At 71.0% G+C, this 112,347-nt stretch carries 98 protein-coding genes and 2 pseudogenes (2 of these 100 running past the window's edge); 45 read left to right on the top strand and 55 right to left on the bottom strand.

Annotation, left to right across the window (positions count from 1 at the left end):
- Together ACFFXY_RS08725 and ACFFXY_RS08720 are read left to right on the top strand one after the other, a co-directional pair.
- On the top strand, positions 1 to 1,136 hold the 3' portion of the coding sequence (locus ACFFXY_RS08725) for an FAD-dependent monooxygenase (RefSeq protein ID WP_382348484.1). 331 nt of this gene lie to the left of the window's left edge; only the last 1,136 of its 1,467 coding nucleotides appear in the window; its start codon lies off the left edge, out of view; the stop codon is at positions 1,134 to 1,136.
- Positions 1,129 to 1,563, top strand: a complete 435-nt coding sequence (locus ACFFXY_RS08720) for a nuclear transport factor 2 family protein (protein ID WP_382348481.1) — start codon at positions 1,129 to 1,131, stop codon at positions 1,561 to 1,563. Before ACFFXY_RS08725 ends, ACFFXY_RS08720 begins: the two co-directional genes overlap by 8 nt.
- A gap of 103 nt (positions 1,564 to 1,666) precedes the next feature.
- Here the strand turns inward: ACFFXY_RS08720 and ACFFXY_RS08715 are convergent, their stop codons facing one another.
- The 6 genes from ACFFXY_RS08715 to ACFFXY_RS08690 form a co-directional block, all read right to left on the bottom strand.
- Positions 1,667 to 2,605, bottom strand: coding sequence for a cation diffusion facilitator family transporter (locus ACFFXY_RS08715; protein ID WP_382348478.1), 939 nt, complete (start codon positions 2,603 to 2,605; stop codon positions 1,667 to 1,669).
- A gap of 140 nt (positions 2,606 to 2,745) precedes the next feature.
- On the bottom strand, positions 2,746 to 3,783 hold the full coding sequence (locus ACFFXY_RS08710; RefSeq protein ID WP_382348475.1) for a hemolysin family protein: 1,038 nt from the start codon (positions 3,781 to 3,783) through the stop codon (positions 2,746 to 2,748).
- Positions 3,780 to 5,147 (bottom strand): hemolysin family protein, encoded by a 1,368-nt coding sequence (locus ACFFXY_RS08705; protein ID WP_382348472.1) that lies wholly within the window; start codon positions 5,145 to 5,147, stop codon positions 3,780 to 3,782. The genes ACFFXY_RS08710 and ACFFXY_RS08705 overlap by 4 nt, the downstream gene beginning before the upstream one ends.
- 156 nt (positions 5,148 to 5,303) lie before the next feature.
- Positions 5,304 to 6,029, bottom strand: coding sequence for a GntR family transcriptional regulator (locus ACFFXY_RS08700; protein WP_382348469.1), 726 nt, complete (start codon positions 6,027 to 6,029; stop codon positions 5,304 to 5,306).
- A 66-nt stretch (positions 6,030 to 6,095) separates the two neighbouring features.
- On the bottom strand, positions 6,096 to 7,334 hold the full coding sequence (locus tag ACFFXY_RS08695; protein WP_382348467.1) for an FAD-binding protein: 1,239 nt from the start codon (positions 7,332 to 7,334) through the stop codon (positions 6,096 to 6,098).
- Positions 7,331 to 8,011, bottom strand: a complete 681-nt coding sequence (locus ACFFXY_RS08690; RefSeq protein WP_382348464.1) for a GntR family transcriptional regulator — start codon at positions 8,009 to 8,011, stop codon at positions 7,331 to 7,333. The genes ACFFXY_RS08695 and ACFFXY_RS08690 overlap by 4 nt, the downstream gene beginning before the upstream one ends.
- A 186-nt stretch (positions 8,012 to 8,197) precedes the next feature.
- Here ACFFXY_RS08690 and ACFFXY_RS08685 point away from each other — a divergent pair, with 186 nt between their 5' ends.
- The 11 genes from ACFFXY_RS08685 to ACFFXY_RS08635 all read left to right on the top strand — a co-directional run bounded on the left by ACFFXY_RS08685 (position 8,198) and on the right by ACFFXY_RS08635 (position 21,882).
- Entirely contained in the window at positions 8,198 to 9,475 is a 1,278-nt protein-coding gene (locus tag ACFFXY_RS08685) for an extracellular solute-binding protein (protein ID WP_382348461.1), read from the top strand.
- Positions 9,472 to 10,389: a carbohydrate ABC transporter permease gene (locus ACFFXY_RS08680; protein WP_382348458.1), complete on the top strand. Its 918-nt coding sequence runs from the start codon at positions 9,472 to 9,474 to the stop codon at positions 10,387 to 10,389. The genes ACFFXY_RS08685 and ACFFXY_RS08680 overlap by 4 nt, the downstream gene beginning before the upstream one ends.
- A complete protein-coding gene (locus ACFFXY_RS08675; RefSeq protein WP_382348455.1) occupies positions 10,386 to 11,249 on the top strand; it encodes a carbohydrate ABC transporter permease in 864 nt (287 codons plus the stop codon). Before ACFFXY_RS08680 ends, ACFFXY_RS08675 begins: the two co-directional genes overlap by 4 nt.
- 2 nt (positions 11,250 to 11,251) lie before the next feature.
- Positions 11,252 to 12,979, top strand: coding sequence for a GH39 family glycosyl hydrolase (locus tag ACFFXY_RS08670; protein WP_382348452.1), 1,728 nt, complete (start codon positions 11,252 to 11,254; stop codon positions 12,977 to 12,979).
- On the top strand, positions 12,976 to 14,403 hold the full coding sequence (locus ACFFXY_RS08665; protein ID WP_382348449.1) for an NAD-dependent succinate-semialdehyde dehydrogenase: 1,428 nt from the start codon (positions 12,976 to 12,978) through the stop codon (positions 14,401 to 14,403). The genes ACFFXY_RS08670 and ACFFXY_RS08665 overlap by 4 nt, the downstream gene beginning before the upstream one ends.
- Entirely contained in the window at positions 14,400 to 15,383 is a 984-nt protein-coding gene (locus tag ACFFXY_RS08660) for a phosphoglycerate dehydrogenase (protein WP_382348446.1), read from the top strand. The genes ACFFXY_RS08665 and ACFFXY_RS08660 overlap by 4 nt, the downstream gene beginning before the upstream one ends.
- Positions 15,380 to 16,168: a hydroxypyruvate isomerase family protein gene (locus tag ACFFXY_RS08655; RefSeq protein ID WP_382348443.1), complete on the top strand. Its 789-nt coding sequence runs from the start codon at positions 15,380 to 15,382 to the stop codon at positions 16,166 to 16,168. The genes ACFFXY_RS08660 and ACFFXY_RS08655 overlap by 4 nt, the downstream gene beginning before the upstream one ends.
- Complete coding sequence (locus ACFFXY_RS08650) at positions 16,165 to 16,809, top strand: hypothetical protein (protein ID WP_382348440.1); 645 nt, start codon at positions 16,165 to 16,167, stop codon at positions 16,807 to 16,809. Before ACFFXY_RS08655 ends, ACFFXY_RS08650 begins: the two co-directional genes overlap by 4 nt.
- Positions 16,806 to 17,480: a substrate-binding domain-containing protein gene (locus tag ACFFXY_RS08645; RefSeq protein WP_382348437.1), complete on the top strand. Its 675-nt coding sequence runs from the start codon at positions 16,806 to 16,808 to the stop codon at positions 17,478 to 17,480. Before ACFFXY_RS08650 ends, ACFFXY_RS08645 begins: the two co-directional genes overlap by 4 nt.
- A gap of 10 nt (positions 17,481 to 17,490) precedes the next feature.
- The gene (locus ACFFXY_RS08640; RefSeq protein ID WP_382348434.1) at positions 17,491 to 18,735 is read left to right on the top strand and encodes a four-carbon acid sugar kinase family protein; all 1,245 of its coding nucleotides are present in this window, start codon (positions 17,491 to 17,493) and stop codon (positions 18,733 to 18,735) included.
- A gap of 135 nt (positions 18,736 to 18,870) precedes the next feature.
- On the top strand, positions 18,871 to 21,882 hold the full coding sequence (locus ACFFXY_RS08635) for an alpha-mannosidase (protein ID WP_382348431.1): 3,012 nt from the start codon (positions 18,871 to 18,873) through the stop codon (positions 21,880 to 21,882).
- A gap of 48 nt (positions 21,883 to 21,930) precedes the next feature.
- On the opposite strand, the gene ACFFXY_RS08630 is transcribed toward ACFFXY_RS08635, so the two are convergent.
- Together ACFFXY_RS08630 and ACFFXY_RS08625 are read right to left on the bottom strand one after the other, a co-directional pair.
- Positions 21,931 to 23,448, bottom strand: coding sequence for an alpha/beta hydrolase (locus ACFFXY_RS08630; protein ID WP_382348428.1), 1,518 nt, complete (start codon positions 23,446 to 23,448; stop codon positions 21,931 to 21,933).
- Positions 23,449 to 23,552: 104 nt separating this feature from the next.
- Positions 23,553 to 24,266, bottom strand: a complete 714-nt coding sequence (locus ACFFXY_RS08625) for a MerR family transcriptional regulator (protein ID WP_382348425.1) — start codon at positions 24,264 to 24,266, stop codon at positions 23,553 to 23,555.
- 137 nt (positions 24,267 to 24,403) lie between these two features.
- On the opposite strand from ACFFXY_RS08625, the gene ACFFXY_RS08620 reads away from it, so the two are divergent.
- Positions 24,404 to 25,015, top strand: coding sequence for a hypothetical protein (locus tag ACFFXY_RS08620; protein ID WP_382348422.1), 612 nt, complete (start codon positions 24,404 to 24,406; stop codon positions 25,013 to 25,015).
- Here the strand turns inward: ACFFXY_RS08620 and ACFFXY_RS08615 are convergent.
- From ACFFXY_RS08615 to ACFFXY_RS08595, 5 genes are all read right to left on the bottom strand, one after another.
- Positions 25,012 to 25,560: a 3'-5' exonuclease gene (locus tag ACFFXY_RS08615; protein WP_382348419.1), complete on the bottom strand. Its 549-nt coding sequence runs from the start codon at positions 25,558 to 25,560 to the stop codon at positions 25,012 to 25,014. The two genes, ACFFXY_RS08620 and ACFFXY_RS08615, sit on opposite strands and share 4 nt — an antisense overlap.
- An 82-nt stretch (positions 25,561 to 25,642) precedes the next feature.
- Positions 25,643 to 26,785 carry a Gfo/Idh/MocA family protein gene (locus ACFFXY_RS08610; protein ID WP_382350587.1) on the bottom strand — a complete coding sequence of 381 codons (1,143 nt, stop codon included), beginning with the start codon at positions 26,783 to 26,785 and terminating at the stop codon, positions 25,643 to 25,645.
- 20 nt (positions 26,786 to 26,805) lie between these two features.
- Positions 26,806 to 27,930, bottom strand: a complete 1,125-nt coding sequence (locus tag ACFFXY_RS08605) for a Gfo/Idh/MocA family protein (RefSeq protein WP_382348416.1) — start codon at positions 27,928 to 27,930, stop codon at positions 26,806 to 26,808.
- Positions 27,927 to 28,697, bottom strand: a complete 771-nt coding sequence (locus tag ACFFXY_RS08600; RefSeq protein WP_382348413.1) for a ThuA domain-containing protein — start codon at positions 28,695 to 28,697, stop codon at positions 27,927 to 27,929. Before ACFFXY_RS08600 ends, ACFFXY_RS08605 begins: the two co-directional genes overlap by 4 nt.
- A 39-nt stretch (positions 28,698 to 28,736) precedes the next feature.
- Positions 28,737 to 29,780, bottom strand: coding sequence for a LacI family DNA-binding transcriptional regulator (locus ACFFXY_RS08595; protein ID WP_382348410.1), 1,044 nt, complete (start codon positions 29,778 to 29,780; stop codon positions 28,737 to 28,739).
- Between the two features lie 349 nt (positions 29,781 to 30,129).
- On the opposite strand from ACFFXY_RS08595, the gene ACFFXY_RS08590 reads away from it, so the two are divergent.
- From ACFFXY_RS08590 to ACFFXY_RS08575, 4 genes are all read left to right on the top strand, one after another.
- On the top strand, positions 30,130 to 30,822 hold the full coding sequence (locus ACFFXY_RS08590) for an NADPH-dependent F420 reductase (protein WP_382348407.1): 693 nt from the start codon (positions 30,130 to 30,132) through the stop codon (positions 30,820 to 30,822).
- 237 nt (positions 30,823 to 31,059) lie between these two features.
- A complete protein-coding gene (locus ACFFXY_RS08585; protein WP_382348404.1) occupies positions 31,060 to 32,727 on the top strand; it encodes an extracellular solute-binding protein in 1,668 nt (555 codons plus the stop codon).
- A complete protein-coding gene (locus ACFFXY_RS08580) occupies positions 32,634 to 33,698 on the top strand; it encodes an ABC transporter permease (RefSeq protein ID WP_382348401.1) in 1,065 nt (354 codons plus the stop codon). The genes ACFFXY_RS08585 and ACFFXY_RS08580 overlap by 94 nt, the downstream gene beginning before the upstream one ends.
- A complete protein-coding gene (locus ACFFXY_RS08575) occupies positions 33,695 to 34,585 on the top strand; it encodes a carbohydrate ABC transporter permease (protein WP_382348398.1) in 891 nt (296 codons plus the stop codon). The genes ACFFXY_RS08580 and ACFFXY_RS08575 overlap by 4 nt, the downstream gene beginning before the upstream one ends.
- A 77-nt stretch (positions 34,586 to 34,662) precedes the next feature.
- Here ACFFXY_RS08575 and ACFFXY_RS08570 read toward each other — a convergent pair whose 3' ends face one another.
- The 10 genes from ACFFXY_RS08570 to ACFFXY_RS08525 form a co-directional block, all read right to left on the bottom strand.
- The gene (locus ACFFXY_RS08570) at positions 34,663 to 37,449 is read right to left on the bottom strand and encodes a family 78 glycoside hydrolase catalytic domain (protein ID WP_382348395.1); all 2,787 of its coding nucleotides are present in this window, start codon (positions 37,447 to 37,449) and stop codon (positions 34,663 to 34,665) included.
- Between the two features lie 20 nt (positions 37,450 to 37,469).
- Positions 37,470 to 38,303 carry a carbohydrate ABC transporter permease gene (locus ACFFXY_RS08565; RefSeq protein ID WP_382348392.1) on the bottom strand — a complete coding sequence of 278 codons (834 nt, stop codon included), beginning with the start codon at positions 38,301 to 38,303 and terminating at the stop codon, positions 37,470 to 37,472.
- Positions 38,300 to 39,199: a carbohydrate ABC transporter permease gene (locus ACFFXY_RS08560; protein ID WP_382348389.1), complete on the bottom strand. Its 900-nt coding sequence runs from the start codon at positions 39,197 to 39,199 to the stop codon at positions 38,300 to 38,302. The genes ACFFXY_RS08565 and ACFFXY_RS08560 overlap by 4 nt, the downstream gene beginning before the upstream one ends.
- Before the next feature lie 5 nt (positions 39,200 to 39,204).
- Positions 39,205 to 40,503: an ABC transporter substrate-binding protein gene (locus tag ACFFXY_RS08555; RefSeq protein ID WP_382348385.1), complete on the bottom strand. Its 1,299-nt coding sequence runs from the start codon at positions 40,501 to 40,503 to the stop codon at positions 39,205 to 39,207.
- 80 nt (positions 40,504 to 40,583) lie between these two features.
- Positions 40,584 to 41,654, bottom strand: a complete 1,071-nt coding sequence (locus ACFFXY_RS08550) for a LacI family DNA-binding transcriptional regulator (RefSeq protein ID WP_382348382.1) — start codon at positions 41,652 to 41,654, stop codon at positions 40,584 to 40,586.
- A gap of 106 nt (positions 41,655 to 41,760) precedes the next feature.
- Positions 41,761 to 42,492, bottom strand: a complete 732-nt coding sequence (locus tag ACFFXY_RS08545) for an SDR family oxidoreductase (RefSeq protein ID WP_382348379.1) — start codon at positions 42,490 to 42,492, stop codon at positions 41,761 to 41,763.
- 86 nt (positions 42,493 to 42,578) lie between these two features.
- Complete coding sequence (locus tag ACFFXY_RS08540; RefSeq protein WP_382348376.1) at positions 42,579 to 43,574, bottom strand: LLM class flavin-dependent oxidoreductase; 996 nt, start codon at positions 43,572 to 43,574, stop codon at positions 42,579 to 42,581.
- 335 nt (positions 43,575 to 43,909) lie between these two features.
- Positions 43,910 to 44,212, bottom strand: a complete 303-nt coding sequence (locus tag ACFFXY_RS08535; protein WP_382348373.1) for a GNAT family N-acetyltransferase — start codon at positions 44,210 to 44,212, stop codon at positions 43,910 to 43,912.
- A gap of 60 nt (positions 44,213 to 44,272) precedes the next feature.
- Complete coding sequence (locus ACFFXY_RS08530) at positions 44,273 to 44,815, bottom strand: SUKH-4 family immunity protein (protein WP_382348370.1); 543 nt, start codon at positions 44,813 to 44,815, stop codon at positions 44,273 to 44,275.
- Entirely contained in the window at positions 44,812 to 45,549 is a 738-nt protein-coding gene (locus ACFFXY_RS08525; RefSeq protein WP_359948868.1) for a FadR/GntR family transcriptional regulator, read from the bottom strand. Before ACFFXY_RS08525 ends, ACFFXY_RS08530 begins: the two co-directional genes overlap by 4 nt.
- A 221-nt stretch (positions 45,550 to 45,770) precedes the next feature.
- Between ACFFXY_RS08525 and ACFFXY_RS08520 the strand changes: the two genes are divergently transcribed.
- The 8 genes from ACFFXY_RS08520 (at position 45,771) to ACFFXY_RS08485 (ending at position 53,105) form a co-directional block, all read left to right on the top strand.
- Positions 45,771 to 47,141, top strand: a complete 1,371-nt coding sequence (locus tag ACFFXY_RS08520) for an MFS transporter (RefSeq protein ID WP_382348367.1) — start codon at positions 45,771 to 45,773, stop codon at positions 47,139 to 47,141.
- Positions 47,138 to 48,862: a dihydroxyacetone kinase family protein gene (locus tag ACFFXY_RS08515; RefSeq protein ID WP_382348364.1), complete on the top strand. Its 1,725-nt coding sequence runs from the start codon at positions 47,138 to 47,140 to the stop codon at positions 48,860 to 48,862. The genes ACFFXY_RS08520 and ACFFXY_RS08515 overlap by 4 nt, the downstream gene beginning before the upstream one ends.
- Positions 48,855 to 49,340: a ribose-5-phosphate isomerase gene (locus tag ACFFXY_RS08510; RefSeq protein WP_382348361.1), complete on the top strand. Its 486-nt coding sequence runs from the start codon at positions 48,855 to 48,857 to the stop codon at positions 49,338 to 49,340. Before ACFFXY_RS08515 ends, ACFFXY_RS08510 begins: the two co-directional genes overlap by 8 nt.
- Positions 49,340 to 50,110: a triose-phosphate isomerase family protein gene (locus ACFFXY_RS08505; protein ID WP_382348358.1), complete on the top strand. Its 771-nt coding sequence runs from the start codon at positions 49,340 to 49,342 to the stop codon at positions 50,108 to 50,110. The genes ACFFXY_RS08510 and ACFFXY_RS08505 overlap by 1 nt, the downstream gene beginning before the upstream one ends.
- Positions 50,107 to 50,901, top strand: a complete 795-nt coding sequence (locus tag ACFFXY_RS08500) for a sugar phosphate isomerase/epimerase family protein (protein ID WP_382348355.1) — start codon at positions 50,107 to 50,109, stop codon at positions 50,899 to 50,901. Before ACFFXY_RS08505 ends, ACFFXY_RS08500 begins: the two co-directional genes overlap by 4 nt.
- Positions 50,898 to 51,755 carry a phosphogluconate dehydrogenase C-terminal domain-containing protein gene (locus ACFFXY_RS08495; RefSeq protein ID WP_382348353.1) on the top strand — a complete coding sequence of 286 codons (858 nt, stop codon included), beginning with the start codon at positions 50,898 to 50,900 and terminating at the stop codon, positions 51,753 to 51,755. The genes ACFFXY_RS08500 and ACFFXY_RS08495 overlap by 4 nt, the downstream gene beginning before the upstream one ends.
- Before the next feature lie 100 nt (positions 51,756 to 51,855).
- Positions 51,856 to 52,581 (top strand): DedA family protein, encoded by a 726-nt coding sequence (locus tag ACFFXY_RS08490; RefSeq protein ID WP_382348350.1) that lies wholly within the window; start codon positions 51,856 to 51,858, stop codon positions 52,579 to 52,581.
- A 107-nt stretch (positions 52,582 to 52,688) separates the two neighbouring features.
- Entirely contained in the window at positions 52,689 to 53,105 is a 417-nt protein-coding gene (locus ACFFXY_RS08485) for a hypothetical protein (RefSeq protein ID WP_382348347.1), read from the top strand.
- A gap of 45 nt (positions 53,106 to 53,150) precedes the next feature.
- On the opposite strand, the gene ACFFXY_RS08480 is transcribed toward ACFFXY_RS08485, so the two are convergent.
- The 5 genes from ACFFXY_RS08480 to ACFFXY_RS08460 form a co-directional block, all read right to left on the bottom strand.
- Positions 53,151 to 53,786 carry an RlpA-like double-psi beta-barrel domain-containing protein gene (locus tag ACFFXY_RS08480; RefSeq protein WP_382348344.1) on the bottom strand — a complete coding sequence of 212 codons (636 nt, stop codon included), beginning with the start codon at positions 53,784 to 53,786 and terminating at the stop codon, positions 53,151 to 53,153.
- A complete protein-coding gene (locus ACFFXY_RS08475; RefSeq protein WP_382348341.1) occupies positions 53,761 to 54,246 on the bottom strand; it encodes a hypothetical protein in 486 nt (161 codons plus the stop codon). The genes ACFFXY_RS08480 and ACFFXY_RS08475 overlap by 26 nt, the downstream gene beginning before the upstream one ends.
- Before the next feature lie 50 nt (positions 54,247 to 54,296).
- The gene (locus tag ACFFXY_RS08470) at positions 54,297 to 56,009 is read right to left on the bottom strand and encodes an ABC transporter ATP-binding protein (RefSeq protein ID WP_382348338.1); all 1,713 of its coding nucleotides are present in this window, start codon (positions 56,007 to 56,009) and stop codon (positions 54,297 to 54,299) included.
- Entirely contained in the window at positions 56,006 to 57,694 is a 1,689-nt protein-coding gene (locus ACFFXY_RS08465; protein ID WP_382348335.1) for an ABC transporter ATP-binding protein, read from the bottom strand. The genes ACFFXY_RS08470 and ACFFXY_RS08465 overlap by 4 nt, the downstream gene beginning before the upstream one ends.
- Positions 57,695 to 57,785: 91 nt before the next feature.
- A complete protein-coding gene (locus ACFFXY_RS08460; protein ID WP_382348332.1) occupies positions 57,786 to 58,361 on the bottom strand; it encodes a TetR/AcrR family transcriptional regulator in 576 nt (191 codons plus the stop codon).
- A 97-nt stretch (positions 58,362 to 58,458) separates the two neighbouring features.
- Here ACFFXY_RS08460 and ACFFXY_RS08455 point away from each other — a divergent pair, with 97 nt between their 5' ends.
- Positions 58,459 to 59,013: a hypothetical protein gene (locus ACFFXY_RS08455; RefSeq protein WP_382348329.1), complete on the top strand. Its 555-nt coding sequence runs from the start codon at positions 58,459 to 58,461 to the stop codon at positions 59,011 to 59,013.
- A gap of 89 nt (positions 59,014 to 59,102) precedes the next feature.
- Here ACFFXY_RS08455 and ACFFXY_RS08450 read toward each other — a convergent pair whose 3' ends face one another.
- The 5 genes from ACFFXY_RS08450 to ACFFXY_RS08430 form a co-directional block, all read right to left on the bottom strand.
- Positions 59,103 to 60,080: a hypothetical protein gene (locus tag ACFFXY_RS08450; protein WP_382348326.1), complete on the bottom strand. Its 978-nt coding sequence runs from the start codon at positions 60,078 to 60,080 to the stop codon at positions 59,103 to 59,105.
- A gap of 44 nt (positions 60,081 to 60,124) precedes the next feature.
- The gene (locus tag ACFFXY_RS08445) at positions 60,125 to 66,484 is read right to left on the bottom strand and encodes an RHS repeat-associated core domain-containing protein (protein ID WP_382348323.1); all 6,360 of its coding nucleotides are present in this window, start codon (positions 66,482 to 66,484) and stop codon (positions 60,125 to 60,127) included.
- A 4-nt stretch (positions 66,485 to 66,488) separates the two neighbouring features.
- The gene (locus ACFFXY_RS08440) at positions 66,489 to 70,094 is read right to left on the bottom strand and encodes a LamG domain-containing protein (RefSeq protein ID WP_382348320.1); all 3,606 of its coding nucleotides are present in this window, start codon (positions 70,092 to 70,094) and stop codon (positions 66,489 to 66,491) included.
- Between the two features lie 56 nt (positions 70,095 to 70,150).
- Positions 70,151 to 71,641: a VCBS repeat-containing protein gene (locus tag ACFFXY_RS08435; protein ID WP_382348317.1), complete on the bottom strand. Its 1,491-nt coding sequence runs from the start codon at positions 71,639 to 71,641 to the stop codon at positions 70,151 to 70,153.
- A gap of 436 nt (positions 71,642 to 72,077) precedes the next feature.
- A complete protein-coding gene (locus ACFFXY_RS08430) occupies positions 72,078 to 72,818 on the bottom strand; it encodes a GAP family protein (RefSeq protein ID WP_382348314.1) in 741 nt (246 codons plus the stop codon).
- 168 nt (positions 72,819 to 72,986) lie between these two features.
- Between ACFFXY_RS08430 and ACFFXY_RS08425 the strand changes: the two genes are divergently transcribed.
- The 4 genes and pseudogenes from ACFFXY_RS08425 to ACFFXY_RS08410 all read left to right on the top strand — a co-directional run.
- A complete protein-coding gene (locus ACFFXY_RS08425; RefSeq protein WP_382348311.1) occupies positions 72,987 to 74,285 on the top strand; it encodes a BNR-4 repeat-containing protein in 1,299 nt (432 codons plus the stop codon).
- A gap of 93 nt (positions 74,286 to 74,378) precedes the next feature.
- Positions 74,379 to 76,025: a serine hydrolase domain-containing protein gene (locus tag ACFFXY_RS08420; RefSeq protein WP_382348308.1), complete on the top strand. Its 1,647-nt coding sequence runs from the start codon at positions 74,379 to 74,381 to the stop codon at positions 76,023 to 76,025.
- Between the two features lie 11 nt (positions 76,026 to 76,036).
- Complete coding sequence (locus tag ACFFXY_RS08415) at positions 76,037 to 76,705, top strand: response regulator (protein ID WP_382348305.1); 669 nt, start codon at positions 76,037 to 76,039, stop codon at positions 76,703 to 76,705.
- Positions 76,702 to 77,655, top strand: a pseudogene (locus ACFFXY_RS08410) (sensor histidine kinase); the annotation flags it as partial. The gene ACFFXY_RS08415 and the pseudogene ACFFXY_RS08410, both read left to right, overlap by 4 nt.
- Positions 77,656 to 77,727: 72 nt before the next feature.
- Here the strand turns inward: ACFFXY_RS08410 and ACFFXY_RS08405 are convergent.
- From ACFFXY_RS08405 to ACFFXY_RS08390, 4 genes are all read right to left on the bottom strand, one after another.
- Entirely contained in the window at positions 77,728 to 78,753 is a 1,026-nt protein-coding gene (locus tag ACFFXY_RS08405; RefSeq protein WP_382348302.1) for a WXG100-like domain-containing protein, read from the bottom strand.
- On the bottom strand, positions 78,750 to 79,070 hold the full coding sequence (locus ACFFXY_RS08400) for a type VII secretion target (protein WP_382348299.1): 321 nt from the start codon (positions 79,068 to 79,070) through the stop codon (positions 78,750 to 78,752). The genes ACFFXY_RS08405 and ACFFXY_RS08400 overlap by 4 nt, the downstream gene beginning before the upstream one ends.
- Entirely contained in the window at positions 79,071 to 79,424 is a 354-nt protein-coding gene (locus ACFFXY_RS08395) for a YbaB/EbfC family nucleoid-associated protein (RefSeq protein ID WP_382348296.1), read from the bottom strand.
- Positions 79,425 to 79,516: 92 nt separating this feature from the next.
- Positions 79,517 to 80,515, bottom strand: coding sequence for a 2-dehydropantoate 2-reductase (locus ACFFXY_RS08390; RefSeq protein ID WP_382348293.1), 999 nt, complete (start codon positions 80,513 to 80,515; stop codon positions 79,517 to 79,519).
- Positions 80,516 to 80,702: 187 nt separating this feature from the next.
- On the opposite strand from ACFFXY_RS08390, the gene ACFFXY_RS08385 reads away from it, so the two are divergent.
- On the top strand, positions 80,703 to 82,481 hold the full coding sequence (locus ACFFXY_RS08385; RefSeq protein WP_382348291.1) for a bifunctional metallophosphatase/5'-nucleotidase: 1,779 nt from the start codon (positions 80,703 to 80,705) through the stop codon (positions 82,479 to 82,481).
- Between the two features lie 157 nt (positions 82,482 to 82,638).
- Entirely contained in the window at positions 82,639 to 83,829 is a 1,191-nt protein-coding gene (locus ACFFXY_RS08380) for a M20 metallopeptidase family protein (RefSeq protein ID WP_382348288.1), read from the top strand.
- Positions 83,830 to 83,873: 44 nt separating this feature from the next.
- On the opposite strand, the gene ACFFXY_RS08375 is transcribed toward ACFFXY_RS08380, so the two are convergent.
- Positions 83,874 to 84,377, bottom strand: a complete 504-nt coding sequence (locus ACFFXY_RS08375; RefSeq protein ID WP_382348285.1) for a gluconokinase — start codon at positions 84,375 to 84,377, stop codon at positions 83,874 to 83,876.
- A 92-nt stretch (positions 84,378 to 84,469) separates the two neighbouring features.
- On the opposite strand from ACFFXY_RS08375, the pseudogene ACFFXY_RS08370 reads away from it, so the two are divergent.
- Positions 84,470 to 85,165 (top strand): annotated as a pseudogene (locus tag ACFFXY_RS08370) (FadR/GntR family transcriptional regulator); the annotation flags it as partial.
- Positions 85,166 to 85,397: 232 nt separating this feature from the next.
- Positions 85,398 to 86,492 carry a hypothetical protein gene (locus ACFFXY_RS08365; RefSeq protein ID WP_382348283.1) on the top strand — a complete coding sequence of 365 codons (1,095 nt, stop codon included), beginning with the start codon at positions 85,398 to 85,400 and terminating at the stop codon, positions 86,490 to 86,492.
- On the opposite strand, the gene ACFFXY_RS08360 is transcribed toward ACFFXY_RS08365, so the two are convergent.
- From ACFFXY_RS08360 to aceA, 4 genes are all read right to left on the bottom strand, one after another.
- Positions 86,472 to 87,077, bottom strand: a complete 606-nt coding sequence (locus tag ACFFXY_RS08360; protein WP_382348280.1) for a TetR/AcrR family transcriptional regulator — start codon at positions 87,075 to 87,077, stop codon at positions 86,472 to 86,474. The genes ACFFXY_RS08365 and ACFFXY_RS08360 overlap by 21 nt on opposite strands.
- A 19-nt stretch (positions 87,078 to 87,096) precedes the next feature.
- Positions 87,097 to 88,605: an FAD-dependent monooxygenase gene (locus ACFFXY_RS08355; protein WP_382348277.1), complete on the bottom strand. Its 1,509-nt coding sequence runs from the start codon at positions 88,603 to 88,605 to the stop codon at positions 87,097 to 87,099.
- A gap of 182 nt (positions 88,606 to 88,787) precedes the next feature.
- Positions 88,788 to 90,404 carry a malate synthase A gene (gene aceB, locus ACFFXY_RS08350; protein ID WP_382348274.1) on the bottom strand — a complete coding sequence of 539 codons (1,617 nt, stop codon included), beginning with the start codon at positions 90,402 to 90,404 and terminating at the stop codon, positions 88,788 to 88,790.
- Between the two features lie 69 nt (positions 90,405 to 90,473).
- Complete coding sequence (aceA, locus tag ACFFXY_RS08345) at positions 90,474 to 91,787, bottom strand: isocitrate lyase (RefSeq protein WP_382348271.1); 1,314 nt, start codon at positions 91,785 to 91,787, stop codon at positions 90,474 to 90,476.
- A gap of 130 nt (positions 91,788 to 91,917) precedes the next feature.
- On the opposite strand from aceA, the gene ACFFXY_RS08340 reads away from it, so the two are divergent.
- The 5 genes from ACFFXY_RS08340 (at position 91,918) to ACFFXY_RS08320 (ending at position 96,903) form a co-directional block, all read left to right on the top strand.
- Entirely contained in the window at positions 91,918 to 93,432 is a 1,515-nt protein-coding gene (locus tag ACFFXY_RS08340; protein ID WP_382348268.1) for a helix-turn-helix domain-containing protein, read from the top strand.
- 226 nt (positions 93,433 to 93,658) lie between these two features.
- Positions 93,659 to 94,498 (top strand): alpha/beta fold hydrolase, encoded by an 840-nt coding sequence (locus ACFFXY_RS08335; RefSeq protein ID WP_382348265.1) that lies wholly within the window; start codon positions 93,659 to 93,661, stop codon positions 94,496 to 94,498.
- Positions 94,499 to 94,674: 176 nt separating this feature from the next.
- A complete protein-coding gene (locus tag ACFFXY_RS08330) occupies positions 94,675 to 95,286 on the top strand; it encodes a hypothetical protein (protein WP_382348262.1) in 612 nt (203 codons plus the stop codon).
- Entirely contained in the window at positions 95,286 to 95,939 is a 654-nt protein-coding gene (locus ACFFXY_RS08325; RefSeq protein WP_382348259.1) for a hypothetical protein, read from the top strand. The genes ACFFXY_RS08330 and ACFFXY_RS08325 overlap by 1 nt, the downstream gene beginning before the upstream one ends.
- Before the next feature lie 106 nt (positions 95,940 to 96,045).
- A complete protein-coding gene (locus tag ACFFXY_RS08320) occupies positions 96,046 to 96,903 on the top strand; it encodes an NAD(P)H-binding protein (RefSeq protein WP_382348256.1) in 858 nt (285 codons plus the stop codon).
- Here ACFFXY_RS08320 and ACFFXY_RS08315 read toward each other — a convergent pair.
- Positions 96,900 to 97,637 carry an AAA family ATPase gene (locus ACFFXY_RS08315; protein WP_382348253.1) on the bottom strand — a complete coding sequence of 246 codons (738 nt, stop codon included), beginning with the start codon at positions 97,635 to 97,637 and terminating at the stop codon, positions 96,900 to 96,902. The genes ACFFXY_RS08320 and ACFFXY_RS08315 overlap by 4 nt on opposite strands.
- Positions 97,638 to 97,671: 34 nt before the next feature.
- Positions 97,672 to 98,391: an SDR family oxidoreductase gene (locus tag ACFFXY_RS08310; protein ID WP_382348250.1), complete on the bottom strand. Its 720-nt coding sequence runs from the start codon at positions 98,389 to 98,391 to the stop codon at positions 97,672 to 97,674.
- Between the two features lie 76 nt (positions 98,392 to 98,467).
- Between ACFFXY_RS08310 and ACFFXY_RS08305 the strand changes: the two genes are divergently transcribed.
- Genes ACFFXY_RS08305 through ACFFXY_RS08295 form a run of 3 tightly spaced genes read left to right on the top strand, consistent with a single transcriptional unit; the run spans position 98,468 to position 99,946 of the window.
- Positions 98,468 to 98,818, top strand: coding sequence for a MerR family transcriptional regulator (locus ACFFXY_RS08305; RefSeq protein ID WP_382348247.1), 351 nt, complete (start codon positions 98,468 to 98,470; stop codon positions 98,816 to 98,818).
- A gap of 54 nt (positions 98,819 to 98,872) precedes the next feature.
- Positions 98,873 to 99,520 (top strand): DUF6518 family protein, encoded by a 648-nt coding sequence (locus tag ACFFXY_RS08300; RefSeq protein ID WP_382348244.1) that lies wholly within the window; start codon positions 98,873 to 98,875, stop codon positions 99,518 to 99,520.
- 36 nt (positions 99,521 to 99,556) lie between these two features.
- A complete protein-coding gene (locus ACFFXY_RS08295) occupies positions 99,557 to 99,946 on the top strand; it encodes a VOC family protein (RefSeq protein WP_382348241.1) in 390 nt (129 codons plus the stop codon).
- On the opposite strand, the gene ACFFXY_RS08290 is transcribed toward ACFFXY_RS08295, so the two are convergent.
- Together ACFFXY_RS08290 and ACFFXY_RS08285 are read right to left on the bottom strand one after the other, a co-directional pair.
- A complete protein-coding gene (locus tag ACFFXY_RS08290) occupies positions 99,918 to 100,703 on the bottom strand; it encodes an isocitrate lyase/PEP mutase family protein (RefSeq protein ID WP_382348238.1) in 786 nt (261 codons plus the stop codon). The genes ACFFXY_RS08295 and ACFFXY_RS08290 overlap by 29 nt on opposite strands.
- Before the next feature lie 52 nt (positions 100,704 to 100,755).
- Positions 100,756 to 101,667, bottom strand: coding sequence for a hypothetical protein (locus tag ACFFXY_RS08285; protein WP_382348236.1), 912 nt, complete (start codon positions 101,665 to 101,667; stop codon positions 100,756 to 100,758).
- A 64-nt stretch (positions 101,668 to 101,731) separates the two neighbouring features.
- Here ACFFXY_RS08285 and ACFFXY_RS08280 point away from each other — a divergent pair, with 64 nt between their 5' ends.
- The gene (locus ACFFXY_RS08280; protein WP_382348233.1) at positions 101,732 to 102,436 is read left to right on the top strand and encodes an ArsR/SmtB family transcription factor; all 705 of its coding nucleotides are present in this window, start codon (positions 101,732 to 101,734) and stop codon (positions 102,434 to 102,436) included.
- Positions 102,437 to 102,442: 6 nt separating this feature from the next.
- Here ACFFXY_RS08280 and ACFFXY_RS08275 read toward each other — a convergent pair whose 3' ends face one another.
- The 3 genes from ACFFXY_RS08275 to ACFFXY_RS08265 all read right to left on the bottom strand — a co-directional run bounded on the left by ACFFXY_RS08275 (position 102,443) and on the right by ACFFXY_RS08265 (position 104,748).
- Positions 102,443 to 103,216, bottom strand: a complete 774-nt coding sequence (locus ACFFXY_RS08275) for a class I SAM-dependent methyltransferase (protein ID WP_382348230.1) — start codon at positions 103,214 to 103,216, stop codon at positions 102,443 to 102,445.
- A 120-nt stretch (positions 103,217 to 103,336) separates the two neighbouring features.
- Positions 103,337 to 103,921, bottom strand: a complete 585-nt coding sequence (locus tag ACFFXY_RS08270; RefSeq protein WP_382348227.1) for a TIGR03086 family metal-binding protein — start codon at positions 103,919 to 103,921, stop codon at positions 103,337 to 103,339.
- Between the two features lie 155 nt (positions 103,922 to 104,076).
- The gene (locus ACFFXY_RS08265) at positions 104,077 to 104,748 is read right to left on the bottom strand and encodes a hypothetical protein (protein ID WP_382348226.1); all 672 of its coding nucleotides are present in this window, start codon (positions 104,746 to 104,748) and stop codon (positions 104,077 to 104,079) included.
- 277 nt (positions 104,749 to 105,025) lie between these two features.
- On the opposite strand from ACFFXY_RS08265, the gene ACFFXY_RS08260 reads away from it, so the two are divergent.
- Positions 105,026 to 105,991 (top strand): helix-turn-helix transcriptional regulator, encoded by a 966-nt coding sequence (locus tag ACFFXY_RS08260; RefSeq protein ID WP_382348223.1) that lies wholly within the window; start codon positions 105,026 to 105,028, stop codon positions 105,989 to 105,991.
- A 198-nt stretch (positions 105,992 to 106,189) separates the two neighbouring features.
- On the opposite strand, the gene ACFFXY_RS08255 is transcribed toward ACFFXY_RS08260, so the two are convergent.
- The 6 genes from ACFFXY_RS08255 to ACFFXY_RS08230 form a co-directional block, all read right to left on the bottom strand.
- Positions 106,190 to 107,443, bottom strand: coding sequence for an MFS transporter (locus ACFFXY_RS08255; RefSeq protein ID WP_382348220.1), 1,254 nt, complete (start codon positions 107,441 to 107,443; stop codon positions 106,190 to 106,192).
- Between the two features lie 190 nt (positions 107,444 to 107,633).
- A complete protein-coding gene (locus ACFFXY_RS08250; RefSeq protein ID WP_382348217.1) occupies positions 107,634 to 110,003 on the bottom strand; it encodes an ATP-binding cassette domain-containing protein in 2,370 nt (789 codons plus the stop codon).
- A gap of 99 nt (positions 110,004 to 110,102) precedes the next feature.
- The gene (locus ACFFXY_RS08245) at positions 110,103 to 110,516 is read right to left on the bottom strand and encodes a VOC family protein (protein WP_382348214.1); all 414 of its coding nucleotides are present in this window, start codon (positions 110,514 to 110,516) and stop codon (positions 110,103 to 110,105) included.
- A 9-nt stretch (positions 110,517 to 110,525) separates the two neighbouring features.
- Positions 110,526 to 110,945: a helix-turn-helix transcriptional regulator gene (locus tag ACFFXY_RS08240; protein WP_382348212.1), complete on the bottom strand. Its 420-nt coding sequence runs from the start codon at positions 110,943 to 110,945 to the stop codon at positions 110,526 to 110,528.
- A gap of 4 nt (positions 110,946 to 110,949) precedes the next feature.
- On the bottom strand, positions 110,950 to 111,591 hold the full coding sequence (locus ACFFXY_RS08235; protein ID WP_360050736.1) for a LuxR C-terminal-related transcriptional regulator: 642 nt from the start codon (positions 111,589 to 111,591) through the stop codon (positions 110,950 to 110,952).
- A 29-nt stretch (positions 111,592 to 111,620) separates the two neighbouring features.
- On the bottom strand, positions 111,621 to 112,347 hold the 3' portion of the coding sequence (locus ACFFXY_RS08230; protein WP_382348209.1) for a sensor histidine kinase. 578 nt of this gene lie beyond the right edge of the window; the window shows 727 of its 1,305 coding nt (coding positions 579-1,305); its start codon lies beyond the right edge, outside the window; it ends in the stop codon at positions 111,621 to 111,623.

The raw sequence follows: 112,347 nt of genomic DNA, 5'->3' as shown, positions 1-112,347 counted from the left end.
CGGGCCGGGTGCGGTGGGCGCACGCCTGCACCGCGGTGCGGCAGAGCGCCGACGAGGTCGCGGTGGCGGTCGAGACGCCCGCGGGCCCGGCCGAGATCGCGGCGCGGTTCGCGGTGGCGGCCGACGGCGCGCACAGCACCGTGCGCCGCGCGCTCGGCGTCCCGTTCCCGGGGCGGGCCGCGCGGATGCGCCTGGCCGTCGCGGACGTCACGTTGGCGCGCAAGCCGACCGGACTGGCCGAGGCCTGGGCGCCCCCGGAGTTCGGGAGCGGCGGATTCGGCTACCTGCTGCCGCTCGGCGCGGGCGTCTACCGCGTCCTGTTCGGCGGCGAGGAGCAGCAGGCCAAGGAGCGGACCGAACCGGTCACCGCCGCCGAGGTGCAGCGCGGCCTGGAAGCGGTGCACGGCGACGGCGTCGAGGTCGCGGCCGTGCGGTGGGGCTCGCGGTTCAGCGACGCCTCGCGCCAGGTCGAGCGGTACCGGCACGGCCGGGTCCTGTTCGCGGGGGACGCCGCCCACATCCACCTGCCCGCCGGAGGCCAGGGCCTCAACCTGGGACTCCAGGACGCGTTCAACCTCGGCTGGAAGCTCGCGGCCGTGGCCCGCGGCGACGCGGAGGAGTCCCTGCTGGACACCTATCACGACGAGCGGCACCCGGTCGCGTCGCGCGTCCTCGTCAACACCCGGGCCCAGGGCGTGCTCACGATCCCCGACCCGGACCTGCTGGCCCTGCGCGAGGTCTTCGGCGACCTGCTCGCCGGACCCGCCGCCAACCGACGCCTCGCCGGGGAGGTCTCCGGGATCGACATCAGAAACGGCATTGCCGCAGCGCCACCGCGCAGCTCCACGGGGCTGCGCCTGCCCGACACCGCACTGGACTGCGCGCGCCCGTCGCTCCTCGCCGCCCGGCCGGTCCTCATCGGACCTCCACACCTGGAGGCGATCGCGCGGCCGTGGCGCGACCGGCTCGACACCGCCGCCGGGAACGCCGGGATGCTCGTCAGACCGGACGGCTACCTCGCCTGGACCGACCCGGACGGCGAGCAGGGCCTTGCCCGGGCCCTCGGTCGGTGGCTCGGCGCCCCGCTCCAGCACGACGCGAACACCGGAACCGAAAGGACCCGCGACCATGCCTGAATCCCCGACGCAGACCGTGCAGCGCCTCTTCCCGCTCCTCGCCGAGGGCCGGACCGACGAGGCGGCCGCCTTGTTCGCCAACGCCGTGTCGTTCTCGATCCCGCACCCGCCGGGCGTCCCGTGGGTGCCCGAAGTGGACTCCGCGGACGGGATGCGCGAGTTCTTCGAGCTCCTCGCCGCGCACGTGCGGCCGAAACTGACCGAGGTCGGCCAGATCGTCGCCGAGGGCGACGACGTGGTGGTCCTCGGGCGCATGGTCTCGGAGGTCAAGGCGACCGGACGCGACATCGACACCGCGTTCGCCCTGCACATCACCGTCCGGGCCGGAAGGATCACCCGGTACCACCTCTACGAGGACACACTCGCCGTCGCCGAGGCGTACTTCGGCGAAGCGCCGGCCCGGGGCCGGTCCGAGGACGCCCCCTAGCTCGGTCGGGAGCTGCGCCCGAGACTCCGACCGGGCCCGCCGCAGCAGCCGACGAGGCAACTGAGAAAACGCCACCGGCGAATGCCGGTGGCGCTTTTCGCGTCTACGGGTGGCGGGGTTCGGCGGGGACCGGGCAGCGGCCGGGTTCGTCGCATGTGGCGTGGGCGGCGGGTTCGACTTGGACGGTGGGGTGGGCGATGGCGAAGTCTTCGCGGAGGAGGTGCTGGGCGCGGTCGAGGACGGCGTGGTCGTCGGCGGCGGGGTCGGTGACGAGGTGGGCGGTGGCGACGTGCATGCCGGAGGTGAGGGTCCAGACGTGGACGTCGTGGACCTCGCGGACGCCGTCGATGGCGGCGAGGGCGGTGGCGACGGTCGCGGGTTCGGCGCCGGGCGGGGCGTGCTGGGCGAGGATCGCGAGGACCTGGCGGCCCAGGGGGAGGGCGCGGGCCACGACGAAGACGCCGATCGCCAGGGCCGCGACGGTGTCCCAGGCGGCCTCACCGGTGGACGCGACGAGGACGCCCGCGACGATCACGCCGACCGAGCCCGCAGTGTCGGCCATGACTTCGAGGTAGGCGCCCTTGACGTTGAGGCTCTCCCCCGCGCCCGCGCGCAGGAGGGCCATCGCGGCGATGTTGACGGCCAGGCCCAGGGCGCCGACGACGAGCATCGGGCCGACTTCGATCTCGGGCGAGGCGCCGATGCGGCCGATCGCCTCGACCACGATGTAGACGGCGACGCCGAGCATGACGAGGACGGCGAACGCGGAGGCGAACATCTCGGCGCGGTAGGAGCCGTAGGAGCGGCGGCCGGTGGTGTCGGGACGGACGGCGAGGCGGGTGGCGACCAGGGCCGCGGTGAGGGTGGTGACGTCGGCGGCCATGTGCCCGGCGTCCGAGAGCAGGGACAGCGACCCCGAGAGCAGGCCGAAGACGAGTTCGACCACGAAGAAGACGCCGATCAGCGCGAGCGCGGCCCGCAGCCGCCAGGCGTGGCGTCCGCCCGCGTGGGCGGCGGCGCCGTGGTCGTGTCCGTGGCCCATTGAAACTCACTTTCAAAATCAATATCATATTGCAATGCTTGCATATATATGGCCGAGGCTACGCGACCCCCGGCGGGAAGTCAAGCGGAACGGGAATCTGTGTGACCGGCCGCGCGGCTGACCGCGCGGCCGGTCAGGCGTCACGCGCTGGCGGCGTCCTGCACTTCGCCGATGAGCTCTTCGATGATGTCTTCGAGGAAGAGCACGCCGGTGACGGTGCCGGAGGCGCCGGTCACGCGGGCGACGTGGGCGTTCTGGGAGCGGATCTGCGCGAGCGCGTCCTCCAGTTCGGCCGCGGCGTCGACCGCCGGGAGGTCGCGGAAGCGGTCCGCGGGGATGGGCGCGTCGAGGTCGGCCGGGCCGGTGAGGTCCAGGACGTCCTTGAGGTGCAGGTAGGAGTGCGGCGTGCCGCCGTTCTCCAGGACGTAGCGGGAGTACCCGCTGTCGGAGACCGCCTCCTGGACCTGTCGCGGGGTCGCGCCCGCGGGCAGGAGCACCAGGTCGGCGAGCGGGACCTCCACGTCGGCCACCGTCTTCTCGGTGAACTCGAACGCGGCGGTGAGCGTGCCCGAGTCGTCGACGAGGGTGCCCTCGCGCTGCGACTCCTCGACGATGGTGGCGACCTCGTCGATGGTGTAGGCGCTCTGGGCCTCGTCCTTCGGCTCGATCCGGAACAGCCGCAGCACGCCGTTCGCGATCGCGTTGAGCGACCAGATGAGCGGGCGCACGACCTTCGAGACGAACACCAGGGGCGGCGCCAGGATGAGCGCGGCGCGGTCGGGGACGGAGAACGCGAGGTTCTTCGGGATCATCTCGCCGAAGACCACGTGGAGGAACGTCACGACCAGCAGCGCCACCGCGAACGCGATGCCCGTGACCATCGCGGGCGTCAGCCCGGTCCAGCCCAGCGGGTATTCGAGCAGGTGGTGGATGGCGGGCTCGGAGACGTTCAGGATCACCAGGGAGCACACGGTGATGCCGAGCTGGCTGGTCGCCAGCATGAGCGTCGCGTGCTCCATGGCCCACAGGGTGGTCTTGGCCGCGCGGCTGCCGGCGGCGGCGCGCGGTTCGATCTGGGAGCGGCGAGCCGAGATGACGGCGAACTCCGCGCCCACGAAGAAGGCGTTGGCGACCAGGAGGACCACCAGCCACACCAGTCCGGGGACGTACTCGCTCATCGGTCGGCCTCCTGCTCGAACGTCTCCAGGATGCGCTCGCGCGTCCCGCCGAAGGCCGGGTCGGTGGCCTGGTCGTCGGGCAGGTAGCGGAGGCGGTCGATGCGCGAGCCGGTGAGCCGGTCCACGCGGAGGAGGCCGCGTTCGAGGCGGATCTCCTCGCCGAGCGCGGGGATGCGCTCCAGCGCGTCGAGGACGTAGCCCGCGACGGTCTCGTAGTCCTCCCCCTCGGGGATGCGGATTCCGGCGCGCTCCCAGAGCTCGTCAGGGCGCAGGGAGCCGGAGACCACGACGGAGTCGGCGTGCTTGACGATGTCGGCGCGGCGCCGGTCGTGCTCGTCGTGGACCTCGCCGAGGAGCTCCTCCACGAGGTCTTCGAGGGTCACGATCCCGGCGGTGCCGCCGTATTCGTCGACGACCACGGCGATCTGGAAGCCGCGCCCGCGCAGGGTGCCCAGGAGCGAGCCGACGCCCGCGGTCTCGGGGACCTTGAGCGGCTCGGACATGAGGTCGGTGACCGGGACGGCGCCGCGGCGGTCGAACTCGACGCCGTACGCGGTCTTGACGTGCGCGACGCCGATGACGTCGTCCACGTCCTCCCCCAGGACGGGGAAGCGGGAGTGCCCGGTGCGGGCCGCCTCGGCGATGACGTCGGCGGCGGTCGCCGTGCGCTCCAAGGTGACCGCGTTGACGCGCGGGGTCATGACCTCTCCGGCGGTGTGGCTGGAGAAGGTGAGCGTGCGGTGGAGCATCGCCGCCTCGTCGCGGTCGAGCGAGCCTTCGGTGGCCGAGCGCCGGATGAGGAAGCTGAGCTCCTCGGCGCTGCGGGCCCCCGACAGCTCCTCCTTGGGCTCGATGCCCATCGCGCGGATCGTGCGGTTCGCGGTGCCGTTGAACAGGACCACGAGCGGCTTGAACACGGCGGTGAACGCGATCTGGAACGGGACCACGAGCTTCGCGGTCGCCAGCGGGACCGCCAGCGCGAAGTTCTTGGGGACCAGTTCGCCGAGGATCATCGAGAACAGCGTGGCGACGACGATCGAGACGACCGCGCCGATCCCGGCGACCGCGCTCTCGGCGACGCCGAGGTCCAGGAACGGTGCGCGCAGGAGCGAGGAGATCGCGGGCTCGAAGGTGTAGCCGGCGAGGAGCGTGGTGAGGGTGATGCCGAGCTGCGCGGCGGAGAGGTGGGTGGAGGTGATCTTGAGGGCCTTGATGGTGGGGTTGAGGCCCTTCTCGCCTTGGCCGCGGCGGCGCTCCAGCTCCGCGCGGTCGAGGTTGACGAGGGCGAATTCGGAGGCCACGAACAGGCCCGTGCCGACGGTCAGGATGACACCCGCGAGGATGCCCCAGACTTCCGTGCTCAACGCTCACCTCGCTGCGACATGGCGGGGACCGGCAGTGGCCGCCCCGAGGTGAGCCAGGGTTTATGACTGGGTGAATCGTCCATGCCGACGAGGATAGCGGTCGCAGGGCGGTGTTCGCAGGGTGCGGGCGCCCGGATCACACTCCGTGTCGGGGCCTCAGAGGCCGGTCTTGCCGCGGGGGCCGGGGCCGGAGAGCGGGCCGGTGGCAGGGGTGTCGGGGTCGGCGGCGCGGGTCTCGCGGATGCGGCGGAGGGTCCAGCCGATGTGGCGTTCGACGGCCGCGGCGGCGGCCGCGGGGTCGCCGGAGGCGAGGACGTCGCGGAGTTCGGCGTGCTCGCTCCAGGCGGAGGCGCGGAAGTGGTCGCGGTCGAGGCGGGCGTTGAGGAACATGGAGACCTGGCTGCGCAGGAGGTTCCAGGTGCGCTGGAGGCGGGTGTGGTCGGCGGCCTCGTAGACGAGGTCGTGGAATTCGAGGTCGAGGGCGACGTGGTCGTCGTCGGGGCCGAGGGCCTTCATGCGGGCGACGACGTCGTCCATCTTCGCGAGCGTCTCGGGGGCGACGCGGGCGGCGCAGCGCTCCATGGCGAGGCGTTCGATGGCGAGGCGCAGGGAGTAGACCTCTTCGATGTCGTCGAAGGTGAGGGTGATGACGCGGGCGCCGCGGTGGCGGAGGGTCTCGATGAGGCCGTCGCGTTCGAGGATGGAGATCGCCTCGCGGACGGGGCCGCGGCTGACGGCCATGGAGTCGGCGAGTTCGGCTTCCTTGAGGCGTTCGCCGGGGGCGAGGAGGCCGCGGGTGATCATCTCGCGCAGGCGGTCGGCGACGAGGGTGGAGAGGGCGGGGGGCATCGCGGGCGCGCCCATGAGATCCGGTGCCGCCACGTCCGTCCCCTCTCGCGTGCGCCGGGCCGTGCGGCCCGGTGGTCCAGTGTATGCCGGTGGGGCGCTTCAGGCCCCGAGCACCCGGTCGAGGAAGGGGCCGCGGAGCTTGCCGGTGGGGTCGGCGTGGTCGGCGAGTTCGCGGAAGGCGCGGCCGCGGGGGAAGCGGGCGAGGCGGTCGGGGGCCAGTGCGAGCTTGCCCCAGTGGGGGCGGGGGTCGTAGGGGGCGAGGGCGTGCTCGACGGCGGCGAGGGCGGTGCGGACGGCGTCCATGTGGGGTTTCCAGGTGAAGTGGACGGCGGCGGTGTCGCGCTTGTAGGCGCCGGAGAGCCAGAGGCCGTCGGCGGCGAGGGTGCGGATCTCGGAGACAAGGAGCGCGGGGTTGACCAGGTCGGCGCGGCGGCGGAGGGCGTCGAGGGCGGCGGGGGCGTGGGCGCGGTCGATGAAGTACTCGCTCTGGAGTTCGTCCCCGGCGTTGGAGGGGGCGGCGTCGTGGCGGAAGTGCGGGAGGCGCTCGTGCCAGGGGCCCAGGGCGCCGCCTTGGCGGGTGACGGTGTCGTCGTCGGCTCCGGCGACGGGCGAGACGGCGCGGGCGGTGGAGTAGCGGGCGGGGACGGGGAGTCTGGGGCGGTCGGGGCCTTCGGTCTTGAGGAGGATCTGGCTGAGGGCGGGGGCGGCCCAGTCCTGGACGAACAGGCTCGCGGAGTAGGCGCCGGCGGTGATCTCGTGGAAGGAGTCGAGGACGGGTTGCCATGGGGCGTCGAGGAAGAGGTCTTGGCGGAGCTCGAAGGTGGGGCGCACGTCGAGGTGGAGGCGGACGGCGATGCCGAGGGCGCCGAGGGCGACGACGGAGCCGTCGAAGGCGTCGTCGCCGCGGGCGAGGGTGAGCAGTTCGCCGTCGGCGCGGACGTACTCGACGGCGGCGACGTACCCGGAGAGGGCGGGGTTCCGGTCGCCTGAGCCGTGGGTGCCGGTGGCGACGGCGCCGCCGACGGAGATGTGCGGGAGGGACCCGGTGTTGCCGAGGGCGAGGCCCTCGGCGTGGAGGGCGCGGGCGACGTGCGCGAAGGGGGCGCCGGCGGGGACGGAGGCGGTGCGGCGGTCGGGGGCGACGCGCACGTCGTCGGGGAGGTCGGCGACGGTGACCAGGAGGCCGTCGGTGTCGGCGATGTCGTTGAAGGAGTGGCCGGTGCCGAGGGCGCGGACGCGGCGGGCGGCGGCGACGGTGTCCTGGAGTTCGGCCAGCCGGCGCGGCCGTGCGATCCGGTCGGTGGAGAAGCGGACGTTCCCGGCCCAGTTGGTGTTCATGCGGTTCCTTCGTCGATGTGGGAGGGGGCGAGGCGCAGGAGCACCCAGCCGATGTGGTCGTCGATGGCGGCGGACGCGGCGGCGGGGTCGCCGGAGGCGAGGGCGTCGCGCAGGCGGGCGTGCTTGGCGTGGCTGGTGGAGCGGAAGTAGTCGCCGTCGGTGCGGGCGTTGAGGAAGACGGCGACCTGGCTGCGGATGGGCGCCCAGGTGCGGTCGAGGCGGGCGTGGGCGGCGGCCTCGTAGACGAGGTCGTGGAATTCGAGGTCGAGGGCGGCGACGTCTCCGGCGGCGGCGCTCGCGGGGAGGGCCTCCATGCGGGCGAGGACGTCGTCCAGGGCCGCGAGGTGGTCGGCGTCCATGCGGGTCGCGGCGCGGGCCATAGCGAGGCGCTCGATGGCGAGGCGCAGGGAGTAGACCTCCTCGATGTCGCGGGCGGTCAGGCTGATGACGCGGGCGCCGCGGTAGCGCTGGGTCTCCACGAGGCCCTCGGCGGTGAGCAGGGCGATGGCCTCGCGGACGGGGCCGCGGCTGACGTGCAGCGCGTCGGCGAGCTCGGTCTCCTTGAGGCGTTCGCCGGGGGCGAGGCGGCCGCGGGTGATCATGTCCCGCAACCGGTCCGCGACCAGGGCGGCCAGCGCGGGCGTGGTCCCGGGGACGTCGAACGGGGTGAGTTGCACGGGTCCTCCTTCGCCGGGAAGCGTACCACCGATTTGCAGATTATTTATTGTTGACAATCTTCAATCGCTGGGTTAGCGTTCCCGGGGTCGGCACCGGTGCCCTCGAAAACCCGAGCCGACAGGCCCTCCCCCGGGACGGGGCCGACCCCTGACAGCGGCACCGGATCGCGCAAGGAGGCGCGCCGAATGGTCCAGATATCCCGAAGAGCACTCCTCGGAGCGGGTGCGGCGCTCAGCGCCGGGCCGCTCCTCACCAGCTGCGGCTCCCCGTTCGACGACACCACCGCCGCGGGCGGGAACGTCCTCGAATTCGTCACCTTCTACACGGGGCCCGACGGCGTCGTCATGCAGGGCATCGTGGACCGCTACAACGAGCAGTCCACCGGCGCGCAGATCCGCATGTCGGCGCCCGCGTACGGCGGCGACTACCTCACCAAGCTCGTCACCTCGTCCATCGCGGGCAACCCGCCCGCGATCATGGCCCTGCACAACAACGAGGTCCCGCCCCTGCGGCGGTTCCTGCACGAGCTCGACCTCGCGTCGTTCGGCTTCGCCGAGGACGACTTCGTGGAGGGCACGCAGGACCTGGCCGTCGTGGAGGGCAGGCGCCTGGGCGTCACCATGAGCACCGGCCCGCAGGCGATGGTCTACAACAAAAGGCTGTTCGCGGAGGCCGGGCTCGACCCCGAGCGCCCGCCCGCCGACGCCGCCGAGTTCGTGGCGGCGGGCAAGGCGCTCAAGGAGAGCGGCGTGTGGGGGTTCATCCGCGAGCCCGCCACGTGGATGCCGTGGCTGACCATGAACTGGCAGAACGGCGGCACGCTCGTCGCCGAGGACGGCACCGCCGTGTTCGACTCCGACGCCTCGCTGGAGGCGATCGACATGGAGCGGCGCTGGGTCCACGAGGACGAGATCGCGCCCTCGCAGCTCCTCGACGGCGTCCAGATGGGGCAGCAGTTCCAGGACGAGCAGGTCGGGATGATCTTCATCGGCCCGTGGGGCCTGGCCGACATGGTCAAGGCGAACGAGGAGGACGGGAAGGAGTTCGGGGTCGCCCCGCTCCCGGTGTTCTTCGACGCCGCCCCGGCCGTGGCCGCCACCTCCCACGTGTACTGCATCCCCAAGCAGCGCAGCAACGACGCGTGGGTGAGCGCCGAGGCCGCGAAGTTCATCGAGTGGGTCGTGCGCGAAGGCTCGGTCACCTGGGCCGGGTCGCAGGCGCCCTCGTTCAACGGGGTTGACGCCGCGATCGCCGCCAGCGACGACCCGGTCGTCACCGCGATGACCACGTTCGTCCAGGAGCAGCCGCGCGCGAGGTTCGTGCCGTACGTGCCGCGCTGGAACCAGGCGTTCACGTACCTGACCAGCGCCACCCAGTCCATCGTGTACCGCAACGAGGACCTGTCGCTCATGTCCGAGGCCGCCGGCCAGGCGACCGCCGCGATCAAGGGGGCCGCCCGATGACCGCAACGATGGAACAGCGGACCGAGGCGCCCGCGGCGGCGCCCAAGCGGCGCAGGCGCCTCACGCGCGTCGGCATCCTGTTCGCCGCGCCGTTCCTGGCGCTCCTGGTGTTCCTGTGGGTCGTGCCGGTCGTCAACGGCCTGTACGTGAGCCTCACCGACACCAACATGGCCGAGGGCACCGGCGGGTTCGTCGGCCTCGACAACTACGCGAGCCTGATCTCGGACCCGGACTTCCACGCGGCCCTGGGGAACACGGCCCTGTTCGTGGTCCTCAACGTGCCCGTCCTGGTGGCCGTGGGCCTGCTGCTGGCGATGCTGCTCAACCAGCGGCTCGGCGGCCGCGGGGTCATCCGCGCCGCGTTCATCTCCCCTTACCTGCTCACCGGCGCGGCCGTCGCCATCATCTGGCAGACCGCGCTGAACCCCTTGAGCGGCAACGTCAATCAGATCCTCGGCGCGATCGGGATGCCCGAGCAGGCGTGGCTGTCCACGCCCGGCGACGCCATGGGCGCGGTCGTGCTCATCACCCTGTGGTGGCGCGTCGGCTTCCCGCTGCTGGTGCTCCTCGCCGCGCTCCAGGACATCCCCGCGCAGCTCTACGAGGCCGCGAAGATCGACGGCGCGAACCTGTGGCAGCGCTTCAGGCACATCACGCTCCCGGCGATCGCGCCGGTGCTCATGCTCGTGGTCCTGCTGCGGCTCATCGACTCGTTCAAGGTCTTCGAGCAGGTGTACCTCGTGACGCAGGGCGGGCCCTCCGGGTCCACCCGCGTGGTCCTCCAGATGCTCTACGAGTCCGGGTTCCGCGACTTCCAGACCGGGTACGCCGCCGCGATCGGCTGGACCCTCGCCCTCATCATCCTCGTCGTCACCGTCGTCCAGCTCGCGCTCACCCGAAGGAGGGCCTCATGACCGCCGCCGTCCTGCGCCCGCGATCCAAGAGCCCCGACCGGCGGGCCCGCCGCATCGGCACTGTCGTCGCCGCGGTCCTCGCCCTCGCGTGGACCCTCCCGATCCTGTGGGTCCTCGTCGGCTCGTTCAACGCCGAGCGGATCACCTCCGGCTCCGGGTTCCTCCCCTCCGACCCGACGGGCGAGAACTGGTCGAAGCTCGTGCAGCCCGACGGTCGCGCCGTGAACGTGTTCGTGGCGTTCTTCAACAGCACCGTCGTCGCCGTCGTGGCGACCGCGCTCGCGCTGGTGGTGTGCTCGATGATGGCGTACGCGCTGGCCCGGCTGCCGTTCCGCGGCTCCGCGGTCGTGCTCGCCGCGATCGTCCTCATGATGCTCGTCCCCACGGAGGTCATCCTCGTGCCGCTGTTCAAGCAGTTCGCCGCGCTCGGCCTGCTGAACACGTACGGCGCCTTGATCATCCCGCACGTGGTGTCCCTGTTCGGGGTGGTGCTGCTGCGGCAGTTCATCGCGAACCTGCCCGTGGAGCTGACCGAGGCGGCGAAGATCGACGGCGCGAACGCGTGGCAGAACTACCGCTACATCGTGCTGCCGCTCATCCGGCCCGGCCTGGCCACGCTCGGCATCCTGGTGTTCCTCGCGGCGTGGAACGACTTCCTGTGGCCGCTCATCGCCACCTCCACCCCGAGCATGCAGACGCTCCCGCTCGCGCTCATCACGTTCCGATCCGCTTACGGGGACGGCGAATACGGGGTGGTCATGGCGTCCACGATCCTCGCCATCACCCCGCCGCTGCTCATCTTCCTCATCGCCCAGCGATTCATCGTCGAGGGCATCAGCAACACCGGTCTGAAAGGTTGACAATGGCTGACACCATCCGCTCCTCCGAGCACGCGGGACACAACCGCGCCCACCCGAGGGCGGCCCTGTCCGACCCGAATCCGCGGCACGTGCGCGAGGCGGAGGTCCGCATCGACGCCGCCTCCCCCACCGGGGACCTCGCGCCGATCTGGGCGAGCATGGGCTACGACGAGATCAACTACACGTACCGGCCCGACGGCAAGAAGCTGCTGAACAGCATCGGCGAGTTCTCCCCGCGCCCGTTCCACGTGCGCCCCCACTACATGTTCTGCTCCGGTTCGGGCTGGGGCCAGCCGCACTGGGGCAACGGGAACGTCTACCACGAGGACGAGCACGGCGAGCCGTTCTACGACTTCACGCTCCTGGACGAGACCTACGACGCCATCACCGGCGCCGGCCACCACGTGCTCGTCGAACTCGGGTTCACCCCCAAGGACCTCGTGCCCGAGAAGGCCCACGACGTGTTCCCGGTGATCTCCAGCCCCACCGTCTACAGCGCCTACGAGCACGGCCTGTGGTCGTTCCCGCCCAAGGACTACGGCAAGTGGGCCGGGCTGTGCGCCGCCACCGCCGCGCACGTCCTCGAACGGTACGGCGCCGAGGAGGTCTCCCACTGGGTGTGGGAGCTGTGGAACGAGCCCGACATCTTCTACTGGCGCGGCACCCCGCAGCAGTACTACGACCTGTACACCGTCACCGCCGAGGCCATCCGGAGCGTGCTCCCCGACGCGCGCGTCGGCGGGCCCTCGGTCACCGGCGGCGACGCGGGCGTGGCGTTCCTGCGCGGGTTCCTGGAGCACTGCAAGGCGACCGGGACGCCCCTGGACTACGTCTCGTTCCACACCAAGGGCTCGGCGTTCACGCCGTGGCGCACCTACGGGCCCATCGGGGCGCCCGCGCCCGTCCAGGAGTCCCCCTCGGCGATGAAGATGCTGTTCGAGGTGGACCGGCTCCTCGCGGTCATGGACGAGTTCCCCGAGTACGCGGCGCTGCCCGCGCTCATCGACGAGTGCGACGCGGGCGTGCCCGCGCACCACTCGGCCTACGACAACCCGAACTTCCGGTTCCAGAACACCGAGTACTACCCGGTGTTCCAGGCCAAGCTCATGAAGAAGCTCCTCGACCTCGCCGCGAACCACGGCGACAACATCGAGCAGGCCACCACCTGGTCGTTCTACTTCGAGGGCGAGCGGTACTTCGAGGGCACCCGGTCCTGGACCACCCAGGGCGGCATCGAGAAGCCGTTCATGAACGCCTACCGGCTCTTCGCGAAGCTCGGCGACCGGCGGCTCCCGGCCGTCTCGGACCGGGCGTTCCCCATCGACGACCTCTCCGGCCGCGAGTACGGGATGCCCGAGGAGGTCGACGCGCTCGCGTCCATCGCGGACGACGGGACCGTGACCGCGCTCGTGTGGCGCCACGGCGACGACCAGTACGCGCAGGACGCCGAGCAGACGGCCGCCGTTCTCGCGTTCAGCGGCCTCGCCGCCGGGTCGTACACGGCGACGGAGTACCGGATCGACGCCGACCACTCCAACGCGCACACCGTGTGGGAGGCCCTCGGGTCCCCGCAGGAACCGGATGCGGACGCGCTCAAGGCCATCCACGCGAGGCAGGGCCTGGAGACCGTCGGGGACGCCCGCACCGTCGAGGCCGAGGGCGGGGCGCTGCGGTACGAGACCGCGCTCCCGCTGCCGTCGGTGTCGCTCGTGGTCCTGGAACCGCGATGACCGAGGCACTCCTGTACGTCGGCGGCCGCCTCCGCGCGGCCGCCGAGGGCGGGGCCGTCCCGCTGCACGACCCCGCCACGGGCGAGGCCGCCGGCAGCGCGGCCCTCGCCACCGAATCCGATGTGGACGACGCGCTCGCGGCGGTCGCGCGGGGCTTCGACGCCTGGCGCCGCTCGGCCCCCGAGGAGCGGGCGCGGGTCCTGACCGGGGCCGCGGCACTGCTGCGCGGCCGCGCCGAGGACGTCGCGCGGGCGATCACCGCCGAGCAGGGCAAGCCCCTGGGCGAGGCCCGCGCCGAGATCGAGCAGTCCGCCGGGTACTTCGACTGGTTCGCGCGGGAGGCCGTGCGCGACCTGGGCCGGGCCTGGGGCGAGGGCGACCGCGAGTTCACCGTGGAGCGGCGCCCGATCGGGCCCGTCGCCGCGTTCACCGCGTGGAACTTCCCCGCCTCGCTCCCGGCCCGCAAGATGGCGCCCGCCGTCGCGGCCGGGTGCTCGATCCTCGTCAAACCGGCAGAGGAGGCCCCGAGCGCGGCGATCGCGATGGCGCAGTGCCTCGTGGAGGCGGGCCTGCCCGGGGACGCGGTCGCCGTCGTCACCGGCGACGCGCCTTCCATTGCGGCGCAGGTGATCGGGTCGCGGGTGATCCGCAAGATCACGCTCACCGGGTCGATCCCGGTCGGCCGGGAGCTCGTGCGGCTCTCCGCCGAGCACCTCCAGCCGCTCAGCCTCGAACTCGGCGGCCACGCGCCCGTGATCGTGCTCCCCGGGGCCGACATCGCCTCGGCCGCGAGGACGCTCGCGGGCGCGAAGTTCCGGAACGCGGGGCAGGTGTGCATCTCCCCCACCAGGTTCTTCGTGCCCGAAGCCGACGCGGAGGCGTTCGCGGCGGCGTTCGCCGAGACCGCCGCCGCACTGACAGTGGGGCCCGGGGACGCCGAGGGCGTCGAGGTGGGGCCGCTCGCGAACGCGCGGCGACTCGCCGCCGTCGAGTCGCTCGTGGCGGACCTGCGCGAGCGCGGGGCCCGCGTCCTCACCGGCGGGCACCGCCTCGACGGGCCGGGCTGGTTCTACGCGCCCACCGTCGTCGCGGACGTGCCCGAGGACGCGCGGATGCTCACCGAGGAGCCGTTCGGGCCCGTCGCACCCGTCCTGCCCTACAAGAACCTCGACGAGGCCGTGGCGCGCGCGAACGCCGTGGAGCAGGGCCTCGCGGCCTACATCTTCGGGCCCGAGGACGCGGCGCGCGAGGTGGCCGAGCGCCTCGACGTCGGCATGATCGGCGTCAACAGCACCGCGCTCGCGGTCGCCGAAGCGCCCTTCGGCGGCGTCAAGTCCTCCGGGTACGGCCGCGAAGGCGGCACCGAAGGCATCGGCGAGTACACCGTCGCCGTCTACACCCAGGTCCGCAAGGAGGGCTCATGAGCGCGCGAGTGCTCGTCACCACCGCCTACCTGGAGCCGGGCGGCGAAGTCGACCGGCTCCTCACCGACGCGGGGCACGAGGTCGTGTTCGCCCGCGCCGCGGACCGGAAGGCCGGAGGTCAGTCCCTAGTGGAGGCGATCGCCGACGCCGATGCGGTCGTCGCGGGCACGGACAAGTTCACCGCCGAGGTCATCAGTGCCGCAACGCGACTGCGGGTGTTCGGGCGCTGCGGGGTCGGGTTCGACAACATCGACGTGGCCGCCGCGACCGAGGCGGGCGTGGCCGTCACGTACACGCCCGGCGTCAACCGCGAGTCCGTGGCGGAACTGGTCCTGGGCCAGCTCGTCAACGGGGCCCGCCTGCTGCCGCAGAACATCGCGGCGGTGCGCGAGGGCCGCTGGGACCAGCCCAGCGGCACCGAGCTCGCCGGATCGGTGCTCGGGATCGTGGGCCTCGGCTCGATCGGCAAGGCCGTCGCGCGGGTCGCGCGGGCGCTGGGGATGACCGTGATCGCGTACGACCCGTACTTCGACGCGGACTTCGCCGGGGACCACGGCGTCGAGCGGGGCACGCTCGACGCGGTGCTCCAGGCGGCCGACTTCCTGACGCTGCACCTGTTCCTGGACGAGTCGACCCGGAACCTCATCGACGGCGACCGGATCGCCGCGATGAAGCCGGGCGCGTTCATCGTGAACACCGCGCGCGGCGGCGTGCTCGACGAAGCGGCCCTTGCGGACGCGGTCCGCTCCGGGCACCTGCGCGGCGCGGCCCTCGACGTCCTGGAGACCGAGCCGCTCGCCGCCGACAGCCCGCTGCGCGGCCTCGACCGGGTGTTCGTGACCGCCCACATCGGCGCGGCGACGCACCAGGCGCGGGCCCGGTCGAGCCTCATGGCCGCCGGGCAGGTCGCCGACTTCCTCGCGGGGAACCCGCGGCCCGGTAACCTCGTCAACCCCGACTACCTGAAGGGGGCCCGATGAGTGCGCTGCGGTTCGACGCGAACCTGAAGTGGCTGTTCACCGAGCATGAGTTCCTCGACCGGTTCGCGGCCGCCGCCGCGGCCGGGTTCACCGGCGTCGAGTTCCCCGACCCGTACCCGTACGAGGCCGGCGAGCTGCGGAAGCGCCTGGACGACAACGGGCTGCACCAGGTACTCGTGAACACGCCGATGGGCGCGAAGGGCACGCCGGAGCAGCAGGGCATCACCTGCTTCCCGGACCTCGTGCCGCGCTTCAGGGACGAGTTCCTGAGCGCCCTCGACTACGCGGTCGCGCTCGGCGCGGACTTCGTGCACCTCGTGGGCGGCATGGTCCCGCCCGGGACGAGCCGCGACCGGGCGTTCGCGCGGTACGTCGCCAACGTCGCGTGGGCCTCCGAGCAGGCCGCGGGCACCGGCGTGCGGCTGCTGCTGGAGGCGCAGAACAAGCGCGACGCGCCCGGGTTCATATTGGAGACGCAGGCGCAGGCCCACGCGGTCGCCGAGGTCTGCGACGCGGGGAACGTCGGGGTCCTGCTCGACGTGTACCACGCGCAGATCGACGAGGGCGACCTCCTGACGCTCCTCGGCACCGAGCTGCCCGGCGCGTTCCACGTGCAGATCGCCGACCCGCCCTCGCGCCACGAGCCCGGCACCGGCGAGGTCAACTTCAAGTCCGTGTTCGCCGCGATCAAGGCGAGCGGGTATGACGGGTGGATCGGGTGCGAGTACGCGCCCGCCGCGGGCACTGTTGCGGGCCTGGGGTGGCGAGAGGAGCTGGCGCCGTGAGGATCGCGCTCATCCACGGGACGACCGCGGCCGTCGCGCCCGCGGTCGACGGGCTCGCCGCGGGCTTCCCCGAGGCAGAGCCGTGGAACCTCCTGGACGACCGGCTCCTGCCAGACGCGGACGCGGCGGGCGGGCTCACTCCCCCACTCGCCGAGCGGATGAGGCGGCTCATCGCGTTCGCGAAGGACGGCGGGGCGGCCGGGGTGCTGCTCACGTGCTCGATGTACGGACCGGTCGCGACCGCGGACTTCGGCGTCCCGGTCCTCGCACCCGACGAGGCCGCGTTCGCGCGGGTCGCCCGCGAAGGATGGGCGAACGTGCTCGTCGTGGCGTCGTTCCAGACCGCGGCCCTCGACGCGGCGCAGCGGCTCCGCGCGGTGGCCGGCGGGACCGAGGTCGAGTCCGCGACGTCAACGGCCGCAATGGGTCCGAGCCGCAGCGGGGACACCGCCGCGCTCGCCGACGCGCTGGAGGCCACGGTCCGGGCGGGCCGGGGGTACGACGCGGTGGTCCTCGCCCAGTACTCGCTCGCGCCCGCCGCCGACCTGCTCCAAGACCGTCTCGGCGTCCCCGTGGTCTCCGGCCCGCTCGCCGCCGCCGCGCTCCTGAAATCCCAGCTCACCGAAAGGCCCCGCGCATGATCCGCCTGTTCAGCACCCTGGCCGTCCGCCTCGCTTTGGATGCGGGCGTCCTGGACGACTTCACCGCCGCCACCGGGCACGAGGTGGCGACCGTCTACGACCCGACCAACGTCCTGTTGCGGCGCATCGAGGACCGCGACCTCCCCGACGTGATGATCGGCGTGGGCGGCCAGCTCGCGGAGCTGGTCGCGGCGGGCGTCCTGGACGAGGCGGCCGAGATCGCCAAGGTCGGGGTCGGCGTGGCCGCGCCGCCCGGCGGCGGCGACCTGCCCGACATATCCACTGTGGATGCGTTGAAGGCCGCGCTCGTCGCCGCCCGGTCCGTCGCGTACTCGCGGACCGGGGCCTCCGGCGTCTACTTCGCGTCGCTCCTGGGCGACCTCGGCATCGCCGACCGCGTCAACGCCCGCGCCACCGTGGTGGAGAAGGGCTTCGTCGCGGAGACCCTCCTCGACGGGCGCGCCGACCTCGCCGTGCAGCAGCTCAGCGAACTGCGGTTCGTGCCGCAGGCCCGGCTGGTGGGGCCGCTTCCCGAAGCGGCCCAGCACTACACGGTGTTCGCTGCCGCGACCGGCGCCGGGGCGGGCGAGGCCGCGCGGGCGCTCGTGGCGCACCTCGCGTCGCCCGCCGCGCTCGCGCGGTACCGGGACGCGGGACTCGAAGCGGTCTAGGGGGCGCGGCGTGAAGACCATCGTCCTCGACGACGACCCCACCGGCACCCAGGCCGCCACCGGCGTGACGGTCCTGTTCGACGCCACCGCCGACCTGCTCGCCGCGGCGCTGCGCCGCGACGACGCGGTCTACGTGCAGACCAACAGCCGCGCCCTGCCCGAACCGGAGGCCGTCGCGCTCGCCAAGCGCATCCGCGCCGACGGGCTCGCGGCGGGCGAGCGGCTCGGGGAGGCCGTCAGGTTCGTGCTCCGCGGCGACTCGACGCTCCGCGGGCACGTGTTCGCCGAGACCGAGGTGTTCCTCGGCGGCGGCGGGGTCATGGTCTTCGCGCCCGCGTTCCCCGACGGCGGCAGGACCACCCGCGGCGGCGTCCACTATGTGCGCGTCGGCGACGAGGACCTGCCCGCCGACCGCAGCGAGTACGCGCGGGACCCGGTCTTCGGGTACGCCGAAGGGACGCTCGCGGAGTTCGCGTCGGCGCGGTCCGGGCGGAAGCCGGTCCCGGTCCCGCTGGAGACCGTGCGCGGCGGCGGGCTCGACAAGGTGATCGCCGCGGCCCCGTCCGGTTCCGTCGTGCTCCCCGATGCGGTGGGGGCCGGGGACATCGACGCGATCGCCGCCGCGATCGAGGTGGCCGAGGCCCGCGGCGTGAGGGTCGTCGCGCGTTCGGCCGCGCCGCTGGCCGCGGCCCTCGCGGGCGTCGCCAGCGACGGGCTCCTGCCGGTGCCGCTGACGAGTGACCCGGGGAAGGCGCTCCTGGTGTGCGGCTCGCACACCGGCGGGGCCACGGCGCAGCTCGCGCCGGTCGCGGCCGCGTGGGGCGCGCCCGTCGTGGTCGACACGCGGGCGGCGCTCGCCGATCCGGAGGCCGAAGGGCGGGCGGCCGCGGCCGCGGTCCTCGCGGCGCTGGAGCGGCGACCCGTGGCGGTACTGACGAGCGAGCGGGACCGGTCGGCGGGGCACGGGACCCTCGCGCACGGCGAGCGCGTCATGGCGGCGCTGACGGCCGCGGTGCGGGAGGCGCTCCCGCACGTGGACACGGTGGTCGCCAAGGGCGGCATCACGTCCGCGGAGGTGGCCCGGACCGGGATCGGGGCGTCGTCGGCGCTGGTGCTCGGGCAGGTCCTGCCGGGGGTGTCGGCGTGGTCGCTGCGGGGCCGCGACGGCCGGGAGCGGCGGTACGCGGTCGTCCCCGGGAACGTCGGCGGGCCCGGGACGCTGACCGAGGTCCTGGCGGCCTTCGGGATCGCTTGAGCGACACGGGGAGCGAACGGTCCGCTTCCGCCCGTTTCGTGAAGCCCGGGAAAAGGCTTACACTCGCATCGGCCCCGGGCGGGGCCGACCCGGCACGTCGAATGCTCACGACCCTCCCCCATTGAGGAGTTTCAATTGCATCAGCAGCAGCACGCCGTCAAGGTCCGCCTCGACCGCTTCGTGAAGGAGCGCCTGGAACCGGCGAGGGAGCGGGCGAGCGCGCCGGTCCGGGTGTCGGCCTGGGCGGCGCCCGGGGAGCCGGTGCCGTTCGGCGAGGCCGTCGGGCAGGCGTACGAGCCGGTCGAGGAGGGCCACGCCTGGGGCCGGGCCTGGGGCACGGTGTGGTTCAAGGTGTCCGGGACGGTCCCGTCCGAGTGGACGGCCGAGCCCGGTGAGGTCGAGCTCGTGGTGGACCCGGGGTTCATCGGCGAGGGCGCGGGCTTCCAGGTGGAGGCGCTGGTCTTCGACGGCTCGGGCCGCACGCTGAAGGCGATCGAGCCGAAGAACGACTACGTGCGCCTGGGCCTGCGTCCGGGCGAGTCGTTCGAGCTGTACGTGGAGGCGGCGGCGAACCCGGACGTGTTCACCAGCGGCGTGCGCTTCGCGCCGACCCCGCTGGGGCGCAAGGAGACCGCGCCGGACGCGCCGATCTACCGGCTGGGCCGCATCGCGGTGGTGCAGCGGGACGCGACGGTGTGGGAGCTGGTGCAGGACGTGGCGACCGCGCGCGGCCTGGCGCTGGAGCTGCCGGAGGGCTCGCCGCGGCGCGCGGAGCTGTTCGCGGCGCTGGACGCGATGGTCGACGCGGTGCACCCGCACGACGTCCACGGGACCGCGGTCGCGGGCCGCAAGGCCCTGCGGAGCGTCCTGTCGGCCCCGGCGGCGCGCAGCGCACACCAGGTGTTCGCGGTGGGCCACGCGCACATCGACTCGGCGTGGCTGTGGCCGGTGCGGGAGACGGTGCGCAAGTGCGCGCGCACGTTCGCGAACGTGCTGGAGCTGATGGACGCGGACCCGGACCTGGTGTTCGCGTGCTCGTCGGCGCAGCAGTTCGCGTGGATCAAGGAGTACTACCCGGAGCTGTTCGAGCGGATCGGCGCGCGGGTCGCGGAGGGCCGGTTCGTGCCGGTCGGCGGGATGTGGGTCGAGTCGGACACGAACATGCCGGGTTCGGAGGCGATGGCGCGGCAGTTCGTGGAAGGGAAGCGGTTCTTCCTGGAGGAGTTCGGGGTCGACACGCGCGAGGTGTGGCTGCCTGACTCGTTCGGGTACACGGGGGCGCTGCCGCAGATCGCGCGGGCGGCGGGCGCGGGGTACTTCCTGACGCAGAAGCTGTCGTGGAACGAGGTGAACAAGTACCCGCACCACACGTTCGACTGGGAGGGCATCGACGGGACGCGGATCTTCGCGCACTTCCCGCCGGTCGACACGTACAACTCCCAGCTCACGCCGAAGGAGCTGGCGCACACCGAGCGGAACTTCGCGGACAAGGGCCGGGCGAACATGTCGCTGGTGCCCTTCGGGTTCGGCGACGGCGGCGGCGGGCCGACCCGCGAGATGATGGCGGCGGCGCGGCGCGCGACGGACCTGGAGGGGTCGCCGACGGTGCGGATCGCGCCGCCGATCGTGTTCTTCGAGGCGGCCGAGGAGGAGCTGCCGTCGCGTCCGGTGTGGTCCGGGGAGCTGTACCTGGAGAACCACCGCGGCACGTACGCGTCGCAGGCGCGCACGAAGCGCGGGAACCGCCGCAGCGAGGCGCTGCTCCACGAGGCGGAGCTGTGGGCGGCGACCGCGGCGGTGCGCGCGGGCGCGGAGTACCCGTACGAGCTGCTGCGGCGGTCGTGGCGGACGGTGCTGCTCAACCAGTTCCACGACATTCTGCCGGGGTCTTCGATCGGGTGGGTCTACGACCAGGTCGCGAAGGAGTACGCGCAGATCGAGGCGGACCTTGAGCCGGTGATCGCGGATGCGGTGGCGGCGCTCGGCTCCGGCGGCGAGGGCTTCGTCAACTCCGGGCCGTACGCGATCGACGGCGTGCCCGCGTTCGCGGTGGGCCCCAGGCGCACCGAGGGCGCGGTGACCGTGGAGCGCGCCGACGGATCCACTGTGATCGACAACGGTGCGGTCCGGGTGGTCTTCGACGCGGACGGGCTCATCACCTCGCTCGCGGACGCGGCGACCGGCCGCGAGACCGTGCCGCCGGGCCAGCGCGCAGGTCTGCTCCAGGCGTTCACGGACACGCCGCGCCAGTACGACGCGTGGGACGTGGACATCGAGTACCGGCGCTCGGGCCGGGACCTGGTGGCCGCCGACGAGGTGAAGGTGGTCGAGGACGGCGCCGGGCGCGCGGCGGTGCGCACGGTCCGGACCCTCGGGGACTCCACGATCACGCAGGTGTTCACGGTGGAGGCGGGCCGCGCCGCGGTCGACGTCGAGACCACTGTGGACTGGCATGAGCGGCAGACGATGCTGAAGTTCGCGTTCCCGGTGGACGTGCACACGGCGTCGGCCCGCTCGGAGATCCAGTTCGGCCACATCGAGCGGCCCACGCACACGAACACGAGCTGGGACGAGGCCCGGTTCGAGACGTGCGCGCACCGCTGGGTCCACGTGGGCGAGGCGGGCCGGGGCCTGGGCGTCGCGAACGACGCGACGTACGGCCACGACGTCACCCGCCATGCGCGCCAGGGCGGCGGCACGTACTCGGTGGTCCGCCAGACGCTCCTGAAGTCCCCGCTGTTCCCCGACCCGGAGGCCGACCAGGGCGAGCACGTCTTCCGCACCTCCCTCGTCCCCGGCGGCGTCGCCGAGGCGGTCCAGGCCGGCTACCGGCTCAACCTGCCGCTGCGCGCCGCGGCCGCGGGCACGGTCGATCCGCTGGTGTCCGTGGCGAACCCGGCGGTGGTCGTGGAGACGGTCAAGCTCGCCGAGGACGCCTCCGGCGACGTCGTGGTCCGCCTCTACGAGGCCCACGGCGCCCGCACGGAAGCGGTCCTCGACCTCGGTTTCACCGCGGCCGGCGTCCTTGAGACGGACCTGCTGGAGCGCGAGACCGACCGGGCCGCCGTCACCGCTTCCGACGCCGGATCGGTGTCGCTCGCGTTGCGGCCCTTCCAGCTCGTGACGCTGCGGTTCACGAGGGCCTAGATCGGGAGTGAGGGCCGGGCGCGACTGCGCCCGGCCCTCGCCTGTTCCTTACGCCTCGCAGTGGACGTCGTCCTCGGGCAGTTCGCCGGTGAGGAGGAACGCCGTGGTGGTGTTCAGTGCGCAGGCGTTGTCGCCGTACACGTAGACGCCGTGGCCGAAGCCTTCGACGGTCACGAGGCGGGACCGGTCGCCGAAGGCCTCGCGGTTCGCCTCGGCCCCGGGGAGCGGGGTGGCGACGTCGAGTTCGTTCTGGACGATGAGGACGTTCGCCGGGCCCTCGTCGGTGATCTCGACCTGCGGTTCGAGCGGGTCGTTGGCCCAGAACGCGCACGGGTTGACGTTGGCGCCCGCGCCGCCGAACATCGGGTGCGCCTCGCGGTCGGCGGCCGCGGTCTCCTGGTAGACCGCCAGGTTCTCCGGCCAGTCGGCGTCGTTGCAGGTCACGGCCAGGTATGCGGACCAGGTGTTGTCGTACTGCGAGACGGCGGCGGCGTCGCCGACGGGCTCGGGCAGGTCCATCTCGCCGAGAATGCGGTCCGCGGCGGGCGCGTCCCCGGCGTCGAGCGACTGCCAGAGCCGGGCGGCGCCGCTGAAGGAGTCCTCGCCGTAGAGCGAGACGAAGACGATGAACCGGAACAGCGCGCCGTCGTACTCGCCGACGGGCTCGGCGGCGAGCTGGTCGGCGAGCCGGAAGAACGTGTCCTCGACCGCTTCAGGGGTCGCGCCGAGGCCGTAGGCGCCGTCGCGTTCGGCGGCCCACTCGGCGAAGTACGCGAAGTTCGGTTCGAACTCGGTGCCCCACCGGCGCTGCGCCCGGTAGTCGAGGGCGGTGCCTTCGACGTTGCTGTCGATGACGACCTGGCCGCTCGTGTCGGGGAACAGCGAGGCGTAGGCCGCGCCGAGCACCGACCCGTAGGACGCGCCGTAGAAGCTGAGCTCCTCCTCGCCGAGGGCGGCGCGGACGGCGTCCATGTCGCGGGCGGTGTTGGCCGTGGTCATGTGCGGCATGAGGCCCTCGGTGTCGTTCGCCGCGCACTGCTCGGCCACGGTCCGGGCGTACTCGGCTTGCGCCGCGACCTCGGCGTCGTCGGCCGCGTAGGGCGGGACGTTCCCGCGGTGGCCCTGCTCGTCGGTGAATCCGCAGCTGACCGGCGTGGAGAGGCCCACGCCGCGGGGGTCCATGCCGATGAGGTCGTACGCGTCGGTGACGCCGCCCGGGAGGCCGAGGTCGGCCATCTCCACCGGCTGGCCGAGGCCGGAGCCGCCGGGCCCGCCGGGGTTGAGCAGGAGGACGCCGCGGCGCTCTTCGGGGTTCGTGCTGGCGAGGCGCGAGACCGCCACGTCGATGGTCCTGCCGTCCGGCTCGTCGTAGTCGAGCGGCACGGCGATCGTCGCGCACTCCATGCGCTCGCCGCCGGGCACGGTCTCGGCGCAGTCGCCCCAGGCCACGGGGTCCTCCTCCGGTTCCTGGGCCATGGCCGGGAGGACGGTGACCGTCCCGAGCCCGCCCGCGGCGGCCAGCGCGAGGGCGATCGCGATGCGCCGTCTTCTGCTGTGTCGTCTCATGTCGCACCCTTCCTGTTCATGTTCCCCTATTGCGGGGGTACGGGACAGTTCAAGGTATGCCGCTGCGGCACAGTCAAGCGCTTCGCGGGTTTTCATGAACGAGGTCACATGAGGTCGTGGATGCGGACCATGACGTCGAGTTGGGCGGGGTTGTAGAGGTCGCGGAGCGTGGTGCCGATGGAGCGGCGGGCGAAGTCCGCGCCGCGCGGGGCGTCGCTGAGGTCGTTGACGGCGGGGAAGCGGGCCGCGACCTCCCGGGCGAGCGGGACCATGCGGGCGGCGAGGTCGGCGCGGGTGGCCTCGTCGGCGTCGGGCGGGAGCGTCTCGAACTCGCGGTCCTGCGGGAAGGAGGGCGTGCTGCGGAACAGCTCGGCGTACGCCTCGACCGCGCGGGGGCCGAGGATGCGGGACATGGCGACCATGAACTTCCGGTCGGTGGCGGAGATCCCGTCCTGCGCCGCGGCGGGCGCGAGCTCGGGCGGCAGGTCGGTGGGGGCGGACTCGCGCAGGATCGCGGCGAGTTCGAGCCGGACGCGCTGGAGCTCCTCGATCCTGGCGGCCAGTTCGGCGTCGAGGGAGCGCAGGGCCTCCTCCGGGTGGCCGTCGTCGTCGCCCATCGCGGCGATCTGCGGGAGGGAGAACCCGAGGTCGGCGAGGCGCTTGATGCGCAGGACCTTGACGAGGTGGGCGACGCCGTACTGCTTGTAGCCGTTGGGCCTGCGCTCGGGCTCGGGGAGGAGTCCCACGTCGTGGTAGTGCCGGACCGCGCGCAGGCTGGTCCCGGCCAGTTCGGCGAGTTCGCGGGTGCTCCATGCCATGACTGCTCCTCACCTGTGGTGCAGAACAGTTGAAACCATACCGGATCGGGACGTGCGGCCACGCGGCGTCCGGAGGTGCCGGATCTCACCGCTCCGGCGCTTGACCATGCCGCTGCGGCACGGTTTCTACTGGGGGCATGGATCCCGACGCCCCCGCCGCGAGTCGGCGGCTCCGCCCGGTGCGACGCCTCGACGTGCTGCACCGCTCGCTCCACGAGATCGACCTCGGCGACGGCCCGGTGCGGTACGCGGTCGAGGTGGACACCGGCCGGGACTGGACGGCGGTGCTGTACGCCGACGGCGCGTTCGTGGCCGAGGCCGACCTGCCCGCGCGGTTCCCGGTTCCGGGCGGCGTGATCGAGGCCGACCACGGCCTGTACGGGGTGTCCCGGATGCACTTCGTGGGCGCGGACGGCGGCGAGCGGCGCCTCGCTCCGGCCCGCGGCACGCTGGAGGACCTGCGGGGCCGGTTCGGGCGCCGCCATCCGCGCGCGAGCCGCGCGATCGGCGCGGCGGCGGTCGCGGTCCTGCTGGTGAACCTGGTGCTGGCCGCGCCGCAGGCGCTGGAGCTGGTGTCGGAGGTCCCGCGGATCGCCGAGCGGTTCGGGACCTTCGAGTCCCCGGTGGACCTGCCGTGGTGGCTCAACGCGTCCCTGTACGCCGCGGGGGCCGCGGCGGCGACCGAGCGGGTGCTCACGTTCCGGCGCAACCGGATCGTCGACTTCGAGACGATCTGGACGGAGGGCTAGGGCCAGTCGCCTGCGGCGGCGAGGCCGAGGACGAGGGCGGCGATGTTCCAGGCGTCGTCGGCGCCGGAGTGGTGGCGGCCGTCGAGGGGGAGGCCCGCGAGTTCGAGGGCGGTCGCCATGCCGGGGCGGCGCTTGAGGCCGTTGGCCTCGGTGAAGACGAGTTTGGCGTTGGTGTGGCGGCTGCCGAAGGGGTAGCGGGCGCCGGTGGCCTTGCATTGGCGCTGGAACTGGTTGCGGTCGTAGTCGCCCCAGCTGGCCCAGGGGCGGGAGTCGGCGCGGTGCTCCTTGGCGAGGAGGGCGCAGGCGTCGGCGAACTCGATGCCGGTGTCCACTTCGGCCTGGGTGAGGCCGGTGAGCTCGGTGCAGAACTCGCTGACGCGGGAGCGCCTGGGGCGCACGAGGATGCGGTGCTTGGCGAGGCGTTCTCCGGCGGCGAGGTCCACGACGGTGAGGCCGATCTCGATGATCTCGTTGACCGCGCCCGCGGGCGGCTGCCCCTCCCAGCAGGTGGCCTCCACGTCGACGACGTTCAGCAGGGTGTCCATGCCTTGCAGCGTAAGGGGCCCGTCCACCGGTTTGCGCATTCACAGCGTGGTGGACGGGCCCCGGGGCCTTGCCGGGTGCGGTCTAGACCGCGGTCCAGCGGCTCTCGTCGGCGGCGCTGGCCTCGACGGCGGCGAGGACCTTCTGGACCTGGAGCGCGTCGGCGAACGACGGCGTGGGCTGCTCGCCCGCGCCGATCGCGTTCACCAGGTCCACGACCTGGTGGGTGAAGCCGTGCTCGTAGCCGAGGCCGTGGCCCACGGGCCACCAGTTCCCGGTGTACGGGTGCTCGGGCTCGGTCGCCTGGATCTTGCGGAAGCCCGCGTTCGGCTCGTCGGCGGCGTCGTAGAACCACAGCGAGTTCATGTCCTCGAAGTCGAACGCGAGGGACGCCTTGGAGCCGTTGAGCTCCACGCGCATCGCGTTCTTGCGGCCGAGCGCGAAGCGCGTGGCCTCGAAGACGCCGACCGCGTTGTTCGCGAACCGCGCGGTGAACACGGCCGCGTCGTCCACGGTGACCGGGCCCTTCGGGCCGTCGGCGCCGCCGTGGCCGCCCAGGCCCACGAAGTCGCCGCCCACGGGCCGCTCCTTCACGAAGGTCTCCAGGATCGCGGAGACGCCCGTGACGTCGGACCCGGCGATCCACTGCGCCGCGTCGATGATGTGCGCGCCGATGTCCCCCAGGGACCCCGAACCGGACTTCGACTTGTCGAGGCGCCAGGTCAGCGGCGCGTTCTCGTCGGTGAGCCAGTCCTGGAGGTACTGGGCCCGCACGTGCCGGATCTCCCCCAGCGCGCCGGAGTCGACCAGGCGCTTCGCGAGCGACAGCGCCGGGGTGCGCCGGTACGAGAACCCGCACATGGCAAGCACGCCTTTGGCTTTCGCGGCCTCGGCCGCGGCGGTCATGGCCTCGGCCTCTTCCACGGAGTTCGCGAGCGGCTTCTCGCACAGCACGTGCTTGCCCGCTTCGAGCGCCGCGACGGCGATCTCGGCGTGCAGGTTCCCGGGGACGCAGATGTCGACCAGGTCGATGTCGTCGCGCTCGATGAGGCGGCGCCAGTCGGTCTCGGTGGAGTCCCAGCCGAGCTTGGCCGCGGCGGCGTTGAGCCGGTCGGCGTCGCGCCCGGCGAGGGCGGTCATCTGCGGTGCGAGCGGCAGGTCGAAGAAGCGCGGCGCGGTGCGCCACGCGTGGGAGTGGGCCGCGCCCATGAAGGCGTAGCCGACCATGCCGATGCGAAGCGGTTCAGTCACTTGCGGCTCCCTCGGTTCAGGCCGTCGCGGACCGACGGCCACCCTTGCAACACAGCGAGGATATCGGCGTCGGCGGTCGCTGTCAGCGCCGACTCGTAAGCGCCGTCGAGGATCTCGTCCAACCGGACGCGGCGGCCCTCGGCGGCGCTGCGGATCGCTGCCTCGACCATCGCGAGGCTGAGGACGTTCGCGTGGACGCGGCCCATCGGCTCGCGGCCCTCCAGCAGCGCCGCGGTGAACTCGCGCAGCGACCCGGCGATGCCGTCGCCGGGGTCGTCGGCGGTCGCCTTCGACTCCGGCGCGGACTGCGGCTCGCCCTCGCCGTCCCAGACGGTGCTCCCGTGCTCGGCGGAGATCCGCCAGGCGCCGTTCCAGGAGGTCTCCAGGCCGGGGCTGCACCAGGACCCGTTGAACGTGAACCGGGCGCCGCCCTCCATCTCGAACGCGGCGGTGGCGGCCGCGTTCCCGGCGTACCAGGACCACGGCGGGTTGTACTCCTCGCAGACGACCGCGACCGGGTCGGCGTCGAGCAGGAAGCGCGCCATGTCGAACTGGTGGATCGCCATGTCGAGCAGGAGCGGCGAGTCCATCGCGTCGCGGAAGCCCCCGAAGTGCGGGGACTGGAAGAAGTCGACCGAGACGATCCCGACGCGCCCCAGCTCCTCCGCCTGCCGCTTGGCCTGGAACAGGCCGCGGTTGTAGCGGCGCGACTGGCTGACCATGAACAGGTGCCCGGTCAGCTCGGCCGCCGCGGCGAGCGCGAGGCCCTCGGCGACGGTGGCGGCCACGGGCTTCTCCCCCAGGACCGGGAGTCCGGCGCGGAGGGCGGCGATCGTGACCGGGTGGTGCGCTTCGGGAATGGTGGCGTTCACGATCGCGTGGGCGCCGGTGCGCTTTGCGAGCTCCACGGCGTCGGTTCCGGTCGCGAGGTCGCGGCCGACACCGGCGGCGGCCGCCTCGGCGGCCTCCGGGTAGAGGTCGGCGACGCCGACGAGTTCGACGGCCGGGTCGGCCTCAATGGTGCCGATCCAGGCGCGGCCCATGCCGCCGGCGCCGACGACGACGAGGCGAAGGGGCCCTTCGATGCCGAGGCCCTGCTTTCCGAGAACGTTGAAGCTCATCGCTCGAACGCCCCGCGGTAGCCCTGGCCGTTGAAGAAGTCGTCGGTGTCGTAGCGCAGGAGGGTGGGGGTCTCGCGCTCGCGGTCGGGGCGGGCCCACTCGATGCCGTTGGCGATGACGTGGTTGACGTCGGGGTGGTGGTAGACCGGGAAGTCCTGGTCGCCGGGGCTGAAGTAGAAGATCCGGCCGAAGCCGCGGCGGTAGGTCATGCCGGAGCGGAAGACCTCGCCGCCGGTGAACCCGGAGATGAACACCAGCTCGTCGGGGGTGGGCACGTCGAAGTACTCGCCGTACATCTCCTGCTCGGGGATGACGATCGGGTTGGGGATGCCGCGCGCGATCGGGTGCTGCGGGTTGACCGTCCACACCAGCTCGCGGTCGTGCTCGGACCGCCAGCGCAGCGTGCAGGTGGTGCCCATGAGCTTCGTGAAGATCTTCGACCAGTGTCCGGAGTGGAGCACGATGAGGCCCATCCCTGCGAGGACGTGGCGGTGGACGCGCTCGACCACCTCGTCGGCGACGTCGCCGTGGGCGGCGTGGCCCCACCAGACGAGGACGTCGGTGGCGTCGAGGACGTCGGAGGTGAGCCCGTGCTCGGGCTCGTCGAGGGTGTGGGTGGTGATGACGGCCTTGTCGCCGAGCCATTCGCCCGCGCCCTTGGCGATGGCGCCGTGCATGCCGTCGGGGTAGCGCTCGGCCACGGAGGTCTCGACCTGCTCGTGGCGGTTCTCGCCCCAGACGACGACGCGGATGGGTGCCTGTGACATGTGGTGGTGCTCCTTGCTATATGTGTTTTCGCTGGTCGTTCAGGAATTCGTGGGGGCCGCGGCGGTCAGGGGTCCGGTGCTGGAGCGGACGGTGAGCGAGGGCGGCACGAGGACGTGCGCGGGCGCGTCGGGCGGATCGATGACGAGGCGCACGAGCGCGGCGGCGATGGCCGCGGAGTCCTGGTGGACCGAGGTGATCCCGACGGTGCCGAACTCGGTGAGCGGCGTGTCGTCGTACCCGGTGACGGCGACGTCGCGCCCGGGCGCGAGCCCGCGCGACTGGAGGGCGATGACGACGCCCGCGGCGAGCGTGTCGGTCTTGCAGACGATCGCGGTGGGCGGGTGCTCGGAGTCGAGGAGCGCGGCGGCGGCGCGCACGCCGGTGGCGAGGTCGCCGCGGGCGGGGACGATCCGCTGAGCGGTCGTGGAGGCGGCGAGGCCGTGGCGCCCGCAGGCGTCGCGGTAGCCGATCTCGCGCTGCATCACGGTCTCACTGCGGTGGTCGGCCCCGAGGAACGCGAGTTCGCGGTGCCCGCGCTCGACCAGGTGGTCCACGGCCATGGCGACGCCGAGCGCCGCGTCTCCTTCGGCCCACGACCAGGGGCTCTCGAAGGCCGCGGCGTCGCGGCCGTAGGCGGCGAAGGGGATGCCGCGGCGCTGGAGCTCGATGAGCCGCTCGTCCTCGGAGCCGATGTTGGAGACGACGAACCCGGCGACGGACTGCCCGAAGTACAGGTCCTCGCAGGCGCCCATGAGCGACTCGGTGTCCTGCTGGGTGATGAGCGTGAGGTTCCGGTCGGCGGTCTGGCAGGCGGTGGCGAGGTCGTGGAGGAACACGGCCATGTACGGGTTGCCGGACAAATCAGGCGCGGGCAGCACATAGCCGATCTGCCGCGGCTGCGCGAGCCGGAGGCTGCGGGCCACGAGGTTGTTGCGGTACCGCAGGTCCCGCATGGCGGCGAGGACTTTCTCCCGCGTCGCCTCGGCCACCACCTCGGGCCGGTTGATGACGTTCGAGACGGTCATGACCGAGACCCCGGCGCGGTCGGCGACATCGGCCATGCTGGCCTTGCGCTCGCCCATCCCCGCGTCCCATCCCTTTACCGTTACAGTGCCGCGGGCGATTTTAAGCATAAAGCCGAGGCCCGGTCAAGCGCCTTCCTCGCATGCTTCCCTCGCTCCCGTCGCCCCGCCGCCACCCCGCCACCGCCCTCCCCGCCCCCCTGTCGCACCCCCGAGGCACGCTTGAAAGCGGGGGCGACCGCGAATCGAGGAACACTCACCTCCGCGACCGACCTGTCACACCCCCGCGGCATCGTTGCAGCCGGGGGCGACCGCGGATCGAGGACTCCTCGCGTTCACCCGCCCGGCATGGCGGAGAACACCTTGAAAAGGCGGAATTGCGGCAGTTGTGCCATCGTTGCGCACTGGTATGAGCACAATCGGATTGATCGGCAGCGGCAACATCGGCGGGGCCATCGCGCGCCTCGCCGTCAAGGCGGGGCACCACGTGGTCCTCAGCAACAGCCGCGGGCCGGAGACCCTCGCGGACCTCGTCGCGGAGCTGGGCCCGAACGCCCGCGCCGCCACGCCCGCCGAGGCCGCGGCCGCGGGCGACCTGGTCGTCGTGACCATCCCGCTGAAGGCCTACAAGACCGTCCCGGTCGAGGAGCTGCGCGGCAAGGTCGTCTTCGACACGAACAACTACTACCCCGAGCGCGACGGCCGCATCGCCGAGCTGGACGACGAGTCCACCACCGTGAGCGAGCTGCTCCAGGCGCACCTGCCGGAGTCGTCCGTCGTCAAGGGCTTCAACAACATCTACCAGGGACACGTGCAGTCCCTCGCCCGCCCGGCCGGGGACCCCGAGCGCTCCGTGCTCGCCATCGCGGGCGACGACGCCGACGCCAAGCGCCGGGTCGCGGAGTTCCTCGACTCGCTCGGCTTCGGCGCCTACGACGTCGGCCCGCTCGCCGAGGGCTGGCGCTTCCAGCGCGACACCCCCGCGTACGGGGTGTTCTTCACCGAGAAGTTCAGCTTCGACGCGGTCCCGGCCGCGCGCCAGGTCACGCCCGAGATCATCGAGCCGCTCCTGAAGGCCGCCAAGCGATACCGCGACATGTAGGACACTTCCACCCGCAGCCCGGGACGGCCCGACCGTCCCGGGCTTTCCGCTGTCGCGCGTAAGTCCCCAATGGACTTCTGATCGCGGGACGGAGGGCGAGGTCGGGGGCGGGTCGCGGGGCCTGAGTTGCGCGGCTCTCATCCGTGTAGTTAAATTCGTTTGGTCATACCATTAAAAGAACGGCCCCACGGCCTGCATACCCGGCGAATCCTGTATCCCCCGACGAAAGGCATCGCCATGGGCGACAACGCAAACGGAACCCCTCGACTGCACCGCCGCAGCCTCTTCCAGGTCGGCGCCGGCGCGGCCGCCGCCGCATCCCTGGCCGGATGCGCAGCCCTCGACGAAGGCCCCGACGGGACCGCCGCGGGCGCCGACGAACTCGCCGACCTGCTGCCGACCTACACGCCGTACGAGGGCGGCATCACGCCGGACCTCCCCGGCGAACCCGACGGCACCGTCACCCCGGGCTTCCTCTCGCGCCCGGCCGAGCCCGTCCAGGCGATCACCGAGCCGGTCATGACCACCGGCGAGGACATCACCGCGATCACCCCGCTGTGGAACCCCACGCCCCCGGGCCTGCCCGACAACTCGTACTTCACCACCGTGAACGAGATCCTCGGCGGCACCGTCGTCTTCAACATCGCCGACGGCAACAACTACCTCGACAAGATCACCACCACGCTCGCCAGCGGCGACGTGCCCGACATGTTCCAGATCCCCGGCTGGGAGATCGTGAACATCTCCGACTTCGGCGAGGCCGCCAACGAGCTGTTCGCCGACCTCTCCCCCTACCTCGCCGGTGACAAGGCCAAAAAGGACTACCCGCTCCTCGCCTCCTACCCCACGGCCGCATGGGCGATGGGCGTCTTCGGCGGCAAGCTCCTGGGCATCCCCTGGGAACGGTCGCCCTACACCAACGCCCTGTTCGCCCGCCAGGACCTCCTCGACCAGCTCGGCGCGGCCCACCCGACGAACCTCGACGAGCTGCTGGCGATCGCCGAAGAGGTGAACGATCCGTCGGCGAACCGCTGGGCCTTCGCCAGCCTCGACCAGACCGTCCAGGAGGCCATGGGCGTCCCCACCCTCTGGAAGATCGAGGACGGCAGGCTCGTCCACAAGTTCGAGACCCAGGCGTTCGCCGACGCCATCGAGTTCACCCGCCAGGTCTTCGACAAGGGCCTGGTCCACCCCGACTACGTGGCCGACCGCAACACGAACGCCAAGGAGCTCGTCGGCTCCGGGCAGGCCGTGTTCTACGAGGACGGCGTCGGCGCCTGGCACGAGATGTTCCAGACCTACCGCGGCGTCGCGGGCTTCGACCTCCAGATCGTGAACCCGCTCGCGCGCGAGGCCGGCGCCGACGCCACCATCTGGCGCGACGACCCCGCCGGGATGTTCACCTTCATCAAGAAGGACCTCACCGAGGAGCGCATCCAGGAGTGCCTGCGGGTCGCCAACTGGTGCTCGACCCCGTTCGGCACCGTCGAGTACGACCTGGTCTCCGACGGCGTCGAAGGCGTCCACTTCACCGTCGACGCCGAGGGCGTGCCCCAGCGCACCGAGCTGGGCCAGACCGAGGTCGCCCCCACGTACATGTTCCTGTCCGGGCGCGCGAACGCGAACAACAAGTTCCAGTACCCGGGCATGGTCGAGCGCCTCCACGAGTGGGAGACCGTCGCCGCCCCCGCCCTCGACGACAGCCCGTTCCAGGGCCTGCGCGTCGAGATGCCCTCCGACCTGTCGGCCGAGAACGAGCCGATGAAGGACGCCCACCACGAGATCTACCGCGGCCAGCGGGAAGTCGCCGAATGGGCGACCATCGTGGACGACTGGCGCGCGAAGGTCGGCGACTCCGCCCGCGAGTACTACACCAAGGTCGCAGAGGACAACGACCGCCTGTGAGCGTCCTGACCGAGACGAAGCCGCGGCCCGCCGCGGCGGCGCGCAAGCCGCAGCCGAAGCCGCCGTGGCGGACCCGGCTCGCCCGCGACTGGCCGCTGCTGCTCATGGCCGCGCCGATGATGCTCCTGGTGTGGGGGTTCTGGTGGATCCCCACCCTCGGCAACGTGGTCGCGTTCCAGGACTACAAGCCGTTCACCAGCGGCATCCTCGGGTCGCGCCTGGTCGGCTTCACGCACTTCCAGATGCTGTTCTCCGACCCGGAGTTCCTGCGGGCCATGGCGAACACGCTGTCGATCACCGCGTTCCAGCTGGTGTTCTACTTCCCCGTGCCGATCGCGCTGGCCCTGCTCATGCACTCCATCGCGTCCGAGCGGCTCCGGTCGATGCTCCAGAGCGTGGTGTACCTGCCGTACTTCTTCTCCTGGGTGCTCGTCATCGCGATCTTCCAGCAGATGCTCGGCGGGGCGGGCCTGATCTCGCAAGTGCTGCGCGCCAACGGGTTCGAGGGCCTCGACTGGATGACCGATCCGAACACGTTCATCCTGCTCGTCACCTCGCAGGCGATCTGGAAGGAGGCCGGGTTCGGGGCGATCATCTTCCTCGCGGCCCTCGCCGCGATCGACCAGAGCCAGTACGAGGCCGCCGCGGTCGACGGCGCCGGACGGTGGCGGCGGCTGTGGCACATCACCCTGCCGGGCATCCGGCCGGTCATCGTGCTGCTGCTGATCCTGCGGCTCGGCGACGCGCTCAACGTCGGGTTCGAGCAGTTCTTCCTCCAACGCAGCGCCGTCGGCTCGCAGGCGTCGGAAGTGTTCGACACGTTCGTGTACTACAGCGGCATCCGCACCGGCGACTTCGACTACGGGGCCGCGGCCGGACTCTTCAAGGGCGTGGTCGGGCTCGTGCTGATCCTGGCCGCCAACAGATTCGCCCACCTGCTGGGCGAGCGGGGGGTGTACTCCAAGTCATGAGCTCACGCAACCGTCCCGCCTGGGAGGAGAAGCCCACGGTCGCCGGACTGGCGGCCAAGGGCGCGAGCATCGTCGTCATCGCGCTGCTGATCCTGTTCCCGCTGTACACGATCGCGCTCACGAGCCTGTCGGGCGCCGAGACCGTCAACCGCGTGGGCGGGCTGGTGGTCTGGCCCGGCGACGGGATCACGTTCGAGGCGTACGAGCAGATGTTCCGCAACCCCGTGGTGCTCAGGTCGCTTCTGGTGTCGCTGGGGATCACCGCGGTCGGCACCGTCCTCAGCGTCGTCGTGTCGGTCCTCGGCGCGTACTCGCTGTCGCGGCCGGGGTCGTTCGGGCACAAGACGATCCTGTTCTCGGTGCTGCTGATGTTCGTCGTCTTCCCCGGGCTCATCCCCGTGTACCTGTGGGTGAGCGAGCTCGGCCTGCGCGACAACTACCTGGCGATCATCCTGCCGATGGCGGTGTCCGCGTTCAACGTCGTGGTCCTGCGGGCGTTCTTCATGAGCATCCCGCAGGAGCTGTTCGACTCCGCGCGCATCGACGGGGCCGGGGAGTTCCGGGTCCTGTGGCAGATCGTCGCCCCGTTGTCGAAGGCCGTGATCGCGGTGGTGACGCTGTTCTACGCGGTCGCGTACTGGAACAACTGGTTCAACGCGTTCCTGTACCTGGACGACACCTCGAAGTGGCCGCTGGCCCTCGTGCTGCGCACCTACGTGGTCGATTCGGCCCCGCTGCCGCAGGCCTCGGGCCTGAGCAGCGCCCCGCCGACCCTCGCGGTCAAGATGGCCATCGTCATGATCGCGATCATCCCCGCGCTGATCATCTACCCGTTCGTGCAGAAGCACTTCAAGAAGGGCGTCATCATCGGCGCCGTCAAAGGGTAAGGACCTCAGGGCCCGGGATCGTACATCCTATATCCTATAGGATGCACGATCCCGGGCTCTTGCCTTCCAGGTCGGCCTCAGTCGCGCTTGAGGTCCGCGAGCGCCTGCCCGACGCGGGCCAGGAGCCCGGCGTCCTGGAGTTCGGACCGGAGCGTGCGGTGCTCGGTCCACACCGCTCCCCGGCGCAGGCCGCGGGCCCGCTCCGGGTCGGCGGACTCGACGGCCCGCAGGACCGCCCCGTACGCCTCCGCGTCCTCGATGAGGTCCGACAGGCGCGCGTCGACCGTCAGGCCCGGCGAGCGCGGCTCCGTCCGCGGGTCGTCCACGGTCCACTCGTGGTCGCCCGAGCCGACCTCCTCGCTCGCGCGCCCCGGCAGGGTGACCAGCGCGGTCGTGTTCGGCGGAACCTGCGCGTGGACGACGATCCGCCCGTCGTGGACCTCCCAGCCGACGCGGGCCCGCCCGTACGGGGTCTCCAGCTCGGCCGCGGCCCGGTCCAGGCCCGCGAGCGGGACCGGGGCCACGGCGAGGCGCCGGTACCCGGGCTCCAGCGGCGCGAGCCCGGCGACGGTGCGGTGCAGCCAGTCGGCGATGGCCCCGAACGCGTAGTGGTTGAAGGAGGTCATCTCCCCCGGGTTGATCGTGCCGTCCTCCAGCATGGAGTCCCAGCGCTCCCAGATCGTGGTGGCGCCCATGGTCACCGGGTACAGCCATGACGGATTGTCGGTCTGGAGCAGCAGCCGCCGCGCGGTCTCGGCGTGGCCGGTGCGCGTGAGCGCGTCCTGGATGATCGGCGTGCCCACGAACCCGGTGCCGATCCGGTAGCCCGCGCGGCGCACGAGCCACGCGAGCCGCGCGCCCATCCGCTCCCGCACCGCGGGGTCGGTGACGAGGTCGAACTCGATCGCCAGCGCGTAGGCCGTCGGCGCGTCGGAGACGATGCGGCTGGCGGCCGTGACGTACTCGCGGACCCACGCCTCGCGCGCGGACTCGGCGAGCGCGCCGTACTTCGCGGCGTCCTCGGCGTGCCCGAGTTCGCTTGCGGCCCTGGCGGTGAGGGCCGCGGAGCGCTGGAAGTAGGCGCTGGCGACGATGTCGGGGTCGGTCTTGGCGCGGGCGGGGTCCTCCGGCGGGGCGTCGGGGTCGAGCCAGTCGCCGAACTGGAAGCGGCCCTCCCACAGGAGGCGGTCCCCGGCGAGGGCGGCGAGGTGGTCGGTCCAGGCGCGCATGCTCGGGTACTGGCGTTCGAGGACGGCGCGGTCGCCGAAGCGGTCGAAGAGGACGGTGGGGACGACGGTGGCGGCGTCGCCCCAGGCGGCGGCGGGGGTCTGGGCCCATTCGAGGACGTTGGGGACGATGAAGGGGACTGCGCCGTCGTCGAACTGCTCGCGGGCGAGGTCGTCGAGCCAGGAGGCGAGGAAGCCGTCGCAGTCGTAGAGGAAGCTGGCGGCGGGGGCGAAGACCTGGATGTCGCCGGTCCAGCCGAGGCGCTCGTCGCGCTGGGGGCAGTCGGTGGGGATGGACACGAAGTTGCCCCGCATGCCCCAGACGACGTTCTCGTGGAGGCGGTCGAGGAGTTCGTGGGAGGAGGAGAAGTGGCCGGTGCGCTCCAGGTCGGAGTGGACGACGATGGCGGTGACGTCGGCGGGGTCGAACTCGCCGGGCCAGCCTTGGATCTCGGCGTACCGGAAGCCGTGGAAGGTGAACTCGGGCTGCCAGGTCTCGGTGCCGTTCCCGGCGAGCGTGTACGTGTCGGTGGCTTTGGCATGGCGCAGGGGCCTGGTGCCGAGTTCGCCGTGTTCGAGGACTTCGGCGTGGCGGAGGACGACGGTGTCGCCTTCGCGGCCTTGGACGCTGATGCGCAGGTGGCCGACGAGGTTCTGTCCGAAGTCGACGACGGTGCGGCCCGAGGGGGTGGTGATGACCTCTTGGACGGGGAGTTCGCCGGTGGCGCGCACGGGGGGCGCGGTGGCGGGGACGGGGACTTGGGCCTTGGCGGTGTCGGGGCGGGCGTCGAGCCAGCGGGCGTCGTCGTAGCCGGGCGAGGACCAGCCGGGGAGGGCGCGGCGGGCGTCGTGCGATTCGCCGGCGTAGATGCCGCTGGCGGTGACGGGCCCGTCGGCGGTGGCGCGCCAGCCGTCGCCGGTGGCGACGACTTCGGTGGTGCCGTCGTCGTATTCGAGGTGGAGCTGCGCGGCGAAGGACGGGTACTTGCCGTAGAAGGGGCGGGCCTGGCCGTGGAAGCCGAAGCGCTCGGTGTACCAGCCTCCGGCGAGGTTGGCGCCGATGGCGTTGGGTCCTTCGCGGAGGAGATCGGTGACGTCGTTGGTCTCGTGGACGAGGCGTGAGCGGTAGGCGGTCCAGCCGGGTTTGAGGCGGTCGGCGTCGACGGGGACGCCGTCGATCTCGACCTGGTAGACGCCGCGGGCGGTGGCGTAGAGGGTGGCGGTTTCGAGGCCGGGCCTGACGGTGAACTCGCGGCGCAGGCGCATGGGCTGGCCGATGTCGGCGGGTTCGGGGACGGTGATGAACCTGGCGTGCCATTCGCCGTCGCCGAGGAATCCGGCGCGCACGTCGAGCGGCTCGCTCCAGTCCGATGTAGAGCCGTCGGCGCCGTGGACGCGGATGCGGACGCTGCCCTCCTCGCGGGGCTGGAGCGATTCGAAGGGCCATTCCACGAGGACGGAGTCGCGGCCCTCGACGCGGGCGACGGCGGCGGCTTCGCTTCGGCGCCATTCGATCTCGGCGCCGGCCTGGGTCCAGCCGGGTGCGGCGTCGGCGGTCTTCCACGACAGGCGGGGGCGGCTCGCGGCGGTGAACGGGGTGTCGGCGCGGTACTCGGCGCGCAGTCCGTAAACGTGCATCGGGTCTCCTGGTTCGGTATTCAGCCCTTGATCGCGCCGGTGGTGAGCCCGGCGACGATCTGGCGGTTGAAGAAGGCGTACATGACGAGCGGCGGGATCGTGATGAGCAGGATGTCCATGAACAGCAGGTTCCACTGGGTCGTGTACTGGCTCCTGAAGTTGTAGAGGGTGAGCTGGACGGTGGCGTGGTCGTCGCCGGGCAGGAAGTACAGCGGGTTCTGGAAGTCGTTGAAGACGGCCACGGACTGGACGATCACGGCGGTGACGATCACGGATCTGAGCAGCGGGAACACGACTTGGAAGAACAGGCGCACGGGCCCGGCGCCGTCGATGACGGCGGCCTCGTCGAGTTCGCGCGGGATGGTGGCGACGAAGGCCCGGAACAGCAGGACGCAAAAGGACAGCCCGTAGGCGACCTCGATGAGGACGAGGCCGTGGAGGGTCCGGAACAGGCCGAGTCCTTGCAGGACCCAGATGGTGGGGACGACCGCGGGCGGGATGATGAGCCCGGCGAGGACGAGCGCGTTCAGCCAGGGCGTCAGGCGGTTCGGGCGCCGCTGCATGACGTACCCGACCATGGCCGCGAGGACCACCATGATCGCGACGCTCGCGACGGTGAGGATCGTGGAGTTCACGAACGCGCCCAGGAGCATGTAGTCGCGTTCGCGGATGACCGCGAGGAAGTTCTCCCAGATCGCCCACTCGGTGGGGAGCGAGAACTCGCGCAGGGCCGCTTCGCCGCGGGTCTTGGCGGCGGTGAGGACGATGAACGCGAACGGGACGAGGAAGACCACCGCGGAGAGGACGATGGCGATGGCGCCGGGGAGGACTCCGGCGGTGCGGCGGCGCCTCAACGGTCCACCTCCTTGCGGTTGAGCTTCCAGTAGAGCGGGATCATGAACGCGGCGACGATGAGGAACAGGACGACGTTCCCGGCGCTGGACAGGCCCCAGAACCCGGCCTGGTACTGCTTGAAGATCACCGAGGCGACCACGTCGGAGGTGAAGCCGGGGCCTCCTTGGGTCATGGCCCAGATGAGGTCGAACGACCTGAGGCCGCCGATGAGCGAGAGGACGATGACGGTGGCGGTGGCGGGCCGCATGAGCGGGAGCGTGATGTGCCGCAGGCGTTGTGCGGCGGTGGCGCCGTCGACGCGGGCGGCCTCGAAGTACTCCTGCGGGATCGCCACGACCCCGGCGATGTAGATCAAGGTGGCCAGGCCCACGCCCTTCCAGACGTCCACGAGCGCGACGGAGATGAGCGCCAGGCCCGGGTCGGTGAGCCAGCCGGGCCCGTCGACGCCGAACACCGCGAGCGCCTGGTTGATGAGGCCGTCGCCGGGGTCCATGAGCACGGTGAAGGTGATGCCGACGCCGACGGTGCTCACCAGGGTCGGGAAGAACACGACGGAGCGCAGGTACCCGCGGGCGATGATCTGCGAGGTCAGGAACACCGCGAGGAACAGCCCGAGGACCACTTTCAGCCCGGAGGTGAGGACCCCGTATATGAAGGTGTTCACGAGGCCCTGGAACAGGTAGGGCTCGCTGAAGAACAGCGCGAAGTTCTCGAAGCCGATGAACTCGGTGCCGGTCATGTTCCAGCGGGTGAACGCGAAGTAGAACGACGCGATCGTGGGGGCGATGAACAGGACGCCGTAGACGACGCCCGCGGGGAGGTAGAACCAGAGCGGGTAGTGGCTCCGGTGGCCGCGGCGCCGCCGGGGCGGCGCCGCGATCGCCGTGGTGGACATGGGGCCTACCAGCCTTCGAGGCCGAGCTGCTGCGCCTGCTTCTTCACGTCCTCGTCGTAGAGGGACGCGGCGTCGGCGGCGTCGCGGATGCCCGAGCCCACCTCGACGGTGATCTGCTCCAGGGCCGGGCCCTTGACCGGGGAGAGGAACTCCAGGGCCGGGGCGGTCAGGCCGGTGTCGAAGTAGGTCTGGAGCTGGGCGACGGCCGGGGGCACGTCCTCGGGGACGGTGCAGCCCTCGATGAAGTACGGGCCGATGACGCTCGCTCCGGCGGTCTGCGCGTCGCAGCCCTCGGTGCTGGCGACGAACGCCAGGAAGTCCTTCGCCGCGCCCTGGTCCTCAGTGGACTGCGGGAGGTAGAGCGCGCCGGGCAGCCAGGTGGTGAGGCCCGCGTTCGCCGGGTCGGTCCCGGGCAGGGCGAAGAAGCCGATGCCGTCCAGGGCCGCGGGGTCGGTCGCCTCGATCTCGGTGAGCGCCGAGGTGAGCATCGGGTAGTGCGCGCCCTCGCCCGCGGCGAGCGCGGCGAGGCCCTCGGCGTAGGTGAGGGACGCGAAGTCCTCGTTGAGGAACCCGGCCTCGGCGACCTCCTGGAGGTGCTCGAACCCCGCTGCGGCCGCGGGCGTGTCGGCGAAGTGCGCCTCGTTCGCGGTGTACTCCTCGGCCCAGTCCGGTTCGGCCGCGAGGACGTTGTAGTTGTCGGCGAGGATGAACAGCTGCGAGGTCCACGAGGACTCGGTGCCGTACGTCTGGATCACCGGCGCGGCGGCCCCGGCGTCGAGGATCGCCTGGTTGTTCGCCATGAAGGCGTCCCAGGTGGTCGGCACTTCGAGGCCGAGCTCCTCGTAGACGGCGAGGTTGTAGAGGACGCCGCCGCCCACGGCGTGGCCGACGGGGACGCCGTAGAGCGCGTCGCCCGCGCTCACGCCGTCCTTGAAGGTGTCCGTCACGGCGTCCATGTAGGACTCGCCCGCGAGGTCGGTGAGCGTCTGGCCGGGCGCGAGGGCCTGGAGGAGCGACCCGGAGTTGTAGAAGAACAGGTCGGTCATGTCGTCGGTCTGCAAGCGGGTCTTGACGATGTTGTCGCCCTCGCCGCCGCCGGGGCGCAGCTCCAGCTCGATCTCGACGTCGGGGTGGGCGTCCGTGTAGGCGTCGGCGAGGGCCTGCATGAGCTGGCCGGTGGCCTCGGAGTTGTCGATGAGGATGTGCAGCGTGCCGTCGTCGCCGCCGGTCGAGCACCCGGTGAGGGCGAGCCCGGTGGCGAGGGCGGCTGCGGCCGCGGTGCGGCGAAGGGGTGTCGGGGACATGGTCGTGACCTCCATTGGTGACGCCATTGGAACGATTCATTCCAGAGGGATTGCATGGTGCGGTTGGGAAACGGGGACGGTCAGGTCCCGCCGACCGCGCGCAGTCGCGCGGCGCCGCCTCTCGGGCGGGGCGGGCGGGTGGAGGCGCGGACCACGAGTTCGGGCCGCACCACCTCGTGCCGGGGCTCGGCGCGCCCGGCGATGCGTTCGAGCAGCAGCTCGGCGGCGAGGCGGCCCATGCGCTCGCCGTGCTGGTCGACGGTGGTGAGCGAGATGCCCGGGTGGGCGGCGATCTCGATGTCGTCGTAGCCCGCGACCGACACGTCGGCCGCGGTGAGCCCGGCGTCGGCGACGGCGTGCAGGACCCCGAGCGCCGGTTCGTCGTGCGAAGCAAACACCGCGGTCGGGCGGTCCGGCTCGGCGAGCAGCCCCAGGGCCACGCGCCGGGACTCGGGCGCCCCGTTCGGGGAGCGCACGACGCGGATGCGGTCGCCGAGACCGGCCTCCTGCATCGCGTCCCGGTAGGCGTCAACCCGGATCGCCTGCGGCGCACCCGATCCGATCCCGGCGAACCCGGCCGCGGGGGTCAGGTGCGCGATGTCGCGGTGCCCCAGGTCGAGCAGGTGCCGCATGACCTGGCGCGCGCCCTCCTCGTCGTCGCTGACGACCGCGTCGTACTTGTCCGAGCGGTCGTGTCGCCCGATCATCACGACCGGGACGTTCGCGGCGAGCGCCTCCAGCCATTCGGGGTCGACCAGCGGCGAGACCGCGATGACCCCGTCCACCTGGCGGTCCACCAGCGCCTGGATGGCGCGGTAGCCCTCCCCGTGCTCGGGGTCGGCCGGGGCGATGATGAGCTGGTAGGGCGAGCCCGAGAGCGCGGCCGTCGCGCCCGCGAGGAGCTTGGGGAAGAACGGGTTCGACAGTTCGGGGATCTCGATCCCGACGGTGAACGTCGCCCCGCGCATCCCCCGGGCCGAGACGCTCGGGCGGTAGCCGAGCTTCTCGATCGCTTCGGCCACACGGGCTTTCATCGCGGGGCTGACGCCATACGCGTTCCGGATGACCTTGGAGACCGCCGCCCGGGAGACGCCCGCCTCGCGCGCGACGTCCTCGATGGTGACCGAGCCGGCCGACGGACGCGATGCCACTGGGAGCCTCCCTGGGGATTGGTGTAGATCAATCTACACAGACTGTAGACCGATCTACAAGAGGGAGGCTCGCACTTTCTTCCGTGGGAGCGCGGACGGATTTCGCCTAGTCGCGGGCCCAGGCGCCGGGGCCTCCGGCGAGGACCACCGCGCCGGTCTCCAGGTCGGCGGTCGCGGCGTCGGCCACGTGCCGCGCGAACTGCTCGACGGTGAGGAGCCCGCCGGCGGCCTCGCGGCGCTGCGCGATCGTGCCGGGCTGGGCGCGTTCGAGGAGCGTCGCGGTGATCGTGCCCTCGATCATGTCGCCGGAGACGGTCACGAAGCCGACGCCCGCGGCCTCGAACTCGGGGAGCATGGCGCGCAGGGCGTCCTCACCGGCGCGCTTGGAGCGGGCGACGGGCGCGTAGATCGCGAGCTCCTCGGTGGCCGCGAAGTGGGCCTGGTGGCTGGTGACGTAGACGATCCGGCCGCCCTTGGGCAGCAACGGGAGCGCGCGGGCGGCGAGGTCCACCTGGGCGTCGCGGTTGAGGCGCAGCGCGTAGTCGGCGTCCATGTCCTTCTCCAGGCCGCCGGAGGCGTTGAGGACGAGCACGTCGAGCCGGTCGATCCCGGCGAAGAGGCGGTCGAGGTCGGCGGCGTCGGTGATGTCGGCCTGCACGGCCGCCGCGGAGCCGCCCGCGGCCGCGACGGCGTCCACGACGGTGTTCGCGCGCTTCGCCTTGTCGCGGTAGTTGACCAGGACGTGCGCGCCCTCGGCGGCGAGGAGCCGCGCGGTGGCCGCGCCGATGCCCCGCGACGCTCCGGTGATGAGCGCGGTGGTGTCCGTCAGCTGTCCCAATGCCCTGGCCTCTCGTGAAGGTCGAATTCCGGGGACAGCCTAAGAGGCCCGCCGCGGGCGGCGGGCCTCCAGTGGTGCGCGTGTGACTAGGCCTTGACGCCCATGGCCTCGGCGGTGATCTCGACCGAGCGGATGCGGTCGGGGACCTGCTCGGTGTAGTGCGCGGTGATGAGCTCGTCGGCGCCGGTGGCGGCGGCGAAGGACTCCAGGAACGCGCGCACGTCCTCGGGGCCGCCGACCGCGGTGTACCGGGCCATGTTGGAGAGCTGCGCGCCCGCGGGCGAGGCCAGGAACGTGTCGATCTCGTCGTCGGTGTACTCGCGGCCCTCGGGCCCGCGGGCGATGAACGCGCGGGCGCGGTTGCGGAAGGCGATGCGGCGCTGGGCGTCGGCGCTCTCGTGGTCCTCGGCGGCGAACACGTTCACGCCCGCGATGAGGTAGGGCTCGGCAAGCTGCTCGGAGGGCTGGAACTGCTCGCGGTAGACGGCGACGGCCTCGTGGAGGGCGTCGGGCGCGAAGTGCGAGGCGAACGCGTACGGCAGGCCGAGGCGGGCGGCGAGCTGCGCGCCGAACAGGGAGGAGCCCAGGAGGTACAGGGGCACTTCGGTGTCGGCGGTCGGCACGGCCTGCACGCCCTCGATGAGGGACTTGCCGCGCAGGTAGCCCTGGAGTTCGAGCACGTCCTGCGGGAACGTGTCGGAGGAGGTCGCGTCGCGGCGGATCGCGCGCATGGTCTGCCGGTCGGTGCCGGGGGCGCGGCCCAGGCCGAGGTCGATGCGGCCGGGGAACAGCGATTCGAGGGTGCCGAACTGCTCGGCGATGACCAGCGGCGAGTGGTTGGGCAGCATGATGCCGCCCGCGCCGAGGCGGATCGTCTCGGTGTGCTCGGCGACGTGGCCGATGACGAGGCTGGTCGCGCTGGAGGCGATGGTCGGCATGGAGTGGTGCTCGGCGTACCAGACGCGTTCGTAGCCGGTGCGCTCGGCGGCGCGGGCGAGTTCGACGCTCGCGGCGAAGCTGTCGCGCGCGGTCCGTCCGGGCGCGATCGGCGCGAGGTCGAGGATCGACAGGGCTACGGGCATGGACGGCCGCCTTTCGGAGTTCGGGTTCGCCCTTCGGGCAACGCTCCCCGCGTCCCCGGCAATCCCGGACCGGGGTCCGTTTCCGCCATGACCCTCGTCACCGGTTCGGAGGGCGCCCCGCCCCTACTCCCGGGGCGCCCTGCTCGGGGAGGGGTCAGCGGGGCGGCCGCGGGAACGCGGGCGGCGTCCCGATCGCGGACTCGACGGGGTCGCTGGGGGTCTCGGGGCGGTGTCCGGTCATGTGCGGTCCGATCCTTGAGGAGTTCGACGGCTTCGGGTCGAATCCTGGCGCGGCGCTGCACGGGCGGCGCACGGATTCCGCACGGGTCCCGGTCTCAGTCCTCTTCGCCGAGGCGCGGGGCCCGGTCGTGGACGAGGTCGCCGTACTCGGGGTGGCGCTCGATCCATCCGGCGTAGAAGGGGCACACGGGGTGCACCCGCTCCCCCGCGCCGCGCGCGGCGTCGAGGGAGGCGCGGACGAGGGCCGTGCCGACCCCGGCGCCCTCGCGCTCGACTTCGGTGTGGAAGAACGTGATGGCGCCGTCCTCGCGCTCGTACTGCGCGAATCCGACCAGTTCTCCGTCGATGCGGGCCTCCCACCGGTGGCGGTCGGGTGCATCGGTGACTTCCACGGCCATGAGCGCTCCTTCACGTCTCGGGCGTCCTGCGGACCACCCTAGTTCGGTTTCCCGAGGGGGTTACCCCGAAGGAGCGAGTTCCCTCCACACCGCGGGCCACCACTGCTCGGCCTGGAACGCGAACGGGTCGACGGTGCCGAGGGTCGCGCGCAGGCCCGGGCTCAGGACGTCGGCGATCTCGTCCGCGCCGCGCTGCTTCTTGGCGGCCTCGATCTGCCACAGGAACTCCACGAACCAGCGGTAGGAGGAGTTGACGCCGCGCACGCCGCGGCTGCGGCGGTCGAACTGGAGGACTTCGCCGGAGCCCGCGTCGATCACGTACAGCAGGTTCGCCGAGCCGGGGACCGTGCCGAGCAGGACGAGCCGCGCGTCGACCGCAACACCCCCGGCCTGCAACTGGACCAGCGCGAACGGGGCGAGCGGCTCGGGCGCGCCGTCGGCGTCGTACACGCCGGGCACGAGGCGGGGCACCCAGTCGTCCTCGGGCAGGCCCGCGGCCGGGACGCCGAGTTCGAGGAGCCCGGCGCGGGGCAGCTCCATCAGATCGTCTGGGCCCCATACGAACGCGGTCTTGTCGGAGGGCGGCGTCGGCGGCATGGTCATCCTGCCTGTTCTGCGGCGAGGCGGATCGAGGCGGTGGCCATGTGGACGGCCATCGCGGAGGCGGCGGCGTCGTGGTCGCGGGAGGTGACGGCGCGGAGGATCGCGTCGTGCTCGTCGAGGGCGGTGCGGGCCTCCTCGGCGCCGGAGACGGCGCGGTCGGCGTAGACCTGGAGGAGGGAGCGCACGACGTCGAGCAGGTCGATGAGGACCTCGTTGCCCGCGGCCCGCGCGAGCGCGTTGTGGAAGTCGCGGTCGGCCTCGGCGAACGCGGCCAGGTCGCCGTCGGCGTCCCTCATGCGCGCGACGTGCCCGGCGAGCGCGGCGAGGTCGTCCTCGGAGGCGCCGGAGGCGGCGAGGCGGGCCACGTAGATCTCCAGGCCCGAGCGCAGTTCGAGGAGTTCGTCGGTCTTGCGGCGGCCGATGAGCAGGCCCCAGCGCAGCGTCTGCGGGAGCAGTTCGGAGGCGGTGCCGCGCAGGTAGGTGCCGGAGCCGGGGCGCACGTCGACGATGCCGAGGAGTTCGAGCGCGGCGAGGGCCTCGCGGACGGCGGAGCGGCCGACGCCGAGGGTGGTGGCGAGCTGCCGTTCGGCGGGCAGTCGCGTCCCGGGCTCGATGGAGCCGCTGGTGAACAGGTCGAGGAGCTGTCGCGCGACCTCCGAGACCGGGCTGCTGCTCGGCAGTGCGCCGAGCGAGGCGGCGATGTCGGCGGCGCGGTCTCCTGGGTAGGCGGGCATGCAAGAAACTTACCGTCCCTTTGCGCGGCGAAACCACCCTTCCGACCCCGATGCGACGCCGGTCAACCCGCGGCGGGCCGGGTCGAGGGCCGGTCCGGGGATTCTCCGCAACCGCTGCGAGCTGGCCGTTCATTACAAGATGATCAACATGTGGGACATCACGTTGCAATTGGTCAACCGGTTAGCCAATATGGGAGACGCCCCCGTTGCCATCAGAGCCGATGTCAGGAGACACCGTGAACCGGTCCGCAGCCCCCGAAGCGCCGCCCGTAGCCCGCAGCGCCATCCGCAAGGTCTCGATCCGCCTCGTGCCGTTCGTCGCCTTGATGTTCTTCATCAACTACCTCGACCGCACCGCGATCGGGTTCGCCGCGCCCAACGGCATGAACGGGGACCTGGCGCTCTCCGCCGCCCAGTTCGGCTTCGCGTCCGGCGTGTTCTTCATCGGCTACATCCTGCTGGAAGTGCCCTCCAACCTGGCGCTCCACAAGTTCGGCGCCCGCCGCTGGCTCGCCCGCATCATGGTGAGCTGGGGCGTCGTCGCGCTCCTGTTCACGTGGGTGCAGAACTTCGAGCAGCTCGTGGCCCTCCGCTTCCTCCTCGGCGTCGCCGAGGCCGGGTTCTTCCCCGGCGCGATCCTGTTCTTGAGCCTGTGGGTGCCCTCGCAGTACCGCGGCCGCATCCTCATGCTGTTCTACCTGGCCCAGCCCCTGACGACGGTGATCGGCGCGCCCCTGGCCGGCGCCCTCATCCAGCAGCACGGCGTGTTCTTCGGCCTCGAAGGCTGGCGCTTCATGTTCATGGGCGTCGCGGTCCCGGCGATCGTCGTCGGCCTCATCGCCTGGTTCTACCTGAAGGACAAGCCCGCCGACGCCAAGTGGCTCACCCCCGAGGAGCAGACCTGGCTCACCGGCGCCCTCGAAGCCGAGCGCGAGACCACCGAGGCGCACGGCGAGCACCCGTCCGTCAAGCACGCCTTCAAGAGCGGCCGCGTCTGGACGCTGTCCTTCATCTACTTCGGCTTCATCTACGGGCTGTACGCGCTCGCGTTCTTCCTGCCCACGATCATCGACGGCTTCCAGGCCGCGGCCGGCACCGAGTTCGACGTGTTCGAGAAGGGCCTCATCACCGCGATCCCGTACCTGCCCGCGGCCGTCGCCATGTACTTCTGGTCCAAGGACGCCTCCAAGCGCGGCCTCAAGACCTGGCACATCGCCGTCCCGGCCGTCCTCGGCGCGGTCTCGATCCCGCTCGCGCTGCTCGTGGACTCGCCCGCGGCGACCATCGCGGTCATCACCGTGACGGCCTGCGCGATCTTCGCGGCGCTCCCGAACTTCTGGACGCTCCCGACCCGCTTCCTGACCGGCGCCGCCGCCGCGGCGGGCGTCGCGCTCATCAACACCGTGGGCAACCTCGCCGGGTTCAGCGCCCCGTACATCACCGGCGCCGTCCACGACTGGACCGGCGGGTACGAGGTCGCGATGGCCGTCGTGGGCGGGTTCATGCTCCTGTCCGCGGTGCTCATGGTGGCGCTCGCGCGCCGCGACAAGCGCAGCGCGGCCCCGGACCTTGAGGAGGCGGGCGCGCGATGACCCGGATCTGGAACGACCCCGCCGACTTCGCCGACGAGATGACCGACGGCTTCGCGGCCGCGAACGGACGCCACGTGCAGCGCGTGACCGGCGGCGTCGTCCGCGCCACCGAGTCCCCCCGCGGCCAGGTGGCCGTGGTGGTCGGCGGCGGGTCCGGGCACTACCCGGCGTTCGGCGGGCTCGTCGGCCAGGGCCTCGCGCACGGCGCGGCCATGGGCAACCTGTTCGCCTCGCCTTCCGCGCAGCAGATCCAGGCGGTCGCGAAGGCCGCCGACAACGGCGGCGGCGTGCTGTTCGCGTACGGGAACTACGCCGGGGACGTGCTCAACTTCGACGCGGCCCAGGAGCACCTGCGCGCCGAGGGCGTCCCGTGCGCGACGGTCGCCGTCACCGACGACGTCTCCAGCGCCGCTTTGGAAGAGCGCCACAAGCGGCGCGGCATCGCCGGGGACCTCGCGGTCTTCCGCATCGCCGCCGCCGCGGCCGAGGCCGGGCACGACCTCGACGGGGTCGAGCGCCTCGCGCGCCTCGCCAACGAGCGCACGCGCTCGTTCGGCGTCGCGTTCTCCGGGTGCACGCTCCCGGGCGCCGACGAGCCGCTGTTCTCGGTCCCCGAGGGCCGCATGGCGATCGGGCTCGGCATCCACGGCGAGCCGGGGATCGGCGAGACCGACGTCCCCACCGCCGACGGCCTCGCGGAGCTGCTCGTCGCGAAGCTGCTGGAGGAGGTCCCCGACGGGACCGCCGCCGCGGGCGCGCGGGTCGTGCCGATCCTCAACGGGCTCGGGTCGCTCAAGTACGAGGAGCTGTTCGTCGTCTACCGGCGGGTCGCGCAGCTCCTCGAAGCCGCGGGGATCGTCATCGTGGACCCGCACGTGGGCGAGTACTGCACGAGCTTCGACATGGCCGGGACCTCGCTCACGCTGTTCTGGCTCGATCAGGAGCTCGAAGCGCTGTGGGAGACCCCGGTGGACGCCCCGGCGTACCGCCGCGGGTCCGTGAACCCGGCGCAGCTCAAGGCCGCCAAGGGGAACGCCGCCGCCGACGCGGACGCCGTCCCCGAAGCCGACGAGGCGTCCCGTGAGGCCGCGGGCGTCGTCCGCGCCGCCCTGGGAGTCATCGCGGCCACCATCGACGCCAATGTGGACGAACTCGGCCGCATCGACGCCGTCGCAGGGGACGGCGACCACGGGATCGGCATGCAGCGCGGCGCGAAAGCCGCCCTCACCGCCGGGACCGCAGTGGACGCGGGCGCGGGCACCACCCTGGCCCGCGCCGCCGCGGCCTGGGCCGACAAGGCCGGGGGCACCTCCGGGGCGCTATGGGGCGTGATCCTCTCCAGTGTCGCGAACCGGCTGGGCGACAACGGGAAGCCGACGCTCGCCGACCTCACGGCCGGAGTCGCCGACGGCGCCAAGGGCGTCATGGACTACGGCAAGGCCGAGGTCGGTGACAAGACCCTGGTCGACGCGCTCGTGCCGTTCGCCGAAGCGCTGCAACGCAACGCGGACGCCGGAGCCGACCTCCCCACCGCCTGGAAGGCCGCCGCCGAGGACGCGGCCCGCGCCGCCAAGGCCACCGCGGACCTGCTGCCCCGCATGGGCCGCGCCCGCCCGCACGCCGAGAAGAGCCTCGGCACCCCCGACCCGGGCGCCCACTCCCTCGCCTTGATCGCCACCGCGATCGGCGAACTGCTCGAAGGAAGGAACGACCATGCCTGAGCCCCTGCGCCCCGCACCGCTGCGGATCGTCGTCGGCAGCGACGACGCCGGCTTCGACTACAAGGAGATCCTCAAGCGGGACCTCGAAGGCCACGCCGGAGTGGCGTCCGTAGTGGATGTCGGCGTGGACGCCGAGGGCCACACCCCGTACCCGAAGGTCGCCATCGAGGCCGCCCAGCGCGTCGCAGACGGCGAGGCCGACCGGGCCCTCCTCATCTGCGGCACCGGCCTCGGCGTCGCCATCGCCGCCAACAAGGTCCCCGGCATCCGCGCCGCCACGGCCCACGACAGCTTCTCCGTCGAACGCAGCGTGCTCTCCAACGACGCCCAGGTCCTCACCATGGGCCAGCGCGTCATCGGCGTCGAACTCGCGCGCCGCCTGGTCCGCGAGTGGCTGGACTACCGCTTCGACCCGCAGAGCGCCTCGGCCGAGAAGGTCGCAGTCATCGGCGAGTTCGAGACGACCGGGTCCTGCTGATGGCGCCGGTGGTGGTCGGGGTGAGCCTGAAGATGTACTTCGGGCACGCCGCCGCGAAGGACTGGTTCGGGCGCGTCGCCGACCGCGTGCGCGCGCACCCGGGCCTGGCCTCGGGCGCGGTCGAGCTGTTCGTGATCCCGACCTACCTCCAGATCCTCCCGGCCCGGGAGGCGTTCGCGCACATGCCGGTCCGCATCGGCGCGCAGGACGTGGCGGTCGCGGACTCGGGCCCGTTCACCGGCGAGGTGAGCGCCGCCGAGCTCGCGGAGGTCGGCGTGTCGATCGCGGAGATCGGCCACGCCGAGCGCCGCCGCCTCTTCGGCGAGACCGACGACGCCGTGGCGGCCAAGGCCGCCGCCTCGCTGCGCTCCGGCGTGACCCCGCTGGTGTGCGTCGGCGAGTCGGAGCACTTGGGCCCCAAGGCTGCCGCGGCGGCCACGATCGCGCAGCTGCGCCGCAGCCTGTCGGGCGCACCGGCCGGTCCGGTCGTGGTGGCGTACGAGCCGGTGTGGGCGATCGGCGCGGCCGAGCCCGCCCCGGTGGAGCACATCGGCGCGGTCACTTCGGCTCTGCGTACTGCCCTCGACATCGCGCCCGACCGCGCGGGCTCGACCGTCATCTACGGCGGCTCCGCGGGCCCCGGCCTGCTGACGGCCCTGGGGCGGTCGGTCGACGGCCTGTTCCTGGGCCGCTTCGCGCACGACCCGGAGAACCTGGTCGCGGTGCTCGACGAAGCGACGGCTCTGGCCGAAAGCCGTGTGGCGTCATGATCGGCCTGGGCACGTACGCCTTCTTCTGGCAGCACTCCGACCGGATGGAGCGCCCGCTCTCGCTAGTGGACGCCTTCGAGGCGACTCGGGAGCTGGACGTGTCGCTGTTCCAGATCTGCGATTACGCGCCGCTGGAGACGATGAGCGACCGCGAGCTGCGGGAGGCCGCGGCGGAAGCCCGCGGCTTGGGCCTCCGGATCGAGCTGGGCACCAAGGGCATCGAGCCCGAGCGCCTGTCCCGCTTCCTGGCCGTCGCCGAGATCTTCGACGCGAAGCTGTTGCGGAGCATGGTCACCGGCCCGGACTCGTCTCCGACCCTCCCCCAAGCCCTCGCATGGCTGACCGAGTCGCTCCCGGCATACGAGGCCGCGGGCGTGACGCTCGCGCTCGAAACGTACGAGCAGGTCGCAACGGAGAAGCTGGTTGAGCTGGTGTCGGCCGCCGGGAGCCCGAACATAGGCGTCTGCCTGGACCCGGCGAACGTCGTAGCTCGGCTCGAACACCCCCGGGAAGTAGTGGAACTCGCTGCCCCGGTCACGGTCAACGTGCACGTCAAGGACTTCGCGTTCGCCAGGCAGGACGGCTGGGTGGGGTTCACCTACTCGGGCGCGGCGATGGGGACCGGCCTGCACGACTACCCGCACCTGCTGCGGGAGGTGCGCCCGCGCGAGCGCGGCGTCAACGAGATCGTCGAGCACTGGCTGTCGTGGCAGGGCGGCGCCGAAGCGACCGTCCGCGCCGAGCAGGCCTGGACACGAACCACAGTGGACTATTTGAGGAGCATCCGATGAGCACCGAGACCTACAACATCGCCGTGATCGGGGCGGGCGGCAAGATGGGCATGCGCGTCTCCAACAACCTGGTGAAGACCGCGCACACCGTCGCCTACGTGGAGAACTCCCCCGCCGGTCGCCAGCGCACGACCGACGCGGGCCGCGAGCTGACCGACCTCGCCGCGGCCGTGGCCGACGCCGACATCGTGGTCTTCGCGGTCCCGGACCTGGCACTCGGGGCGGTGACGGCCGAGGCGGTGCCGCAGATGAAGGCTGGCGCGATCGCGCTGACCCTGGACCCGGCCGCCGCCTACGCGGGGCTGCTGGCCAAGCGCGAGGACGTCGTGCAGGCCGTGGCGCACCCGTGCCACCCGTCGATCTTCTTGCAGCGCACCACGCCCGAGGAGTACGCGGACACCTTCGGCGGCATCGCGGCCCCCCAGGACGCCATCGCCGCCGTCGAGTCCGACGACCCGGCCGCCAAGGCGGTCGTGGAGGCCACGGTCCGCGCGATCTACGCCCCGGTGATCGACGTGCACTGGGTCACGGTGAAGCAGCTCGCGCAGTTGGAGCCGACCCTCGTGGAGACCATCGCGTGCATGGTCGGCGCGCTCCTCAAGGAGTCCCTGGACGAGGCCGTCAACACGATGGGCGTCCCCGAGGCCGCGGCCCGCTCGATCCTCCTGGGCCACACCCAGGTCGCCCTCGCCAACGGCCTCCGCGGCGACAACCCGTTCAGCGAGGCGTGCCTCATCGCCATGGACTACGGCCGCGAATCCATCGTCAAGCCCGACTGGAAGAAGATCTTCCAAGACGACGAACTCGACAAGAACCTCGCCCGCATGCTCCACCTCGACAAGATCGAGCGCTAACAGACCCGAAAGGCCCCGGAACGCCAGGTCAAGACGTGTGCGGCACTCCGGGGCCTTTCGCCCCCGGCCGTTCGGGGTTCGGGTCGGTAGCATGGCGCGCATGCTTCCCGCCTGGCTCGATCCCGAACACCTGCTCACCGCCTTCGGGCCGTACGTCGTGGTCGGCCTGTGTCTGGTCATCTTCGCCGAGAGCTCCATTTTCCCGGTGCTGCCGGGCGACTCGCTGCTGTTCACCGCGGGCCTGTTCGTGACGCAGGGGTCGATCGGCGCGCCGCTGTGGCTGGTGTGCGTGCTGGCGACCGCGGCGGCCGTGGCAGGGAACGTCGTGGGGTACTTCATCGGCTTCAAGGCGGGCCCGGCGCTGTTCCGGCGCAGGGATTCGCGGTTCTTCAAGCGCGAGCACGTGGAGAAGACCCACGCGTTCCTGGAGAAGCACGGCCCGAAGGCGATCATCCTCGCCCGTTTCGTGCCGTTCGTACGGACCTTCATCACCTGGATCGCCGGGATCGGCCGCATGGACGCCCGCAAGTTCTTCCTGCACTCCACGATCGGCGGCATGCTGTGGGCGGCCGGGATCATCCTCCTCGGCGCGGCGCTGGGGAACATCCCGGCGATCGGCGAGCACATCGAGTCGATCTTCATCCTCATCGTGCTCGTCTCCGTGGTCCCCATGGCCGTCGAGGCCATACGCGCCCGCCGCGCCAAACCCGCCCTGGCCGCCGACGCCACGATGATCCTCCCCCTCCCCCGCCCGCCCTTCCGCCCCGGCCAGGACGACACGGTCCAGTTCAGGGCCGTGCGCCCCGACCGCGACCCGCGGCGCTAGCCCGCTCACAGCCCCAGGTGCACGGAAGCGTCGATGCGGAATCCGTGCGGGATCTGTGCAGGTCACCGAGATGCTCGGACCACACGAAGCACGATCTCGGAGGAAACATGAACCGAACACTGACGCGCTCCCGCGCGGTCATCGCAGCGGTGCTGGCGGCCGCCTTCAGCGCGATCATGCTGGCGACCGCCAGCCCGGCCCAGGCGGGCTGGTCCACTGTGGCGGGCTGCAACCCGGAGGAAGTCTGCGTCTACAAGGGGTCCTTCGCCGCCGGCAACATCGTCGCGCGCAGCAAGGGCACCCTTCCCGACATCACCTTGAGTGCCGACACCTGGTACTACGTGTTCAACAACGGGGTCGCCGACGCGGGCGCGGACCACTACTACTTCAAGTGGTCCGGAAGCGGCAACGAGTACTGCCTGCACTACAACACCGACAGCACCGCGAGCTCCGGCGAGTGGTACGGCTTCCGTTCCTACAAGTCCGAGAAGCTCTACGCGGACTACTGGGGCGGTGAGTGCTAGGACCGATGCCGTTCAGGGGTCGAGCGCGTCGCTCGGCCCCTGCGGTCATGTCTCGATGCGGGCATTGGTGAGAGTGGTGTACCAGGGGGATTCGGTGAAGTCGGGGCCGGTCTCCTCGCCCAGGTAGAGGTCGATGTGGCGGTCGCCGCCGAGGCCGGGGGTGAACTCGTCTTCGATGGTCCATTCGGCGTCCTGGATCGCCTCGCACACCGCCGCCTCGACGTCCTCGGCGTCGCCGCAGTCGGTGATGCGCAGGGTCGTCCCCTCGGGGAGCACCTCGGGGTCGGCAGCGGCGGAGACGAAGGGCCGCAGCGGATCCCCGTGGGAGTTGCGTGGCTCGGTGTCGAGCCAGTAGCCGGTGTCGTAGGACCAGTTCAGGTACTCCCCCGCACGGTCGCCGCTGGTGATGCGGCCGGTGCCCTCGTCCTCGACGGCCTGGACGAAGTCCTCCGGGTAAGCGCCCAGCAGGTCGTCGCCGTCCTCGCATTCGAGGACCGGGCAGCCGGTGACCTCGACCGGTGCGCCGTCGTGGAAGGACTCGACGGCCGTGTAGTAGACCGTCGCCTCCCAGCCCGCCTCGGGCTCCTCCGCGGTGCAGGCGGTGAGGGCCAGCGCGGGAAGCAGGAGCGGCAGCCAGCGCGCCGCGGTGCGGCCGCTAGGTCCGGGTGAAGTAGTCGTCATCGTCTCGTCCCTCGCCGGGGGTGTAGAAGTGCAGGCGCACTTCAGTATCGAGGACGACGACAAGGTAGCCCTGCCAGGCGTCGGGCGCGTTCATGCTGAGCCAGTTGCCGGTCGAGTTGATCGTGCACTCGCCGGGGCCGGTCGGGTCGCCGGTCTCCTTGGCCTCCAGCTCTTCGAGGTCGTAGCAGAGCTCCCACTCGCCGTCGGCCTCGCTGCCGGGGATCGCCTGGCCCCCACCGGGGCCGAAGGCGTCGCCGGTGATGGTGAATTCGAGGGCGTCGGTGAACTCGACGGTCTGGCCCGCGGCGTTCTCCCAGGTGCCGGTGAGGTCGTCGCGGTCCTTGCGGCCGCCGGGGTAGGCGTTGAACTCCGTGACGGCGGTGCAGGCGGACAGCGCGAGGAGTCCGGCCGCGACGGCGGCCGGTGCTCGCAGGGCCCGCGGCCCAGGGTGGTGTCGCATGGGCCGATCATATCCGAGAACTGAACGCGTTCAGTTTTAGGTGGGGCGGGTCAGGAGCGGCCCCGGGTCCAGAGGCTCCAGGCGCGGGCGTACGGGCCGTCGGCGGCGGCGAGGGCGTCGTGGGTGCCCTCCTCGACGATGCGGCCGTGCTCCATGACGACGATCCGGTCGGCGCGCGAGGCCTGGTCGAGGCGGTGGGCAACGAGGAGCCCGGCGCGGCCGTCGAGGGCCGCCGACGAGGCGTGGTCGAGCGCGGCCGAGTCGGCGCTCCCGGCCTCGGAGGTCGCCTCGTCCAGGACCGCGAGCGGCGGGTCCAGGAGCACGATGCGCGCCAAGGCGAGCGACTGCGCCTGCGCCGGGGTGAGCTCCGTGCCGCGGTCGCCGACGCCGGTGTCGAGGCCCTCGGGCAGGCCCAGCAGCGAGTCGGCGCCGACGCGCTCCAGGACGGCGATCAGCTCCTCGTCGCTCGCGCCCGGGCGGACCAGGTCCAGGTTCTCGCGCAAGGTGCCGTCGAAGACGTGGACCTCCTGGGTGACCAGGGCGGCCGTGCCCTTGACGGTCCCCGCGCCGGGGTCGAGGACGCCCGCGACGATCGCCGCGAGCGTCGACTTGCCCGCGCCCGAAGAGCCGACGAGCGCGACGGTCTCGGTGGCGCCGATGCGCAGCGAGACGCCGTCGAGGACCGGGTGGCCCGGGAGGTACTCGAAGCGGATGTCGGCGGCGTCGGCCGCGGCGTCGCCCGGTTCGGCGCGCTCGGCGGCGGTGAACTCGTCGGCGTGGATGACGCCGACGATGCGGCGCATCGAGGCGAGCGCGGACTGGAGTTCGTCCACCACGAACATGAGTTCGTTGATAGGCCCGAAGAGGCGCAGGAAGAACAGCATCGCGGTCGTCGCGGCGCCCACGGTCCCGTGGCCCTCGCGCACCAGCAGGAAGCCGACGACGAGGATCGAGCTCATGCCGAGGAACTCGGCGAGGTTGATGCGCGCGAAGAACCCGTTGATGACGGTGCGGGCGCGCACCGCCCAGATGCTCACCGCCCAGGAGGCGAGGAGGATCCGCTTGCCGTGCGTCCCCGACAGGTTGAACGCGTGGACGGTCTCGATGCCGCGCAGCGAGGCGAGGAGGTGCTGCGCGCGGGTCGCCATCGCGGCGCGCTCGGCCTCGTAGATCTTCGGCGCGTTGCGGCGGTGCCAGCGCAGCGTGACCACGTAGACGGGGATGACGAGGACGAGGGCCGCGGCGGCGAAGCGCCAGTCGAGGACGGCGATGCCGACGACGGTGGTGGCGATGGTGAACGCCGAGCCGGTGACGGCCGGGACGACCATCGGCGCGGCCTCGGCGATGACGGCGACGTCGTCTCCGGCGCGGGAGACGAGGTCGCCCGCGCCCGCGCGTTCGAGGGCGGCACGCGGGAGGGCGAGGCCGCGGGCGACCATGCGCTCGCGGGTGGAGGCGAGGACGCGCTCCACGAGGCGGGTGGCGCCGACCTGGCCGAGGCCGTCGAAGAGCGCGGCGAAGAGGGCGCCGGCGGCGATGGCCCCGGCGAGGAGCCAGATGGCTTGGGCGCCTTGGTCCTCGGCGACGGCGTCGACGAGCGCGCCGAGGGCCCAGGGGGTGGCGAGTCCGGCGGCGGCGCCCAGCGTGAGGAGGGTGACGACGCCGACGACTTTCCACGCGCCGCCCTTGAGGGCGAGGCGGACTTCGGAGCGGACCTGCGCGGCAGAGGCGAGCGGCAGGGTCTCGCGGGTGTCGTCGCTCATGCGGCGGCCTTCCCGTTCAGGTCGACCACGCGGTCGCATACGGCGAGGAGCGCGGGCGCGTCGGTGACCAGGAGCGTGGAGCGGGTCCCGCGGGCGGCGCGGAGGCGCTCGGCGATGCGCGACTCGGTGACCGAGTCGACGGCGGTGGTCGGGTCGTGGAGGACCAGGAGCGGCGGGCGCTGCGCGAGCGCGCGGGCGAGGGCGATGCGCTGGCGCTGGCCGCCGGAGAGGCGCAGGCCCTCCTCGCCGACCTCGGTGTCGAGTCCGGCGGGGGCGGCGTCGATGATCTCGGCGCAGTCGGCGGCGTCGAGGGCGGCGTCCACGGTCTCGCGGTCGGCGGTGAGCAGGCTGACGTTCTCCAGGATGGTGCCGTCGAAGAGGGCGGCGTGGTGCGGGACGACGAGGACGGCGGCGCGGAGCGCTTCGAGGTCGTACTCGGCGAAGGGGCGGCCCTGCCAGGCGACGGTCCCGGCTTCGGGCCGGGTGCCGCCGGAGAGGAGCGCGGCGAGGTCGGCGGCGGCAGCGGGGGTCGCGCGCAGGCCGACGCATTCGCCGGGGGCGATGTCGAGGTCGACGCCGTCGAGGTGCTCGGTGCGCACGCCGGTGAGGCTGAGCTTGCCGTCGCCCTGGTCGGGGCGGGCGTCGCCGTGGGTCGCGTCGTGGTGGGGCAGTTGGAGGATGGAGAGCACGCGCTCGGCGGAGGCGAGGGCGGCGGCCCAGATCGCCCCGGCGTTCGTGGCGAGGCCCGAGAGGGGGCCGATGATGAACTGGGTGAGGCCGACGACGGTGATGAGCTGGCCGACGGTGAGGTCGCCGTTGAGGGCGCGGAGCCCGGCGACGAGCGCAAGCCCGGCGACGAACAGGCCGGAGGCGAGGTTCATCGAGCCGGTGTAGACGCCTTGCGCGCCAGCGGCGTGGAGGCTCCCGTCGAGGGCGTCGCGGCTGGCCTTGCGGTACCGGTCGGCGGCGGCGCCCTGGGCGCCGAGGCCGGAGAGGACGCGGTACCCGGCGAGGAGGTCGGCGGCCTTCCCGGAGGCTTCGGCGGCGAGCGCGGACTGGTCGTGGCTGCGGCGGCGCAGGGGGCCGCCCGCGCGGTCCATGATGAGGAGCAGCAGGGGGACGCCGATGAGGACGATGAGCCCGAGCTCCCAGGACAGGACCATGAGCACGGTGCCGGTGAGCAGGACGGCGGCGAGCTCCCCGACGGGCCAGGCGGCGATCGAGACGGCGCGTGCGAGGTTGTTGACGTCGGAGGCTGCGATGGACAGCGAGACGCCGGGCAGCCCGGCGCGGCCCTTGACGCCCTTGGGGTCCAGGAGCCGGTCGGCGACGAGGGTCCGCAGCCGGTGCTGCACGGCCTCGATGCCGAGGAGGCCGAAGCGGGACCCGAACCGGTAGCTGTAGCTCAGGAGCGCGAAGTCGGCGCCGAGGAGGAGCACGCACAGCGCGAGCCTGACGTAGTCGCCGGTGGCCACGGCCTGGTCGATCGCGAAGCCCATGATGACCGGGACGAGCGACTCGCCGACCTGGTGCATGACGAGCAGCATCGCGGCGGGCACCATCTGCCGCGGCGCGGCCGCGATGGCCCGCAGCGTCAACTGCCTGGGCGTGGTCTTGGCGTCGATGCGGATGGGCCGCACCGGGATCGGCTCGGGAGGGGCCTGGAGCAGCACGGGGAGCGGCATGGGTTCCTGTCTGGGTGTCGGGCTTCACCGGAATATTAGGCAAACCTAACTCAGGACACAAGGTGTCCCCGCCCACGTTCCCCGGCCGGGGTCAATCCCGCTTGAGGCCGTCGAGGACGGCGGTGGCGGTGCGGAGGAAGGAGGCGGCCACGGCTTCGGGGGCGTCGAGGTAGCCGGCGACCATGGCGCCGTCGCGCAGGAGCATGAGGTCGTCGGCCGCGGCGGCGGGGTCGGGGGTGAGGGGGGCGACGAGGTCGGCGAAGGCGTCCTTGCACCAGCGGCGGTGCTCGGCGACGGCCTTGCGGACGCTGCTGTCGGGGTCGGGGTACTCGGCGGCGGCGTTGATGAAGGGGCAGCCGCGGAAGCCGGGCTCGCAGGTGATGACGGCGAGGGCCTCGGAGATGAGGCGCATGACGGCCTGGGGGTCGCCGCCGCCGTGGGCGACGGCCGCGCCGATGCCCTCGCGCTCGATGGCGGCGCGGCGCTCCAGGTAGGCGACGACGAGGTCGTCCTTGCCCTTGAAGTGGCGGTAGAACGTGACCTTGGTGGTCGATGCGGCCTCGATGACCTTGTCGACACTCACCGCGCGCAGGCCGGAGGCGTAGAACAGCTGCATGGCGGCCTCAATGAGGCGCTCGCGCATCGAGGTCTTCACGGTCGCGATCATACGTGTCCTTCCCCTCTTGCACGCCCGGCTGCGCCGTGCGTATGATCCTTCTAGTAGAGTGACTAGTCATTCTACTTCAACTCACCAGGAGGACGCCATGACCGCCGATCTCGATTCCCGACCGCAGCACGCCGCGTCGCTGCGCAACCTGTACTACGTCCGCTTCGCCTTCGCCGCCGTCTGGGCCGGGCTCCTCGTCGCCAGCGGGGCCGAGATCGGGGCGCTGGGCGCCGCGCTGCTGGTCCTCTACCCGCTGTTCGACGTGGCCGCGGCCGTCGTCGACTTCCGGTCCTCGATCGAGAACCGCGTCCTGCTGTACTTCAACATGGGCCTGAGCCTCCTCGCCGCGATCGGCCTCGGCTTCGCCGCCGCCTCCGGCCTCCCGGCCGTGCTCCGCGTGTGGGGCGTCTGGGCGATCACCGCCGGAGTCGTGCAGCTCGTCGTCGCGATCCGCCGCCGCGGACTCGGCGGCCAGTGGCCCCAGATCCTCAGCGGCGCCATCTCCACGGTCGCCGGCACCGGCTTCATCCTCATGTCCGGCGGCGACGCCGCGGCCCTGACCGGCGTCGCCGGGTACGCCACGGTCGGCGGCCTGTTCTTCCTCGCCTCGGCGATCCGCCTGCACCGCAAGGCGAAGGCCGTCACCGGTTGAGCAGCTGCTCCAGGAGGCCGAGGCGCCAGGCGGCGTCTCGGGCCGGCTCCCCTCCGGCAGCAGCTCCGCTTCAGGCCTCGAGCCTGCTGTCAATATCCAGCACCCATTCCAAGGCCGTCCGGGTCCAGCTCAGGCGGCACCGATGAGCCGAAGTCCGCAGCATCTACTCCGTAGATCACGGGAATGTGCCCGCCCTTGAATTTAGAAGCCCGCGGATGAACCGTAGGGGTACCCGGGATCAGCACAGGGGCCAGCACTGGATAAATACGGCGCAGCGTCGGCTCATCGAGATCCTCGATCGTCGGAGTGGCCCTGAAAAGAAGTCCACCATGGCCGAGAGGTTGCACTCGTTCGAACGCCCCCGACTCGCGAAGGGCTTTTTCTCCACCGAGCCGCTGAGCAACAGCGGGCCCGCAAGCGGTCACCCATTCGTATCCGCGAAGACAGTATCCTCCAAGCACTCTGGTGCGTTTAGAGGTACTCGGCATACGGATTTCGGTCTCAAGGGCCGAGTATTGATGAGATTTTCGATGTCGAGCAATCTGGCCGTAATCACCCCCTAGCCGAGGCATGGATACCGCAAGGAAATCGGTCCAATGTTCGTATATCTCGATCCGCCTAGCTGGATCAGAAACTTCAGAGATGATCACCGCACTGAAACTGACCCAACCGGAATCTCGCGCAAATTCACCATGCCCGACTGAAAGCGTCGTCATTTCCGCATCGCATGCATATATCCGATCATTGCCCGCGAATTGGCCTGTCATGAGCGATACTGCTCCAGCCCGGCGCGTGAGCACTTGCGCCAGGTCGGAGATCCAGCCTTCCGAGTATGGAATCTCCAAGGCATCGAGGATTCCATCATCAAACTGGTAGGAACCGATCCTCAGCTTTGTGCCCGCAACATACCCTCCCGCAATTCCAGTCTGCGCCGCAACACGGAAGGTTCCGAAATCGTCACCGAAGAGTTTGTCGGCAACGGCCGAGAACCACCATTGCCCCTGCTCCCGATATTCGTCGGGATCCGGAAGGTACGCAGCGATCATCATTTTGAGCACGAAACTCATCAGCGGATCATCCCCTTCTCATCGACCTATCACCAGCATTTTCATCAGTACATCATGTAGATCTCACTCCCAGCACCACCGCGTCCACGGCCGCCCCCGATACCGCCCCCACTGATTCCGCTGACCCTACCTGGACTACTTCCGCGTCCGCCCCCACGCCCGCCACCGGGCCTCACCGCTCCAGTGCTCCTGCCCGGCCCAGTACTGCGAGCGCCCCCGCTGAGTCTCGGACTCGACGACCGCTGCCCCTTGCCGCCCCCACGAGACGAGCTCTTCCCAGAAACACTGTTTGAACCCTTCCCACTTGAGCCCTCTCGGACGATGTTCTGACCAGTCCGGAAGACATCATTAACGGTCACGTTCTTCAAACCGCCACGCGCCGCACGAAGATCCCTCATTCCAGCTCGCGGAGTGATCTTATAAGGACGCGTAGTGTGGAATGCTCCGTCACCGCGATCCTTTTCATATTGAACGACGCCCGTCTCAGCACCGGATCCGTCTTGATAATCCTCAATAACGAGAGAGCCCTCACCGTTGCCGACATCCGGAATGACAACAGACGAGCCATTGTAAATCTCAAACCCGAGTTCGAAGTCATATCCTTCGAATTCATCGAGATTTTCCAAGTAACGGATATATTCTTCCACCTCGGCCGTTCCGTCACTTGCCTCACCTTCACTCTTGATTTCCCAGACAAATACAGTATTGGTTGTCTCATCAATCCAAAGCAGATCGATAAATCCTTTTCCACCGGGAGTCTTCTTGGAAGCGCCGGGGACCTCGTACTCTGTGTGAATGTTTTCAAGATCGCCTCCGCTCTCCAGAACATGCGGCATAAGGAACCAGGCCGAGACAAGGGTAGTCGCATGATGATCCCACGTGTAATTGACCAGACCAGACGGGTCAGTCCAAGTCACGGGATTGTTGCGACTGTATGCATATCCGTTGAGTTGTTGGTTGTCCGCGAAGTTAAGGACCGGGTCACGGGAGATGAAACGCCCAGTAGAAGGATCGTATTCTCGAGCACCGAGATGCGTGAGTCCCGTAGGGTCGATCGTTCCGTTGACGAATCCACGGCTGCCGAGCCAGGACTGATCGGTCGTGGACCGCTCGCTCAGTTTCACACCGAAGGGATCGAGGTACCTGCGGGTGATTTCGCCTGTGTCACGATCGATCGCGACAGAGCCGGTTCCGTGGTGGTCGGGGAGCTGGAGTTGACCACTGGTGTTGCTCGTCTTAGTGATCGTCGCGCCGCCGGGAAGAGCGAGGTACCTGGTAGCGAGAAGCGTGCCGCCACTAGCGTTGTACCGAACCTCGGTGGAAGGCAGGTAAAGCGTCGCCCCGGCAGAGTCTCTGGCCAGGATCCGCTGGCCGTTTGCATCATAGACATAGTCGGTCTGCCCTTCGGTTCCTCCGGTCCCGGCAGCACTGCCCGGAGCGGTGCTGGAGGCGGCGCCAAGGATGGCGAGCGAAGTGAGTGATCCGGTCGGATCCCATGTAAGGGTCTGCTGCTGCCCGTTCCGCTCGATCGAGGTGGTGTTGCCATTGGCGTCATAGGCGAATGCGGCGGTCTCGGAATTGTCGGTCGCGTCGGTGACGGTGCCGAGCGAGTGCGGTCCCGCGCCGTCGAGTCCGTATGCGTAGACCTCGTCGCTGTAGATCGAACCGTCGACCGTCCGATGGGTAGCTCGTTCTCGGTTGCCTGAGTCGTCGAATTCCCATGCTTCCCAATACGGCACCGCACCATCGACGCCGGTGGCCTCCGGTCCACCTGCGCACGCGCTTGCATCGCTGCCCGCCGCCGCGGTCGTCCATGCTTCCGAAAGACGACGCTGCCAGTCATAGGTGAAGCACTGGGCCTGGCGCTCAGCGCCTTCCGAATTCGGGGAGTCGATGATCGACCGGATGTTCCCTACTTCGTCGAAGTCGTATCTGACATCTGAGACGGTGCCCGCGATATCGTCGATTTCCAGGATGTTGCGTGAGAGCCGATTGGCATCATCATAAGAGAACGTCTGCTCAGCGGTGCTGCCCGCGACAGGATAGCGGGCGCTGGACATCTGTCCGTTAGGGAAGTAATCCACGTTGGAGGCATAGGTCGTTGCCGCGTCGAATGCCTTGGTGACACGCCCGAGGTCGTCGCGGGCGTAGGTGATGCCGTCGGCGGCGAGGCCCGCGATCGCCGGGAAACCCTCCTTGAGTACCGATCCGTCGAGGTTGTAGGTGGTCGTGAAGGTGTAGTTGCCGGCAAGGGACCCTGCGTTCACGCCGCTGATTGTGTACTTGGTGCTCTGGACCTGGTAGTCCCAGTTGCGCATGCCATACAGGATGGTAGTGGTGACGCCGTTGCCGTAGGAGACCGATCCAGTCTCCTGGCCCTTGTAGTAGGTGTCCCACACGCGCCTGGTGAGCTGAATCCCGGTGTTGACTGCGCCTTCCCAGGTGGAGACGACCCGGTTGAGATCGTCGTAGACAGTGCTCACCGTGCGTCCAGCCTGGTTCGTTGTGGAGATAAGGTTGCCTACGGTGTCGTACGTGAGCGTAGTGGTTCCAGTATCAGGATCGTCCGAGGAAATGAGCTGCCCGCGCTGGTTGTATCCGAAGCTCCAGATGTTTCCCGCGGGATCGGTCACCTTCTCCACTTGATCTGACGGGGAGTACTCGAATTTGGTCGACTCATACGCCCCTGTCGTCTCGCCGCCGACATACTGACGCTGCTCGACCAGTCGGCCTCGCGCGTCCGAGATCGCCGTAGTGGCGATGCCACCGTCCGCCGGGGTGAAGTGAGTGCGGTCCCCTCCGTAGTCGAACGTCTCCCTCCAGAGTTCGGTTCCCGCGTCGGCGGTGATCGACGTGACGACCCGCCCGGCGCGGTCATATTCCGTAAGGCGCTGGATGTCGACCTCGCCATCGTCGGCGACAAGCAGTGTGGTCGAAGGCGCCTCTGCGGCGAAGTAGCTCTGATTGACCTGGGTCGTACGTCCGAGTTCGTCGTAGACCGTGTCCTCGACCAGACGCCCTCCGTCCGGGCCTTCGGCCTGGATCTGACGCGTACGCGACCAGCCGTCGAGGATGGTAACCGTGGTCAGTTGAGTCGTCCAGTCGTTGGTCAGAGTCTTGGTGACCACCGAAGGCGGCGCGTCTTCCCCTACGTTGTAGGTGAAACTCTGGTACGGCAGCGCTCCTGCGATGTCCGGATCCTGCGGGTCAAGCCAGATCGCCGTGAGCCGACCCAGTGCGTCGTGGGTCATCTCGGTGACCTTGCCATTGGCGTCCGTTGCGGTCAGTGCGAGACTCCGGTCGATTGAGAACGTGTTCGACTCCGTATGCCCGAGATCGTTGGTGGTCGTCTGCCCTGTGTTGCGGCCGTTTACATCGGTATAGACCAGAGACGTCGAGTTCTGGCGTGAGTCCGTCAACTTGGTGATGCGTCCGAAGTCGTCGTAGGCGGTGGTCACGGTGGTGAGATAGGGATCGGCCGCACCAGGCGACTGGAGCTCGCGGATCGCTGTGCCCAACCCCTCGGTCGGGGCGCTGCCGTAGCTGAGTCCGTCGTACAAGGTCAGGTCGTCCGCAATGACATCGACCATGCGGTCGGGTACGGTCGCGCAGTTCACGGCGACCGTTTCGACGCGCTTCGGATACTCGACCATATGAGCGCTGATGTTGTCGGCGTACTCATAGCGGGTGCAGCGGTCATCGTCTGGTCCCGGACCGCCAAAATCGTCGACAGTGGTCGTTCGCCCATACGCGGCGTCGTAATCTGTGTCAGCTGTCTGCCGCAGCCAGGTTCCGTCCTCCAGAACGGTCTCGACACGGACTGTGTTCTCACGGATGAAGGCCGCGGTGAGCGTTCCCCAAGAATGTGCGTCCTCGGCGGTCACGTGCCGCCAGTAATCGGTCGCCGATCTTCTGATGACTTGAGCACCGTTATAGACGACCGTGTTCAGAGGTGCACCGGAGAGCTCGTCGTAATCCGTATGGGTGTAACCGAGGACATCAGTGAGCGTGACGGTCCTGGGGTTCCCGTCCGCATCCAAGTTCCCATGCATTCCGCGGTAGTAGGTCTGGTCAGTTCGAGTCTCCAGGGTGGTGTTCGGGGCGCCGACCACGGAGACGGTTCCGAACCCGCGCCAGTCGTTCCAGGTCCGCTCGTCAGTCGGAGTGACGCCGTCGGCCTTGGCCTTTCTCCACGCTGCGCCACCCAGATAGTTGTAGTCCGTGACCTGGTTCGGTGATTCGCCGACACGGTCCCCGACTGTCACTACATCGACGAGGTACTTGTGGAACCAATCGGTGATATTGCCGTCGGAGGTTCCGGGTTCCCAAATCACCGGGAAGCATCGTCGCGTGTTCGTGGAAGGCGAGGGCGTGTCATCCACACTGCAATCAGTAGGCGTGTAAGCGACATCGACACGACCGCCCAGGTCGGTGTAGACGGTGGCGAGACGAGGTCGAATCAGCGCCGAGACTCCATCGCCGACCGCATCCACACGGTTCTCCAACTGCACCGGCAGGAGCTCGGTCGAGGGTAGCGAAATCGAAGGAGACGCAGTGTGGCCGCTCCGGGTGATCGCAGCCAACCAAAGGGACCTCGTAGTGTCACCGTTAGAGACGAACGAGTGGTCGAGTTTCCAGGAGTCGACATCGAGGTAGCCTGTGGTGCTGTTGACCTGGGTCGTGATCTTGGTCAGGAACTTGCGCGTCCAGAAGGTCGGCGCGATCTGATTAGCCTCGCACGCCTGACTCGCCGGACAGTTTCGGTCCCAGGGGACGTCCGGCCAGTTCACTGCGGTTCCGTCGTTGATGGCGGAGGGAGAGCAGTCGATGTCTGTCGTGTACTCGATACAGCGCTCGGCTACAGTGAAGTTCACTTTCGCAGGAGCAGCGGAATATGCGTCGGTCGACCGCAATCCGTACTGGATCGATTTGAGGTAGCCGCCGCGGGTATAGGCGTCGCCGTCTGACGAGGTGTCGGCGTAACGAGCGTAGTAATTGGTCTCCTTCGCGTAGTAGTACGACATCGCGTTGCCGGTCGGGTCAACCACCCAGTCGAGATTCCACCTCCACGCTTGGTCGCAGTGAGCGTCCTTGAAGGTGGAGTCGTAGCATTCGTCGCCAGAATCATCACCAAAGACCGGGACCGTCCAAGTCGAGTCGGAGACGGTGTCGCCCGATTCGTATCCGGGGAGCCGGTGGCGGCCGAAGAAATACTGAGTGCCGTCGGTGGTAGTGACCTTCCAGTACTCCCCGTCATTGTCACCGTTGATGGCACCGGTCAGGCGTTCGACCTTCGAGCCGGTATCGCTGGACAGTCGCCAGGTCGCTCCGTCTTGGATCAGATCAGCGGCGACCCCGTTCAAAACGATCGTGGCGTTGTCCCACGCCCAGCACAGGTCTGCGGATCCGGGGGTGTCCTTGGCTCGACCGTCGTCTTCACAGGGCCTGTATCGGCGTTCAATGTATCCAGGCTCATATGAGAACCCCTCACCGATCCAGGACCCCTGGTTGTTCGTCGTAGCCGTCCGACCGTCGACGTCTTGGGATGAGTAGGAGATGTCGACGGTCGGGACCAGATCACCGATGGCCGGGGGGATCTCGATCGGGTAGGACCAGTTGAACGCCCCTGAAGCTCCGGACTGCGTCCAGGAGGACGACGGTGCCAACGGCGTCGCGCCGAATGCACCACCGGCGGAAGCGTCCGCAGCAGCAAGGGCGACGATCTGGGTTGTGGTGTAACTCGGGTCCACAACAAATGAGACCGTGGAAGTCTCACTGTCGTTGGACGACGTCATCGCACCGGCAGATACCGTGCAATCTTCCTCCGAGCCGGCGGCGCAGTCGGAAAGCTCCCAGGCTCGAAGACGCGCCCCGAAATTGCCGCCGTATAGTCCCGCGAACGATGAGTAGTCGATCTCGACCGAGACCGGGCCCTTCGCGCCGGCGACGGCCAGTATCACACCGTCGACCCCTGCGGCGACCGCGACGTCTGCGGGGAGCAAAGACAGCGTGATGGCATCGGATTCGCTTGCTTCCATGGTCTCGATCCGGACTGGAAGGCCGCCTACTTCGGACTCGACGGCCCCTTGCGAGAGATCGAACTCGACGGAGTCGGCCTCCGGCCAGGCCGCATCCACTGGCGAATCTGCAGCCAGTGAATCCTCAGTACGCGCTTCAACTTCACCATCCCGCCCTTCAGCTGGGCCGTCGACCCCCGGTAGGTCGGGATCCGCTGCTCCAAACGGCAATGGTGCGACAGAAGTGGCCATCGCGATGATGAGCATCAGACAGCAAAGGGTTCCGACCAGCGATTGTCGATAGGCATGATTTCGCTGCTGGATCCAAAGCGGCGTGCCGCCGGTTCCGCGGCCGAGTGCTCCGATCCCGTTGAATGCGTTCGCCATCGATTCAGTACCTCGAGTCTTCCATGAGGCTGCCCGCAAGCGTCTGCACCTCGTCGTTGTTCAAGGCGCCCTGATAGACGCGGACATCATCGATCGAACCATCGAAATAGTTGCCGTATACGCCGCCGGATAGACTCCGGCCGATCTGCAGACCGCTCGTACCGGCCCAAGCGCTGAGGAACGGCTCTGCAAGAGGCGCCGAGACCGTGCCATCCACGAACAGCCGGACATCACCGGTAATCCCGTTGTAAACGACGGTGATGGCCTGACCAGCGCTTTCGGACGTAGGTGGAACAGGGCTGAGCACTGATGCGATCACAGTCGGCGACGCCGAGTCACTTCCTGTGAGTGTGACCTTCCATTGAGAGGTGGTTGCGTCATATCCGACGGAGACCGATGCCCCGTTGACACCGGACATGGACATGACGGTCATAGAACTGGAGGGGTTCGCGGAGTCGAGGCGCACCCTCGCATGCATGCTGAACGATCGAGAGGTGTCGACCACTGCGCCCGCAATCGACGCCGCGCTGTTGGCGCCGTCAAGCACCAGGTGGCCAGCACTGTTCATGAGCGCGGGCGGGTCGAGGAGCTCGTCTGCTTGGTGGTACAGCGTGGCACCCCCCGAGAGGACGGCAGCCGATCCATCGTCGAACTCTGCGCAGTACACCTTTCCGGTCTCCTCGTCGACAGTGGTGGAGTTGAAGAACCAGAGGCCGAGTCGCGGTGGGATCGTGTAGCCGAGGTTCGCAGCCTCACCTTCAGGAACAACACGGTCGAAGACGCGCACGTCCGCAATTGCCCCGGTGAAGTTCCCTTGCCAGGTGCCGCTGGCCATCGCCCGTCCGATCTGAACCGTTCCGTCACCCCACCAGGCCGATTCACGGACGCCGGAGGCGACCCGCACTCCCTGGGCGTAGAGACTCATCTCGCCGGTGTAGTCGTTCCAGGTGGCCACGAGGTGGACCCATTCGCTCTTGTTGTTCAGGGTCACCTGCCCCCCGAGTACCTCCCACGAGCTGAACGCGTTCATTGCCATATCGGGCATTGACAGGACCCACTGCCCGGTAGTCGACGAGGTCGACCGGTAGCCGAGAGTCATCCCCGACTCGCCCAGTCCTCCGTCGATGGATGCGATCACTCCGTCTTTCGCCAGATTGTCGATTCTGGCCCATGCGGCGATCGAGACGCCCTCTCCAGTGGAGGCGACGTTGTACTCGTCAGTTGAGATGTACGCGTCAGCGCTGCCGTCGAAGGTCGCTGCGGTGCGGCCCACCGGGCCGGGCGCTCCGAACGACACCCCCGATCCAAGCGCTCCGGGGTTCTCGGCAGCCGTGTCATCGGCGGTGACGCCTTCCGTCTCGTCAAGGAGCCATACTCCTGCGGCGTCCGCGACCGATACACGGAAGGAGTAAGTATTCGCCGCGGAGTTCCCGGCGCGGTCGAAGGCGGTGACGGTCAACTGGTACCGCCCTGGCAGCAACGGCAAGAAGTTGACTGTCGCGTTGTCGCCAAGGCTCGCAAGGGTGATAGTGCGAGCCGCTTCATTGTCCTTCGTGAAATCCGTCCGGTAGCTCACTACATCGGCAGCCGTTGTCGAAAGCGTGAAAGAGCCCTTCTCACCTACCATCGGCGCGATCGCCGGAGACTCCTCTGTCCCAGCCGGAAAATCGGTGCTGCTGATCGTCGGTGCCGCAGGCTTCGTCGGGTCGTAGACGAACCTGCACCGGCTGGGGGCAGCACCTGCCGAGGACCAAGCGGAAGTCGCCATGCCATCGGACACCCTGGCTTCCCATCTGATCTCGGTCTGGGCAGTGATCGTCGGCATTCCGGAAGCGGTGTTGAGATCGATCATGTGCTCGGCACCGGAATCCAAAGGACTGGACCAGGCCGAAGTGAAGATGACTGCGTCACTGGTGTTGGTGAGCTGCCATTGCACTCGGAGCTTCTCTGAAACCGTTTGGCCGGATCCGGATCCCCATTCATTCCTGTCGCCGAAGTCGTCATCCGTTGCGACGGTATACAGCCTGGGAAGCCTTCCGACGTACGAGTCCGTAGTAACGGCCCATTGGCACATAGGACCCGGGCTCGTCCACATGTCGGACATCAACGGCTGATTGGGAGGCGTGTTGTAGGTGACTCTGAGCTGCCCGTTGTTACAAATCCGTATCCAGCGCTCCTCAGCAGTCTCATCGTAGTTTCGTACCTGCAATGAGAGAGTCGAAGTCCCTGCATTTGCCACCGACTGAAGCGTCGAGGTGATCTCCCACTCCATTGCGAACGCCGCACCATCCTGTGGGCTCTTGCAGATTCCGTTGATCGGCTTGGGAGCGTCGGTGCTGGCGATGTTGTTGTAGGAGGGTCGGTTGTTCCAGTTGGTCCCTGAGGTGAACTCGCCTACCTTGTCGAGATAAATGTCGTAACCGGTCTCATGCTGGTCGTCGTACCAGTTATAGGTGAGTGCGACCGCGAACTCAGCCGATCTAATGGTCTTGCCCGAATAGAATGACGTGGGGAGCCGAAACAATTGCCGCTTCTTCGGCCCTCCGTCATACCAGGTGCCAACACCTTCACCGCCGTCGTTCGACCACTTCCAGTACTCCTGCTCCGGGTAGTTGGTGGCGATCATCGCCCAAGCAGTTCGCGTCTCGTCCCGGTAGATCGGATCAATGTAGACCGGATATACCGTTTCGCTTCCAGTGAGAAAGTCAGCGTCGGGCTTCAGCACGATCGACGAAGCGGATCCTGCGATCCCAACGAGGCTCTTCACCCCGAACTCGGCCGCAAGTTGCTGCGCAACTGCGGCATCGTCCGGGTTCATTGCGGAAAGACCAGGAATCGCCGCGATGGCTTCGGCGACGCCCGAGGAGTCCCACATCGTCGGAGTATCGGTCGAGAGCCAGGCATCGAGCGTTTCCGAGTCGACCACGGACAGGCCGCCTGCCGGAGTCGTTTCCACCTCGGCACCGTCGAAGGCCACCGGCCACTCGATGCGGGCGAGATTAGGATTGGCGGCCGCTTCAGCGTTCTTGACCACCAACGTATGTGTGAAACCGGTATCCAGCGCAGTGAGGCGAAGATCGACACCGGGAAGGACTTCCGAGTACACGGCGGTCGGCCCCTCAAGCGTTGGCTCAGGCAAGGGCCCGGGCCAGTCGAGGGTCATCGTGTGGTTGTTCTTCGAGATCGTGACAAGCGGTTGATCGTCGTCGGCGGCGAACCGCATCGCGACCGTCGTGGCAACGGGAACGACGACACCCGATTCCGAGAGGATCAAAGTGGGGTCGATATCCGCCCATTCTCCGTTGAGCAAGGTCCTGATCGGGACCGCATACTCAGTTGCGCTGAAGGTTCCATCAGGTTCAGCGAACACGTCGCGCTGCTCGGACCTCAGGTTCAGGACTTCGACTCGCTCTCCCGAAGTCAGCGCTTCGGCGGCTGCCTGGCCCTCCGTATCGGCCACGCCATCGGTCGCCGTGGTCTCCTCCTGAGCTCCAGCCGGAGGAATGTCGGTTTGGTTCCAGGGCCAGGTGGCGAGGCCGGTGGTGAGGGCGAGGGTGAGCAGGCCGGCGCCGGCGATCCGCCAGGCACGTGGGGATCGGGTCAGGTGCATGCGCGTGCTCGTCCTCTCAGGGGGCGTGGGAGTCGAGGTCTTCCGACGGTGTGTGCTCATGCGAGCGACGCTCCGAACGAGACGACGTCGGCATTCGTGAGGCCGAAGGTTGCCGGGGTGTACGAGGTCACGGCCGCGGCGGCTCCGGCGACGAGGTTGTCCCAGGGGATGCGGTACACGGCCGGACCCGTGGCACCGGTGGCCGAGACGAACAGGTATTGCTTGTTCGCGTATAGGACCTGGCCGATGCCGGCCCCGTCCGCAGGTGTGAACTTCTCGGCGGGGAGCCGGGGGCGGACCGGGTTGTTCTCCTGAGCCTGGTCCTCGGTCATCGAGAACAACTGGGCCTCACCGACATCGAAGAGCCCGGTCGCCTCATCGTCCTCGCCGGGCACACCGACGGTCATCAGCAGCGTGTTCACGCCGGTGTTCTGTCCAGGGGTCCGGTTGACCATCGCCACGGCGGCACCGAACATGTCCCCGGGCTCCGCCGCGTCGGCGGCGGCACCATCGCCGTCCTGGCTGATGGTCTTGTACTCGGTGAACCCTGATCCCGGCGACCAGACCACCGAGGACAACCCCGCGGAAGTGTCCTCACCGGACGCACCGATCGCGATCATCATCTTCGCGGCCCCGCCGCCGGTCGAGATGTAGTCGACCATGTCGAGCGAGTACCCGTACATGTCTCCGTCCTCGAACTCGCCGCTGATCGTGGTGTTCCCCTGGCCCCAGGCCGCGATCGGCGCGGGCACCGTCGAGGCATCGCTGTGGGCCATCAGGAACATCGTCCCCGCATCGTGGATGGTGTGGTCGCTGTAGTTGGCGTCCTCACCAGGGACACCGACCACGAACCCCGACTCCGAGGCCGCCACCGAGTACCCGAACATGTCGCCGTCCTCGAAGCTGTCGGCGAAGCCCGCCGAGTTCTGATTGAAGTCGATCGCATTCCCCGGACGGGCGTAGAACACGTTCCCGCCGTGGTTCAAGACGACGCCCTCGGTCGTGGTTGTGGACTCGCCCGGGACGCCGACGACGATGAACGGATCGCCGGCGGTGTCCAGACCCGCGGCGATGTCCCACCCGAACCGGTCGCCGGGATGGTTGGTGTCCACACCGGTGTCGCCGTCGAAGCTCGCTTGCGACCAGTTCTTCGCCAGCGCCGTGTCGAGCCCGGTGGGCGAGCCGGGGATGAACACCACGATGCCGGTCTCTGCCATACCCGATGCCCAGGCCTCGTATGGGGCGCCGATGAACAGGTCCGTGCAGCCGTCACCGTTCCAGTCGACGGTGTCCATGGAGAACCCGAACCGCTCCCCCGCACCGTTCTCGTTGTTGGGGATGTCATCGGCATCGATCGTCACCGCCGCGCCGCTGCCGTAGGCCACATGCACCCGCCCGGCACGCAACTTCCCCGCAACCGTCGCATCCGGGTCGCCGATTGCCAGGTCGAACTTGCCGTCGCCGTCGAAATCCGACTCGGTCCCGGCCGTACACGACTGCGCCACCGCCGGTGATGAGGCACCGACCAGGCCGATCGCCGCGAGCACTATGAGCACCGCCGACCGCGCCCACATCCGGGTCACTCGGCTAGATCGGCCCGAAGTCGAGGAGGCGTCGGATGAGGCGCTGGAATTGGCACCTGACGCAGCACGCGGATGGGGTCGCATGGGGGTCACTTTCAGTTGTGGTGGGGGCGGTTCGACGGTGTCGACCGGAACACCACGGAAAGTTATCTAACCCAGATTGACATTGTCAAGCACAGTCAGTCACGCATCTGAGCATCAGATAGGGCATCACGCCCAATTCGGCCGTGCGCTCAAGAGTGCGAGTTGATCGATTCCCACGGAGCCCGGCGTAGTGTCCCGAAGCGTTGCGGACTGTCTGGTCAGGAGGGACATCGTTGCGCACCTAATGTCGACAACCCAACATTCCAACCGGCTAGATTGCTTCATAACAGAACGGCATCATTCTCTGGGCTGCAGATCACCGGTTGAGCAGCTGCTCCAGGAGGCCGAGGCGCCAGGCGGCGTCTCGGGCCACCAGGAAGCCGACGATGCCGACGATCCAGCCGGTGGTGGAGGCGGCGTTGCGGGTCATCCAGTCGTTGATCTTGCCCAGGAGCGGTTCGACGGCGCCCCGGGCCACCAGGCGGGCCGCCAGGAGGACCAGGGCCGGGACGATCATGACCAGGCAGTACCCGGCCATCGTCGCGGTGGTGGCCGCGGTCCCGAGACCGGCGGTGGTGACGATGCCGATGGCCGCGAGGTACGGGAGCATCGTGGCGACTTCGAGGGTGGCCGCGCCGAGGGCGAGGCCCACGAGGGGGAGCGCGCCGGCGCGGGTCTTCACGGCGCCCGGCTCGGACTCGACGCCGAGGGCGCGCTCGCGCCAGCGGGTCATGCGGCCGCCGCCCTCCTTGGACTTCTTGGAGTCGAAGCGGAAGCTGAGGACGACGAGGCCGACGCCGACCGCGAGCTGCGCCCACATCGCGGGCCGGGTGTCCAGGAGCGCGCCGAGGTCGTCGGTGAACGCGGTCGCGCCGAGCACGATCGCCATGCCGACCGCGAAGTAGAACACCGTGATCGTCCCCAGGTAGACGAGCATCCGTCCGGCACGGACCCGGCCGGGGGCGAGGAGCAGCCAGATCGGGATGAGCAGCGTCCCGAAGCTGGTCGAGTCGATGAGGGCGAGGGCGGCCAGCGAGGCGGCCATGGCGAGGTCCATGGTGCGAGCGTATGGCGCGCAAGGGGGCCGGGACGTCGGCCGCGGGATCGATCTTCATGTGCCGGGACTGCGCCTTTGGTCGCAGGACGAAGGTGGGGACTGGCGTTGGATAGCGCTTTCCAGTAGGGTGGGGGCAAAGGCAAGGACGCCGACGAAGGGAACCCTTCCGTGAACGCCAACCCCCCGATCCTCACGGTCAACGACAACGGAGCCTGGTGCTGGTTCCAGGACGAGCGCGCGCTCGTGGAACCGCAGACGCAGACCCTCGTGGTCGGCTCGATCAGTGCGGCCGAGGGCCCCGGCGGGGAGGGCCGGTCCGGGAACGTCGAGCTCGCGGTGGTCGACCTGCGGGCCGGGACCAGCGAGGTCGTGGTGCTGCACGAGGCGTTCGAGACCGACGACCACGACGTGCCCGCGCTGTGGCGCCGCGCCGACGGCCGCTGGCTCGCCGTGTACACCAAGCACAAGACCGACGACCGCACCCGCTGGCGCGTCAGCGAACCGGGCGACCCGACCCGCTGGGGCCCCGAGCGCGAGTTCGACTGGAGCGGCCTCACCGGCGGCGCGGGCGTCACCTACTCGAACCTGCGGTCCATGGGCGGGCGGCTGTACTGCTTCGCCCGTGCGGTGAACGACGACCAGTGCGCGCTCGTCTCCGACGACGACGGCGACACGTGGGCCTACGCGGGCAAGCTGTTCACGCGCCCGAAGGTCGGCTACGTCAACGGCTACACGCGCTACGCGGGGGACGGCGAGCGCATCGACCTGGTGACCACCGACCACCACCCGCGCGACTACGACAACTCGATCTACCACGGCTACTTGGAGAACGGGGCGCTGCACCGCAGCGACGGCACCGTCGTGGACGCGGCGGCCGTGAGCGGCGACGCGCCGTCCCAAGTGGAGCTGACCCGGATCCTTGCGGCCGGGTCGCGGTGGGGCGGGGTGCGGATGTCGCACTGCTGGACCACCGACCTCCGGCGGGGCGAGGACGGCTCGGTCGCCGCGGTCCTCACCGCCCGCGCAGGCGAGGAGGAGCACCTCGACCGGCAGCGCGCCCACCCGGACCTGCGGTTCTTCTACGCGCGCATGGCGCCCGGCGGCGCGTGGACCGTGAACGAGCTCGCGAGGGCCGGGGCGGGCCTGATGCCGCACGAGGAGGACTACACGGGCCTGGCCTCGATCGACCCGTACGACCTCGACTCCGTGTACGTTTCGACCACTGTGGACCCGCGAGACGGGTCGGCCCTGGCGTTCCACGAGATCTTCCACGCCCGCACCGCCGACGACGGCGCGACCTGGACGTGGACCCCGGTCACCGAGGACTCCGAGGCCGACAACCTGCGCCCGATCGCCGCCCCCGGCGACCCGTCGCGCACGCCGCTGCTGTGGTTCCGCGGCACCATGACCGCCTCCCAGCACTACGACTGCGAGATCGTCCTGCGCGACCTCCCCCGCGGGGCCTGAGCTCCCGGGCCCCCGGAAAGAGCGCCGGGGGCCCGGGCGGCGGCCCCGGCTCGTTCAAGCCCGGTTTACACCGCGGCCCCTACGGTCTCCGGCATGAGACGAGTTTCAGCGATGATCGCGGCGGCACTGCTCGCCGCGGGGTGCACGTCGGTCGAGGAGGGCCCGGGACGGGCCGAGGAGGCGGGCTGCGACCCGGACCTGGTCAGCGGGCTGGGGCGGTGGGCCGACGCCGGGTTCAGCGGCACGGTCGCGATCACCGGCGGCGGCATGGAGTGCCGGGCCGCGTTCGGGACCGCCGACGGGACCGCGCCGGTCACCGACGACACGGTGTTCGCGATCGGCTCGGTGAGCAAGTCATTCACGGCCGCCGCGGTCCTCGGCCTGGCGCAGGAAGGCAAATTGTCCCTTGAGGACACAGCCGGGTCGCTGCTGCCGGGGCTCTCCGGCCCGGCGGCCGAGGCCACGGTGGAGCAGCTGCTCCTGCACACCAGCGGCCTCGAAGGCGAGCACGGCCGCGACCACGTGCCGCTCGACCGGGACGAGGCCGTCGCCTCGATCAGCGGCCTCGCCTCGGCGTTCGACCCCGGGAGCGACTTCCTGTACTCCAACGCCGGGTACTCGCTGCTGGCGCTCATCGTCGACGAGGCCACCGGGTCCTACCGGGACCACATGGCCGGGGAGGTCCTCGTCCTGGACGGGGAGCGGTTCGGCGGGTTCTGGGACGGCGAGCCCGCCGCGCCCGGCCCGCGCGCGATCGGGCAGGTCGACGGGTCGCCCGCGACCGAGAACGGGGGCTTCGCGGGCCCGTTCTGGGCGATGGAGGGCAACGGGGACCTCGCCATGACCGCCGGTCAGCTCGCCGACTGGACGCGGGCCCTGTTCGAGGGCGAGGTCATCGATCCCGAAGCGGTGCAGACGCTCACGGACACCGCGTTCGACAACGGCGACGGCAGCGCCGAGATCCCCGGGTGGGTCTCCGTGGGCCCGGACCTGCTCGGCACGCCCGTGATCACCGCCTCGGGGGGCGGCGGCGACACCGGGCACAACGCCGTCGCCGCGTGGCTCCCCGAGCAGGGCGTGAGCCTCGCGGTCGCCTCGAACGGCGAGGACGTCACCGCCGGGGACCTCGTGGACGCGATCGGGCCCGCGCTCGCCGCCGGGGAGCCGATCCCGCTCCCCGAGGGCCACGCCGAGGTCGATCCCGAAGAGCTGCAAGCGCGAGAGGGCACCTACGTGCTGGACTCGGGCGGGTCGTACACGGTGACCGCGACCGAGGACGGCCTGGAGGCCGCGGCCGGCGGCGCCGACGCCGTGGCCGCGATGTTCGCCTCCGCGGACTTCACCGCCGAGGACGTCGCCGCCCACGAGGCCCTGGTCGCCGCGCTCCTGGCCGGGGAGACCGACGCCGGACGCGAGGAGCTGGAGGCCGTCGAGGGCGACATCGGCGCGATCGAGGAGGTCCGGCCCGCGGGCACCGTCGAGGAGCAGGGCGAGCTGCGCACCTACGTCGAGCTCGTGACCGCCGAGGAGACCGTGCTCGGCTGGTACGCGCTGGACGAACGCGGCGGCATCGGCGGCGTGTGGCTCGGCGCCGAGCCCCCGGCGTTTACGCTGGTGCCCACCGGCGAGGGCGAGTACCGCCGCAACCTCGCCGGGGTCGGCGACGGCGTGCGGGTCGCCTTCGAGGAAGACCGGATGACGGTCACCGGCCCGGCCGGGTCCGCCGCGGCCCGGCGCTGAGAGGAGACGGCGTGCGCATCCTGCTGGTCGAGGACGACCCGGACCTGGGCCCCGTGCTCGCGCTCGGGCTGCGGAACGAGGCGTACGCCGTGGACCTCGCGGCGACCTGCGCCGAAGCCGAGGAGCTGCTGTGCGCCAACGACTTCGACGTGGCCTGCCTCGACCTGGGGCTGCCGGACGGGGACGGCCTCGCGCTGCTGCGGCGGCTCGGGGCCGACCCGCACCTGCGGCGGCCGCGGCGGCTCATCGTGCTCACCGCCCGCGACGCCGTGGACGACCGGGTGGCCGGGCTCGACGCGGGCGCCGACGACTACCTGGTCAAGCCGTTCGACTTCGCGGAGCTGGCGGCGCGGCTGCGGGCCCTGTCGCGCCGCGCCGACGTCAGGGACGCGGTCCTGGAGGTCGGGGACCTGCGGCTCGACGCCGCCGCGCACCGGGCCTGGCGCGGCGGCGCCGAACTCGAACTGACCGCGAGGGAGTTCTCCATGCTCAGGTACTTCATGCACCACCCCGGCGAGATCACCTCCACCGAGGACCTCCTGGAGCACGTGTGGGACGCGCAGGCCGACCCGTTCACCGCCTCGGTGCGGGTGATCCTCAGCCGCCTGCGCCGCAAGCTCGGCGAGCCGGGCCCGATCAGCACGGTCACCGGCGCGGGCTACCGCCTGGAGGCGCAGTGAACTCGCTGCGGGTCCGCTTGGCGCTCACCGGGGCGCTCGCGATCTACCTCCCGGTGGTCCTGGTCCTCGCGGTCACCGCGATCACGCAGGAGGAGTACACCGAGACCGGCGCCGACGGGATCGAGCGCACCGTCTCGCGCACCGGGGTCGACCCGAGCCTGTGGGGCGTGCTCACCGCGGCGCTCCTGCTGCCGGTCACGGTGGCGCTCGCGTGGTGGTGGTCGGGCCGGGCGGTGCGCCCGTTCGAGCGGGTGCGGGCCGCGGCCGAGCGGATCGGGGCGTCGGACCTGGGCCTGCGGGTGGGGAGCGCGCAGGGGACGGCCGAGGCGCGGGCGCTCGCGGCCGCGTTCGACTCGATGCTGGAGCGGCTGGAGCGCTCGGCCCTGGTGCAGCGCAGGCTGGTCGAGGAGGCGAGCCACGAGCTGCGGACCCCGCTCGCGGTCCTCATCACCGGCGCCGACGTGGTCCTGGCGCACCCGGAGCCGGACCTGGACCTGTACCGGGAGGGCCTGGAGCGCAGCCGGAACGCGGCCCAGCGGCTGCGCGACGTGGTGGGCGAGCTGCTGGTGGACGCGCGCGGCCGGGCCCGCGTGATCGACCGGCGGCCGGTGGACCTGGCGGTCCTCGCGAGGGAGGTGGCCGCGGAGTTCGCGCCCGCGGCGGTGGAGGTGGCCGGGGCGCGGCGCGCGGAGGCCGCGGTGGACGGCCCGAGCGTGCGCCGCGCGGTGGCGAACCTCGTCGGGAACGCCGTCAAGCACGCTCCTGAGGGGACTGTCGTGCGGGTCGAGGTGGAGGCGGGCCCGGACGCGGTGGCGCTCACCGTGGCCGACGAGGGCCCGGGGATCGCCGAGGCGGACCGGGAGCACGTGTTCGAGCGGTTCTGGCGCGGCGGCCGGGCCCCGGGGACGGGGCTCGGCCTGCCGATCGCGCGCCAGATCGCGCAGGCGCACGGCGGCGACGTGGCGCTCCTGGAAGGGGCGGGGTGCCGGTTCCGGCTGACGCTGCCGCGCGGCGCCCGCCCGTTACGGCCCGCCGTTGGCCTCGCGCTCCTTCTCCATGTTGGAGATCTGGTTCTCGCCCGCGGCCGTGGAGTTCGCCGTGTACTTGACGGTCTTCATCTTGTCGATGGGGTTCTTCCAGCTGTTCTTCAGCGGGTCCAGCGACTTCGCGAGCGGGGTGTTGGAGAGGCCGCGCAGGTGCTGGGCCCCGTCCATGACCTTCCCTCCGCCGCGCATCAGGCCCGTCGAGGTGCCCTTGAGCATCGAGTCGGTGGCGCCGTCGAGGGCCTTCTTCAGGCCGGTCGACTGGGTGCCGAACTTGCGCAGCGAGGCGACCCAGCGGCCGAGCTTCGACATGAGCTGGCCGAGCTTGCCGACCAGGTTCGCGAAGACCGACACGGCCTTGGAGACGACCCGCGCGACGGCGGCGGCCGCGGTGGCGCCGAACGTGAACCCGGCGGTGGCGAGCGCGGAGAGGATCCACAGGATCGCCTCGGCGATGAAGTTGGAGATGATCTCCAGGAACATGGTCCGGAAGATCGCGACGAGCACGCCCGCGCCGGTGATGAGGTTCGCGGTCCACTTCGCGCCGTCGGCCGCGCCGCCGATGACGCCGCCGAACGCGGTGGCGCTGTCGCGGTACGCCTCGGCGTCCTGGCCCTCCCAGTCGGCGGTGGTCTGGACCTCGGCGTTCCACGCCTGGGAGGCGTCGCTGAGCGCCATCGCGATGTTGTTCCAGGTCATCGCCAGGCCCTCGATGGCGTTGGGGTTGCCCGCCAGCCAGTCGAGGGGTTCGCGCAGGAACGAGATGTGCTCGAACAGCCAGGAGACGCCGGCCTGGACGAGGTGCTTGAAGGGGTTGGAGATGAACGAGAGCGCGTCGAGCCCGAGGGAGAACGTGGACGAGGCGATGTCGCCGACGTCCACCTGCCCCTGGGTGATGGCGTTCCCGTAGGCCTGCCCGGCCTTGTAGACGCCGTAGAAGATCTTCGAGCTCTGCGGCATCGAGGTGGGGGTCTCGCCCTCGATGAGGGGGTTGGCGGCGTTCACCGGTCGAGCTCCTTCTGGAGGGCGTCGAACACGGCGGCGACCTCCTCGTCCACGGTCTGGTACTGCTGGGCGGTGGCCTGGAGGGCCGTGGTGAAGCCGGTGCCGAGGTCGTCGATCGCGTCGAGGGTCTCGGTCCCGTCGTCGAGGAACAGGTCCAGGGCGGGCGGGATCAGCTGGGCGAAGATGACGCCGTAGGCGTTCTCGTCGCCCAGGCGCACGGCCTTCGCGGCGCCGGCGGCCTGGACCACGGCGGGCATGGGGCCGTTGACGAGCCTGCCCGCGTGGTCGCGGAGCATCTGGGGGTCCACTTTGACCATCTAGGACTCCCGCGGGGGCGGGGCGAACCCGGTGATGACGCTCATGGCCTCGGAGTCGGCGCCGAGGAGGCCGGACATGATCTCGGCGGTCCTGCGGCCGGACTCTTCGAGGGCGAGCCGGTAGACCTCCAGCACCAGGTCGGCGAGGCCGGTGCCGGAGAGGCCGCGCGCCTGGGGCGAGAAGCGCAGGCCGGTGAGCGTGCCGCCGGCGTTGACGGTGACGGTGACGATCTCGTCCTCGTCGGCGGCGGTGACCTCGGATTCGGCGAGGAGCTCCTCGGCGCGGCCGGCCTGCTCCTGGATGACGGCGACGCGGGATTCGAGTTCCTGCATGATCTCTTCTGGCGTTCGCATCCCATCCTCCTTCTTCGGTTGTGCCGTTGGTGCGGATGTCAAGCTAGCCAACGAGAGTGAACCGGAGATGGCGACGTTCTGAACGGGTGCGCTCAGTCAGGGCGCGTCATGGCCGCGATGAGCTCGGGACCGGTGAAGTCGCGGCGGCCCCCGGCCTCGGCGGCGTGGACGAGCGCCGTCAACCGCTCGTTCACCGGCGCGGTGGTGCCGTGCTCGGCGGCGAGCGCGGCGATCTCGCCGTTGAGGTGGTCGACCTCGGTGGGGCGGCCCGCGGCGAGGTCGTCGTAGGTGGAGGAGCGGGCGTGGGGGTCGACGGCGAGCATCCGGGCGGCGATGCGCGCGAACAGGGCGTCGGGCAGGCCGAGCACGTACGGGACGAGCCGCGGATCGGCTCCGGCGGCCTTGGCGGGCCTGATGCCCGCGGCCCGGTAGGCGGCGAGGGCCTCGCGCTGGGCGCGGGCGAGCACCCGCCGGTAGTCCCTTTGGGACAGTTCGGTGCGCAGGGGCAGGCCCGAGAGGGCGTTGACGGCGTTGTTGAGGTTGAGGAGGAGCTTGGCGGCCTGCACGCCGAGGAGGTCCTCGTGGAGGGCGAGCGGCATTGCGGCCCTGGCGAAGTCGTCCAGGAACGGCGCGAGCGCGGGGTGCGCCTGGGCTTCGAGGCCGCCGCCGGTGCCGCGGTGGAAGCGGCCCCCGCCGCGGTGCACCACGTTGAAGGCGACCATGCCGGGGACGACCTCGGCGCCGGGGAGTCCGGCGCGCAGGACCGCGGCGTTGCGCAGCCCGTTCTGGAGGCTGACGACGGGCGTGCCGGGGCGCAGCAGCGGCGCGAGCTGCGCGGCCGCGTCGGCGGTCGCGCCGGACTTGACGGTGACCAGGACGAGGTCGGCGTCCGCGGCGGCAGCCGGGCCGGTCTCGTAGCGGGGGTGCGCGATCCGCTCGTCGGCCCCGTCGAGGTCGGTGACGTGGAGGCCGCTCGCGCGGACCTCGGCGGCGATGCGCTCGCGCCCGACGAAGACGACGTCGGCCCCGGCGGCGGCGAGCCGCCCGCCGACGTAGCACCCGATGCTCCCGGCCCCGTAGACGCAGATCATCCCCGGATGCTATCGGCGCGCGGCGGAAACAGGGAAGGCGGCGTTGTGCACCGATTCGACCCGCGATCGACATCCGCCGTTCAAGATGGGGTCATGGGATGACACCCGGTGAGGGGTGGAATCTCCGGGTGCCATACTCCAGGCATCCCTCGCGAACCGCCGGTGCTGAGTTAGGAGCAACCCCGAAATGCCCGTCAACCGCAGAACCCTCCTCGGCGCCTCGGCCGCCGGGGCCGCGGCCGCCGTCGCCGCCGCCTCGCCCGCGGCGGCGAAGCAGTCCGCCAAGCGCTACTCGTTCACCGTCATGGGGACCACCGACCTCCACGGGAACGTCTTCAACTGGGACTACTTCAAGGACGCCGCCTACAGCGACGCCGCCGGGAACACCCGCGGCCTCGCCCGCGTCGCGACCCTCGTCGAGGAGATCCGCGACGAGGTCGGGAAGCAGAACACGATCCTCATCGACGCGGGCGACACCATCCAGGGCACGCCCCTGGCGTACTACTACGCGCGCGTCGACCCCATCGCCGCCGACGGCGGCCCCGTTCACCCCATGGCCCAGGCCATGAACGCGGTCGACTACGACGCCGCCGCGCTCGGCAACCACGAGTTCAACTACGGGCTCGACACGCTCCGCAAGTTCGAGTCGCAGCTGGACTTCCCGCTGCTGGGCGCGAACGTCATCGACACCGAGACCGGCCGCCCCGCGTTCCCGCCGTACCACATCGTGCGCCTGCGCACCCCGCGCGGACGCGACGTCAAGGTCGCGATCCTCGGCCTGTGCACGCCCGGCGTGACCATCTGGGACAAGGCGATCGTGGACGGCGTCCTGGAGTTCCCGAGCCTGGAGACCGAGGCCGCGTACTGGGTCAAGCACCTGCGCGAGGAGAAGTGCGTCGACGTCGTCATCGTCTCGGCGCACTCGGGCACCTCCGGGACCTCCGCGTACGACACCTCCACGGGCCTGGGCATCGAGAACGCCTCCAAGATCGTCGCCGAGACCGTCCCCGGCATCGACGCGATCCTGGTGGGCCACGCCCACGTCGAGATCGCCGAGACCCGCGTGGCCGGCCCCGACGGGCGCGAGGTCATCCTCTCCGAGCCGCTGTGCTACGGCCAGCGCCTCACCCGCTTCGACTTCGACCTGGTGTGGGACAAGGGCTCCTGGAAGGTGGAGTCGGCGGGCGCGACGGTCCTCAACTCGAACACCGCCGAGGAGCACGAGCGGATCACCGAGATCCTCACCGCCGAGCACGACGAGGTCGTCGCCTACGTCAACCAGGTCGTCGGGCAGGCGTCGATCGACCTCGACACGGCCGAGGCCCGCTACAAGGACGAGCCGATCATCGACCTGATCACGAAGGTCCAGGAGGACGTCGTGAAGGCGGCGCTGGCGGGCACCGAGCACGCGGACCTGCCGGTGGTGTCGCAGGCGTCGCCGTTCTCGCGGACCTCGCTGATCCCCCAGGGCGACGTGAAGATCAAGGACCTGTCGAGCCTGTACATCTACGACAACACGCTGGTGGCGAAGGTGCTGACGGGCGCGGAGATCCGGGACTACCTGGAGTACTCCGCGCAGTACTACGTGCAGACGGCCGCGGGCGGCGCGGTGGACCCGGAGGCGATCACCAACGCGGAGGGCCGGCCCGACTACAACTACGACTACGTCTCGGGCTTCACGTACGAGATCGACATCGCCAAGGCGGCCGGGTCGCGCATCGCGAACCTGAAGCACGCGGGCGCGGACGTCGAGGACGGGCAGCGGTTCGTGTTCGCGGTGAACAACTACCGCGCGAACGGCGGCGGGAACTTCCCGCACGTGGCCGCGGCCGAGGAGGTCTGGAGCGAGTCGATCGAGATCCGCACGCGGATCATCGAGTGGGTGACGGCCAAGGGCGCCTTGGACCCGGCGGAGTTCGCTTCGGTGGACTGGGTGCTCACGCGCGACGGGGTCCCGGTCTTCTGACCCTATATCCTATTTCATATATCCTATAGGATTCGGGGCGCCGCGGCCGATGGCCGCGGTGCCCTTTCACGTTCCCGCCGGACGTGGCAGTATTGCGTCCACCAGGCGAACTGACCGCCCGGCTAGCAAACGAGAACCCAATACGCCAGGAGCGCACATGGACTTCCGGGAAGAGGCCGCCGCCATCGAGGGCGAGCTCGTCGCACTGCGGCGCGAACTCCACCAGATCCCCGAGATCGGGCTCGACCTGCCCAAGACGCGGGCGGCCGTGCTCGCCGCGCTGGAGGGCCTGCCGCTGGAGATCACGCTCGGCGAGTCCTCGACCGCGGTCACCGCGGTCCTGCGCGGGGGCAGGCCGGGCCCGGCGGTGCTGCTGCGCGGCGACATGGACGCGCTGCCGGTGACCGAGGAGAACCCGGCCGAGTGGGTGTCGAAGCACGTGGGCACCATGCACGCGTGCGGGCACGACCTGCACACGGCGGGGCTCGTGGGCGCGGCGAAGCTCCTGTCGGCGCACCAGGCCGAGCTCGCCGGGGACGTGGTGTTCATGTTCCAGCCGGGCGAGGAGGGCTGGGACGGCGCCGGGCACATGATCGCCGAGGGCGTCCTGGAGGCGGCGGGCCGCAAGGTCGACGCCGCGTACGGGCTGCACGTCATCTCCGACACCGTGCCGCGCGGGGTGTTCACCACGAAGCCGGGCCCGATGATGGCCGCGTCCTCGGGGCTGTTCGTGAACGTGATCGGCAAGGGCGGGCACGGGTCGCGTCCGAACACGACGCTCGACCCGATCCCGGTGGCCGCCGAGATCATCACGGCGCTCCAGGCGCTCGTGACGCGCCGGTTCAACGTGTGGGACCCGATCGTCATCACCGTGGGCACGTTCAACGCGGGCACGCGGCACAACATCATCCCCGACAACGCGCAGTTCGCGGCGACGGTGCGCACGTTCTCGGAGGAGGCGCTCGCGCAGGTGGAGAAGGAGTCGGTGAAGCTCGCCGAGGACATCGCGACCGCGCACGGGCTCACCGCGGACGTGCGGTTCGAGCGCGAGTACCCGGCGACGGTCAACGACGCGGACGAGGCGGCGTTCGTCGCGGAGACGGCGAAGGACCTGTTCGGCGCGGACCGGTACGTGGAGATGCCCGACCCGGTCATGGGCTCGGAGGACTTCTCGCGGGTCCTGGAGGCGGTGCCCGGGAGCTACATGTTCTACGGCGCCACCGTGAAGGAGAACCCGGCGGACGCGGCGTCGAACCACTCGCCGCGCGCGGCGTTCGACGACTCGGTCCTGGCCGACGGCGCGGCGCTCCTCGCGGAGCTGGCCGTGCGCCGCATGAACCGCGGCTAGCGCGAGGTTTGAGGAAGGGGAGGCGGGCCGCGGCCCGCCTCCCTTCAGCGTTTCAGGAAGGCGAGCACCGCTTCGACGATGCGTTCCGGGGTGTCGGCGATGTTGACGACGAGGCCGTCCTCGTCGGGGCCGAGCGGCTCCAGCGCGGCGAACTGGGAGTCGAGGAGGCGCGGGGGCATGAAGTGGCCGCTGCGGCCGGAGAGGCGGTCGCCGATGAGCCTGCGGGAGCCGTCGAGGTGGACGAAGCGCACGCGCGCGTCCGCTTCGCGCAGCACGTCGCGGTAGGCGCGGCGCAGGGCCGAGCAGGTGACGACCGAGGAGTCCCCGCGCGCGGCCGCGGCGGCGATCCGGTCGCGGATGGTCCGCAGCCACGGTTCGCGGTCGGCGTCGGTGAGCGGCACGCCCTTGCTCATCTTCGCGATGTTCCCGGCGGGGTGGAGCTCGTCGCCCTCGGTGAACGGCCAGTCGAGCCGGTCGGCGAGCAGCTTGGCGACGGTGCTCTTGCCGGAGCCCGTCACCCCCATGACGACCAGGCAGGTCGCGGACATGGACCCCTCCTCATTGAAAGGTAATATTATTCAGCCGGAAAGGTAACACCATTCGTTCCGCGGCGCAACCCGCGCCCGGATAGGATTCCGACATGGGCGACACGCGAAACCCCACGGGCCTCCATGATCCCGTGCTCGACAAGCTCGGGCTGGAGATCGCCTCCGGCGAGCTGCCGGACGGGCACGTGCTCACCCTCGACGGCATCCAGGAGCGGTTCGGCGTCTCCCGCACCGTCGCCCGCGAGGCCATGCGCGTCCTGGAGAGCATGGGCCTGGTCCGCTCCCGCCGCCGCGTCGGCATCACCGTGCGCCCCATCGCCGACTGGAACGTCTTCGACCCCAAGGTGATCTGGTGGCGCCTGGCCGGACCCGGCCGCGGCGCGCAACTGCGCACCCTCACCGAGCTGCGCATCGCCGTCGAACCCCTCGCCGCCGGAGCCGCCGCCCGCGCCGCCACCGCACCCCAGCGGGCCCGCGTCGTCGAACTCGCCGCCCTCCTGCGCCGCCTCGGCGAAGCCGCCGAACTCACCGAGTTCATGGAACGCGACGTCGAGTTCCACGAACTCCTCCTGCGCGCCAGCGGCAACGAGATGTTCGGCGCCCTCGCCGACCCCGTCGCCGCCGTCCTGCGCGGCCGCACCCAGCTCGGCCTCATGCCCCACCGGCCCGTCCCCGAGGCCCTCGACCTGCACGACGCCGTCGCCGCCGCCGTCGCCGCCGGGCGCTCCCAGGACGCCGAGACCGCCATGCGGCGGCTCCTCGCCGAAGTCCGCACAGCGATGCTCCCCCGGTTACCCCCACCCAGAGCGAGCCCGAGGCAACCTCGGGAGCGCCTGACAGCGCCTTCCAAGGGACAAGGGCGGACCCGTGTTCGCCCACCGCACACCAGCACCACCCCACGCGCGGTCGGCAACCCCACGCCGCGCGCGCACCACTCGGCTCATCCCACCGGCGTGTTTGGGCGACGACACGGCGTTTCGCCTGGTCTGAACAGAGAAGTACACGCAGTAACCGATTAGCATGAGCCCCAAAGACACCACGGCTCACAAGGCCGCGACTCCACCGCAGATCGGACTAGCCATGCCCGAGTTCGCACCAGTGCGATTGCCGCACTACGACGGCCGGGGCTCCGCCCCCCGCCCGCTCCTCGACGACGTCGCCGCCTGGGTCGAATCCGCACCCATGGCCGCCCTCCTGCGCCGCTACGGCGGCTCCCTCCCGGGCACCGGCACCGCGACCGACCTCGCCTACCTCGAAGCGTTCTCCGCCGTCCACTGGGACTTCCGGGCCGGACGCGAACGCCACGAGACCGAGCCGCAACCGCTCGCCCCCGAGCAGGAGGCCGCCGTCACCGACGCCGCACTGGCCCTGGGCCTCGGCGCCGAACTCAAACCGCGCCTGGAGCACTACACGCACGTGCTGGTCCTCGGCGGACTCGTCGCCTCCTGCCTGTTCCGCACCCGCTTCGCTGCCGAGATCCTCGCCGCAGGCACGAGCGCCGACCACGTCACCGGCGTCGGCGGCTTCCGGCCCCTCGGCGACGCGGACCTGGAGTCGGCCCGCCTCAGCGGGCTCCACTGCGGCGCGTTCGAGATCGACGCCATCGAGGCGTCCCTCAAGCGGGCCTTCGGCATCGAGGGCCGCCCGCACATCGCCGAAGGCGGCGACCCCCACCGCGAACCGGGCCGGTCCTGGAAGGTGGCGACCTACGAGCACGGGCCCATGTCCGTGCGCGCCGTCGCCGCCCCCTCCTCCATCCCCGACCGCCGCCGCGCCGACACCGTCGACACCTGCCGCTTCTGGGCCGACGAGGTCGCCGACCTCGCGCCCGGCGACAGCGTCCTCGTCGTCACCTCCGCGCCGTACACGGCCTTCCAGCACTGCGACGCCATCGCCCACATGGGACTCCCGTACGGCGTCGCGATCGACACCGTCGGCATCGACCCCGCCGTCCTCCCCGAACCGCACTTCCGCAAGGCGCACACCGCGAGCGGCTACCTCCAGGAGATCCGCTCCGCGATCCGCTCGATGCGCCGCCTCCACTACGCGGCCGCCACCGCAGAGGCCGAACTCGCCGTCGAGGCGGCGCACGCCTTACTGCGCGACGAGCCGTAAGCGCGGGCCGGGCTCGGCCCCGACGACGATCGACGCGACGACCTCCCGCACCGCCGCGGCGTCGGGCAGGCCGCCGTGCTCCCCCGCGAACAGCAGGTGCCCGGTCCCGACCAGGCCCATCGCGAGCGTGCGCGGGTCCGCGTCGGGCCGCAGCCGCCCGACGCGGCGCTCCGCGTCGAGGTAGGCGGCGAGGGCGGCGCTGGCCTCGTTGAGGATCGGCAGGCCCTGCGGGGTCGTGGCGCGCAGGCGCGAGCGCAGCCCGTCGCGGGCGATCACGGCCTTGACCAGGCCCAGATTCACGGGCGTGAAGACGCTGGTGAGGGCGTCGGCGAGGTTCGCGACGAGCGGGGCGGAACCTTGGAGGGCGCCGATCTCGTGCTCGGCCATGGCGATGCGGGTGCACACCAGCTCGGCCAGGAAGTCGTCGAAGTCGGCGAAGTGGCGGTGCAGCACGCCTTTGGCGACCCCGGCCTCCTCGGTGACAGAGCGGCTGGTCAGCGCGTTCTGGCCGTCGCGCAGCAGGACCCGTTCGGCGGCGGCGAGCAGCCGCTCCCGCGCGTCGTGCATGGCGATACCGGTCGGCATGGGTCCTCCTCCAGGCGGCTCACTCTACCGCCAGGAGTGCAAGGTAGTCCGCGACCGACCGGTCGTCCCACGCGCCTCCCGCGAGCGCGACGTACCCGTCGGGGCGCACGAGCACGAGGCCGTCGCCCTCGACGCCGTACCGCCGCGCCGCCTCGTCCCCGGCGATCCGGTGCACGCGGACCTCCGCGGGCGTATCGGGTGCAGGCCGGTTCCCGAAGAGCAGCAGCGTGAAGTGCGTGCCGCGGAACAGGTCGAAGAGGCGCACCCGCTCCCCCGTGCCGGCGTCGGCGTGCGCGTCGGGGGCGCGGTCGCCCGCGCGGACGCCGATCGACTCGTCGAGTTGGCGGGCGAGGCTGGAGCCGCGGTAGTGGACGCCGAGGCCGCTGACGTCGCTGAAGGGGTCCTTGCCCTGGAACGCGCCCACCATGCGGTCGGCGACCTGCGCGGGACCGGAGGCGGCCCAGTGCCGGCCGCGGGCGGTGGTCGTGTCGAGGACGTGGCGGGCCACCGGCATCCGCTCCTCCTCGTAGGTGTCCAGGAGGGACTCGGGCGCGCCGCGCAGGACGCGGGCGAGCTTCCAGCCGAGGTTGTAGGCGTCCTGGACGCCGGTGTTCATGCCCTGTCCCCCGGCGGGCGGGTGGACGTGCGCGGCGTCGCCCGCGAGCAGGACGCGACCGGCCCGGTAGCGGTCGACCATGCGGATGTTCACCTGGTACACCGAGAGGTAGACCGGGTCGCGGAAGGCGACGCCGGACAGGCCGGTCCGCTCGGCGAAGAGCTTCGCGAAGGCCTCCACCGAGACCGGCTCGCCGCCGCCGTCCGCGGGGAGCGGCGCGGTGAAGAACCATGTGCCGCTCCTGGGCATCGGCGCGAGGCTGAGCATCCCGCCGGGGCCCTCGGCCCACAGGTGCGCGACCGAGTCGTCCAGCCCGTCGGCCGTCAGGTTCCCGAACAGCATCCGCTGCCGCTCCCAGGTCTCGCCGAGGAAGCTGATCCCGGCCCGCTTGCGCACGGTGCTCCCGGCGCCGTCGCAGCCGACGACGTACCGCGCCCGCACCTCCTCGCGCCCGCCGACAGACCGCAGGACCGCGGTGACGCCCTCGCCGTCCTCCGCGTAGCCGGTGAACTCGCACCCGAGCTCCACCGCGATCCCGTGCGAGGCAAGGCGTTCGCGCAGGACGGCTTCGGTGTGGTGCTGACCGGCCATGAGGCTCCCGGGGTAGGGCGCTCCGGGCACCGGCGGGGCGTCGTACATGACGGCCTCGCGCACCGTGTTGCCGTCCTTGTCGTAGAAGCGCGAGGGCAGCGGCGCCTCCGCGTGCCCGCGCAGGGCGTCGAGCACCCCGAGGTCCTCGAAGACCTCCTGGGTGCGCCCGCGCACGCCGCGGGCCCGGGTCCCGACCTGGAACCGCCTGGCGCGCTCCACGATCCGCACGCCTACGCCCCGGCGGGCGAGGTCGCAGGCGAGCGTGAGCCCGACCGGTCCGGCGCCGACGATGACGACCTCGGTCGCCGCTGAAGCCTCCATGGGCACTCCCCATCGCAATCGATGCCGCGATCGATAGTGACCGCGTGCCCATTATTAGTGGGCAAGCGCCCACTTGTCAAATCGAGGAGGCTATTGCATCGATGTCGATATATATTCTTGACTCCCCGGGGGGCGGCCGACCCCGCGCGCCAGCAGGCGGGGTCGGCCGGGGGAGTCGGTCCTCAGATGAGGAACCGGGTGTACGCGGGCAGGGTGAGGAACGTCGGGTAGTCCTCGCCCAGCGCGCACTCGGTGAAGACCGACAGGGCGTCGTCGAAGCGGTCGCCGTCGAAGCGCCGGAGCGAGGCGAACTCGTCCTTGAGGAGCTGCCCGACCCACTCGCGGGTCACGGTGCGGCCCTCGTCGGTCTTCGATCCGGCGTTGATCCACTGCCAGACCTGCGAGCGCGAGATCTCGGCGGTCGCGGCGTCCTCCATGAGGTTGTCGATCGCCGCGGCGCCGACGCCGCGCAGCCACGACTCGATGTAGCGCACGCCCACTTCGAGGTTCTTGCGGATGCCGGCCTCGGTGATCTCCCCGGGCGTGGCGGCGACGTCGAGGAGCGCGGCCGCGTTCGGGACGACGTCCTCGCGCTGCTTGTCGATCTGGTTCGGGAGGCCGCCGAGGGTCTCGTCGAAGACCTCCATGGCGACGGGCACGAGGTCGGGGTGGGCGACCCAGGAGCCGTCGAAGCCGTCGTCGGCCTCGCGGGTCTTGTCGGCGCGGACCTTCTCCAGCGCGATCGCGTTGGCCTCGGGGTCCTTGCGGGAGGGGATGAACGCGGCCATGCCGCCGATCGCGGAGGCGCTGCGCCGGTGGCAGGTCCGCACGAGCAGCTCGGTGTAGGCGCGCATGAACGGCGCGGTCATGGTGACCTGGTCGCGGTCGGGGAGCACGAAGCGGGCGCCGCGCTCGCGGAAGTTCTTGATGACCGAGAAGATGTAGTCCCAGCGGCCGGCGTTCAGGCCCGAGGAGTGGCGGCGCAGCTCGTAGAGGATCTCCTCCATCTCGAACGCGGCGGTGATCGTCTCGATGAGGACGGTGGCCCTGATCGTGCCGCGCGGGATTCCGAGGAGGTCCTGGGCGGTGTCGAACACGTCGTTCCACAGGCGCGCTTCGAGATGCGATTCGAGCTTCGGCAGGTAGAAGTAGGGCCCGCGGCCCAGTTCGAGGAGCCGGTGCGCGTTGTGGAAGAAGTACAGGCCGAAGTCCACGAGGGACCCGGCGACGGGCAGGCCGTCGACGCGCAGGTGCAGTTCGGCGAGGTGCCAGCCGCGGGGGCGCACGATGATCGTCGGCAGGTCGGTCAGGGACTCCCCCGTCAGGCGGTACTCCTTGCCCTGCTCGGAGGTGAAGTCGATGCGCCGCTCGATGGCGTCGCGGAGGTTCACCTGGGCGTCGACCACGTTGTGCCAGTTGGGGGTGGAGGAGTCCTCCAGGTCGGCCATCCAGCACTTCGCGCCCGAGTTGAGCGCGTTGATCGTCATCTTCCGGTCGCAGGGGCCGGTGATCTCGACGCGGCGGTCCTCCAGGCCGGGGGCGAGGGTCGCGACGCTCCAGGAGAAGTCGTCGCGCACGTCGGCGGTCTCGGGGAGGAAGCCGGGGTCGGCGCCGTTGGCGATGCGGGCGCGGCGCTCCTGGCGGGCCTGGAGGATCTCCTGGCGGCGGGGCGCGAACCTGCGGTGCAGCGCGGCGACGAAGGACAGCGCCTCGGGCGTGAGGACCTCGTCCTCGCGCGCGACGCGGGGCCCGTTGACCGTGATCCCCGCGTCGGTGCGGGTCTGGGAATCGATGACCACTGAGTACTCCTTGTGTGGCTGGGCGGGACCGGCGTCGGCCCCGCCCGAACGGACTGGGTCGCTGGGCAGCTAGTGGAATTGTCCCTGCTCGGTGGAGCCGGCGAGCGCCAGTGTGGCGGCGTTCGGGTTGAGCGCGGACGTGACGAGGTCGAAGTAGCCGGTGCCGACCTCGCGCTGGTGCTTGGTGGCGGTGTACCCCAGTTCCTCGGCGGCGAACTCGCGCTCCTGGAGGTCGACGTACGCGGTCATGCCCTCGCGGGCGTAGCCGTGGGCGAGGTCGAACATGGAGTGGTTGAGCGCGTGGAACCCGGCGAGGGTGATGAACTGGAACGTGAAGCCCATCGAGCCGAGCTCGCGCTGGAACTTCGCGATCGTGTCGTCGTCCAGGTGGCGCTTCCAGTTGAACGAGGGCGAGCAGTTGTAGGCGAGCATCTGGTCGGGGCGCTCGGCCTTGATCGCCTCGGCGAAGGCGCGGGCGGCGGCGAGGTCGGGCGTGCCGGTCTCCATCCACAGCAGGTCCGCGTAGGGCGCGTAGGCGAGGCCGCGGGCGATGCACGACTCGATGCCGTTCTCGACGCGGTAGTAGCCCTCGGCGGTGCGCTCGCCGGTGAGGAAGCGGCGGTCCCGCTCGTCCACGTCGGAGGTGAGGAGCGTGGCGGCCTCGGCGTCGGTGCGGGCCACGATGACGCTGGGGACGTCCTCGACGTCGGCGGCGAGCCGCGCGGCGTTCAGGGTCCTGACGTGCTGCGAGGTGGGGATGAGGACCTTGCCGCCGAGGTGGCCGCACTTCTTCTCGGAGGCGAGCTGGTCCTCCCAGTGGACGCCCGCGGCGCCGGCGGCGATCATGCCCTTCATGAGCTCGAAGGCGTTGAGGGGCCCGCCGAAGCCCGCTTCGGCGTCGGCGACGATCGGCACGAGCCAGTCGTCCACGGACTGGACGCCCTCGGCGGCCTCGATCTGGTCGGCGCGCATGAGCGCGTTGTTGATGCGGCGCACCACCTGCGGGACGGAGTTCGCGGGGTACAGCGACTGGTCGGGGTAGGTCTGGCCCGCGAGGTTCGCGTCGGCGGCGACCTGCCAGCCGGACAGGTAGATCGCGTGCAGGCCGGCCTTGACCTGCTCGACGGCCTGGCCGCCGGTCATCGCGCCGAGCGCGTGGGTGTACCCGCCGGTGGCGGCGTCCTCGGTGAGCCGGGACCAGAGGCGCTCCGCGCCGCGGCGGGCGAGGGTGTGCTCCTCGGTGACGCGGCCGCGGAGGCGGACGACGTCGGCGGCGCTGTAGTCGCGGGCGGTGTCGGCCCAGCGGGGGTCGGAGGCCCACTCGATGGCGAGGCGCTCGGCGGCGAGTTGCGTGTCGATCGGGTCGCGCTTGCTGTCGGACATCGTCGGCTCCGGGAAGTCGGGACCGCCGCAGCGGTCATTACTTGCAGGTAACAGCAATCTTTCATCGATCGCGGGCACGCATCAGGGGTTCGGAGTAGAAAGATTCGCGTTTCTTCGCGATACTGGGGAAATGACGAACCTGCCGCCTCGCCCCGCCGAGGCCCCGCACCGCCCCTGGGGCGCCGCCGAGGCCGCCGAACTGGCCGCCGACGACGTCTCGGTCGACCTGATCAGCCTCGGCAAGCAGATCCGGCACCTGCGCAAACAGCGGGAGATGAGCCTGGAGGACCTCGGCGCGGCCGTCGGCGCCGCGCCCTCGCAGCTCTCGCTCATCGAGAACGGGAAGAAGGAGCCGAAGCTGTCGATGCTCCGGGCGCTCGCGAAGGCGTTCGGCGTTTCTTCGGACGAGCTCCTCGGCGCCGAGCCCCCGAACCGGCGCGTGGCCCTGGAGATCGAGCTCGAACGGGCCCAGCGCAGCGGCCAGTACCGCTCGCTCGGCCTGCCGTCCGTCAAGCCGTCGAGCCGCATCCCCACCGAGGCCCTGGAGGCCCTCGTCGGGCTCCACCGCGAGGTGGACCGGCAGGTCAACCTGCACACGGCGACCCCGGAGGAAGCGCGGCGCGCGAACACGGAGCTGCGGCGGCGGATGCGCGACAAGGACAACTACTTCGCCGACATCGAGGCCGAGGCCCGCACGCTGCTGGGCAAGGTCGACTACGCGGGCGGGCCGCTCTCGCAGCACCAGATCGCCGACCTCGCGGCGCACCTGCGGTTCACGCTGCACCACGTGGACGACCTGCCGCACTCGACGCGCTCGGTCACCGACCTCAAGCACCGCCGCATCTACCTGACGCAGGTCGGCACGGGCTCGCACGACCCGCGCACGGTCCTGCTCCAGGCCCTCGCGAGCTACGTCCTGGAGCACGAGGTGCCGCGCACGTACCTGGAGTTCCTGGGCCAGCGCGTGTCCACGAACTACCTCGCGGCGGCGCTGCTGATCCCGGAGTCGAGCGCGGTGGCGTTCCTGCGGGGGGCCATGTCGGACAAGGAGGTCGCGGTCGAGGACCTGCGCGACAACTTCGCGGTCTCGTACGAGGCGGCGGCGCACCGCTTCACGAACCTGGCGACGCACCACCTGGGGATCAGGACGCATTTCCAGAAGGTCCACAAGTCCGGGATCATCTTCAAGGCGTACGAGAACGACGACGTGGCGTTCCCGGCGGACCCGACGGGCGCGATCGAGGGGCAGTCGATCTGCCGGTACTGGACGAGCCGCCAGGTGTTCGACGTGCCGGACAAGTTCAACGCGTTCAACCAGTTCACGGACACGGCGACGGGCACGTACTGGTGCACGGCGCGGACCGAGCGCAGCGCCGACGGGCTGTTCTCGCTGTCGATCGGCGTCCCCTACGAGTCGGCGAAGTGGTTCCGCGGCAAGGAGACCAAGGCCCGCTCGGTCTCCCGCTGCCCCGACCCGGACTGCTGCCGCAACCCGCCCCGCAACCTCGCGCGCACCTGGGCGGGCCAGGTCTGGCCGACCGCCCGCGCCGCCAGCTCCCAGCTCGCCGCGATGCCCCTGGGCTCCTTCCCGGGCGTGGACGAGACCGAGGTCTACCAGTTCCTCGAAAGGCACTCGCGTCCCTGAACTGTCGTACCCCCGAGGCATCGTTGAACCAGGGGACCTCGCACCCCCCTCCGTTCGCCGTGCCCGCTTTCCGCCCGTCGCCCGTCGCCCGTCGCCCGACTGTCGTACCCCTGGGGCAGGGTTGAGACCGGGGGCCCATCGATGTCCGATTTGCCGGGACCCTCCGTTCACATTCCGGGCCCTCCGGGGGCACCGCGGTATCGATGTCTTTGCAATCATGAGCGCCATGACACCGACGTTCGTCCTCCTCCACGGTTCCAACGCCAACTCGTTCTCCTGGGCCCCGCTCATGCGGGAGCTGGCGCTCCTCGGGCACCGCTCGCTCGCGGTGGACCTGCCGGGGCACGGGTTCGGGGCGGGCGTGCCGTCCGCGTACCAGACCCAGGACGCGGCGGAGCTGGCCGTGGCGGCGTCGAACCTCGACGGGGTCGGGCTCGGGGAGAACGTCGACCATGTCGTCGCGGTCCTGGAGCGCGCCAAGGAGCACGGGCCCGTCGTCGCCGTGGCGCACAGCCGCGGCGGCGTGACCCTCACGGCCGTCGCGAACCGCCGCCCGGACCTGCTCGACCGGATCGTCTACGCCTCGGCGTGGTGCTGCGTCGAGCACACGCCGCGCGAGTACGTGGCCCGCCCCGAGAACGCCGGGAGCGTCCTCGACCGGGCCGCGGGCGTGGCCGCGGCGAACCCGGCCCGCGTGGGCGCGGTGCGGATGAACTGGCGCACCGCCGACCCGGCGCAGCTCGGGGCGCTCAAGGAGGCGATGCTCGCCGACGGCACCGACGACGAGTTCCGCGTGCTCCTCTCGACGCTCACCCCCGACGAGAGCCGCGACGCGGGCGGCCCGGAGGACCGCGCGGACGCCGCGACCTGGGGCCGCATCCCGCGCAGCTACGTGCGGCTGACGCGCGACCTGTCGATCCCGATCGAGCTCCAGGACCTCTTCATCAAGGAGGCCGACGCGCTCACCCCGGACAACGTGTTCGACGTCCACACCCTCGCATCGAGCCACACGGGCGTCCTCGTCCGCCCCGGGCCGTTCGCCGCGATCCTGGCGGGCCTGGCCTGACCCTGGCACACCGCGTGCCATCTTTGCGGCCGGGACGGCCCGGCAAACGCGGCCGAACCGGTCGCTGATCCTCATCGGACACTCCGGTTCCGGTCGCGCGCAACAGCGTGTACCCACGGTCACCTGACGGCGACTCCATACTGAGGCGGCAATCCACCCTTCCCCCAAGGAGTGCCATGAGCCTCGTCAAACGCCTCATGATCGCGGTGACGCTCGCCGTCTCCGCGCTCGTCTTCGTCCCCGCGCCCGCCCAGGCGGGCGGGTACTGGGTCGAGATCTGCTTCCCCGACACCCGCACCGACGACCCCCTCGACCTCATCTGCGTGCCCGTCAAGGTCCCCGTCGAGGGCAACCGCAAGTGGTGGCCGCCGGACTGCTGGGTCTGCCTGCCCTCCTTCGACTTCTGGAAGGACTATGTGGACCCGGCCGCGCGCTTCGAGTTCAACGAGCGCTTCGGCAAGGGTCTCGGCCTCCTCGCCGAGTCCCACCTCGCCGACGACGAGAAGCTCGCCGAGCAGCTCCGCGCCGAGGCGGGCGGCCAGTTCCTCGCCGCGGCCGAGGCCGTGTCGAAGTACGAGATCGCCTTCGACGGCTTCGTCTGGGTCGACCCGGTCAACGGCAAGTACCTCGGCGACCCGCAGCCCGATCCCGGCGTCGCGGCCGGGTACGCGATGGTCGAGGGCGTCAGGATCCTCCAGAACACCCTCGGGAAGGAGCCCGACATCGAAGGGGCCCTGAAGGAGTTCGACGCCGCGTACGAGGACCTGTCCGAACTGGCGGCCGCGTGATGGGCACCGGAACGATGCTGCGCCGCACGGCCCGGCTCGCCGCGGGCACCGTCGCCGCGCTCGCGCTCGTGCTCTCGTCGGTGCTGTTCGCGCAGGCCCCGGCCCAGGCGGGCGGCGGGACGTTCAGGCACTGCTACTTCGTGGTCGACGAGGACGGCATGGTCGAGCGGGTCTGCCCCGAGTGGGAGGTCCCGGTCGAGGGCCCGCGCAAGTGGTGGCCCAAGGACTGCTGGGTGTGCCTGGGGCTCTTCGAGTTCGAGGACTTCGCGGTGAACCCGGGCGAGCGCGTCTCCTTCTACGGGCAGCTCGGGCAGGGCCAGACGCTCCTCGCGCAGGCGGACCTGACGAAGGACGAGAAGCTCGCCGAGGAGCTGCGCGCCGAGGCCGCCGCGGCGTTCTTCTCGGCCGCGAAGCTCATCGACAAGGAAGGCGGCGTCTTCTACAAGGGCTTCACCTGGGTCGATCCGGAGTCCGGCAAGGTCTACGGCGACCCGCAGCCGGAGCCGAGCCTCGAATTCGGCCGCTCGATCGAGGCGGGGCTCGCCTACATGCAGCGGGCCGCGCTCGAACCGGCGCCGCTGCCGTGGATCGAATCGGCCATGAAGGAGTTCGCGCAGGCGAACGCCGCCATCGAGGCCATAGCGGCGGGCTGACCGCGTCCGCGGGCCGGGGGCGCCGCCCCCGGTCCGTGGACGATCGCGCATCGAACGTGGCTCCACGGCCATTCATCCGCTACGGCATCCGCGGTTGACTGGTCCCATGAGCGAACACACCACCACCGGAACCATCCTCGTCACCGGCGCCACGGGCAAAGTGGGCCGCCGCCTCACCGAGATCCTGCGCGAGGGCGGGCACGACGTGCGCGCGGTCTCCCGCAGCACCCCGATCCCCCTCGACTGGACCGACGAGTCCACTTGGGACGCCGCCTTGGAGGGCGTCGCCGCGGTCTACATCATCGCGCCGGACCACCCGTTCCCCGCCGACGCGTTCGTCGCCGCCGCGGTGAAGGCGGGCGCGCGCCGCGTCGTCGCCCAGTCGGGCCGCAGGGTCCAGGACCTGGCGGCGGTCGCCGGGGTCGGCCCGGAGGCGATCGGCATGTACGCGGCCCAGGAGGCCGTGCAGGCGTCGGGCGTCGAGTGGACGGTCTTGCAGCCCAACAACTTCAACGAGAACTTCAGCGAGGGCGACTACTTCCCGTCCGTGCTCGCCGGAGAGCTGGCGCTGCCGCTGGCCGACACGACGGAGCCGCTGATCGCCGTCGCCGACATCGCCGCGGTGGCCGCCGCGGTCCTCACCGAGGACGGCCACGCCGGGCGCGTCTACGAGCTGAGCGGCCCCGAGTCCCTCTCGATGGCCGACGCCATGGCCGCGGTCGCCGCCGCCTCGGGCAAACCGGTGGCGTTCCGGGACGAGACCCCGGAGGAGCACGACGCGGGCCTGCGCGCCGCGGGCCTCCCCGAGGACCTGGTCATGTTCCTCAACCTCATGTACGAGTTCATGCGCGGCGGCGCGATGTCCGCGACCACCGACGGCGTCGCGCGCGTCCTGGGCCGCGAGCCGGTCCGCTTCGCCGACTGGGCCGCTGAGACCGCGAAGACCGGGGTCTGGTCCGCCTAGCCCTCGTCGCCGACGAGGTGGCGCAGGTACGAGCCGGGGTCGGCCATGTACCTGCGCCAGTGGGCGGTGAGCTCCAGGTCCTCCCACGCGACGCGTTCGAGGCCGTGCTCGCCGACCTCGACGATGTCGGCGCCGGGGGTGGACGCGAGGATCGGCGAGTGGGTCGCGCACACGACCTGCGCGCCGATCTCGCCGAGGTGGTGCATGAGCGCGACCAGGCGCAGGCAGGACGTGAACGACAGCGCCGCTTCGGGCTCGTCCATGAGGTACAGGCCCGGTTCGGCGAACATCGCCTCCAGGACGGTGAGGAAGCCCTCGCCGTGGCTCATCTCGGCGACGTTCTCCTCCCAGTACCCGGGCATCCCGCTCACGAAGTTGAGCAGCCCGAACGCGGTCTCGGCCCGCAGGAAGAAGCCCCGCTTCTTCGCCCGCGGGCCGGTCTGCATCCGCGACCCGGCCCGCGTGTAGTCGAGGGTGACCGCCTCCCCGAGGACGGTCCCCTCGCGGTCGTTGGCGTACTTGCGGCCCGCCCGGCCGCCGTGCGAGTCGAGGCCGAAGCCCTCGGCGATCGCCTCGACGATGGTGGACTTGCCGGACCCGTTCTCGCCGACCAGGAACGTCACCGGCCGCGTCAGCTCCAGTCCCCCGTTCGCGAGGGACCGGACCGGCTCCAGCGTGAACGGCCACTGGGACTCGTCGATCCCGCCGTCGATCCTGACGCGTTCCACCAGCATTCCCGCTCACCCCGTTCGCACGACGGCGTACATGCTAGGACGCGGGGCGCGCCGCGGCGAGTTCGGGGTAGAGCACGCTCGGATCGGCGTTGAGCATCGCCTTGAAGTCCACGGTGACCTGGTCGGCGAGGACTTCGAGGGCGCCGGACTCGATGCCGTCGAGGCCCGCGCGGGCGATGTCGGCGGGGTCGCTCTTGTCCGCGGGGATGTCCTTGAGCATGTCGGTGTCGACGCCGGCGACGTGGAGGCCGACGACCTGCGTCCCCTGGGCGGCGAGTTCGAGGCGGGCGCCGTTGGTGAGGCTCCACGAGGCGGCCTTGGCCGCCGCGTAGGCGTGGCCCATCCCCGGGGAGCGCCACGACAGGACCGACAGGATGTTGAGGATCGCGCCGCCGCCGTTCGCGCCGAGCACGGGTGCGAAGGCGCGCACCATGTTCAGCGTCCCGAAGAAGTTCGTCTCCATCTCGCGGCGGACCGCGTCCTCGGGGCCGTGGACGAGGTTCGCGAACGTGGCGATCCCCGCGTTGTTCACGAGGATCGTCGCGTCTGCGGCCGTCGCCGCGGCGGCCGCGACCGAGGCCGGGTCGGTGATGTCGAGGCGCACGGGCTCGACGCCGGGGAGGTCGAGGGATTCGAGGCGGCGGGAACCGGCATAGACCTTGGCCGCGCCGCGTTCCAGAAGTTGCCGGGCGAAATGGCGGCCCATGCCGCGGTTGGCGCCGGTGACGAAAGCGATTGATCCTTTGATGTCCATGCGGTCGAAGCTAAGACCTCACGTCGGCGTCAGGGGCAAGCGACGGTGGCGGAAGCCACAGCGAGAGAGGACGCGGATGCGCATCGGAGAGCTGGCCGAGACGACGGGCGCGACGGTGCGCGCCCTCAGGTACTACGAGGAGCAGGGCCTCCTGCACCCCGAGCGCACCGCGAGCGGCCAGCGCGTCTACCCGGCCGACGCGGTCGAGCAGGTCCGGTGGATTCGCCTGATGCTCGCGAACGGGCTGCCGAGCCGGGCGATCGTGAAGCTGCGGCGGTGCCGGAGCGCCGACGAGGTCACGCCCGAGCAGCAGTCGGTGATCCGGGAGGAGTACGCGCGGGTCGAGGCGGAGTTCCGGGCGGCCGCGGCGACGAAGGCGCGCTTCGAGGCGATGCTCGACTTCATCGAGGGACCCCGGACCGACTGAATACCGGGTATCCCCCAGATGGGGGCGGGTTCGGCGCGTGGCATACTTCCGCGCATGTCGGACTCGCCTTCTGCCGCCCCGCGGTGGCCGCTGCTCCTCGTCGTCGCCGTGCTCGGCGGGATCGCGCTCGGCGCGCTGGACCTGGTCGCGCAGCGGGAGTTCGCGTACCCGTGGGCGAACCTGGCGAATTCGAGCGCGGTGTGGGCGGTCGGGGCGTTCGGGATCGGCGCGTGGGTGCGGACGGGCCGGTGGCGTCCGGCGGTGGCGGGGACGGTGCTGCTGGTGGTGGCGGTCGCGGCGTACTACGTGGCGGCCACGCTGATCCAGAACGACGACCTGGCGAACCTGTGGGCGGCGACCTCGCTGGTGTGGATGGGGTTCGGGGTGCTCGCGGGGACGGTGTTCGGGACGTTCGGCGCGTGGTCGCGCTCGGCGGTCCCGTGGCGGGCCACGGCGGGGCTCGCGGCGCTGGGCGCGGTGTGCTTCGCGGAGGCGGGGGTGCTGCTGCGGCGCCTGTCGGACGAGGAGGCGCAGTACCGGGCGGACGGGGTGGCGACGGCGGTCGTCATGACGGTGCTCGGGCTGGTGCTGATCGTGCTGCTGGGCCGCACGCGGCTCAGGCGGCTGGCGGCGCTGGCGGTCGCGGTTCCGCTTGCGGCGCTGGGGTTCGCGGGGTTCTCGCTGGCGGGTTTCGGAAGTTAGCTCGACATTGCGGCGAATGCGCTCTAGTGTGGCGCGATGAGTTTGCAATGGCAGTGCATCATCGTCGACTGCGCCGACCCGCGGGAGCTGGGCCCCTGGTGGGCCGAGCTGCTGGGGTGGCGCGTCACCCACGACACGGAGAAGGAGGTCGTGCTGGAGCCGCCGCTGGGCAGCCCGCAGGACGGCGTCTCCCCCGACATCCTGTTCATCAAGGTCCCCGAGGGCAAGTCGGTGAAGAACCGCCTGCACCTGGACCTGCGCCCCGACGACCAGGCCGCGGAGGTCGCGCGGGCGGAGTCCTTGGGCGCCAAGCGGGCCGACGTCGGGCAGGACGACTCGTCGTCGTGGATCGTCATGAACGACCCGGCGGGCAACGAGTTCTGCATCCTGCGGGCGTTCACCCCCGAGGAGCTCGCAACGCTGTGACCTCGGCGTAGGTCATGCAGTCCCTCGTCACCGGCTCCCCCGCTCCGATCAGGCCCGCCGTGCGGACCGCCGCCGTCAGGGCGGATCGGTAGAGGAGGGAGCCGGTGCTCACTCTCGCGACCCCGAGGGCGGCGAGCCGGTCGATGCCGAGGCCGCCCGGCGCGTAGAGGAGGTTGAGCGGGGCGTCGATGCCGGAGGCGAGGGCGCGGACGTCGTCCTCGGCCCTCGCGCCCGGGACGAAGACGCCGTCGGCGCCCGCCGCGACGTAGCGTGCGGCGCGGGCGAGCGAGGTCGCCAATGGATCGTCGGCACCGGTCCAGTACGGGTCGGTGCGGGCGTTCACGAACAGGTTCGGGCAGCGGTCCTTCACGGCCGCAACGAGGGCGGCGTGGTGCCCGGGGTCGCGGAGGGTGCCGTCGGCTCGGCCGTCTTCGAGGTTGACGCCGACGATGCCGAGACCGGTGAGGTCCGCGGCGAGCGCGGCGACCTCGTCGGGGTCGTCGCTGAAGCCGCCTTCGATGTCGACGGTGACGAGCGCCGGGAGCGGCGCGAGGCTGCGGGCGAGCGCGACGGTCTGGTCGCGGGTGGCGCCCGCGCCGTCGGGCAGGCCGTGGGCGGCGGCGACGCCGAGGCTGGTGGTGCCGATCGCGGCGAATCCGGCGGCGGCGAGCGCGGCCGCGGAGGCGTGGTCCCAGGCGTTGGGGAGCACGAGCGGGCGCCGGCCGCGGTGGGCGGCGGCGAAGTCCTGGAACGTCACGGTTGCCTCTTCACAGTGGTCTGCTCACGGTGGTTTTCTCAGCGTGATCTTCTCAGCGTGGTTTTTCCACGGTGGTCTGCTCACGGTCGCGTTCCCGCGGTGGTGCTTCCACACGGATCGCCGCGGGGAGGCGCAGGTTCGGGAGCGGTTCGTACGCGACGGGCCCGGCGGGCGGCGGGACGCGTTGCAGCGCTTCGCAGACGCCGGTCGCGATGGCGAGGGCCTGAGGGCGGCCGGGGCAGGCGTGCGGGCCCGCGCCGAACGGGACGGCGCCGTCGAGCTCGATGCGGACCGCCTCGCCGGGTGCGAGGCCCGCGACTGCGGTTGCGGCCGTGCTGACCGCGGCGGTGCCGGTGGTGGCGGTTCGGATCGTGGCGGTTCGGAAGGTGGCGCTGACGGGCGGGTCGTCGCGGAGCCGGGCCGCGATGGCGTCGGGGCTGAGCCCCGCGCCCGCGGCGAGGGTGCCGCCGATGAGCGCCGCGGTCGCCTCGCAGGCCTGGACGAGGAGGCCGATCCGGGCGGCGGTGGGCTCGTCGGGGACGCCGCCGAATGCCGCGACCAGGGCCGCGACGGCCTCGTCGGTTCCGGGCGCGGCGTCGCCGGCGGGGTAGGCGGCGGCGATGGTGCGGACGGCGGCCGGGTCGATCCCGGGGGCGTCGAGGGCTTCGGCGAGGACGCGGACCGGCACGTCGCGGGCGATGCGGTCCATGACGTCGAGCGGAGCGTCCTCCAACGCGATGCAGGCCAGGATCTCGGCGCGCAGGCGCAGCACGTCGAGGTCCATGGGCCCCAACAGGTCTGCGGCCAGCGCGCGCCGCCGGGCGTGCGCCTCGCCGGAGGCGAAGCGGGCCACGCCCGCGCGCAGCCAGGCGAGGCCGCCGCTCGGGCCGGGCCCGGCGGGCGGCGGGACGAGGCCCGGGTCGGCGAGCAGTTCGGGGGCGCGGTCGGCGCCGAACGAGATCATGCGGCGACGGTAGGCCCGGGACGGTTCGGTGGGCGCCGAAGTGTCGCGGGGGCACAATCGGGGCATGACCGATCGCGCGCAGGGGGCCAGGCTGGCGGAGGTCGCGGCGGTGCTCTCGGACCCGACGCGGGCCGTGTTCTGCGTCGCGCTCCTCGACGGGCGCGCGTGGACCGCGGGGGAGCTCGCGCGGCTCGCGGGCGTGTCCGCGCCGACGGCCACGGGGCACCTGCACCGGCTCGTGGGCTCGGGGCTGTGCACCGAGCGCAGGCAGGGCCGCCACCGGTACGTGCAGCTCGCGGACCCCGAGACCGCGGCGCTCGTCGAATCGCTCGCGGGGCACTTCCCGGCGGCCGCGCCGACGGGCCTGCGGGCGTCCACCGCGTCGGCGGCGCTGGCGCGCGGGCGCACCTGCTACGACCACCTCGCGGGCAGGCTCGGCGTCGCGGTCACCGACGCGATGGCCGGCCGCGGCCTCATCGACCGCGACTCGGGGTTCGCGTTGAGCGACAAGGGACACCGGTGGATGGCCGACCTGGGCGCGGACACCGCGGCGTGGCCGCGCAGCCGCCGCCCGGCGGCCAAGGAGTGCCTGGACTGGACGGAGCGGCGCGGCCACCTCGCGGGGCTCGCGGGCGCGGCCGTGTGCGCCCGGTTCCTCGAATCGGGCTGGGTCCGCCGGATCGGGTCGACGCGGGCCGTGCGGCTCACGGACGCGGGCGCGGCGGCGCTTGAGGGGCTGCTCGGCCTCGACGCCGCGGCGCTGCGGTAGCCCGCGTCAGTCGGTGCTGAGGGCCTCGAAGGTCCAGATCGAGGCGTCGGCGCCGGGCGCGGCGTCCTCGTCGTAGCCCCCGTACACCTTGATGTCGGCGAACCCGGCCTCGTGGAGGACCTGGAGGAACTCCTCGACCTCGAAGCACAGGAGGCCGCTGTTCTGGAGCTGCGTCTCGACCAGGCGGCCCTTGCGCCACAGCTCGTAGCGGAGCCAGCGGACGACGCGCTGGCGCAGGGCGTCCACGTCGACGTGCATGGTCTGCAAGGTGAGCAGGTCGTCGCCGTCCTCCCAGTGGCGCAGCGGCCCGGGGTCGGTGAAGTGGTGCGAGGGCGGGAGGTCCACGAAGAGGCGCCCGCCGGGGCGCAGGCTCGCATGCATGAGGCGCAGGGCCTCGACGGCGGCGGACCGGTCGGGCAGGAGCACGATCGAGCCGGTGGGGACCAGGACCGCTTCGTACGCGCCGGGTTTGACGTAGGAGGTCATGTCGCCGATGAACACGTCGGCGCCGAGCCCGGCCTCGTCGAGGTTGCGGCGGCAGATGCTGAGCATGTGCGCCGACGTGTCGTAGCCGGTGGCGTTGAGCCCCAGGCGGAGCAGGGGCACGAGCATGCGCCCGGTGCCGACGGCCGGTTCGAGGATGTCGCCCTCGGTCCCGGCGAGGCGGCGCGTGTAGAACTCCACGTCCCCGTTGAGGGACTTGCCGACGGGCTTGTCGAGCTCGTAGACGCGGGCGGAGAGTTCGCCGTAGTCCCAGTCGGCGCTGCGGGTCTGCGTCATCGAGGGGTCTCCCGTCGTGGTGCGTGGGTGTGAGCCTAGAGCGCGCGCGGCTGCGGGGCAAGGGAGAAATGGGGACGGAACAGGGCCGCGGCATCGCCGCGGCCCTGCGGGGGTTCCGGGTCAGGCGGCCCACTGGGGGTCGCGGCCGAGGTAGCGCAGCAGCTCGGCGACCTGGTCGCCTGCGGGGCCCTCCACGACGGGCGCGTAGGCGCCCCAGGCGCGCAGCGGCTCCACGATCTGCTTCGCGGCGGTGATGATCTCCCCTGCGGCCCACTGGGACAGCGGCTGCGGCTGGCCGGTGGCGACGGCGATGTCCCAGGCGTGGACGGCCGCGTCGAGGGCGCAGGCGCCGACCCCGGTCACGGCGTCGAGCGTGTTCGGGGGCACCGGGACCGGGACTTCGGCGGCGTCCTCGGCGACGGTGGCCCAGGCGGCCGCGGCGGCGTCGAGCGCGGCGGCGGTGAACGCCACCGGGTCCTCGATCGGCTCGCCGGTGGGCGCGAACGGGTTCCACGAGGGGCCCTCGCCGCCGGTGATGGCCGCGGCGAAGCCGAGCTGGTCGCCGACCGCGTGCTGGAGGACCTGCGCGACCGTCCACTCCGAGCAGGGGGTGGGGCGGTTCCAGTCGTCAGCCTTGACGCCCTTGACGACGTCGAGCAGCGCGGTGTGGGCCTCGGCCAGCAGGGCCCATTCGGTGGTGGTCATGTCGCGTCCCTTCGCGTTCTGGTCCGGCCCGGGGATCGGACCGCCTCATGGTTCCAGTATAACAGAAGGGAACGTTCCATTCCAATAGAGGTCCGGGATTTTTCCCGGCACGCGGAGCGGCCGGGCGGAGGACCGCCCGGCCGCTCCCCTGCCGCCTACTTCACGGTCACGTCGAACGCTTCGAGCAGACCGACCTGCTCGTACTCGCCCGCCCCGGTCTCCTGGAAGACCCCGACCGAGTCCTCCAGCCGGTACGCCTGGCCCACCGGCGGGAACTCCTCCGCGACGGCCACCGGTTCGAGCACGAACGGGTCCGTGACCAGCGTGATCGGGTCGCCGCCGCTCTCGCCCCCGTACGGGAGCCTCGCCACCTCGAACGTCAGGCCCGTCGCGAAGTCGAAGATCGCCGGCTCGTCGCCGGGGAACAGGCTCTCGCCGCGGTCCGGGCCGAGCATGACGTCGACGTTCCCGAAGTCGCCGCCCGATCCCTTCTTGCGGTGAAGGAACAGGTTGTCGACCGCCGAGTACCCCTCCGGGCTCGGCACGCCGAGATCGGCGGTGCCCTTCAGCCTGCCGGTCTCGTACCGCTCGTCGCCCGTGGCGAGGAGACTCAGCTCGGCGCTGCCCGCGAGGCCGACCGCGGCCACGTCGACGTCCGGGACGGCGTCGAGCTGCCCGGGCGCGGCCGCGGACGCCCCCGCGGCGCCCACGAACGCCGCCATCGGCACGGCGGCCGCCGCAGCCGCGAGGCGCCCCAGCCGGTCGGGGCGGCGCAGCAGCTCCGGAAAGCGCAGTCGGACGGATCGGACGGGTCGTGCGTTCGCCATGGTGCTCCCTGATGTCGTCGGCGCCCCGGTCCACAGCGGACCGGGGCCGTCGCCGCACCGGACTCTATGCACTCCCCCAGCCGTCGAAGGAGTTTCATCGAAACCCCGCCGCACCGCGGCAGGAGGCGGTATCGGACGCGGGGCGGCGTCCCCAGGCCGGAGGGACGCCGGACCGGAGAACCTCTGCGGCGGCGTCCCGATCCGGCGGGCCACTGGCCTGCACGTGCCGTTCGGCGGCCCGGCGCGGGGATGTCGGACCTGTGCGCATACTTGCCGTATGCGTGCTGGCCGCCTGGTGTCGATGATGCTGCTGCTCCAACAGCGCGGGCGGATGACCGCCGACGCGCTCGCGGCGGAGCTCGGCGTGTCCGTGCGCACCGTCTACCGCGACGCGGAGGCGCTCGCGGCCGCGGGCATCCCGATCTACGGGGAGAGCGGCCACGAGGGCGGCTACCGGCTCGTGGAGGGCTACCGGACCCGGCTGACCGGCGTCACCGAGACCGAGGCGGAGGCGCTCGTCCTCACGGGCGTGCCGCAGGCCGCCACGGACCTCGGCCTCCAGACCGAGCTCGCGGCCCTGGAGCTGAAGCTCTCGGCGGCGCTCTCGCCGCAGCAGCGGGACCGGGCCGAGCGGGCGCGGCGGCTGTTCCACCTCGACGTCGTGGCGTGGTTCCAGCGGTCGGAGACGGTGCCGATGCTTGCGACGGTCGCGAACGCGGCGTGGGAGCAGCGCGAGCTGAAAGTCCGGTACCGGCGATGGAAGGAGCCGCGCGAGGTCGAGCGGGTGCTCCGGCCGCTGGGGCTCGTCCTCAAGGGCGGCCGCTGGTACCTCGCGGCCTCGCAGGGGACGGGGCCGGTCCTGCCGTACAAGGTCGCGAACCTGCTGGCGGGCAGCAAGACCGACACGCCCTTCGAGCGCCCCGACGACTTCGACCTCGCCGCCTGGTGGGCCGACAACCTCACCGCCTTCGACGCCCGCCGCTACCGCGGCGAAGCCGTGGTCCGCTTCTCCCCCGAAGCCGTCGAACGCGCCCCCGACCACCTCGATGCCGACACCGTCGCCGCCATCGCCAAAGCCGACCGCGACGAACACGACTGGGCCGTCGCCACCATCCCCATCGAGACCGAATGGGTCGCCTCCGGCGACCTCATGAAACTCGCCGGAGTCGAAGTCCTCGAACCCCCCACCCTCCGCACCATGATACGCGAACGGGCGCAAGCGGCCCTCGACCTCCACAAGTAATCCGCGCCTCGGTCCGGGTTCGGCGGGCCGAACCCGGACCGAGGCGACGCCGCACTGTCGGACCCCGGTGTCACCCTTGTGCCGGGGGCCCAGCGCCCGCCACACCCGACCCCGGGGAACGGACGGCCCGCTGTCGGACCCCGCTGTCAGACCATGGCGTCGAGCCGCGGCGCCAGACCTCGCTGTCGGACCCCGGTGTCACTGTTGCATCGGGGGGCGCTCGTTCGCGACACTCCCGGGCGCGGGGCGCAGAGCGTCCTTCACCTTGCCGCGCAAGGAGAACGCCACGACCGTCATCGCCACGGCGCAGACCGCGCCGAGGAGGTAGAAGCCGTAGCGGATGTGGGTGGCGTCGGCGACCGCGGCGACCAGGACCGTCATCGCCGCGCTCAGGCCCAGGCCAGCAGCGTTCACCGCGCCGAAGAGGCGCCCGGCGCGGCGCTCGGGCACGGAGCGGAGCAGGATCGAGCGCAGGCCGACCCGCGACATGCCGACCATGAACGCCGCCGGAGGCACCGCGAGCAGCAGCACCGCCAGATGCAGCGGCAGCACGAACGACATGAGCGCGCACCCCACGCCCCCGACGACCGCCGCACGGAACTCCCCGAAACGCGCCCCCACCCGCGGGAACAGCGCCGCCGCCACGCAGAAGCCAAGGCCCGCAAGCGCATCGACGATCCCGTACACCCCCGCGCCCCGGTCGAACGCGTCGTAGACGAGGACGATCAGCGTCGTGTTGCTGACCATGATGAGCATCTGCCCGCACGCGTACAGCAGGCCCAGCCGCAGCAGCGGCGCGCCAGGCACCCCGTCGTCCGCCGCCGCGCGCTCCGCAGCGCCGGTCCGCGCCGGGGCTTTGCGCATGGCCCACAACGCGACCGCCGAGGCGAGAAACGTGACGCCGTTGAACATGAACAGCGGCGTGGTCCCCACGTAGTGGATCAGGATGCCCCCGAGCGCCGCCGACAGGAGCAGCCCGAGCTGCATCGCGATCTCGTAGTGCGCGCTGAACACCGCCGTCCGCGCCGGGTGCACGCGCTCCTTGATGAGCGCGCCGCCCGCGGGCGTGAACATCGCCGACAGCAGCGACAGCGCGAACGCCGTCCCGTACGCCACCGGCCCCGGATCGCCCCCGGCGATGATCCACACCGGCAGGAACGCCGCCGCGACGGCGCTCGCGAGGTCCGCGACAAGACAGAGCGTGCGCCGGTCGAAGCGGTCGGCGATCGAGCCGAACCACAGCGACAGCAGCGCGGGCGGGACCGAGACGAGGATGTACAGCCAGCCGACCGCCAGCGCGCTCTGCCCGGTCGTGAAGACGAGGACGGCGGCGGCGACGAGCTGGACGCCGTTGCCGAGGCTGGTGATGAACGTGGCGGGCAGGAGCAGGCGCTCGGCGCGGTTGCGGGGCGGCAGCACAGCAGGGCGGGCGGCCTGGGCGATGGTCGTCATGGGGAAGAGGATGCGGCAGGTCCACTGACAAAACGCGTCAGTGAAGTGCGGTTAGCTGGCTCACAACGAAGCCGGGCGGGCCGGAGCACAGTGCGCTCCGGCCCGCCCGGCGAGGCGAACGCAGGGTGTCCCGGGCGGGCTCCGCCCGGCGGGGTCGTCCTGCGGATCGGGCCCGATCCGCGGGACGGCCCTAGGCGCCCGTGTACTCCGCGAGGTGCTTGCCGGTGAGCGTCTGCTTCTGCCGCACCAGGTCGGCGGGGGTGCCCTCGAAGACGATCTTGCCGCCGTCGTGGCCCGCGCCGGGGCCGAGGTCGATGATCCAGTCGGCGTGGGCCATGACCGCCTGGTGGTGCTCGATGACGATCACGGACTTCCCGGACTCCACGAGCCGGTCGAGGAGCCCGAGGAGGTTCTCGACGTCGGCGAGGTGGAGGCCGGTGGTCGGCTCGTCGAGGATGTAGACGCCGCCCTTCTCCCCGAGGTGGGTGGCGAGCTTGAGGCGCTGGCGCTCGCCGCCGGAGAGGGTGGTGAGCGGCTGGCCGATCTTGATGTAGCCGAGGCCGACGTCGTTGAGGCGCTGCACGATCTTGTGCGCCGCGGGGACCTTCGCCTCGCCGTCGGCGAAGAACGCCGCGGCCTGGGCGACGGACATGCCGAGGACTTCGCTGATGTCGCGCCCGCCGAGCTTGTACTCCAGGACCGCGGCCTGGAACCGCTTCCCTTCGCAGTCTTCGCAGGTGGTGGAGACCGACGCCATGATGCCGAGGTCCATGTAGACGACGCCCGCGCCGTTGCAGGTGGGGCAGGCGCCCTCGGAGTTGGCGCTGAACAGGGCGGGCTTGACGCCGTTGGCCTTGGCGAAGGCCTTGCGGATCGGGTCGAGCAGGCCGGTGTAGGTCGCGGGGTTGGAGCGGCGCGAGCCCTTGATGGCGCCCTGGTCGATCGCGACGACGCCGTCCCGGCCGGCGACGGAGCCGTGGATGAGGGAGGACTTCCCGGACCCGGCGACGCCGGTGACGACGCACAGCACGCCGAGCGGGATGTCCACGTCGACGTCCTGGAGGTTGTTGTCGTTCGCGCCGCGCACCGCGAGCTTCCCGGAGGGCTCGCGGAGCTTCTCCTTGAGCTTCGCGCGGTCGTCGAGGTGGCGGCCGGTGAGCGTCCCGGATTTGCGGAGGTCGGCGACGGTGCCCTCGAACTGGACGGTGCCGCCGTCGGTGCCCGCGCCGGGGCCGAGGTCCACGACGTGGTCGGCGATGGCGATGGCCTCGGGCTTGTGCTCCACGACGAGGACGGTGTTGCCCTTGTCGCGCAGCTGGAGCAGGAGGTCGTTCATGCGCTCGATGTCGTGCGGGTGGAGGCCCACGGTGGGCTCGTCGAAGACGTACGTGACGTCGGTGAGCGAGGACCCGAGGTGGCGGATCATCTTGGTGCGCTGGGCCTCGCCGCCCGAGAGGGTGCCGGAGGGGCGGTCGAGGGAGAGGTAGCCGAGGCCGATCTCCACGAACGAGCCGAGGAGGTCGCGCAGAGACTTGAGGAGCGGCTCGACGGAGGGGTCCTTGAGGCCGGAGACCCAGGCGGCGAGGTCGGAGATCTGCATCTTGCAGGCGTCGGCGATCGAGACGCCGTCGATCTTGGAGGACCGGGCCTCGGGGCCCAGGCGGGTGCCCTCGCATTCGGGGCAGGTCTGGAAGGTGACGGCCCGCTCCACGAACGCGCGGATGTGGGGCTGCATCGCCTCGACGTCCTTGGAGAGGATCGACTTCTGGATCTTCGGGATGAGGCCCTCGAACGTGACGTTGATGCCCTCGGCCTTGATCTTGGTGGGCTCCTTGTAGAGCAGGTCGTGCAGTTCGCGCTTGTTGTACTTCTTGATCGGCTTGTCGGGGTCGAAGAACCCGGAGGCGCGGTAGATGCGCCCGTACCAGCCGTCCATGGAGTAGCCGGGGATGAGGATCGCGGACTCGTTGAGGGACTTCTCCTCGTCGTAGAGCGCGGTGAGGTCGAAGTCGTTGACCGAGCCGACGCCCTCGCAGCGGGCGCACATGCCGCCGAGCCGGTTGAAGCTCGCCTTCTCGGCGATGGTCTTGCCGCCGCGCTCGACGGTGATCGCGCCGGAGGCGGACACCGACGGGACGTTGAACGAGAACGCGCCGGGCCCGCCGATGTGCGGGTCGCCGAGGCGGCTGAAGAGGATGCGCAGGAGCGCGTTCGCGTCGGTCACGGTGCCGACGGTGGACCGGATGTTCGCGCCCATGCGCTCCTGGTCGACGATGATGGCCGTGGTCAGGCCGTCGAGGACGTCGACTTCGGGGCGGGCGAGCGTGGGCATGAAGCCCTGGACGAACGCCGAGTAGGTCTCGTTGATGAGCCGCTGCGACTCGGCGGCGATCGTGCTGAACACGAGCGAGCTCTTGCCCGAGCCGGACACGCCGGTGAAGGCGGTGAGGCGGCGCTTGGGCAGGTCGACGCTGACGTCCTTGAGGTTGTTCTCGCGTGCGCCCTGCACGCGGATCAGGTCATGCGCGTCGGCCGGGTTGGGTGTGTGTCCGGTGGCCATGGTGTCGTGGTCTCCATCTGTCTCCGGGGCCGGGGCGGCCCCCCGCCGAGACTACCGGCGGCGGGCGACAGTCCCGCGGGCGTCGCGAGCGGCAAGCGCCTACTTGCGGGGCTGGTTGAAGCGGAGCATGTTCCCGGCCGGGTCGCGGAACGCGCAGTCGCGCACCCCGTACGGCTGGTCCATGGGCTCCTGGAGGACGTCGGCCCCCGCGGCGCTGATCCGCTCGAAGGTCGCGTCGACGTCGTCGGTCTCGAAGATCACGCCGCGGAGCAGGCCCTTGGCGAGCAGCTCGTTCATGGCGGTGCGGTCGGCCTGGGAGGCGTTCGGGTCGGCGAGCGGCGGTTCGAGGACGATGTTCACGTCGGGCTGGTCGGGGGAGCCGACGGTGACCCACCGCATCCCCTCGAAGCCGACGTCGTTGCGGACCTCCATGCCGAGGACGTCCCGGTAGAAGGCGATGGCCTTGTCGTGGTCGTCGACGGCGATGAAGCACTGTGAAAGGTTGATGCTCATGTGACCAACCTACGAGGCCGCGGGGGGCTTCGCTTCTCGATTCCTGACCGGTCTCGTGTAGGCCTTCGCGATGCACGCGGGGATGTTCGCGCCGTTGTCGTGGTCGCGGGCCCGGTACGCGCTCGGGGACTCCCCCACGAGCTCGGTGAACCGCGTCGAGAACGTCCCCAGCGAGTTCACCCCGACCGCGAAGCACACCTCCGTGACGGTCATGTCACCGCGCCTGAGCAGGGCCTTCGCGCGCTCGATGCGGCGGGTCATGAGGTAGGAGTAGGGGGTCTCGCCGTACGCGGCGCGGAAGCTGCGCGAGAAGTGGCCCTGCGACATGAGCGCGATCCGCGCCAGCGCGGCGACGTCGAGCGGCTTCGCGTAGTCGCGGTCCATGGCGTCGCGGGCCTTGCGCAGCCGGGCGAGGTCCTCCAGGTCCATGCCGTCAGTTTCCCTCAAGGTAGGCGAGGACGGCGAGCACGCGGCGGTTGTCGTCCTCGGACTGGCCGAGGCCGAGCTTGCGGAAGACGTTCGCGGAGTGCTTGCCGACGGCCTTCTCGGTGATGAACAGGGACGCGGCGATGGCGGCGTTGGTGCGGCCCTCGGCCATGAGCCCGAGGACCTCCAGCTCGCGGGGGGTGAGGGGGTCGAGGCGGTTCTGCTGCTTGCCGAGGAGGCGGGCGACGACCTCGGGGTCCATGGCGGTGCCGCCGGCGGCGACGCGGCGGAGGGCCTCGATGAACTCGCCGACGTTGGAGATGCGGTCTTTCAGCAGGTAGCCGACGCCGCCGCGGCGGTCGCCGAGGAGTTCGCGGGCGTAGAGCTGCTCCACGTACTGGGAGAGGACGAGGATCGGGAGCGCGGGGATGTGGCGGCGGGCCTCGATGGCGGCGCGCAGGCCCTCGTCCTTGAAGGTCGGGGGGAGGCGGATGTCGACGACGGCGACGTCGGGGCGGTGCTTGAGGAGCGCGGCGGTGAGCGCGGGGCCGTTGTCGACGGCCTCGACGACGGTGAAGTCGTGCGCTTCGAGCATCCGGGTGAGGCCGTCGCGCAGGAGCGAGTGGTCTTCGGCGAGGACGACGTCCATCGTGGCTCCTTGCGTTCCGTTGTCCGGGCTCAGGTGCCGGACGCGCGCTTATTCTCGACCGCCGCCGGAGCGGCGGCGACGGCGGGGATGGTGAGGGTGACCGTGGTGGGCCCGCCTTCGGGGCTGTCGACGGTCAGGTTCCCGTCGAAGGCGGCGAGCCGCCGGGAGACGCCGTCGAGGCCGCCGCCGGAGGCGACGGTGGCGCCGCCGCGGCCGTCGTCGCGCACTTCGATGCGGACGAGGCCCTGCTCGTGGGTGACGACGACCTGCACCTGGCTGGCCTCGGCGTGCTTGGTGATGTTGGTGAGGACCTCGTTGGTGGCGAAGTACGCGGCGGCTTCGAGGGGCGCGGGGAGCTTCTCGCCGAGCCGGTCGACCACGGACACCGGGAGCGGGTGGTCGAGGGCCATGGCCTGGAGGGCGCCGGTGAGGCCGCGGTCGGCGAGGACGGGCGGGTGGATGCCGCGCACGAGGTCGCGGATCTCTTCGAGGGCGTCGGAGCAGGTCTGGCGGGCCTCGGCGACGAGGGCGACGGCCTGGTCGGGCCGGTTCTGGTGGAGGAGCTCCTCGGCCATGCCGAGGGTGAGGCTGAGGGCGGCGATGCGGCCCTGGGCGCCGTCGTGGAGGTCGCGTTCTATGCGGCGCAGCTCGGCGGCGGCGTAGTCGACGGTGAGGTCGCGGGAGTGTCGCAGCTCGGAGACGCGGGCGGTGAGGAGGGCTTTCGCGGTGGGGCCGAGGAGGAGCACGCCGAGGTGG

Origin of the sequence: Glycomyces mayteni (genome assembly GCF_042428885.1) — a bacterium.
Classification (GTDB): domain Bacteria; phylum Actinomycetota; class Actinomycetes; order Mycobacteriales; family Micromonosporaceae; genus Glycomyces; species Glycomyces mayteni.
The sequence above is the reverse complement of the archived record's forward strand: the minus strand, read 5'-3'. Positions and strand labels throughout refer to the sequence as shown.

Bases quoted from the DNA above. Each gene is read 5' to 3' on its own strand.
- ACFFXY_RS08720 (WP_382348481.1), top strand. From the start codon at position 1,129: ATGCCTGAATCCCCGACGCAGACCGTGCAGCGCCTCTTCCCGCTCCTC.
- ACFFXY_RS08715 (WP_382348478.1), bottom strand. From the start codon at position 2,605: ATGGGCCACGGACACGACCACGGCGCCGCCGCCCACGCGGGCGGACGC.
- ACFFXY_RS08710 (WP_382348475.1), bottom strand. From the start codon at position 3,783: ATGAGCGAGTACGTCCCCGGACTGGTGTGGCTGGTGGTCCTCCTGGTC.
- ACFFXY_RS08695 (WP_382348467.1), bottom strand. From the start codon at position 7,334: ATGAACACCAACTGGGCCGGGAACGTCCGCTTCTCCACCGACCGGATC.
- ACFFXY_RS08685 (WP_382348461.1), top strand. From the start codon at position 8,198: ATGGTCCAGATATCCCGAAGAGCACTCCTCGGAGCGGGTGCGGCGCTC.
- ACFFXY_RS08680 (WP_382348458.1), top strand. From the start codon at position 9,472: ATGACCGCAACGATGGAACAGCGGACCGAGGCGCCCGCGGCGGCGCCC.
- ACFFXY_RS08675 (WP_382348455.1), top strand. From the start codon at position 10,386: ATGACCGCCGCCGTCCTGCGCCCGCGATCCAAGAGCCCCGACCGGCGG.
- ACFFXY_RS08670 (WP_382348452.1), top strand. From the start codon at position 11,252: ATGGCTGACACCATCCGCTCCTCCGAGCACGCGGGACACAACCGCGCC.
- ACFFXY_RS08665 (WP_382348449.1), top strand. From the start codon at position 12,976: ATGACCGAGGCACTCCTGTACGTCGGCGGCCGCCTCCGCGCGGCCGCC.
- ACFFXY_RS08660 (WP_382348446.1), top strand. From the start codon at position 14,400: ATGAGCGCGCGAGTGCTCGTCACCACCGCCTACCTGGAGCCGGGCGGC.
- ACFFXY_RS08655 (WP_382348443.1), top strand. From the start codon at position 15,380: ATGAGTGCGCTGCGGTTCGACGCGAACCTGAAGTGGCTGTTCACCGAG.
- ACFFXY_RS08645 (WP_382348437.1), top strand. From the start codon at position 16,806: ATGATCCGCCTGTTCAGCACCCTGGCCGTCCGCCTCGCTTTGGATGCG.
- ACFFXY_RS08630 (WP_382348428.1), bottom strand. From the start codon at position 23,448: ATGAGACGACACAGCAGAAGACGGCGCATCGCGATCGCCCTCGCGCTG.
- ACFFXY_RS08625 (WP_382348425.1), bottom strand. From the start codon at position 24,266: ATGGCATGGAGCACCCGCGAACTCGCCGAACTGGCCGGGACCAGCCTG.
- ACFFXY_RS08620 (WP_382348422.1), top strand. From the start codon at position 24,404: ATGGATCCCGACGCCCCCGCCGCGAGTCGGCGGCTCCGCCCGGTGCGA.
- ACFFXY_RS08615 (WP_382348419.1), bottom strand. From the start codon at position 25,560: ATGGACACCCTGCTGAACGTCGTCGACGTGGAGGCCACCTGCTGGGAG.
- ACFFXY_RS08610 (WP_382350587.1), bottom strand. From the start codon at position 26,785: ATGGTCGGCTACGCCTTCATGGGCGCGGCCCACTCCCACGCGTGGCGC.
- ACFFXY_RS08605 (WP_382348416.1), bottom strand. From the start codon at position 27,930: ATGAGCTTCAACGTTCTCGGAAAGCAGGGCCTCGGCATCGAAGGGCCC.
- ACFFXY_RS08600 (WP_382348413.1), bottom strand. From the start codon at position 28,697: ATGTCACAGGCACCCATCCGCGTCGTCGTCTGGGGCGAGAACCGCCAC.
- ACFFXY_RS08595 (WP_382348410.1), bottom strand. From the start codon at position 29,780: ATGGGCGAGCGCAAGGCCAGCATGGCCGATGTCGCCGACCGCGCCGGG.
- ACFFXY_RS08590 (WP_382348407.1), top strand. From the start codon at position 30,130: ATGAGCACAATCGGATTGATCGGCAGCGGCAACATCGGCGGGGCCATC.
- ACFFXY_RS08585 (WP_382348404.1), top strand. From the start codon at position 31,060: ATGGGCGACAACGCAAACGGAACCCCTCGACTGCACCGCCGCAGCCTC.
- ACFFXY_RS08580 (WP_382348401.1), top strand. From the start codon at position 32,634: ATGGGCGACCATCGTGGACGACTGGCGCGCGAAGGTCGGCGACTCCGC.
- ACFFXY_RS08575 (WP_382348398.1), top strand. From the start codon at position 33,695: ATGAGCTCACGCAACCGTCCCGCCTGGGAGGAGAAGCCCACGGTCGCC.
- ACFFXY_RS08570 (WP_382348395.1), bottom strand. From the start codon at position 37,449: ATGCACGTTTACGGACTGCGCGCCGAGTACCGCGCCGACACCCCGTTC.
- ACFFXY_RS08560 (WP_382348389.1), bottom strand. From the start codon at position 39,199: ATGTCCACCACGGCGATCGCGGCGCCGCCCCGGCGGCGCCGCGGCCAC.
- ACFFXY_RS08555 (WP_382348385.1), bottom strand. From the start codon at position 40,503: ATGTCCCCGACACCCCTTCGCCGCACCGCGGCCGCAGCCGCCCTCGCC.
- ACFFXY_RS08540 (WP_382348376.1), bottom strand. From the start codon at position 43,574: ATGCCCGTAGCCCTGTCGATCCTCGACCTCGCGCCGATCGCGCCCGGA.
- ACFFXY_RS08535 (WP_382348373.1), bottom strand. From the start codon at position 44,212: ATGGCCGTGGAAGTCACCGATGCACCCGACCGCCACCGGTGGGAGGCC.
- ACFFXY_RS08530 (WP_382348370.1), bottom strand. From the start codon at position 44,815: ATGACCATGCCGCCGACGCCGCCCTCCGACAAGACCGCGTTCGTATGG.
- ACFFXY_RS08525 (WP_359948868.1), bottom strand. From the start codon at position 45,549: ATGCCCGCCTACCCAGGAGACCGCGCCGCCGACATCGCCGCCTCGCTC.
- ACFFXY_RS08520 (WP_382348367.1), top strand. From the start codon at position 45,771: ATGTCAGGAGACACCGTGAACCGGTCCGCAGCCCCCGAAGCGCCGCCC.
- ACFFXY_RS08515 (WP_382348364.1), top strand. From the start codon at position 47,138: ATGACCCGGATCTGGAACGACCCCGCCGACTTCGCCGACGAGATGACC.
- ACFFXY_RS08510 (WP_382348361.1), top strand. From the start codon at position 48,855: ATGCCTGAGCCCCTGCGCCCCGCACCGCTGCGGATCGTCGTCGGCAGC.
- ACFFXY_RS08505 (WP_382348358.1), top strand. From the start codon at position 49,340: ATGGCGCCGGTGGTGGTCGGGGTGAGCCTGAAGATGTACTTCGGGCAC.
- ACFFXY_RS08500 (WP_382348355.1), top strand. From the start codon at position 50,107: ATGATCGGCCTGGGCACGTACGCCTTCTTCTGGCAGCACTCCGACCGG.
- ACFFXY_RS08495 (WP_382348353.1), top strand. From the start codon at position 50,898: ATGAGCACCGAGACCTACAACATCGCCGTGATCGGGGCGGGCGGCAAG.
- ACFFXY_RS08490 (WP_382348350.1), top strand. From the start codon at position 51,856: ATGCTTCCCGCCTGGCTCGATCCCGAACACCTGCTCACCGCCTTCGGG.
- ACFFXY_RS08485 (WP_382348347.1), top strand. From the start codon at position 52,689: ATGAACCGAACACTGACGCGCTCCCGCGCGGTCATCGCAGCGGTGCTG.
- ACFFXY_RS08480 (WP_382348344.1), bottom strand. From the start codon at position 53,786: ATGACGACTACTTCACCCGGACCTAGCGGCCGCACCGCGGCGCGCTGG.
- ACFFXY_RS08475 (WP_382348341.1), bottom strand. From the start codon at position 54,246: ATGCGACACCACCCTGGGCCGCGGGCCCTGCGAGCACCGGCCGCCGTC.
- ACFFXY_RS08470 (WP_382348338.1), bottom strand. From the start codon at position 56,009: ATGAGCGACGACACCCGCGAGACCCTGCCGCTCGCCTCTGCCGCGCAG.
- ACFFXY_RS08465 (WP_382348335.1), bottom strand. From the start codon at position 57,694: ATGCCGCTCCCCGTGCTGCTCCAGGCCCCTCCCGAGCCGATCCCGGTG.
- ACFFXY_RS08460 (WP_382348332.1), bottom strand. From the start codon at position 58,361: ATGATCGCGACCGTGAAGACCTCGATGCGCGAGCGCCTCATTGAGGCC.
- ACFFXY_RS08455 (WP_382348329.1), top strand. From the start codon at position 58,459: ATGACCGCCGATCTCGATTCCCGACCGCAGCACGCCGCGTCGCTGCGC.
- ACFFXY_RS08450 (WP_382348326.1), bottom strand. From the start codon at position 60,080: ATGAGTTTCGTGCTCAAAATGATGATCGCTGCGTACCTTCCGGATCCC.
- ACFFXY_RS08445 (WP_382348323.1), bottom strand. From the start codon at position 66,484: ATGGCGAACGCATTCAACGGGATCGGAGCACTCGGCCGCGGAACCGGC.
- ACFFXY_RS08440 (WP_382348320.1), bottom strand. From the start codon at position 70,094: ATGCACCTGACCCGATCCCCACGTGCCTGGCGGATCGCCGGCGCCGGC.
- ACFFXY_RS08430 (WP_382348314.1), bottom strand. From the start codon at position 72,818: ATGGACCTCGCCATGGCCGCCTCGCTGGCCGCCCTCGCCCTCATCGAC.
- ACFFXY_RS08420 (WP_382348308.1), top strand. From the start codon at position 74,379: ATGAGACGAGTTTCAGCGATGATCGCGGCGGCACTGCTCGCCGCGGGG.
- ACFFXY_RS08400 (WP_382348299.1), bottom strand. From the start codon at position 79,070: ATGGTCAAAGTGGACCCCCAGATGCTCCGCGACCACGCGGGCAGGCTC.
- ACFFXY_RS08395 (WP_382348296.1), bottom strand. From the start codon at position 79,424: ATGCGAACGCCAGAAGAGATCATGCAGGAACTCGAATCCCGCGTCGCC.
- ACFFXY_RS08390 (WP_382348293.1), bottom strand. From the start codon at position 80,515: ATGATCTGCGTCTACGGGGCCGGGAGCATCGGGTGCTACGTCGGCGGG.
- ACFFXY_RS08385 (WP_382348291.1), top strand. From the start codon at position 80,703: ATGCCCGTCAACCGCAGAACCCTCCTCGGCGCCTCGGCCGCCGGGGCC.
- ACFFXY_RS08380 (WP_382348288.1), top strand. From the start codon at position 82,639: ATGGACTTCCGGGAAGAGGCCGCCGCCATCGAGGGCGAGCTCGTCGCA.
- ACFFXY_RS08375 (WP_382348285.1), bottom strand. From the start codon at position 84,377: ATGTCCGCGACCTGCCTGGTCGTCATGGGGGTGACGGGCTCCGGCAAG.
- ACFFXY_RS08365 (WP_382348283.1), top strand. From the start codon at position 85,398: ATGAGCCCCAAAGACACCACGGCTCACAAGGCCGCGACTCCACCGCAG.
- ACFFXY_RS08360 (WP_382348280.1), bottom strand. From the start codon at position 87,077: ATGCCGACCGGTATCGCCATGCACGACGCGCGGGAGCGGCTGCTCGCC.
- ACFFXY_RS08355 (WP_382348277.1), bottom strand. From the start codon at position 88,605: ATGGAGGCTTCAGCGGCGACCGAGGTCGTCATCGTCGGCGCCGGACCG.
- aceA (WP_382348271.1), bottom strand. From the start codon at position 91,787: ATGTCCGACAGCAAGCGCGACCCGATCGACACGCAACTCGCCGCCGAG.
- ACFFXY_RS08340 (WP_382348268.1), top strand. From the start codon at position 91,918: ATGACGAACCTGCCGCCTCGCCCCGCCGAGGCCCCGCACCGCCCCTGG.
- ACFFXY_RS08335 (WP_382348265.1), top strand. From the start codon at position 93,659: ATGACACCGACGTTCGTCCTCCTCCACGGTTCCAACGCCAACTCGTTC.
- ACFFXY_RS08330 (WP_382348262.1), top strand. From the start codon at position 94,675: ATGAGCCTCGTCAAACGCCTCATGATCGCGGTGACGCTCGCCGTCTCC.
- ACFFXY_RS08325 (WP_382348259.1), top strand. From the start codon at position 95,286: ATGGGCACCGGAACGATGCTGCGCCGCACGGCCCGGCTCGCCGCGGGC.
- ACFFXY_RS08320 (WP_382348256.1), top strand. From the start codon at position 96,046: ATGAGCGAACACACCACCACCGGAACCATCCTCGTCACCGGCGCCACG.
- ACFFXY_RS08315 (WP_382348253.1), bottom strand. From the start codon at position 97,637: ATGCTGGTGGAACGCGTCAGGATCGACGGCGGGATCGACGAGTCCCAG.
- ACFFXY_RS08310 (WP_382348250.1), bottom strand. From the start codon at position 98,391: ATGGACATCAAAGGATCAATCGCTTTCGTCACCGGCGCCAACCGCGGC.
- ACFFXY_RS08305 (WP_382348247.1), top strand. From the start codon at position 98,468: ATGCGCATCGGAGAGCTGGCCGAGACGACGGGCGCGACGGTGCGCGCC.
- ACFFXY_RS08300 (WP_382348244.1), top strand. From the start codon at position 98,873: ATGTCGGACTCGCCTTCTGCCGCCCCGCGGTGGCCGCTGCTCCTCGTC.
- ACFFXY_RS08295 (WP_382348241.1), top strand. From the start codon at position 99,557: ATGAGTTTGCAATGGCAGTGCATCATCGTCGACTGCGCCGACCCGCGG.
- ACFFXY_RS08285 (WP_382348236.1), bottom strand. From the start codon at position 101,667: ATGATCTCGTTCGGCGCCGACCGCGCCCCCGAACTGCTCGCCGACCCG.
- ACFFXY_RS08280 (WP_382348233.1), top strand. From the start codon at position 101,732: ATGACCGATCGCGCGCAGGGGGCCAGGCTGGCGGAGGTCGCGGCGGTG.
- ACFFXY_RS08275 (WP_382348230.1), bottom strand. From the start codon at position 103,216: ATGACGCAGACCCGCAGCGCCGACTGGGACTACGGCGAACTCTCCGCC.
- ACFFXY_RS08270 (WP_382348227.1), bottom strand. From the start codon at position 103,921: ATGACCACCACCGAATGGGCCCTGCTGGCCGAGGCCCACACCGCGCTG.
- ACFFXY_RS08265 (WP_382348226.1), bottom strand. From the start codon at position 104,748: ATGGCGAACGCACGACCCGTCCGATCCGTCCGACTGCGCTTTCCGGAG.
- ACFFXY_RS08260 (WP_382348223.1), top strand. From the start codon at position 105,026: ATGCGTGCTGGCCGCCTGGTGTCGATGATGCTGCTGCTCCAACAGCGC.
- ACFFXY_RS08255 (WP_382348220.1), bottom strand. From the start codon at position 107,443: ATGACGACCATCGCCCAGGCCGCCCGCCCTGCTGTGCTGCCGCCCCGC.
- ACFFXY_RS08250 (WP_382348217.1), bottom strand. From the start codon at position 110,003: ATGGCCACCGGACACACACCCAACCCGGCCGACGCGCATGACCTGATC.
- ACFFXY_RS08245 (WP_382348214.1), bottom strand. From the start codon at position 110,516: ATGAGCATCAACCTTTCACAGTGCTTCATCGCCGTCGACGACCACGAC.
- ACFFXY_RS08240 (WP_382348212.1), bottom strand. From the start codon at position 110,945: ATGGACCTGGAGGACCTCGCCCGGCTGCGCAAGGCCCGCGACGCCATG.
- ACFFXY_RS08235 (WP_360050736.1), bottom strand. From the start codon at position 111,591: ATGGACGTCGTCCTCGCCGAAGACCACTCGCTCCTGCGCGACGGCCTC.